Source organism: Vibrio lamellibrachiae, assembly GCF_050337265.1.
Lineage (GTDB): Bacteria > Pseudomonadota > Gammaproteobacteria > Enterobacterales > Vibrionaceae > Vibrio > Vibrio kyushuensis.
Map to the genome: position 1 here is coordinate 403,700 of NZ_JAKJSU010000006.1, position 108,338 is coordinate 512,037.

Annotated in this window: 94 protein-coding genes and 1 pseudogene; 64 read left to right on the top strand and 31 right to left on the bottom strand. The window is 41.8% G+C overall.

Annotated features, from left to right (window positions below; genetic code table 11):
- Positions 1–18 precede the first annotated feature (18 nt).
- Together L4C54_RS10985 and L4C54_RS10990 are read right to left on the bottom strand one after the other, a co-directional pair.
- The gene (locus L4C54_RS10985; RefSeq protein ID WP_428808201.1) at positions 19–1,164 is read right to left on the bottom strand and encodes an ABC transporter substrate-binding protein; all 1,146 of its coding nucleotides are present in this window, start codon (positions 1,162–1,164) and stop codon (positions 19–21) included.
- Positions 1,165–1,511: 347 nt separating this feature from the next.
- Complete coding sequence (locus L4C54_RS10990) at positions 1,512–1,958, bottom strand: META domain-containing protein (RefSeq protein WP_428802282.1); 447 nt, start codon at positions 1,956–1,958, stop codon at positions 1,512–1,514.
- Between the two features lie 220 nt (positions 1,959–2,178).
- On the opposite strand from L4C54_RS10990, the gene L4C54_RS10995 reads away from it, so the two are divergent.
- Positions 2,179–2,427: a DUF1289 domain-containing protein gene (locus L4C54_RS10995; RefSeq protein ID WP_428808202.1), complete on the top strand. Its 249-nt coding sequence runs from the start codon at positions 2,179–2,181 to the stop codon at positions 2,425–2,427.
- Between the two features lie 41 nt (positions 2,428–2,468).
- A complete protein-coding gene (locus L4C54_RS11000; protein ID WP_428808288.1) occupies positions 2,469–3,635 on the top strand; it encodes a BamA/TamA family outer membrane protein in 1,167 nt (388 codons plus the stop codon).
- Between the two features lie 96 nt (positions 3,636–3,731).
- Here the strand turns inward: L4C54_RS11000 and L4C54_RS11005 are convergent, their stop codons facing one another.
- On the bottom strand, positions 3,732–3,953 hold the full coding sequence (locus tag L4C54_RS11005; protein ID WP_428802280.1) for a hypothetical protein: 222 nt from the start codon (positions 3,951–3,953) through the stop codon (positions 3,732–3,734).
- Positions 3,954–4,224: 271 nt separating this feature from the next.
- Positions 4,225–4,542: a hypothetical protein gene (locus L4C54_RS11010; RefSeq protein WP_428808203.1), complete on the bottom strand. Its 318-nt coding sequence runs from the start codon at positions 4,540–4,542 to the stop codon at positions 4,225–4,227.
- A 231-nt stretch (positions 4,543–4,773) separates the two neighbouring features.
- Here L4C54_RS11010 and L4C54_RS11015 point away from each other — a divergent pair, with 231 nt between their 5' ends.
- From L4C54_RS11015 to L4C54_RS11055, 9 genes are all read left to right on the top strand, one after another.
- The gene (locus tag L4C54_RS11015) at positions 4,774–5,133 is read left to right on the top strand and encodes a PilZ domain-containing protein (RefSeq protein WP_428802278.1); all 360 of its coding nucleotides are present in this window, start codon (positions 4,774–4,776) and stop codon (positions 5,131–5,133) included.
- Between the two features lie 187 nt (positions 5,134–5,320).
- Positions 5,321–5,947: a LysE family translocator gene (locus tag L4C54_RS11020; protein ID WP_428808204.1), complete on the top strand. Its 627-nt coding sequence runs from the start codon at positions 5,321–5,323 to the stop codon at positions 5,945–5,947.
- A 335-nt stretch (positions 5,948–6,282) separates the two neighbouring features.
- A complete protein-coding gene (locus L4C54_RS11025; protein ID WP_428808205.1) occupies positions 6,283–8,304 on the top strand; it encodes a hypothetical protein in 2,022 nt (673 codons plus the stop codon).
- A 113-nt stretch (positions 8,305–8,417) separates the two neighbouring features.
- On the top strand, positions 8,418–8,906 hold the full coding sequence (locus tag L4C54_RS11030; protein ID WP_428808206.1) for a hypothetical protein: 489 nt from the start codon (positions 8,418–8,420) through the stop codon (positions 8,904–8,906).
- Between the two features lie 49 nt (positions 8,907–8,955).
- Entirely contained in the window at positions 8,956–9,774 is an 819-nt protein-coding gene (locus L4C54_RS11035; protein ID WP_428808207.1) for an FTR1 family iron permease, read from the top strand.
- Positions 9,771–11,210, top strand: coding sequence for an FAD-dependent oxidoreductase (locus tag L4C54_RS11040; RefSeq protein ID WP_428808208.1), 1,440 nt, complete (start codon positions 9,771–9,773; stop codon positions 11,208–11,210). Before L4C54_RS11035 ends, L4C54_RS11040 begins: the two co-directional genes overlap by 4 nt.
- Positions 11,211–11,228: 18 nt before the next feature.
- On the top strand, positions 11,229–11,816 hold the full coding sequence (locus L4C54_RS11045; RefSeq protein ID WP_428808209.1) for a hypothetical protein: 588 nt from the start codon (positions 11,229–11,231) through the stop codon (positions 11,814–11,816).
- A 34-nt stretch (positions 11,817–11,850) separates the two neighbouring features.
- Positions 11,851–13,356, top strand: a complete 1,506-nt coding sequence (locus tag L4C54_RS11050; RefSeq protein ID WP_428808210.1) for a hypothetical protein — start codon at positions 11,851–11,853, stop codon at positions 13,354–13,356.
- A 100-nt stretch (positions 13,357–13,456) separates the two neighbouring features.
- Positions 13,457–16,327, top strand: a complete 2,871-nt coding sequence (locus L4C54_RS11055; protein ID WP_428808211.1) for a hypothetical protein — start codon at positions 13,457–13,459, stop codon at positions 16,325–16,327.
- Between the two features lie 149 nt (positions 16,328–16,476).
- On the opposite strand, the gene L4C54_RS11060 is transcribed toward L4C54_RS11055, so the two are convergent.
- Positions 16,477–17,151: a hypothetical protein gene (locus L4C54_RS11060; protein ID WP_428802269.1), complete on the bottom strand. Its 675-nt coding sequence runs from the start codon at positions 17,149–17,151 to the stop codon at positions 16,477–16,479.
- Positions 17,152–17,329: 178 nt separating this feature from the next.
- Between L4C54_RS11060 and L4C54_RS11065 the strand changes: the two genes are divergently transcribed.
- Positions 17,330–17,722, top strand: a complete 393-nt coding sequence (locus L4C54_RS11065; RefSeq protein WP_428802268.1) for a hypothetical protein — start codon at positions 17,330–17,332, stop codon at positions 17,720–17,722.
- A gap of 19 nt (positions 17,723–17,741) precedes the next feature.
- Here the strand turns inward: L4C54_RS11065 and L4C54_RS11070 are convergent, their stop codons facing one another.
- Positions 17,742–18,671 carry a LysR family transcriptional regulator gene (locus tag L4C54_RS11070; RefSeq protein WP_428808212.1) on the bottom strand — a complete coding sequence of 310 codons (930 nt, stop codon included), beginning with the start codon at positions 18,669–18,671 and terminating at the stop codon, positions 17,742–17,744.
- A gap of 253 nt (positions 18,672–18,924) precedes the next feature.
- On the opposite strand from L4C54_RS11070, the gene L4C54_RS11075 reads away from it, so the two are divergent.
- Positions 18,925–20,046, top strand: coding sequence for an alpha/beta hydrolase (locus L4C54_RS11075; protein ID WP_428802266.1), 1,122 nt, complete (start codon positions 18,925–18,927; stop codon positions 20,044–20,046).
- Between the two features lie 40 nt (positions 20,047–20,086).
- Here the strand turns inward: L4C54_RS11075 and L4C54_RS11080 are convergent, their stop codons facing one another.
- Positions 20,087–20,974, bottom strand: coding sequence for a LysR family transcriptional regulator (locus L4C54_RS11080; RefSeq protein ID WP_428808213.1), 888 nt, complete (start codon positions 20,972–20,974; stop codon positions 20,087–20,089).
- 359 nt (positions 20,975–21,333) lie between these two features.
- Here L4C54_RS11080 and L4C54_RS11085 point away from each other — a divergent pair, with 359 nt between their 5' ends.
- Positions 21,334–22,335: a LacI family DNA-binding transcriptional regulator gene (locus tag L4C54_RS11085; RefSeq protein ID WP_428808214.1), complete on the top strand. Its 1,002-nt coding sequence runs from the start codon at positions 21,334–21,336 to the stop codon at positions 22,333–22,335.
- A 182-nt stretch (positions 22,336–22,517) separates the two neighbouring features.
- Here L4C54_RS11085 and L4C54_RS11090 read toward each other — a convergent pair whose 3' ends face one another.
- Together L4C54_RS11090 and L4C54_RS11095 are read right to left on the bottom strand one after the other, a co-directional pair.
- A complete protein-coding gene (locus tag L4C54_RS11090; protein WP_428802263.1) occupies positions 22,518–23,789 on the bottom strand; it encodes a carbohydrate porin in 1,272 nt (423 codons plus the stop codon).
- 395 nt (positions 23,790–24,184) lie between these two features.
- Complete coding sequence (locus L4C54_RS11095) at positions 24,185–26,749, bottom strand: glycoside hydrolase family 3 protein (RefSeq protein WP_428808215.1); 2,565 nt, start codon at positions 26,747–26,749, stop codon at positions 24,185–24,187.
- A gap of 558 nt (positions 26,750–27,307) precedes the next feature.
- Here L4C54_RS11095 and L4C54_RS11100 point away from each other — a divergent pair.
- From L4C54_RS11100 to L4C54_RS11140, 9 genes are all read left to right on the top strand, one after another.
- On the top strand, positions 27,308–29,437 hold the full coding sequence (locus L4C54_RS11100) for an ADP-ribosylglycohydrolase family protein (RefSeq protein ID WP_428808216.1): 2,130 nt from the start codon (positions 27,308–27,310) through the stop codon (positions 29,435–29,437).
- Positions 29,438–29,490: 53 nt separating this feature from the next.
- Positions 29,491–30,741, top strand: a complete 1,251-nt coding sequence (locus tag L4C54_RS11105) for an ABC transporter substrate-binding protein (RefSeq protein ID WP_428808217.1) — start codon at positions 29,491–29,493, stop codon at positions 30,739–30,741.
- A gap of 84 nt (positions 30,742–30,825) precedes the next feature.
- Positions 30,826–31,926 carry an ABC transporter ATP-binding protein gene (locus L4C54_RS11110; protein WP_428808218.1) on the top strand — a complete coding sequence of 367 codons (1,101 nt, stop codon included), beginning with the start codon at positions 30,826–30,828 and terminating at the stop codon, positions 31,924–31,926.
- 2 nt (positions 31,927–31,928) lie between these two features.
- A complete protein-coding gene (locus L4C54_RS11115) occupies positions 31,929–32,921 on the top strand; it encodes a carbohydrate ABC transporter permease (RefSeq protein WP_428808219.1) in 993 nt (330 codons plus the stop codon).
- A gap of 2 nt (positions 32,922–32,923) precedes the next feature.
- Positions 32,924–33,760, top strand: a complete 837-nt coding sequence (locus L4C54_RS11120) for a carbohydrate ABC transporter permease (protein WP_428802257.1) — start codon at positions 32,924–32,926, stop codon at positions 33,758–33,760.
- A gap of 328 nt (positions 33,761–34,088) precedes the next feature.
- Positions 34,089–34,916 (top strand): helix-turn-helix domain-containing protein, encoded by an 828-nt coding sequence (locus tag L4C54_RS11125; RefSeq protein WP_428808220.1) that lies wholly within the window; start codon positions 34,089–34,091, stop codon positions 34,914–34,916.
- Between the two features lie 43 nt (positions 34,917–34,959).
- Positions 34,960–35,568: a LysE family translocator gene (locus L4C54_RS11130; protein ID WP_428808221.1), complete on the top strand. Its 609-nt coding sequence runs from the start codon at positions 34,960–34,962 to the stop codon at positions 35,566–35,568.
- Between the two features lie 112 nt (positions 35,569–35,680).
- Complete coding sequence (locus L4C54_RS11135) at positions 35,681–36,046, top strand: cupin domain-containing protein (protein ID WP_428808222.1); 366 nt, start codon at positions 35,681–35,683, stop codon at positions 36,044–36,046.
- Between the two features lie 61 nt (positions 36,047–36,107).
- Positions 36,108–36,788, top strand: coding sequence for a LysE family translocator (locus tag L4C54_RS11140; protein ID WP_428808223.1), 681 nt, complete (start codon positions 36,108–36,110; stop codon positions 36,786–36,788).
- 220 nt (positions 36,789–37,008) lie between these two features.
- Here the strand turns inward: L4C54_RS11140 and ohr are convergent, their stop codons facing one another.
- Entirely contained in the window at positions 37,009–37,431 is a 423-nt protein-coding gene (gene ohr, locus L4C54_RS11145) for an organic hydroperoxide reductase Ohr (RefSeq protein WP_428808224.1), read from the bottom strand.
- Between the two features lie 155 nt (positions 37,432–37,586).
- On the opposite strand from ohr, the gene ohrR reads away from it, so the two are divergent.
- Together ohrR and L4C54_RS11155 are read left to right on the top strand one after the other, a co-directional pair.
- Positions 37,587–38,030, top strand: a complete 444-nt coding sequence (gene ohrR, locus L4C54_RS11150; RefSeq protein ID WP_428808225.1) for a transcriptional regulator OhrR — start codon at positions 37,587–37,589, stop codon at positions 38,028–38,030.
- A 75-nt stretch (positions 38,031–38,105) separates the two neighbouring features.
- Entirely contained in the window at positions 38,106–38,588 is a 483-nt protein-coding gene (locus tag L4C54_RS11155; RefSeq protein ID WP_428808226.1) for a glutathione peroxidase, read from the top strand.
- A gap of 292 nt (positions 38,589–38,880) precedes the next feature.
- On the opposite strand, the gene L4C54_RS11160 is transcribed toward L4C54_RS11155, so the two are convergent.
- Positions 38,881–39,546 carry a hypothetical protein gene (locus L4C54_RS11160; protein ID WP_428808227.1) on the bottom strand — a complete coding sequence of 222 codons (666 nt, stop codon included), beginning with the start codon at positions 39,544–39,546 and terminating at the stop codon, positions 38,881–38,883.
- 93 nt (positions 39,547–39,639) lie between these two features.
- Here L4C54_RS11160 and L4C54_RS11165 point away from each other — a divergent pair, with 93 nt between their 5' ends.
- Positions 39,640–40,554, top strand: coding sequence for a LysR family transcriptional regulator (locus L4C54_RS11165; protein WP_428808228.1), 915 nt, complete (start codon positions 39,640–39,642; stop codon positions 40,552–40,554).
- Positions 40,555–40,609: 55 nt separating this feature from the next.
- A complete protein-coding gene (locus L4C54_RS11170; RefSeq protein ID WP_428808229.1) occupies positions 40,610–41,608 on the top strand; it encodes a linear amide C-N hydrolase in 999 nt (332 codons plus the stop codon).
- 171 nt (positions 41,609–41,779) lie between these two features.
- Here the strand turns inward: L4C54_RS11170 and katE2 are convergent, their stop codons facing one another.
- From katE2 to L4C54_RS11195, 5 genes are all read right to left on the bottom strand, one after another.
- Entirely contained in the window at positions 41,780–43,210 is a 1,431-nt protein-coding gene (katE2, locus tag L4C54_RS11175; RefSeq protein WP_428808230.1) for a catalase KatE2, read from the bottom strand.
- 373 nt (positions 43,211–43,583) lie between these two features.
- Complete coding sequence (gltS, locus tag L4C54_RS11180; protein ID WP_428808231.1) at positions 43,584–44,810, bottom strand: sodium/glutamate symporter; 1,227 nt, start codon at positions 44,808–44,810, stop codon at positions 43,584–43,586.
- A gap of 48 nt (positions 44,811–44,858) precedes the next feature.
- Positions 44,859–46,133, bottom strand: a complete 1,275-nt coding sequence (locus L4C54_RS11185; RefSeq protein WP_428808232.1) for a patatin-like phospholipase family protein — start codon at positions 46,131–46,133, stop codon at positions 44,859–44,861.
- Between the two features lie 150 nt (positions 46,134–46,283).
- Positions 46,284–46,640 (bottom strand): rhodanese-like domain-containing protein, encoded by a 357-nt coding sequence (locus L4C54_RS11190; RefSeq protein ID WP_428808233.1) that lies wholly within the window; start codon positions 46,638–46,640, stop codon positions 46,284–46,286.
- A gap of 115 nt (positions 46,641–46,755) precedes the next feature.
- On the bottom strand, positions 46,756–47,676 hold the full coding sequence (locus tag L4C54_RS11195) for a LysR family transcriptional regulator (protein ID WP_428808234.1): 921 nt from the start codon (positions 47,674–47,676) through the stop codon (positions 46,756–46,758).
- A 132-nt stretch (positions 47,677–47,808) separates the two neighbouring features.
- On the opposite strand from L4C54_RS11195, the gene L4C54_RS11200 reads away from it, so the two are divergent.
- From L4C54_RS11200 to L4C54_RS11210, 3 genes are all read left to right on the top strand, one after another.
- On the top strand, positions 47,809–49,545 hold the full coding sequence (locus tag L4C54_RS11200) for an amidohydrolase (protein WP_428808235.1): 1,737 nt from the start codon (positions 47,809–47,811) through the stop codon (positions 49,543–49,545).
- Positions 49,546–49,782: 237 nt separating this feature from the next.
- Positions 49,783–51,519 carry an amidohydrolase gene (locus tag L4C54_RS11205; RefSeq protein WP_428808236.1) on the top strand — a complete coding sequence of 579 codons (1,737 nt, stop codon included), beginning with the start codon at positions 49,783–49,785 and terminating at the stop codon, positions 51,517–51,519.
- A 263-nt stretch (positions 51,520–51,782) separates the two neighbouring features.
- A complete protein-coding gene (locus tag L4C54_RS11210) occupies positions 51,783–52,943 on the top strand; it encodes a response regulator (RefSeq protein WP_428808237.1) in 1,161 nt (386 codons plus the stop codon).
- Between the two features lie 96 nt (positions 52,944–53,039).
- Here L4C54_RS11210 and L4C54_RS11215 read toward each other — a convergent pair whose 3' ends face one another.
- The 5 genes from L4C54_RS11215 to L4C54_RS11235 all read right to left on the bottom strand — a co-directional run bounded on the left by L4C54_RS11215 (position 53,040) and on the right by L4C54_RS11235 (position 58,764).
- The gene (locus tag L4C54_RS11215; RefSeq protein WP_428808238.1) at positions 53,040–53,459 is read right to left on the bottom strand and encodes a hypothetical protein; all 420 of its coding nucleotides are present in this window, start codon (positions 53,457–53,459) and stop codon (positions 53,040–53,042) included.
- A gap of 535 nt (positions 53,460–53,994) precedes the next feature.
- Positions 53,995–55,596 (bottom strand): MFS transporter, encoded by a 1,602-nt coding sequence (locus L4C54_RS11220; RefSeq protein ID WP_428808239.1) that lies wholly within the window; start codon positions 55,594–55,596, stop codon positions 53,995–53,997.
- Positions 55,597–55,819: 223 nt separating this feature from the next.
- The gene (locus tag L4C54_RS11225) at positions 55,820–57,442 is read right to left on the bottom strand and encodes an MFS transporter (RefSeq protein ID WP_428808240.1); all 1,623 of its coding nucleotides are present in this window, start codon (positions 57,440–57,442) and stop codon (positions 55,820–55,822) included.
- A gap of 177 nt (positions 57,443–57,619) precedes the next feature.
- Complete coding sequence (locus tag L4C54_RS11230) at positions 57,620–58,081, bottom strand: hypothetical protein (RefSeq protein ID WP_428808241.1); 462 nt, start codon at positions 58,079–58,081, stop codon at positions 57,620–57,622.
- On the bottom strand, positions 58,078–58,764 hold the full coding sequence (locus tag L4C54_RS11235; RefSeq protein ID WP_428808242.1) for a winged helix-turn-helix domain-containing protein: 687 nt from the start codon (positions 58,762–58,764) through the stop codon (positions 58,078–58,080). Before L4C54_RS11235 ends, L4C54_RS11230 begins: the two co-directional genes overlap by 4 nt.
- A gap of 333 nt (positions 58,765–59,097) precedes the next feature.
- Between L4C54_RS11235 and L4C54_RS11240 the strand changes: the two genes are divergently transcribed.
- From L4C54_RS11240 to L4C54_RS11250, 3 genes are all read left to right on the top strand, one after another.
- Positions 59,098–59,928 carry a hypothetical protein gene (locus L4C54_RS11240; protein ID WP_428808243.1) on the top strand — a complete coding sequence of 277 codons (831 nt, stop codon included), beginning with the start codon at positions 59,098–59,100 and terminating at the stop codon, positions 59,926–59,928.
- Between the two features lie 246 nt (positions 59,929–60,174).
- Positions 60,175–60,780, top strand: coding sequence for a TetR/AcrR family transcriptional regulator (locus L4C54_RS11245; protein WP_428808244.1), 606 nt, complete (start codon positions 60,175–60,177; stop codon positions 60,778–60,780).
- A gap of 95 nt (positions 60,781–60,875) precedes the next feature.
- A complete protein-coding gene (locus L4C54_RS11250) occupies positions 60,876–62,057 on the top strand; it encodes an NADH:flavin oxidoreductase/NADH oxidase family protein (RefSeq protein ID WP_428808245.1) in 1,182 nt (393 codons plus the stop codon).
- Between the two features lie 82 nt (positions 62,058–62,139).
- Here the strand turns inward: L4C54_RS11250 and L4C54_RS11255 are convergent, their stop codons facing one another.
- The 5 genes from L4C54_RS11255 to L4C54_RS11275 all read right to left on the bottom strand — a co-directional run bounded on the left by L4C54_RS11255 (position 62,140) and on the right by L4C54_RS11275 (position 69,204).
- Positions 62,140–62,658, bottom strand: a complete 519-nt coding sequence (locus tag L4C54_RS11255; RefSeq protein ID WP_428808246.1) for a DUF2058 domain-containing protein — start codon at positions 62,656–62,658, stop codon at positions 62,140–62,142.
- 135 nt (positions 62,659–62,793) lie between these two features.
- On the bottom strand, positions 62,794–65,001 hold the full coding sequence (locus tag L4C54_RS11260) for a sensor histidine kinase (protein WP_428808247.1): 2,208 nt from the start codon (positions 64,999–65,001) through the stop codon (positions 62,794–62,796).
- A 59-nt stretch (positions 65,002–65,060) separates the two neighbouring features.
- The gene (locus L4C54_RS11265) at positions 65,061–67,262 is read right to left on the bottom strand and encodes a bifunctional diguanylate cyclase/phosphodiesterase (protein WP_428808248.1); all 2,202 of its coding nucleotides are present in this window, start codon (positions 67,260–67,262) and stop codon (positions 65,061–65,063) included.
- Positions 67,263–67,484: 222 nt separating this feature from the next.
- Complete coding sequence (locus L4C54_RS11270) at positions 67,485–68,768, bottom strand: DEAD/DEAH box helicase (protein ID WP_428808249.1); 1,284 nt, start codon at positions 68,766–68,768, stop codon at positions 67,485–67,487.
- A gap of 85 nt (positions 68,769–68,853) precedes the next feature.
- A complete protein-coding gene (locus L4C54_RS11275; protein WP_428808250.1) occupies positions 68,854–69,204 on the bottom strand; it encodes an ArsR/SmtB family transcription factor in 351 nt (116 codons plus the stop codon).
- A gap of 117 nt (positions 69,205–69,321) precedes the next feature.
- Between L4C54_RS11275 and L4C54_RS11280 the strand changes: the two genes are divergently transcribed.
- From L4C54_RS11280 to L4C54_RS11295, 4 genes are all read left to right on the top strand, one after another.
- Complete coding sequence (locus L4C54_RS11280; RefSeq protein WP_428808251.1) at positions 69,322–70,239, top strand: permease; 918 nt, start codon at positions 69,322–69,324, stop codon at positions 70,237–70,239.
- Between the two features lie 135 nt (positions 70,240–70,374).
- On the top strand, positions 70,375–70,923 hold the full coding sequence (locus L4C54_RS11285) for a hypothetical protein (protein ID WP_428808252.1): 549 nt from the start codon (positions 70,375–70,377) through the stop codon (positions 70,921–70,923).
- A gap of 219 nt (positions 70,924–71,142) precedes the next feature.
- On the top strand, positions 71,143–72,435 hold the full coding sequence (locus L4C54_RS11290; RefSeq protein WP_428808253.1) for a DEAD/DEAH box helicase: 1,293 nt from the start codon (positions 71,143–71,145) through the stop codon (positions 72,433–72,435).
- 172 nt (positions 72,436–72,607) lie between these two features.
- Positions 72,608–72,847: a DUF1059 domain-containing protein gene (locus L4C54_RS11295; protein ID WP_428808254.1), complete on the top strand. Its 240-nt coding sequence runs from the start codon at positions 72,608–72,610 to the stop codon at positions 72,845–72,847.
- A 63-nt stretch (positions 72,848–72,910) separates the two neighbouring features.
- Here L4C54_RS11295 and L4C54_RS11300 read toward each other — a convergent pair whose 3' ends face one another.
- Positions 72,911–73,867, bottom strand: coding sequence for a LysR substrate-binding domain-containing protein (locus L4C54_RS11300; protein WP_428808255.1), 957 nt, complete (start codon positions 73,865–73,867; stop codon positions 72,911–72,913).
- Positions 73,868–73,979: 112 nt separating this feature from the next.
- Between L4C54_RS11300 and L4C54_RS11305 the strand changes: the two genes are divergently transcribed.
- The 3 genes from L4C54_RS11305 to L4C54_RS11315 all read left to right on the top strand — a co-directional run bounded on the left by L4C54_RS11305 (position 73,980) and on the right by L4C54_RS11315 (position 78,852).
- Entirely contained in the window at positions 73,980–75,209 is a 1,230-nt protein-coding gene (locus L4C54_RS11305) for a serine hydrolase domain-containing protein (RefSeq protein ID WP_428808256.1), read from the top strand.
- Positions 75,210–75,540: 331 nt separating this feature from the next.
- Positions 75,541–77,187: a M28 family peptidase gene (locus L4C54_RS11310; RefSeq protein WP_428808257.1), complete on the top strand. Its 1,647-nt coding sequence runs from the start codon at positions 75,541–75,543 to the stop codon at positions 77,185–77,187.
- Between the two features lie 78 nt (positions 77,188–77,265).
- On the top strand, positions 77,266–78,852 hold the full coding sequence (locus L4C54_RS11315) for an amidohydrolase (protein ID WP_428808258.1): 1,587 nt from the start codon (positions 77,266–77,268) through the stop codon (positions 78,850–78,852).
- A 79-nt stretch (positions 78,853–78,931) separates the two neighbouring features.
- Here L4C54_RS11315 and L4C54_RS11320 read toward each other — a convergent pair whose 3' ends face one another.
- Together L4C54_RS11320 and L4C54_RS11325 are read right to left on the bottom strand one after the other, a co-directional pair.
- Positions 78,932–79,411 carry a hypothetical protein gene (locus L4C54_RS11320; protein ID WP_428808259.1) on the bottom strand — a complete coding sequence of 160 codons (480 nt, stop codon included), beginning with the start codon at positions 79,409–79,411 and terminating at the stop codon, positions 78,932–78,934.
- Positions 79,393–80,145 carry a winged helix-turn-helix domain-containing protein gene (locus tag L4C54_RS11325; protein ID WP_428808260.1) on the bottom strand — a complete coding sequence of 251 codons (753 nt, stop codon included), beginning with the start codon at positions 80,143–80,145 and terminating at the stop codon, positions 79,393–79,395. The genes L4C54_RS11320 and L4C54_RS11325 overlap by 19 nt, the downstream gene beginning before the upstream one ends.
- 268 nt (positions 80,146–80,413) lie before the next feature.
- Between L4C54_RS11325 and L4C54_RS11330 the strand changes: the two genes are divergently transcribed.
- The 16 genes from L4C54_RS11330 (at position 80,414) to L4C54_RS11405 (ending at position 99,065) form a co-directional block, all read left to right on the top strand.
- The gene (locus L4C54_RS11330; RefSeq protein ID WP_428808261.1) at positions 80,414–80,818 is read left to right on the top strand and encodes a DUF1801 domain-containing protein; all 405 of its coding nucleotides are present in this window, start codon (positions 80,414–80,416) and stop codon (positions 80,816–80,818) included.
- Positions 80,819–80,933: 115 nt separating this feature from the next.
- Complete coding sequence (locus tag L4C54_RS11335; protein ID WP_428808262.1) at positions 80,934–81,200, top strand: hypothetical protein; 267 nt, start codon at positions 80,934–80,936, stop codon at positions 81,198–81,200.
- A gap of 110 nt (positions 81,201–81,310) precedes the next feature.
- The gene (locus tag L4C54_RS11340; protein ID WP_428808263.1) at positions 81,311–81,811 is read left to right on the top strand and encodes a putative pterin-binding protein; all 501 of its coding nucleotides are present in this window, start codon (positions 81,311–81,313) and stop codon (positions 81,809–81,811) included.
- 645 nt (positions 81,812–82,456) lie between these two features.
- Entirely contained in the window at positions 82,457–83,947 is a 1,491-nt protein-coding gene (locus tag L4C54_RS11345) for an ATP-binding protein (protein ID WP_428808264.1), read from the top strand.
- A gap of 185 nt (positions 83,948–84,132) precedes the next feature.
- Complete coding sequence (locus L4C54_RS11350; protein WP_428802211.1) at positions 84,133–84,519, top strand: tautomerase family protein; 387 nt, start codon at positions 84,133–84,135, stop codon at positions 84,517–84,519.
- A gap of 10 nt (positions 84,520–84,529) precedes the next feature.
- A complete protein-coding gene (locus L4C54_RS11355; protein ID WP_428808265.1) occupies positions 84,530–85,003 on the top strand; it encodes an HAD family hydrolase in 474 nt (157 codons plus the stop codon).
- 208 nt (positions 85,004–85,211) lie between these two features.
- Positions 85,212–86,198 carry a sensor domain-containing diguanylate cyclase gene (locus L4C54_RS11360; RefSeq protein ID WP_428808266.1) on the top strand — a complete coding sequence of 329 codons (987 nt, stop codon included), beginning with the start codon at positions 85,212–85,214 and terminating at the stop codon, positions 86,196–86,198.
- Between the two features lie 143 nt (positions 86,199–86,341).
- Complete coding sequence (locus L4C54_RS11365; RefSeq protein ID WP_428802208.1) at positions 86,342–87,178, top strand: MurR/RpiR family transcriptional regulator; 837 nt, start codon at positions 86,342–86,344, stop codon at positions 87,176–87,178.
- Positions 87,179–87,367: 189 nt separating this feature from the next.
- Entirely contained in the window at positions 87,368–88,525 is a 1,158-nt protein-coding gene (locus tag L4C54_RS11370; RefSeq protein WP_428808267.1) for an N-acetylneuraminate epimerase, read from the top strand.
- A 650-nt stretch (positions 88,526–89,175) separates the two neighbouring features.
- Positions 89,176–90,840 carry an ABC transporter substrate-binding protein gene (locus tag L4C54_RS11375; RefSeq protein ID WP_428802206.1) on the top strand — a complete coding sequence of 555 codons (1,665 nt, stop codon included), beginning with the start codon at positions 89,176–89,178 and terminating at the stop codon, positions 90,838–90,840.
- A 136-nt stretch (positions 90,841–90,976) separates the two neighbouring features.
- On the top strand, positions 90,977–91,969 hold the full coding sequence (locus L4C54_RS11380) for an ABC transporter permease (RefSeq protein ID WP_428802205.1): 993 nt from the start codon (positions 90,977–90,979) through the stop codon (positions 91,967–91,969).
- A gap of 10 nt (positions 91,970–91,979) precedes the next feature.
- On the top strand, positions 91,980–92,948 hold the full coding sequence (locus L4C54_RS11385) for an ABC transporter permease (RefSeq protein WP_428802204.1): 969 nt from the start codon (positions 91,980–91,982) through the stop codon (positions 92,946–92,948).
- Positions 92,945–93,991, top strand: coding sequence for an ABC transporter ATP-binding protein (locus L4C54_RS11390; protein WP_428802203.1), 1,047 nt, complete (start codon positions 92,945–92,947; stop codon positions 93,989–93,991). Before L4C54_RS11385 ends, L4C54_RS11390 begins: the two co-directional genes overlap by 4 nt.
- Positions 93,992–95,017, top strand: a complete 1,026-nt coding sequence (locus L4C54_RS11395) for an ABC transporter ATP-binding protein (protein ID WP_428808268.1) — start codon at positions 93,992–93,994, stop codon at positions 95,015–95,017.
- Positions 95,018–95,176: 159 nt separating this feature from the next.
- Positions 95,177–97,951 (top strand): glycoside hydrolase family 3 protein, encoded by a 2,775-nt coding sequence (locus L4C54_RS11400; RefSeq protein WP_428808269.1) that lies wholly within the window; start codon positions 95,177–95,179, stop codon positions 97,949–97,951.
- A 100-nt stretch (positions 97,952–98,051) separates the two neighbouring features.
- Positions 98,052–99,065, top strand: a complete 1,014-nt coding sequence (locus L4C54_RS11405) for a LacI family DNA-binding transcriptional regulator (RefSeq protein ID WP_428808270.1) — start codon at positions 98,052–98,054, stop codon at positions 99,063–99,065.
- A 22-nt stretch (positions 99,066–99,087) separates the two neighbouring features.
- Here the strand turns inward: L4C54_RS11405 and L4C54_RS11410 are convergent, their stop codons facing one another.
- The gene (locus L4C54_RS11410) at positions 99,088–99,747 is read right to left on the bottom strand and encodes an NAD(P)-dependent oxidoreductase (protein WP_428802199.1); all 660 of its coding nucleotides are present in this window, start codon (positions 99,745–99,747) and stop codon (positions 99,088–99,090) included.
- Positions 99,748–99,886: 139 nt separating this feature from the next.
- Here L4C54_RS11410 and L4C54_RS11415 point away from each other — a divergent pair, with 139 nt between their 5' ends.
- On the top strand, positions 99,887–100,771 hold the full coding sequence (locus L4C54_RS11415) for a LysR family transcriptional regulator (RefSeq protein ID WP_428808271.1): 885 nt from the start codon (positions 99,887–99,889) through the stop codon (positions 100,769–100,771).
- 53 nt (positions 100,772–100,824) lie between these two features.
- Here L4C54_RS11415 and L4C54_RS11420 read toward each other — a convergent pair whose 3' ends face one another.
- A complete protein-coding gene (locus tag L4C54_RS11420) occupies positions 100,825–101,748 on the bottom strand; it encodes a LysR substrate-binding domain-containing protein (protein ID WP_428808272.1) in 924 nt (307 codons plus the stop codon).
- A gap of 144 nt (positions 101,749–101,892) precedes the next feature.
- Between L4C54_RS11420 and L4C54_RS11425 the strand changes: the two genes are divergently transcribed.
- From L4C54_RS11425 to L4C54_RS11455, 7 genes and pseudogenes are all read left to right on the top strand, one after another.
- Positions 101,893–103,080 carry a M20 aminoacylase family protein gene (locus L4C54_RS11425; protein ID WP_428808273.1) on the top strand — a complete coding sequence of 396 codons (1,188 nt, stop codon included), beginning with the start codon at positions 101,893–101,895 and terminating at the stop codon, positions 103,078–103,080.
- 130 nt (positions 103,081–103,210) lie between these two features.
- Complete coding sequence (locus L4C54_RS11430; RefSeq protein ID WP_428808274.1) at positions 103,211–104,836, top strand: sensor histidine kinase; 1,626 nt, start codon at positions 103,211–103,213, stop codon at positions 104,834–104,836.
- Complete coding sequence (locus L4C54_RS11435) at positions 104,836–106,398, top strand: HD domain-containing phosphohydrolase (protein ID WP_428808275.1); 1,563 nt, start codon at positions 104,836–104,838, stop codon at positions 106,396–106,398. The genes L4C54_RS11430 and L4C54_RS11435 overlap by 1 nt, the downstream gene beginning before the upstream one ends.
- Before the next feature lie 100 nt (positions 106,399–106,498).
- Positions 106,499–107,281: a hypothetical protein gene (locus L4C54_RS11440; RefSeq protein ID WP_428808276.1), complete on the top strand. Its 783-nt coding sequence runs from the start codon at positions 106,499–106,501 to the stop codon at positions 107,279–107,281.
- Between the two features lie 147 nt (positions 107,282–107,428).
- Positions 107,429–107,806: pseudogene (locus L4C54_RS11445) on the top strand (LysE family translocator); the annotation flags it as partial.
- A gap of 47 nt (positions 107,807–107,853) precedes the next feature.
- Positions 107,854–108,126: a recombinase family protein gene (locus L4C54_RS11450; protein WP_428808277.1), complete on the top strand. Its 273-nt coding sequence runs from the start codon at positions 107,854–107,856 to the stop codon at positions 108,124–108,126.
- Positions 108,127–108,168: 42 nt separating this feature from the next.
- Positions 108,169–108,338: transposase (locus tag L4C54_RS11455; protein WP_428808289.1), on the top strand; the 170-nt coding region annotated here is incomplete at its 3' end.

Below are 108,338 nucleotides of genomic sequence, written 5' to 3' on the forward strand. Positions count from 1 at the left end.
TTTAACGGACATAGCGGTCTAATTTCCGTATCGCTCAAGCCAAGACTTTTCAATTGCAGCCTGCCAACTAGGGTGAGGCTCAGAGACAGATTTGAACTGCTGAGTATTTTTAGCACTACCCGTTAAATGTTGGCTATTGAGCACTGAAGGATCCCCCCAGACCGATAAGTCACCTTTACGAGACTGCGCTTCAGGGCTGAGTAAAAAATTAATCGCTACCTGTGCGCCTTCGTTTGAAGTCGCGTTCCATGGAATGGCCAAGAAATGAATGTTAGACAAAGCGCCGTTGTCCATCGCGTAAGCCTTAGTTGTCATTGCGAGCTTGCCAGTCGCTTGAGAAGAAAATACAGCATTTGGATTAAAGCTAATGGCTAAATCTAGCTGGCCATCATCAAGAAGCTGAATTGTTTCTGTTGTGCCTGAAGGAAACTGTTTCCCTCCACGCCATGCTACTTTGTGAAATTCGTTTAAATAAGACCACAGAGGCTCGGTGACGGCATCGAAATCTCCTTGTGAAACAGGTTGTGCTAAAGCAGGGTCGTTGTCTGTTAATTCGATTAAAAGTGATTTAAGAAAACTTGTCCCGTGGAACTCTGGTGGCCTTGGGTAGCTTATTTTATTTGGAAACGCTTTAGCGTAGCTGAGCATTTCAGTAAAGGAACGAGGAGGATTGCTTAATGTCTCTTCATCATGAATAAAGACAAGTTGTCCAACTCCCCACGGGGCTTCTAGTCCAAGTGTTGGTTCTGAAAAATCGACATCAACCGGAAGTGATTTATCGACGTATTGCCAGTTTGGTAATGATTGAGTAAAAGGGCCAAATAGTAGCTGGTTATCCTTCATTGATTTGAAGTTTTCGCCATTGATCCAGACGATATCAACACTACCACCACTGTTTCTATTCGCTGACTTTTCTGCAATTAATTTTGTTGTTGTCTCTGCAATATCAGTAACTTTGACGTGTTTCAGCGTTACGCCATATTGCTCGCTTAGCTCCATGCCTGCCCACTGAATGTAGCGATTAATCTCTTGGCTTCCACCCCATGCATGAAAATAGACAGTTTGTCCTTTCGCTTGAGATTCGACTTCTGCCCAATCCATAGCAATAGCTTGGCTAGTCATTGTTGTGGCGATAAGCCCGATGGTACTGAATAACGTCTTCATAACTTAATCCATGTGAAATGATAATTATTGCTTAATCCATTAACTAGAAATACTAATCTATCTTATTCATTTATCAATACTATTCATAAATGATTTCGATAAATAATCGTTAAGATAATAACGCTGGTTAATGGATGTTTTTGATAGCAAGTAGAGACCTGAGAAGTGGGGAAAATATTGCAGATGAATTGAAATATATTAGGTCAACAGACCCAAGTCATGTAGCGAAGTAACTAGGGAGAAGAGTGGTTACTGTTCATATTTAATCGTATAGAAAGCTAATTGGCAAAAAAAAGAGCGGATATCCGCTCTTTTTTTAATCTTGATTGCTTTAGCAAAGACAGAGCTTAGTTCACCCAGTCACGTAGTGTGAAGGTTAGTGTATGAACGTCATTTTTAAGTTCTAGGCTGTCTTTAGTTAGAGTGATGTCACTCCAGTCAGTTAGAACTTGAGACATAGCCATCTCGGTATTCATCGACTCTTCGTCACACATCTTCATTGTTGTTCCCATTCTTTCGATACGGAACTGATTCTCGTTAAGTTCAGCTTGACCGAAAAAGTTGTTACAACCTGCGTGACCGTTCGCAGACATGTTCTCGCCGATTTCTAGACGTACAGGCTTGTTGTCTTCACCCTTAGCAATGTCTTTGCCATCAATTTGAACAAGTTCCCAGTTATGGTGCTGAAGATCTTGAGATGTGATCACTTGTCCTTCCTCGCCATTGCTTACACAAGCAGTTAATAATACAGGAACAGAAATAGCAGCAGCCAGTGTTTTTAAACTAAGCTTCATAATAGGTAACTCCACAATTGGACATGGGGACCAAGCGACACGCTTGAGGTCGTAAGATTGTCAAAAAGTATAGCCAATGAAACACTGTTTTTGTCAGCGGTAAGTCATACTTTAGCGTAGTTCACAGTTTAAAAGTGATAATTACGCTATTAGATATACACTTCTAACATATTGAAAGACTGAGCAATATCAATAACGGTACTTGAGAAAGGAGGCATTGATGGAACAGTTGGAATTCTTTACAGTGCCAAGCCCATGCGTGGGCGTTTGTAACTTAGATATCAAAGGTTACTGTCAAGGTTGCATGCGAAAACGTGAAGAGCGGTTCAACTGGTTGACGATGACGCCGACTGAGCAGTTGCATGTCATTAAGCTGTGTAAACTGCGATACCGACGAAAAATGCAAAAAAATAAAAAGCTAGAGGCGGAGAAAATTGAGGCTAGTAATCCTCAACAGGATCTTTTCTAATAGTTACTGTTATATAAACTCAATTTTAGGATCATTCAGTGATCAAGTCTCTTTATCGTTCAATTCTTCTCAGCACTGCCAGCTTGTCGACGACGGCCTTTTCCGTGTCATTTACTGATCCTATTGACGGCATGCTCGATATGGGAGAGTACCTTGCCGAAAACGCTTATGGTTTTCTCCCTGTCCCCATTCTAATCACAGAACCCGCACTTGGCGTTGGTGGCGGTTTTCTTGGCGTGTTCTTACATGAATCAGAGCAAGAAAAAGAAGCACGTAGAAAGCTTGCACTAGAGTCTATCGATGGTGGTGCGAATTTGATACCCCCAGCAGTGACAGTTGCTGGTGGTGGCGCTACCCAAAATGGTACATGGTTTGGAGTTTTGGGCCATAGAAGAACGTGGGATCAAGACTCGATCCGCTATATGGGCGGATTGGGCTACGGTAATGCTTTTATTGATATCTACGCAAATAGCCAATTAATACCAGACAAGAGTATTAGCTTCGAAAGTGACAATAAAGGTTACGGAGGGATGCAAAAACTCCAATTTAGGGTAGGGGATACTCCGCTATTTCTTGGCGTCTCTCAATTTTGGGCAAGATCAAAGGTTAGGTCTTCTAACGATGTTGTTAATGCTGCCATAGAAAAATTAATTGGTTTAGAGACAACGGCTTCTGCTTTGGGCATCAATGCTGAATATGACACCAAAAACAGCTTCTTTTTTCCAACTGACGGGTATTCAATTAACGCAGAATACATGCTTTATCGAGACTCATTTGGTAGCGATCACAGTTACGATACGTTTGAGCTTGGGGCGCAACTTTTTCATCCAATCTCAGACAGTTGGACGCTTGCCTTCGCCGGTGGTTATGAGTCGTTAACTAAAACCGAACGAGGCATCTTGCCTCCGTTAGCTAAACCGTATGTAAAGCTTCGCGGTATATCAGCATTTCGATATCAAGATAATTATGTGTCATCTATTCAATCTCAACTGATGTGGCACATTGATAATCGTTGGACTGTTTCAGGGTTTGTCGGTGTGGGTTCTGCAAGTAAAGAGGTAGATGGGCTCTTTGATGATACTCATGTCGCATACGGTACGGGTTTTCGATATTTGATAGCGCGTCGTTATGGTATTCATATGGGAATGGATTTCGCCTTTAGTGAAGATGACAATGCTTTCTATTTCAATGTCGGTTCTGGTTTTTAATTTGTGACTTTTGTCGTTTATCTAATAGGCCTTTCAGGATCAATAACGCCGCTGATTAAAGCGGCGCAACAGCATTTACTTTGTTAGTGCCAGTGATTACTTCAGACCCCAAGTGTCGCTGACCCATCCTCCTGCGCCTTCATCGAAGTGACTGCCACTAAAGCGATGGTTTCTTTCGACATTCTCTTCACCGTGAGGTTTGTCATCTAGCATATGTTGTATATGGATAGCCATTGCGTCGTTGGATAGCTCACGTTGCTTTTTAATCGCAACCTCTTTTATCAGTTGTAGTCGATATGCAGTGCTTGCTCGTTTCATCCTCAATGACCTCCTAGTTAATATACTTAATAACAAAAGTTAGAAGTTAATCACATTAGCGTCAAATCGATTTTGGACAAATTTTGAGACTTTCTTAGTATTGATTTTTGATGAAAAAAAAACGGCTATAGAATCAGAAAGTAACAGGAAAGGGAGGTACAAAGTTAAGCGAGAAAATTTTATTGAGTGTCAAGTGGCACATAAGTAAATTGTCGTGTTGTAGTTGACCAGTACAAGGCTAAAGGGAGCTCACTTTGGTTGTATGATTAAGTTACTTTGAACTTGCTAAGATACCGTCAATCACCTTAACCAGATAGAGCTTTCTATTTTGTTCTTCACACCAAGCTTTGCTTAAACCACGTCGATTGAACTCAGATCCAATTGCAGCCTTTGTTTGCGTCGTGGAGCGAGAAAAATAAAGAGTGTCACACAGTTCCGTATTCGTCATATTTTGCGCATAGGTATTTACGCTGCTTTTTCGCATACCGACCGCACTGGCTTGCTGGTTTGAACAACCTTGAATGGCCAAAGCAATTAACAATATAGAAGCAAAACGAAGCATTGAATCCCTTAAAGAAATATTGAACATGAAGCATCGACAAAGAAAGAACAGATAGTTTACCAAATTGAAATGAGAGATATACAAGAATGAACTAGGTATCACCCATAGTTTGGAGCAGCTTTGGATAATAGAGGCTTAGTCTGCTAAAGTTTATAAGTTAGAGGCCGAAATGATAGTATCAAGGAATGATAGTGATTTGTAATGTATGGGGGTGTATCATTCATTCAGCCACTAAAAACAGGTTGGAGTTATAACCTTATGAGTGAAGATTCAATACAGAAGCGTCAATATTACCGATTAAAATATCCTAAGCGTGCCATGCCAGTGATGCGCATTCAGGATGAGCTTTATCGTGTCAGTGAAGTTTCTGAAAAAGGGATTCGTTTTGTTATTGATAAGCCCGATAGTATTCATCATGGCTTAGACATGTCTGGTGTCCTAAACCTGCATGATGATAGTCAAATCAGCATCCAAGGAGCAGTACTTCGTTTGGATAAAAACGAAGTGATTATTTTGCTATCAAAAGGACCAAGCTTTAAAGATATGGTGCAAGAGCAGCGCCATATTCGTCAAAAATACCCTACATATTTTGCCAAAATGCGCGAATGTACCGCTTAACATTCTACTATTCACGTTAATCCTATTGTTCTGTCTATCTTCTACTTTCTGTGAGTACGATATTGCTTTGCCCAAGATTCATTATCTCTTAGAATAGCCACGCTTTTTGTAGTGGTTATAGAGTTTCTCAGAAATCAGGCAGTCGATAGTTTATGGGCAGTCGATAATTTATGGATAGTTGAAGAGTATGGCGATTGAAAGTCTGTGGTTATTCGTTGGAATCGTGTTTTTTGTTGCAGTGGTTCCAGGCCCTAATGCACTTTTAGTATTGAGTACTGCTCTGTCAAATAAGAAAGGGGACGCTATTGCCAATATTCTCGGGGTATCACTTGGCTTTTTAGTGCACGCGTTTATTTCTGCTACTGGGATCAGCTTATTACTGTCGCAGTCAGATCTTGCTTTTAACGCATTGAAGTGGCTAGGCGCGGCTTATCTGCTTTGGTTGGGCTTCGTTAATGTCCGTAACGGGTACTCTATGCGTCAAGGTGACGCTGCAATTCCGGCACCTAAGACGGGTACGATCAAGGATCACTTTACGAGAGGCTTGTTGACGAACCTTCTTAATCCTAAAATCGTCTTATTTTATTTATCTATCTTCCCTCAATTTGTCCGTTCAGATACTGTTATCGCAGATAGCTTATTACTAGGGCTAGTTCAAGCGATGGTTGTAGCCAGCTGGTTTTGTGTCGTTATATTGCTTGCTCAAAAACTGAAAAATGTACTAACCCAACAGAAAACTGCGAGAAGGCTGAATTATTCCGTCGGACTGATTTTTGTGGTTTTTGGTGCGCAGCTAGCACTGTTCCAACTTTAGAGAAATCGCTGAGCCTTGACTGATATTTGAATACTGAGCAACGCTGTCTCATATCGGCTTGTTCAATCGCACATTCCATCTGATTTTCCCCTTAATCTGGTCATATTTCCTCTGCTCTCTCACTTGTTAAGCTTTACTTTCACCTTACTATTCTTCTGCTAATCCTCTTTTAACCTTGCTTTTGATAGTTGATATTTACATTCAAGTTACGGTTACATAGCACCTTTCTCATAAATTCAACCAATTAATGCTTGTATTAATAATTGCTAACAATATAATGCAAATAATTCTACGAATGATAATTAATATCATTACCAATTGAGAAAGGAAAAGCAGTGAAAAAATCATCTCTTAGTCTTGCTATCTCAGCAGTCGTATTTGCTTCTGCCGCATCAGCAGCCCCTCAAGTTAAAGTGTTAGACAAAACTCATCAGCCAGCAGGTAGCTTCCTTGCCTATACAGAGTTTGAACTCTCTGGTGAGCCGTTAGCTGAAGCGCTAGGTCTTGATCTTGATGTTCTTGATCCAAATGCTGCGGATATTCCAACGCCATTTGACTTCGCTGCTGGTATTGAAAGCTACGAATACTCTGAAGAGGCGATGTACGCACTGAACTACCAATCGACTATGGGACCTCACCTAGTCAATGGCCCGGTAAACAAGGCTCGTGGTGGACAACTGGCTGATTTAGGTAAGCGTGTTATTGAAATGGCTGACGCGGTAGGTTTCCCTGCAAGTGAAGTTCCGCAAAACATGTATCCAATTTCAATACCGTATGTGTCTGGATCTCCTGAGTTTGCTCAAAAGCCAGATACGACGACAGTGAATGGTGATGAAGTTGAAATCACAACGGCTAAAGGCGTAACCAAAACAGTTGAAACGGTTGTTCCTGCCTATTTCCGTGATTACAAATCTTTAGCGTGGGATGAAAACAGCTTTGATAAGTCGTTCAACCCAGCAGCAACAGGCGGTATCTTGCTAAAAGAAGTTATGTGGTCACAAGATTTCTTAGGTGGTATGCACGTAACAGAATCTGATGAAGAAGTGGAAGCTGAATCATCGAAGATGGACCAAGATGGTGTACACAGCCTAGGTGTATCGGCAGCCGATGGCTTTAACGGCATGCTACTAACAGAAATGTCGATCGACAAGATGCTTATCATGCAAGAGCAGATGGGCTTTGATGGTAAAAAACTCGGCGTTAAGTTTGGTCCAGATTACAACCCACAAAATGGTCCTATTTGGTTTGCTCACAAAGTTGCGGTTACAGAAGGTACTGCAAATGGTGTGAACTCAATTAAGTCTCTGAAAGTTTCAGACAGCGCATCAACTCTACGTGATACGTGGTCAATGCTATGGCCTGTTTCCGAGTACTTTGCATACACTGATCAGCGTGTGGCAAACAGTGCGCAAAACCCAGCATTTCTAGCGGTTTTTGATGGTGCTCCTTTTGCGGCGGCTCCAGCTAAAAACACAGACAGCAAAGATAGTAACGACGTGATTGGTCAAGATGCGTTCTCTCTATCGAACAACATTTCAAACTTACTTTTCCAAAACATCTCAGCGCTTCACTTCAACGAAGAGGCTGGTACGTTTGTGACTGAATATAAGAAAGGTAAGCAGGGCAATGTTGTAGACACATACGATGCGGCTTATTCAATTGTTGCATTGTCTATCTACCAACGTGCAAAAGACGCACTTCCAGTAGGCTATGCCTCTGCTGAAGCGAGTGATGTGAACCTTAAATCACCAGCAGGTAAGCAAGCACTTAGCATGATCACCGCACAAGCTGATTTCATTATTAACAGCCTAGTCTCAAAGAACGGTCTAGTGGTTGATGGTGCTCAGCTTGGTAAAGGCGTGAAAATCCAAAAAGGACAATCACTGGACGCACAGTTCGCAGCTATTCGTGGATTGGTTGCCGCTTTCTTAGCAACAGAAGACGTGAAGTATAAGCAAGCAGCTCGCTCAATTTACCTAGCGGTAGAGAAGAACATGTTTGATGCGAACATCAATACATGGGCAGCGAAACCAGGTAAAGCGACCGTTCATACTCCTTACACAGCAGCGGCTATCTCTGGTGGTCTGCGTGAAGCAATTCTTCACCTTAAAAATGAAGAAGGCGAAAACGAGCCTGCACTTGAGCTTGAAGCGCTAACTGACCGCTACGTAAGCTGGTTCAAAGGTGTTATCAACGGTGGCATGCAACTAGCAGAATGGATGGGCGACTCAGGTGAGAACCAACTTAAAGGTAGTGACTCAACTGATACCGACGAAGATGGCGTACAACAAATCATCGCATCTGGCGGTAAGTTCGGCACGGCTATGACAATGGCTAATAAAGTCACGGTTAAATAATAAGTAGCTCAATAAGCGAAACCAAATAGTTAAACAACGAAGTAGTTAACTTAACGGCTAATTAAGCAGCGATATTGAATCGCTGCTTTTGTCGTATCAATGAAGCAGTAATCATGATGATAAGTGAAACAGAACAATTGCAAAAGAGTAGCTCATTAGCACAATGGTGGAAAGGCTTAGCCTACCGCCATAAGTGGGCTGAGAGTTTGCTGTATATTATGTTTGTCTCTGGTGTCCTACTTTGGCAACGAATTGAGTTAGCTTGGGCGCTAGAGAGATGGATGCTGCTTATTCATATGATGGTAGGCGTTTCGATCTTTTCAATTGTCATTGGTGCATTTTGGTCCTCTCACCGAAGCCTTATCCAGAATAGTAATAAACCATTTTTGCGCAAAACTGGAACCATTATCGAGTGGTTATTAGTGCTGTGTTGCTTAAGCGGCTTTTTCCTATTTTTCTTTGGTAAGACTGGGAATACGCTGAGTGTCATTATTCAGGATATTCATTTTTACTCTTCTTGGTTTTTAGCTCCATTGGTCTTTCGTCATGCCATGCGTTGGAGCGTGCTTAAAGTCTTCTCAACTAGACGTGTATCGAAATAGTTATACAACGATTTAGTCATACAATAATTAGCAATCGTATTGAGGATTTATGTTTGCAAGTTTTTTAATAACACTGCGTGAAGGGCTAGAAGCCTTTCTTCTCGTTGGCATTGCCCTCTCATATTTGGCAAAGCTTAACGCTCAGCGATACAACAAATACATCTACATGGGTGTATTTGTTGGATTGATCTGCTCACTGGCAATCGCTGTGATTTTCCAAGTCGTTGTCGATCAATTTAGCAATGAGTTGTATCGAAACTTATTAATGGCAGGGATACTCATTTTTGCCACGATTGTGCTCACCTATATGGCTGTGTGGATGCAGAAACAGGCAAAGCATCAAGTCACCCAGATGCAGCAAGAGATCAGTGATATTGTCTCAAAAGGCAACGTGTTTGGTTTGGTGTTTCTTTCATTTCTAGCGGTTCTAAGGGAAGGATTTGAGACGATTTTGTTCTTCTCTGCTTTGATGTACTCAAGCTTTGGTGAGTTCTCAACCGAAGATGCGCTTATTGGCGCAACCGCTGGGCTTGTGCTGGCTTACATTTTGGTTTGGGTGATGTTCAAAACCACTAAAACAGTGCCTCTTAATTCTTTCTTTCGTTGGACGAGTCTACTGATCATTATCATCGCTGCAGGCTTACTGTCTTCGGCTATCAATATGTTGCAAGCCGCTCACGTGCTGCCAATTGTCTATGAGAGCTTGTTTGATATTTCACACATTTTGGATGATCAAGGCGTATTTGGCACCTTCTTGCGAGCACTGTTTGGTTACAACTCCTCCCCAGGCTTGTTGCAGCTCCTTGTTTGGGTTGGCTACATGTCAATATTTTCGCTGTTTTGGCATAAAGGATATAAGCACGCATGAAAACAGAAAAACCGATTTCACAAAAACATATCGCTATTTTGGGCGCAGGGCCTGCTGGGCTAATGGCTGCTTGGGAGTTAGTCGAAGCGGGTCACAAAGTGACACTTATTGAAAAGGCGGATCACGTTGGTGGAATGTGCGCGACTCAAACGTTTCAAGGTAAGCACGGAGAGTATCGCTTTGATTTTGGTGGGCACCGTTTTATTACCAAAAACCCAAAGCTACTTAACTTTGTCGATACCTTGATGGGCGATGATCTGCTTTATGCCCAACGTAAAAGTGTCATCCGTTATAAAGGGCGTATCTATCAATACCCACTAGCATTAATGGATCTGATAAAAAATGCGCCTATGCCTTTGCTTATTGGTGGTGGCGTTGACCTGCTAAAACAACTGTTTAAGGCAAAGCCAAAAGATCAGTCGAGTGTTAGCTTTGCCGAGTGGATTGAGAGTCGTTTTGGTAAGACTCTATATAAACACTTTTTTGAGGGCTATACCGCCAAGCTTTGGGGTATTGATCCTAAGTTTCTTTCTGGAGACTGGGCTTCCCAACGCATTAGCTTGATGGATCTTAAAGATGTGGCGCGCCGATTATTGCCCGGTCGTCAATCTTCAGTTCGAACTTATGCTCGTCAATATCGATACCCTAAAATGGGCTTTGGTCAGCTCTATACAAGGCTTGGTGAAGAGTTGGTTAAAAAGGGCGTTGAGATAAAATTAAATAGTGAAGTAAGCGGTGTTTCAATCGCTGCGGATAACCGTATTGAGTCGGTGCAATACACTGTCCCTGATACCCCTGATAACGTCGGTACTGTTGCGTGTGATGAAGTGATCTCGACGCTGCCATTATCGATTATGTGTGATCTAACAGGCTTTGATAGCAAGCTAGAGTTTCGCTCTCTGCGCTTTATGAACATGCCAATGGAAACAGACAATATCTCTGATAACACGTGGCAATACCTTTCTGACCCAGAAATGCTAGGCACCCGCTTGCAAGAGCCAAAACGCCGTTCTTCGTTTATGGCACCAGAAGGGCGATCTTCAGTGATGGTAGAGATCCCTTGTGACAAGAATGATGAAACGTGGACGATGGCAGGCGATAAACTGCAAACTCGCATACTCGAAGATCTTGACGCACTGGGTGTAGATAAAAAGCTGGCGACGGGCGAGTACTTTACTTCTTATACCGAGCACGCCTATCCACTCATGGATATGACGTATCAATCCAAGCGCGAAAAAGCGATTACTCATTTATGCCAGTTCGACAATCTCATCATGACGGGAAGACAGGGTACATTCCGCTACATCTTTACTGACACAGCAATGGAGATGGGCATGATGGCGGCTCAAAGTGTGCTTGATGGTAAAGACCGTCGACGTGAAATCTTCGATTTTAGAAATGAAAAAGTGGTATTGGAAGTACAAAGCGTTGCCTAAACGAAAGGAACAGTGACAGTGGATATTACGAGACAATTTATTCGATGGATTCATGCAATATCGCTATTGGCTTGTTTACTAGCGAGCGGAGTAGCGCACGCTTATTCATATGCAGCAGCGGGTAAAGAGCCAGTGATTGATGGCCGAGAGGCGATATTAGTTGCGCTTAGCAATGAAGATTATGTCGCGGTTAAAGCAGCGATTGATGGACTAAGCGAAGAGTTTGCTTACCTGAAAGCTGATCATGATGTTGATCTGTTAACGCCAATGTTATCGGCAATTGGTCAGCAGCAAGCAAGTGAGGTTGAACATCTGATGGATAAAATGATGTACGAAGAGATCGTACGTCGCTTGGAGGGGGCGCAAAACAATTTGGCTGACTATCAGGTAGCTAAGGTTCTTGTAGTTAAAAGTAAGCTCTTTTTGGACTTGCTAGCCCCAAAACTTGAGCAAGAGTCGCGACAAATCGCTTCTCAGTCCATTCAAGGTGTATTGGCTGCAATTGGTAATCCGGGAGTCTTCGGAGTAGGGCAAGCACCAGCTGATCCACAGACGTTTAAAGAACAACGAAGCGCGTTGATGTCTGCGCTTCGTTCGTTTAAATAACTGTTCGTTTTAGGCAGAAGATACTTGCAGGTCAATGAATAGTAAAAATGCCCCTTGGATTATTATCATTGTCACCGGCTACATAGGCTGGTGGCTTTGGGCATCTCGCTTTCCGTTAGAGTTAACCAGTGATGACGCTTACAACTTTTGGTTGGCGATTGAGCGTTTTTCAGTGATTGAATTTCGTCCACATTTTCCTGGATATCCTGCATTTGTGGCGATGAGTAAAATGGTTGCCTTTGGGGTTGCCCCAAACATCCCAGCCAATGTTGTGGTGTCACTTTTGTTTGGCAGCCTTATTCCTATTCTAGTGGCTGGGATAGTTTACATGGTTTGCAAAAGTTGGATTTTAGCGGCTCTCGGGTTTGTAATGATCACTGTGCAGCCATTGTTACTGTCAATTTCACTAAGCGGATTGTCTGATTCAATGGCATTAGCACTGTTGCTATTTTCCGTTGCTGCGCTTATTAGGCAGAACTACCTATTTGCAGGACTTTTTGTTGCATTGATGCTAGCCACTAGACCGGCTTACCTACCACTGGCTATTGGGCTAGCGATACATCCTCTTATTTCATCTGTCTCTGTTGAATACTCAACGAGTCGCGTTAAAGCTTACTTTCAAGTGCTTAGCATGATTATGTTAGTGGGTGTTATCTCTGTTTGGTTTGTACTTCGTCAAGATGGTCTAGCTTACTTTGAAGAGGGGATGAGATTTACTCAAGGCCACTTTTCAATTTGGGGGAATACAGTTCATGGTGAACAAAACCAATGGATTCAATGGTGGAATAGTCTGACAAAGGGGGTTGGTTTATACCCTGTCTTGATAGTTTTACTTCTCCAATGTTATACGCTGACTTATTTTATTCGTCCTCGGTCTCATCTTGCCTCTCGCTCAATTTTCAATTTGGAAGTATCGAGAGTTCAGTTGAGGGAAGAGGCGATTAAGACAATGAGTTTTACTTCTCTTATTTATTGGATCTGGATAACGTTTGCCCAAAATCCAGATAATCTTCGCCATTGGACTCCGATACTGACTCTGTTTTGCATCTTGCTACCACTAGCCATTGAGTCATTTATTAATAAGTCATCGGAAGACAATATGGGAATAACAGGCAAGAGCATAATTTCGTTGAAAACGTTTTCCTCGTTGCTTGTAGTTTTCTTGTTTTTCAATTCGCCCTCTATTCATGCCATTGTGAGCAAGTCAAAGCCAATTCACGCCCCAATACAGCAGGCGATTGAGTGGGTTGATGTAAACCCTTTCATTGACTTATTAGGCACGAACTACAGCGTGAACCTAGCAAGAGCGTCACTACCCAATCAGCGTATTTATGACATGTATTATCCAAGCAGCAATAACGCCTTGCTATCGGCGGCTTCGACTAACCCTAAAAGTGCTTGGCGTCTTTCTGGAACACCGATTGAGCAGACGTTAGTAGAGATTTTCCCAGCTCGCTTTATCGGAGAGAGAACACTCTACCTTTACCAAATTAATGAACAAAAAATTAGCAAACAAGAAAACAATAATTATGAGCAATGATGTAATGAGTTATTCAAGTATTAAAAGGCTACTCAAGACTATCCATGAGATGCGGCTATATAAACGCGTAAAGCAATTATTGAATGTTGTCGGCGTTTTGATGACGCTAACTTTTAGCCATTCGTCATTAGCGATAGAAAAGAGCAGTTCGTTACTTATGACGGCAGACAAAAGCCAGTTCATTAGCGCAAACTTTGATGCCGGCAGTGTCAGCATTATTGAGAGAAGCAGTGGAAAAATCCTAGCTGAACAGACGATTGGTCGTGATATAAGACGAGTAGCGCTAACGGGTGATGAGCAGCAGTTACTTGCGACAGACTACTTAAGTGACAACGTCACCATGCTGAATGCAGACGATCTATCCGTGGAGTGGACACTTTCCGTTCCTTCCCGACCGTTTGGGGTAGTGTTTGATAAAAATCATCAACAATTTTATGTGACCAGTTTCGAGCGAGATAAGTTGCTGGTGATAAGCCGCGACGGTGAGATCACTAAAACAATTGATACCGCATCGACACCAAGAGGGCTAGCCCTTACCGATGATGGTCGTTTGTTGGTTACTCATATGATGTCAGGTCAGCTCTCTATCTATGATACTAAAGCTCAAACGCCAATTCTAAATCAGATAATCCAGCTCGAAGATACTAAAGCAAATGCAACGTTAACCACCCCTCAAGGTAAGCCACGTGGGCTTGATAATATTGTAGTTTCACCAGATGGAAAAACGGCTTGGCTTCCTCACATGCTTTGGTCATTTGGTCACAACTTTCAGTTTCAATCGACAGTGTTTCCTACTATTTCCATCATTAATCTAGAGCTTGGCAATGAACACGAGGTGATAGAAGAGAGAAAGCAGCTATTTGAACAGATCAATATTATTGAAAGCGGTAATCGCATTCGCATTATCTCAAACCCTCATGATGGCGCATTCACGGAAGATGGTAAGAAGGTGATATTTACGCTCGCCGCTTCTGAAGACTTACTAGTATTTGACCTTTCACGACAAGGTAAAAAGAACAGCAAACGACATCGTCGTAAGAAGTTTCAAGGTGGAGTGAAAGCGACTCAAATATACCGCAATGTACCGGGTGATAATCCGCGCGGTATTACTATTTCAGGGCGTGATCTGTTTGTGCAAAATGCGATGACTCTGGATATAGTCAAGTTTGATATTGGCAAATCAGGACCATTTTCAAAGGTGAAATTGGCAGAAGAACAGTTCGCGAAGCTAGTTCAACATGATCCAGTAGCGCCGCAAATGCGACTGGGTAAGACACTCTTTAATAGCGCGAATATGGCCGATAGTTCCGAGTACCCAATGTCTGGCGACTTCTGGATGAGTTGTAACTCTTGCCATATTGATGGCTTTAATTTTACTAACCGACAGCTGATGGAAGATGGAAAGAAAGATCGTTTTAAAAACGCGTTAACCGGACACGTCGATGTAAGAAAGATGATCATTGGTGACCCTGTTGGCGCGTACGTCGATATCATTCAAAAAACTCAAGGCGGAATGGGGGGCGATCCAAGAGAAGAGGAGATGCCTCCTGTTGATGTTGAAAACCCGCCGCTTGAAGTCGCGAAAATGATGTCAGCCTTAAATGAATACGTTAAGGCGAGAGAGAACCTGCCATATTTAGCGACTTGGCTGCGCCTGGATGATGAAAAGCGTTACACGCACCCTGATGAGTGGGTTAATTCAGCGGAGTGTGCCGATTGTCATACCACCATCTACGATCAGTGGGCGGACTCAAATCATGGCATGAACATGGACCACCCGTATTACCGCTTTCAGGAAGATTTCGCGGCAAAGACAGAGGGTGAAGAGTTTCGTGTGTTGTGTCGAGGCTGTCATGCGCCACAAAGTATTATCAATGAAGATAACAAGCCGTTTGAAGAGTACGGTGATATGTGGCTAAAAGGTGGTGAGGATCTGAAAGAAGCATTTGCCCATGGTCAATCGGTTAATGAGCGAGGGACGGGCTGCGTTTTCTGTCACCGTATTACTAAGGCGGAAAATGCAGGCGGTAATACTGACTTAACCGTAAACATCAAAGATCGCGAGCTGTACGTTTTTGAAGATGCCAAAAGTAGCATGCTGAAATGGCTCTCTGAAAAACAAATTAATGCGTCACCAGAGGTCCATAAGGATTCATATTCTGATCCTGAGCTGTACCAAAGTTCACTCTATTGCGCGACTTGTCACAATGAATTTACTACAGGGCAGGGCGCGAACATCAATGATAACTTTGGTGAGTGGTTAGCTTCGCCATTTAACGCGCCAAACGATCCTAGTATGCACAAAGAGTGTATCGATTGTCATATGACGCAAGATGTCACTGACTTTGATAACAAGGTGTCAGGGCAATCGACTAATGATGGTCCAATTAAGAACAACATGCGTTCACATCACTTCGTTGGAGGTAATTATTACTTCACTGGGATGCGTAATCCAGAACACAAAAAGCTCAGCATCGATATTTTGAAAACAGCGTTAACTCTAGAAGTAGAGAAACAGGGCAATCTATTCTCGGCAAATATCACCAACGTTAACTCTGGGCACGATATGCCGGGTGGCGCTCGCCGTCAGGTTTGGGTTGAGCTCATTGTTACTGACGCTAACGACAACGTTGTTTTTGAAAGCGGTGTTATGCAAGACGGAGTTATTCCAAAAGATTCGCGTCGATTTATCAAAATTGGTGTCGATGAAAATGGAAAGCCTGTTGGTCTTCGTTTCTGGCGCTATGTAAAAATAGGTCAAGATACCCGTATCAAATCAGGTGAAACGCGCGTTGAGCAGTTCGAGTTACCAAGTGATCTGGACTACCCAATTACCGTTTCTACTCGTGTTCTTTACCAAGTCTTCGCCAAAGGGCTGACCGAGAAGGTACGCAGTGCCTTTCCTGATGAGGATATTCCAGAGCCTGAAGTCATTGAACTTGAGAAGGTGGTAGAGGTATATAAGAAGTAGCTTGATATAGATAAGGTATAAGAGAGGCAACGCCTAGAGAGCCAAGGACATTTAAGGCAAGTACAGAACGCATTTTTAATTATCAAAAAAGCGAACTGTTACTTGTCTTAACCTGCCCTCTAAATAGAGTGAACAAGCCTAGGGTCCGATTAGAAGTTAATTTCGTAGTTAATGCTAGATATCAGCTCTTTATGGTCGGTAAAATTGGCATCAATAAAAATACTTTGCCGATCATCTAATCGATATCCTAGAGTGCCATCGATACTGACCTCGCTAACACTTTCATGTTCAAAGTTACTTTTTAGTTGGTTGAGCCCTAATATTGCTGTCGGCGAAACAGTTACCCAGCTATTCATTGGTAGTTTTCTAAAATAGCGAAATTGAATTTTACTAAAGTATGCATAGTTATCGGCCCACTCTTCACTGGTCGCGCCAAAGCCTAAAGAAGGGACAAGTAACGTCTGATTGTCGATGGAGTAAACATCGAAAAGACTGACCGAACCATTTAGAGAACTATCGGCGCTGTCATCTTGTACGTAATCAACAATAATCCCTTTGCTTAAGCGCTTGTGCCTCGCTGCACTACGAATGTTATGGACATTAAAGTCTCGTTGTAGCTCGTACTGCAACAAAATCTGCATGTCCATAGTGGTATTAAGGTCGAGCGTTGCTCTCGCACCATTCCCTTCATTTCCATAACCAAATGAGACACTTGGCCTCATCTGTAATGCTTCGCTAATTCGAACCTCTTTTAGCTGATCTGCTATGGCGCTATTGCTAATAAGCAAAGAAAGTAGATTAATGAAAATGAAGCGTAACGTCATGAGGCCCCCAAGGTTAATTAGTGGAGGCATGATAGGCGGTGCTCGTTTTTTAGGAATGGTTTTCAGAAATTCAAATTTGCTTCGGTCTTTAAGTCGAAAATGAATTTCTCTAATTCATTACTTGTTGTGCTAGTGATCTAGATACTGATGGTATCTAACAATTATTGAGATTAAGTCAGTGACTAGAACGGTATGCAGCAGAGTAAGTGAAGATATTTTTTTAAATCAACGTTGTTACAAGATCTTTGATGAAGGCGAGGGGATCGCCGTTCTGTATTTGCATCATAATCACGCACAACAAAACTACATTGTAGATGCGATTATAGCCGTTGCTTCCGAGCACACACGAGTAATCTGTTTAGATGTTTCTGATGTTTGGTCAACTAACATCAATGAGCTTAGCTCAATGCAATTGAGGCAACTTACGGATGATATTCACCTATTGGTGGATATCTACTGGCTTGAAGACGTAATTATTGAAGGTAACTACATGAATACTAGACTTAAGCATCAATTGTTAAAGGTACTAAAATCGCGTTGCAATGACAGAACAGCACTAGTGAATGACTAGCCGTTAGAGCCGACACTTCTTAACTTGGCTGAATAACCGTATCAAAATGACTTTGAAAAACTTGATGCAAGAATTGATTGAGTGGATACCCTCGTCGTGTTTGTAAGTACCCACCACAAATATCCAATTGTCGGTACTCTTGGGAGAGTGGAGGTAGTGGGTAGCAGGTCAGTTTATCGGACATATTACTAATGTAGCTGCTTGAGTAGAGTAACGAGTCACTAGTCGCTATGTACTCTAATACGGTTGCTAAGCTATGGCTGGTCAGTTCAACATCAGCAACATACCCTTTTTGCAAGTACAGCTCTTCAATGACACTTCGTTTGCTGTTTATACCATCCAAAAACAGACGGGCGATAGGAAGGTGATGAATCTCATCCCATGCACTGGTTTTACTTAAAATAGGATGATCGACTCTAGCGACAATGGAGTTTTGTACTTGGCATAATGTGTGAGTGTAAACCTCTTGTGGTATTGGATAGCCAGCAAGCTGGATCATATAGTCGATCTCGCCACTGAGCATTTCACCTAATGAATGGCTTTGCCAATAAATGATTTTAAACTTCGCGTTTGGCAAGCTGCTTTTTAGAACGTTAATTAAACCTGACCCAAAGATTTCTTGAAGAAAGGTATTCACAGCAATGGTAATGGAGCCGTTAAATACCAAAGGATCGAAATCTTGATAAGACTCAACAACTTTGATTATTGGGGTCATCATCTCATCAGCTGCTTGAGCTAATTTTTCTGCAAGTTCTGATGGTTCAACACCGTGAGCTTTACGGATAAATAATTGATCACCGAATACTTCTCGCAATTTGGCCAGTCCGCGACTGACGCTGGTTTGGGATATTCCTAAGCGTTCGGCTGCTAAGTGAGTGTTCTGTGTTTCTACTACAGCTTTTAATAATTTCATTAGATTGAGATCTAATGTATCGATTTTATTCTTCATCTTTTAGCCATTAGTAAATCGCCATTGATATCAATATTATACTGAATCAGAGTTGATTGCCTTCGGATATTGAAACGACCAGTTTCAAAAGAGAACACTTATCAATAGAAGTCAATAGATAGCCTGCATAAATGAATTTCTCTAATTCATAGTATGCAAACAAGCTTTGAATGAAAATGCTTGTCGTTGGCCAATGCACGTATATTGAAAGGAATCTACATTGGCATGAATATTCCTATGATAGAGGCAAAATATGAAGCAAACCATCCTCACGATTACTTTGGCGGCACTTATCCCTGTGTCAGCAATTGCCGCAGGTCAGAATCCATTAAAAGTAAACGCTACAGAATTGCCGATTCCTATTCATGCTTCTGAGGCGATAAAGTCATTTCTAACCGTAGCCCCTGCACCGTTAAATTCTGAGGTTGTGCAAAATATTCAATTGCCCCAAACGAAGAGCGAGTGGAAACAATATATAGAACAATTTGATGCTCCGGGAGCAGAGCAAGGGCGAAAGCAAGCTGAGCAATTCAGTGTTAAATTCGAAGTCAGCACATTTGAAGGTGTGGAAATCTATACGGTAACGCCAGAAACAGTCGCACCTAAATACAAGAATAATGTCTTTGTCCATATTCACGGTGGAGCTTGGATCTACGGTGGTAATGACTCATTACTTCGAGAAGCGACGATAACAGCTCATAAGCTGCAGATTCCTGTTATTTCAATTAATTATCGTAAAGCGCCAGAGCATCCAGCCCCTTCAGCTGTAAACGATATTGTGACAGTATGGTCTGCGCTATTAAAGGAACGTCCGGCAAATTCTATGATGTTAGGTGGAACCTCTGCGGGAGGAAATTTGACAGCAGCGTCGGTACACCGAATGAAAGACGTAGGCCTTCCAACACCAGCGGCGCTGTTTATCGGTACGCCGGCAGCAGATATTCAGAAAAAAACGGACAGCCGTTTTGTTAATGATGGTGTTGATGGTGGACTAGGTACATGGGATGTTGGTATTGAAGCTGCTGTTGATCTTTACATCGGTAACTTGGATCCAACTAGTCCATATTTATCGCCAATTTATGGTGACTTTAGCGAGTTTCCGCCGACAATATTGGTATCTGGTACTCGTGATTTAATGCTAAGTGATACGGTGCTTATGCATAGAGCGATCAGGGATGCTGGAGCTATGGCTGACCTACATATTTACGAAGCACACTCTCATGGCTTCTACATGTTACCCGGTGATGATAGAGCTAATTTCTATGCCGAAATGGATGCGTTTGCTAACACTCACTTAGTAAAATACGAGGATGTCGTTAAGGGCGAACCCCCGCACTTACTCCTTAGTGATTTTCTGATTCCAGAGACAAAATAATCGACATATCGCTAATGTTTGATTTTGGATCTCTGAGACTTTAGCTCAAACAATCATTTATTAGCGATTTAACGACACTGTATCGCTTAGGTAAGTTACGGTGTCGTTTCTGTACCAAAAACAGTATTTCTTTTACTGGTTTTTTTGTTGGGGCAATGTATAGCTGTTCTTTTCCTGAGAAGCTATCAATTGCACTTTTAGGTAATACTGTAAAACCAAGTCCTTTAGAAACGGGCTGTAATATTTGATTAAGTTGGTTTATATAGCCGGACGTTTTTAAACTATCGATATTGATGTTTGCCAACGCACTATCTCCACATAAGTCGAAGTAAAGCGAGAGATAATGATTGGCATCTGGGTGGCGTATCAGCCCACAATCAGAAAGAAGTTGAACTGTGATGTTCATACCCTGATAAGCTTTAGGCAATGCCAAACAGAGCTCTTCATTCCCAATCTCTTCACTGTGAAACAAACCCGTATTAGGAACGTGAGTCACAATACCTAAATCAATGGCTCCTTGTTGTAAGTCATCCAATATTTTTTGATTTGGTGCAGCTTCCAACTGAATCGACAGTTCAGAGTGCTCTTGCTGTAGAGTTAAAAGTGCCGGATAAAGAGCCAACGCCAAAGAGCCTGAAGTAGCAATTTTACAATCACCTGCATAGGGATTATCAAAGTTGAGGCTTTCTAGTAGCTCTGCATCACCTATTGCCAACTTTAGTGCGTATTGATAAACCAACCTGCCTTGCTCTGTTATTTCAAATCCTTTGCCTTCACGTTTAATAAGTTCGTGGCCACATGCAGCCTCCAACTTCTTGATGTGTTGACTTACTCCTGGCTGAGTCATATAAAGCTTCTCGGCCGTTTGGGTAAAATGTCCGATGTCGATTAAAGTTCTAAAGGTGTTTAACCAAAGTGGGTTTAGCATGATGGGTGACTCTTCAATAGCAAAACGTTATCAAATTAAGTCTAAATGATAATTTATCTGGATTCATGTGCAAGAGGAATGTTGAGTAATGAGGGTTTAATAGAGCTAAATCTAGCGATGATTAGTTCGGCTTATCGGTCTGGTTGTTTAGTTAACCTTGATGTATGAAATCAACGAGAATGAAAATAATTGAATAATAAGTTTCATCACTCCTGTTATTTATTTGAGATATAACGACATTGTGAAATCAAAGTGAAAATTACAGTATTAAGAAAGATAAATATAAGATTCAAGGTAGTATAATTGATACAATAATAATGACAAATATTTTCACCCTCTCTACTAAGGTAAATGAAATAATGGCCAAAGTTACTTCTAGAATGATTGCCGCAAAAGCAGATGTTTCTCCTAGTACTGTTTCAAGGTATATCAATCGAAGTTCATTTATTGAAAAAGAAAAAGTATTAGCGATTGAGAAAGCAATGAGTGACTTAGGATATCGACAAAAAGATAACCGAGTACAACCTGCCGCACGTACAATGGTCATTGGTGTATTATCGCCAAGTTACGACAGTGTGCATGTATCGAGTATCTTTTCTGGGATGAATAAAGCAGTTTCCAAACATGTATATAAAATTAATGTTGAAGTGAGTAATTACGAATCAGACCGTGAGCGTCGAATTCTTAAAGACATGGTTGATAAAAATGTCGATGGTGTAATTATTATAGGCACACACCTAACGGAAGAAGAGATAGGTGTAATATTAAAAGGAGTACCTAAGCTAATATTTGGTACGCCAGCACTGTCAGTAAATAATATTGGTTCTAAACGGCTACATCAATTACAAATGGACAACGAATTAGGTGCCTATTTGGCGGTTAATCACCTTATTCAAAAGGGTCATAGTGACATTGTTCACTTGCGAGGCCCAGTCGATAACAGCGATTCAGACGCTCGATACGCTGGGTACGTAAGAGCGATGGAAAGTGCCGGAATTGAAATTAATCATGAACTGGTTTTACAGGGTGATTTCAATTCAGAGCAGAGTAGCGACTCGATCCGTAAAGCGGTGTCGGCGAATAAAAGCTTTACCGCTATTTTTGCATCAAATGATGAAAGTGCTGTTGGCGCGATGAATGGGTTGTATCGAGAAGGGTTGACGATACCAAATGATATCGCTGTAGTGGGGTATGATGATATGCCTTTATCTAGCTATATTATCCCACCATTAACGACTGTGAGACTGCCTTTTGAAAAAATGGGTGAGCTATCAATTTCTTACATACTGGATCTGATTTCAGGTAATGAGCCAAAGTATAAAATGCCAACGATGCAATTGATTATTCGCGAATCGACCTAGTGACCTAGCAATGATGATTATCTTGATGGCATAGTTAAGATGTTTCAGCCGTAGATTCATTCGAGAAATCTTATTCTTAACTAGAAATGGATTCATAAAGAAAAGGCTGTAACCTCATATTGGTTACAGCCTTTATTATTAACGGGTTATCATCGTGGACAAGGCAATGATATCGTTATTTATTACCACCAAACTTCAAACTGCGCGCCGAAGCTGACAGAGTCAAACTTGTCGTTTGTTACTGAAGAGTGCTCGCCAAATGCTACTTCACTCCAGTGAGTATCTTGCTCAGCGTACGTTACGTAAAGACGGATATGCGGTACATCACCAAAATGGAATTTTTGAGAAAGTGTTGCCTTAGCGGATGTATTTGTACCGTCGTAGGTTTTTGATTTCGCCTGTTGGTAACCAAGCTCTAGCTCAGTTTGAGTGAAGGTATTCCAGTTATAGCGTGGGCGAATACCAGCGTTAAACCACTCTTTTCCGTCTTTGTTATCAAACTCCATATCAATGTCTTCGAAAGCAATAGAGTAACCAGCACTCCACTTATCATTGAATGTGTAGTTACCGTGGTTAAATAGGCGGACACTGCTACCTGGTGCCTCTACATTGACAATCTGCGTTCCCGACCAGCCAGCAACACCAATACCGTCTGTATATTGAATTGTTAGAATATTATCAAAACCAGCAAAATTGCCGCTATGAGAAGCGGTTAGCATGTAGCCGTTAGTTGTAGCACTGTTGCCTTGTTTTGTGATCTCTTCTTTAAGCACTTCATCGTCGACAACACTCGCAAGGTTAATACCAAGTGCTAGGTTACCGCCTGGAACTTCGATGCCATGAACACGTAGCTCAGGAAGGTGTACTGCAGTGATGAAACGTTCATCTTCGTCGGGTGTCTCACCAGGGTTTGTCATCTCGCCATTGTTGTAGTTATAAGTCACATCCATCAACATACCTGGCAGTTCGATGTCACGTAGACCGAAACCACGACCGTAGTTATCCCAATACTCGTAATCAAGCATGTCATCAGCGATTGAACGAGGGTATAGCTTACCGGCCCACATGCTGGTTACATCACTGCCGAATACACCATGCAATTGCCCCCAAACTTGCATCACATCAAATGAATCAGAAATGCCGCCACCAAACTCCTGAACGTCATGCCATGATCCGATCATGATGCCAATTTCACCACGTTGACCATTTTCAGAGACAAGATCTGATTTTAAGCCGAACTCCATCCAGTCGTCTTCGTTACCCAGACGATATTTACCAGCCGCACCTTCCGCAGAGATGTAGTCTGGGTGACCGTTACCGTTACTGCTGTTTGGCGAAATATGAGCACCAGCACGCATGTAACCAAAGAAGTCAATATCAGAGGTTGCCATTGCACTTGAAGTGAAAAGCATTGCACCACAAGCTAAGGCAATTTTAGTTGGTTTAAAATTCATTTTATACCTATGTTTATTTAAGGACTAAGAAAGCTTAATTATTATTTGTTTATTATTGTCAGTGTTTGAATGTATTTTTTATTCTCCACACTGTTTGGGTAGCGGTATTTTAAAGGGAACTTAAGGGTCGTTAATGTGAGGGTGATAGGGTTTTTACTATCGATGAATATTTATCAAAATAAAACGGTTCATGCCTAAGTTGCTGTTTGTTATTGCAATTTATCTCACCTTTAGAATGCGTTTCATGGTTGTTATTATATATGGGATAATAAGCCAAATAATATATTGTTATAGATTTGTTACTTGTATGTTTTTAGGGAATAAAAAAGGCTTACTTAATAAGTAAGCCTTTAAGGTTTAATGTCTAGATTTTAGTTTCTATATAATTTCAGGTCTTATGCATTCCACGCGATATTGGCTATGACAGCACCAAGCTTCCCTTTTGTATACATCATAAATGGTGTATCTAAATAACGTAGGTCTACATCTTGGTCAATAAATTCCTGACAAGGTACTGACACTTTAATAAATTCATCACCAATGATTAATTGATCCGTTATATCTACAGACGCGACACCGACAGGCTCTTCGTTTTTAGTCCATTTTTGAAGTGACATTTTAACGGGTTCCGTTGGCGCTTCTTGAACTTTAATTTCAAAAGTAATCGAACCATTACGATATTGTGAGAAATCTTCTACAGAGCCATCTCCAACTTGAATATACGTGGCACCAAATTGCTCATTAAAGTTAATTTTAATGGCATCTTGTTGTTGCTCATAGTTGTACGGTTCAGTTTCAATAGCTTGGATTGCCATTGAGTTGTTTCGTGAAACTTCTGAGCCAATCCAGTGACCGAGATCAGAGATTTTAAGGTTGTAGTCACCGATGTTTGAGCGCACACCATATAAATGTTTGGCTTCAGTTGCTGCATCGGTTTGGTTTACAACATCAATGTCTAATTCAATATTATCTAGATCTCGAGTTTGTTTACGATCTGTGTAGTTCAAGCCGTACCCATATTCAAACAACGGCGCATGTTCTCCATTTGGATCTTGCTCGTTATCAGGGCAAACATAGTCTGGGATGTGCTGTGGAATACGGTTAACAGTAACGCTACGCTTTTTGTTCGGCCAAGAGTACGACAGTTGACCAACAAAATCGTAACGGATGTTATTTTGCTCATCACGTACAAGCACATCAGTGATACCCATCCCTTCACTACCAGGAAGGAAAGCAGCAACAAACGCTTCCGACTGTGCAATCTCCTCATTGATGTAAAGAGGGCGGCCACTAAAGAAAATACTAATAACTTTAACGCCTAGTTTATTTAGCTGAGTGACTTTCTCGCAGTCAGCTTTGTAGCTGCGTTTTAGCTTTGAGAACTCAAGTGATTGCCACGCTTTGATATCGCCCATCATCTCAGCGTAAGGGTCTTCACCGAATACAACAACGGCTACATCACCGGCTTGGAAATCTGAGCTTAGGTCAAGGTCTAGATTGACATTATCAGCACCAAGTTCAGCCTCAAGTGCCATTTTAACTGTGGTTGCCCCTGGGAAATCATCAAGCGTGTTTTCATCACCTTGCCACGTTAGGTTCCAACCACCAGATTGCTTTTGTAAATCGTTGGCTGCGCTACCTGTTAACGTGATTTTTTGGTCACGAGATAGAGGGAGAATATCGTTGTTGTTTTTAAGCAATACAAGAGACTTACGTACAGATTCTCTAGCAATCTCACGATGAGATTCAGCCCCTAGTTGAGCTTGTTTCCCTGCGAATTGACGTAGACTAGGGCGTGGTTTATCCCATAATCCCGCGCGCATTTTAACGCGAAGAATTCGAGTAACTGCATCGTCAATACGATCCATTGAGATAACACCGCTGTTTACAGCATTCAATGTCGACTCAATAACACCTTTCCAGTGCTCTCGTACTGGAACCATAAGAACATCGTTACCTGCGTTAATCGCATAAACGGCGTCAGTGTCCGTACACTTACTGACTTCGGCGTGGCCGTTCCAATCAGTAACAATTAAACCATCAAAACCCATCTTATCTTTTAGTACGTCAGTAAGCAGGTACTTACTACCATGAATTTTTTGATTGTACTCTTCACCCTCTTTAGGCGAGTGATCGTAGTTAGCATTGTCTTCCCAGCTGTTGAATGAAGACATAACAACCTGTGCGCCCGCTTCTAAACCGCTGAAGTAGCCCATAGCGTGTATATTAATCAGGTGCTCTTCACTGTATCCATTTACACCACGGTCAATACCAGTACGTGTTCCGCCATCACCGACAAAGTGTTTAACGTTAGACAATACTCGCCCTTCGCCCTTTAGCTGTTCAGCGTTGCCTTGTAGACCTTGCACCATTTTTGCTGCGTAGTCGTAGGTAATTTCTGGATCTTCAGAATAGCCTTCATAAACGCGACCCCAACGGTAATCGCGTGGTGTTGCAACAGTAGGGGCAAATGTCCAATCAAGACCCGTCGCAACAACTTCACGAGCGGTGACTTCACCAATGCTGTGAATCAGTTCAGGATCACGAGCACAGCCTAAACCAATATTGTGTGGGAATACGGTCGAACCGAATACATTATTATGACCATGAACCGCATCTGTCGCCCAAACAAAAGGAATACGGAAACCTCTGCCTTCAAACATTCTTTCTGTTGCTTCCCAGAATGTGTCAGCGCAATCAGCCCAATCTTGAGCTGAAGCGTGTTTGTTTTCGTTTGGCCATGCGCCGCCACCATTTAGAATTGAGCCCAGTTTATATTCATAAACTTCTTCAGGTGTGACTTCCCGAAGGTTAGGTTGAATCATCTGACCAATTTTTTCTTCCAGTGTCATTTGTTGAAGAATTTCAATTACTTTATCTTCAATAATAGGATCTTTTTTAATTGCGGAATCAATAGTTGGCCAATCCTTAAAATAAGGAAGACTATTTTTAATTGTCATTCTAAACACCTAAGTAATATAAATTGCCGGATTTCTAATACGGCGGATACTACCTTTGAATTTAGCCATTCGTTTGTGATCTGAGTCTCACTGCCATGACTCAAGGATTTATATTGCTCAAAACTAAATTGGGCACACATTTCTGGGGTATTTCATGAATTGTTTGTGTTGTTTTTAGTGTTTATTCTTATTATTCATATTGTTAGTGTGAATTGTTTTATCTTTCTAGCACGGTGTTATAGAAAGTGTTGAAACTCAATTGTAGTGCAACATGAAATTGTATGATTTCCGTACGAATATAGGTCTAATTAGTGTGATGAAAATCACTCAAGGTAAATAATGCGTGAATTTATTTGTGTGATTGATAATTTATTACCTTTAATATCAATATCTTGCTGTGAATTTATTTTCGTGATTGGAAAGTAGGCAAGAATCACTTTCAGTGCTTTGATCACAATTTGTAGGGGGGGAACTCTGTATCATCCGGATCAGATGAGAAGTCATACAGTACTTCGTGAATTATAAAGTAATATTATTGTTAATAGTGTTGGAGATAAGATGTATAGCGAAGATTTATACCGTAAAATATATTCTGGAATACTAGGTAAAATTGTCGGTGTATATGTTGGGCGACCTTTCGAAGGTTGGGATTATAATCAAATTAATAAAACCTTTGGTGATATTAACTGCTATGTAAACGAACAAGTAAATCACCCATTAATCTGTAGCGATGATGATATCACGGGTACTTTCATGTTTACCCATGCGCTAGAAGATCACTTGTTCCGTAAAGACTTCTCTTCCGTCCATGTCGGCCAATCTTGGCTAGATATCTTAATCAAAGGAAAAACCGTCCTTTGGTGGGGTGGGTATGGTCAGTCGACAGAGCATACTGCTTGGCAGAACCTTAAGAATGGCATTCCAGCGCCGAAAAGCGGTTCTATAGAAACGAACGGACAGACCGTTGCAGAGCAGATAGGTGCTCAAATATTCATTGATGGTTGGGGAATGTTAAACCCAAATATGCCGGATAAAGCAGCCAATATGGCTCGTGAAGCGGGTTTAGTGAGTCATGATGGTGCTTCTGTCGATGCTGCCATTGTTATTGCAGTCATCGAATCCTTAGCATTTAACGAAACTAACTTAAATACTCTGATTGATTCAGCTTTAAGCCACATAAGTAAAGACAGCATTATCCCAAAAGTGATTGCTGATGTACGTCAGTGGCACAGTGAAAACCCACAAGATTGGCGTTACGCTTTCACCCAACTTCGCGAAAAGTACGGCTACGATAAGTTTGATGGTACCTGTCACGTTGTCCCTAATCATGGGCTAATCATCCTTTCACTACTTTACGGACAAGACAATTTCCATAAAGCGATGATGATTGTTAACACAGCGGGTTGGGACACAGATTGTAACGCGGCCAATGTGGGTTGTATCAATGGTATTCGTTTAGACCTAGACAGTATTAATGATGGCTATGACTGGCGTGGCCCTGTTGCTGACCGTATCTTACTTCCTACTGCACATATTCATGAACACATCTCAGACGCACTTCGTGAAGCGGATAAGATGATGGAGTTGATTGTTCGTTGGCATACTGGCGATACACTACCTCGCAAGCCACGATTCCATTTCTCGCTACCAGGTGCCGTGCAAGGGTTTCAGTTAGATAATAAACATAACCATGTTCGAACAGCTTTGTTATCTAACTCTGAAAACGCACTGACAATTGACTATCAAAACCTGATCTCTGGTGTTCCGCTAAAAGTGAAAACAGCGACCCACACTGATAAAGAGTGCAAGGTTAACGAATCTTCTTACCACGTTGTTGGCAGCCCAACGCTTTACCCCGGTCAAGACGTAGTCGCGGAGCTTGAACTTACCAAAGAAGCGAATGCTGACGTTGATGCTTGTCTGTTTATCGAAATGTATGACACAGCGCTAAACATCACGACAGTTTCAAGTAAGCCAGTGCGGTTAAACGCTGGTGAGCGCAATACGATTCAATGGACTATTCCTACCGCTGATTTCCAAATGATCGCTAATGTTGGAATTAACATCACAAGCACGACAGAAAGTTCCCAACACGGTCAGGTTAAACTTCACCAGCTTGATTGGACGGGGACACCAACTCAAGCGATTGGCTTTGATAAAACACCGCACCATGAGATTTGGGAAAGCAGTTTCATCAATACGATGGACACTAAAATCAAGTTCGATAACCAAGATATCTACCGCCTCGTCAACGATGACATAACAGACCCTGGTGTGTTCGCATTTGGTAGCAAAGATTTTGAAGACTATGAACTGAACATTCGCTTAGTTCCACAAACGAAAAACGCCTTTGGCCCAATCATTCGTTACCTTGGTCTGACTCGTTATTACCGCATAGAACTGACAAAAGATGACACCGCTATTTTGATGCATGAATCGTTCGGAGAATCCCGTATCATCGCCGTCGCTCCTTTTGCATGGCAACCGCACAATGCTTACGAGTTTGAAGTGAAAGCAATAGGCGACCATTTTGAATGTTCAATAAATGGTGTCGATACCTTTAGTGTTAAAGACGCTGCTATGCCAGAAACATTCAAATGTGGTGGGGTGGGTTTCTATAACTCATTAGGGCCTGTCCACTTTACTGACATGACGATTACTTCTGTTGATTCTCTTAATAACAAGTAACTAATAACTAATACGGCGTTAAAGCCGAATACTCTACAAAAATAAGGATAGGCATGAAAAAACTACAATTAAGCACTGTGTCTGGCGCCATCGTTGCAGCTCTGCTCTCTACGGCTGCTTTGGCTGAAGAACAAGTGACACTTAATGTCGCCGCGTTTGCTAATTACGATCAAGTTGTTCGCTTGATTACGCCTGATTTTGAAAAACAATATCCGCATATCAAAATAAATCTAAGATCGCTGTCGTTCCAAGATCACCATACAGCGCTTACTACCTCACTTTCTACAGGCGCTAATGTCCCTGATGTTGCGGCTCTTGAGGTTGGTTACATTGGTCGATTGGCTAACGGCGGTGGCTTAGAAGACTTGAATCAAGCGCCGTATAACGCGGCTAATTTTGCTGAGAAATTCTCACCGTTTACTGTGCCTCTAGGTAAGAACAACCGAGGTGAGCAAGCGGCGATTCCTGTTGATATCGGCCCAGGTACTATCTTTTACCGCTCTGACGTATTGGAATCAGCAGGTGTCTCTGCTGAAGAGATGCTAAAAGATTGGGATAGCTTCATTGAAATGGGCAAAAAGCTCAAAGAGAACAACGGTAGCTACATCGTTGATAACGCCTCGACAGCAATGAAAATTGTACTTCGAAGCGGTTTAAGTGAAGGTGAGTCGGTTTACTTTGGTGAAGATAATAAAATCTTAGTTGAAAGTGACCGTTTTAAAGAGGCTTTCCGTGTTGGTAAAGAGCTGTTTGATAATGATCTGTCTGCAGAAGTAAACCAATGGAGTACAGAGTGGAACGAAGGCTTACGTCGTGGTGATATTGCGACGCAAATGTTCGGTTCTTGGTTTGTAGGTCATATTCGTGACTTCATTTCTCCAGATACCGATTACTGGCGTACTGCGCAACTTCCTGGTGGTACATATGCAAGCTGGGGCGGTACGTTCTTATCTATTCCCGCTAGAGCTGAGCATAAAGAAGAAGCGTGGACATTCATCAAATACATGTCTGATCGCGTAGAAACACAAATTGCTGCACTTGAGTTCGGTACATTCCCTTCTTCTGTTGAAGCGCAACAAGCGCCTGAAATGAACGAAGAGATGGCTATTTTGGGTAATCAAAAAGCTCGCTTGATCTGGCGTGAATCTGCAGAACGTATCCCTGCAATTTCAGCTCACCGTCATGATCCAATTGCTGAGCGTATCATTGATGACGCCTTTGAAAAGGTCATCAACCACGATGTCGACATCGATAAAGCGTTGTCTGATGCCGCTAAACTGATCAAACGTCGTGCTCGTCGTTAATTAATAATTGAATAAACTTTGCGGCTACGACTCTTGTAGCCGCCTTTATCGCTAGCAAGTTCCACTTTTCTAAAGGTACAAATAATGAGTTCCGTTACTTTCGAAAACGTTAAAAAAGCGTACGGTCAAACGCAAGTAGTTAAGCAATTCGATCTTCATATTGATGATGGTGAGTTTGTGGTTTTCCTTGGTCCATCTGGCTGTGGAAAATCAACGACACTTCGCATGCTTGCTGGTTTAGAAGAGATTACTTCGGGAGATATTCGAATTGGTGACCGTTTAGTGAATGATCTTCACCCGAAAGATCGCGACACCGCGATGGTATTCCAAAGCTACGCACTATACCCGCACATGACGGTAGAGAAAAACATTGGATTTCCAATGAAAATGGCGGGCGTTAAAAAAGAAGTCATTGCGCAGCACGTTAAAGAAGTCGCGGAATCTTTAGAATTAACACCATTGTTAAAACGTTACCCGAAAGCATTGTCTGGTGGTCAAAGACAACGTGTTGCCATGGGACGTGCGATGGTTCGAGTGCCATCTGTCTTCTTATTCGATGAGCCTTTATCAAACCTTGATACAAAACTTCGTGGAACCATGCGCGCTGAAATTAAAGCGATGCATAAGAAAATCAAGACCACCACATTATATGTAACCCACGATCAGGTTGAAGCGATGAGCCTAGCTGACCGAGTTGTCATTTTAAAAGACGGTTATGTTTCACAAGTGGGTACACCAAAAGAAATCTTTGAGTCTCCTTGCTCTAAATTCGTCGCTACATTTATTGGTGCACCAGAGATGAACATCCTATCTGCAAGAGCAACGTCAACTGACGACACGGTTGTTACCGTCGGTGAGCAATCTGTTACGTTAAATAAAGCGCACAGTTTGCCAACACTCGATATTGAATATGGCATTCGCCCGAGTGACTTCTACCTTAACCCTCAAACGGTTCAGTCTGACAATATTGGCACCTTAACCGCGACCGTTAATATGGTTGAACTGCTAGGTTCTAATTACCATCTTCATTGTTCTGTTGCAGGGCAAAAAGTACTTGCCGAAGTTGAGTCGCCAACGGAATTAGAAAGCCTAGAAAATCAACAGGTTGAACTTCACTTTGACTTGAACCGTACACACCTGTTTGACCTGGAAGGTTTGACAATCACTGGCAATGTGCAGGGGTAATCATGTCCGAGACTATGATGACGAAAAGTGAGCCAGTAGAACCTGTCTCTCGGATAGAGAAGCTAAAGGCCAATAGCCACAAGTGGATACCGTATGTATTCATTAGCCCGTTCTTTATCGTATTTGCAATTTTTGGTTTATTTCCAATGTTGTTCTCTCTGTTTCTATCGTTCCATTACTGGGAGCCTGCAGCAGGGTTTGGTGCAATGGAGTGGGTAGGGTTAGAGAACTATATCTTTACCCTTGGAGATGACTGGTTCCATACCTCTCTATACAACACGTTCTGGATGGCATTGGCTTCAGGGATTCCACAACACTTAGTGGCTATTCCTTTGGCGTTCTTTATTCATACCGCCTTTAAACGTGGTCGTAATACGATCATGGGTTTGTATTTCCTGCCGTACATCACGTCAACCGTAGCGGTAGCGATGATCTTTACCACGCTATTCTCGCGAGATTATGGCTTGATCAATATGATGCTGACCTCAATCGGTACCATCAGCATTGGTGATTTCCAACCGTTTGCGATTCTATTCCCAACGGAAAATATCGATTGGAATCAGCCTGAATACACCAAAACGATGGTTTCATTCGTCGTGTTCTGGCGTTATGTCGGTTGGAATACAATCTTGTACTTATCAGCGATGCAGACAATTCCGAAAGACCTCTACGAAGCAGCAACGATTGATGGCGCAACCAAGCTTAAGCAGTTCTTCTACATAACACTGCCAATGCTGAAGCCAATGATGTTCTTTGCTGTAACACTTTCAATTATTGGTAGCCTACAGATCTTTGAAGAACCGTTCATCATTACTGATGGTACGGGCGGGATTGACCAAGCGGCGAAATCCGCAGCAATGCACATGTACATCACCGCATTCCAAGACGGTGACTTTGGTACGGCATCAGCAATATCTTGGTTCTTATTCTTAATCATTGCGGCCCTTACATGGGGTAACAACAAAATCTTTGCTGACAAAGAGAGCGAGAGCTAATCATGAAAATCAAATTTACACTTAGTGAGCTTGTCGCGTATGGCTTTGTCATCATGGGTGCGCTGATGATGTTGATTCCATTTTACTTCATCTTCATCTTCGCCACTCATGACAACCAAGCGATCCTTTCTGTTCCACCACCAATGTGGTTTGGCGATCAATTGGGCGTGAATATGAACGCTCTTATTGGTTATCTTCCGCACTTTTGGAAGAACTTAGGTTGGTCATTCTACATAGCCCTTATTACCACCATCTTGAACTTACTGTTTTGTTCATTGGCAGGGTACGCTTTTGCGATGTTTGAGTTTAAGCATAAGAACCGTTTGTTCGTGTTCGTGATGGCGACCATGATGCTACCTGCGTTCTTAAGCATGATTCCAACGGCGCTCATCATGTCTTGGTTAGGTTGGATGAATACACCGAAAGCGCTTTACATTCCAATGGCGGTCGGTGCGATGGGTATCTTCCTAATGCGTCAATACATCAGTTCTGCAATACCAAGAGAGTTGATTGAAGCGGCGCGTATGGATGGCTGTGGTGAGTTCTCTATCTTCTTTAGAATCATCATTCCTCTAATTACACCAGCGTTGGGAACACTAGGTCTAGTGACGTTCATCGGTCAATGGAACAACTTCATGGGCCCCCTTGTTATTATGAACGACATGGAGATGTTTACACTGCCATTGGCTCTACGTTCACTGCAAGGTAGTACAGCACTTATTCCTTATGGAGCCATGTTCACAGGCATTGCCGTAGCGGTACTTCCACTGATGATTTTGTTTGCTATCAGTTCTCGCCAGTTAATTGCAGGGCTGACGTCTGGCGCGGTGAAGGGCTAACAGTAAGCTTTCAATCGACATGAATAGCATGAGTTGAGAATAAAAGGCTCACTTGTTTATTACGACAACGTAGTAAATGAGTGGGCTTTTTTGTTTGCTGCCGATTACTTATTACTTATTACTTATTACTTATTACTTGTTAATGGGGCTAAACCCATTTTCTAGGGTGGTTTACGGTAACCTCTATTGAGCTCTTCGTTATTGATTGGTCCTCTTTAGTTATACTTCAAATGAAATCGCGCAATTTTGTTCAAGTTTTCTTATCGGTAGTTTCCTATAGTGTGCCAAGATAATGTCACACAGTGTAAATACTCAATAGGGAATCAGAGTGGAAACAGGGAATCACTTTCAATTTACAAGCAATGTGCAGGTCGACAAGGTCGGAATGCTCAGTGCAACGATGAGTGATTTTACTTACTCCAAGCATGCTCATGAGGAATACTCCATTGGGTTGACGCTTCAAGGGCGACAAGACTTCTTCTGTCGGAACGCTTTTCATAAGAGCCCACCCGGAGGCGTGATGCTGTTTAACCCTGAAGATGTCCATGACGGTCATTCTGGCGTTGAACAGAACCTTGAATACGTCATGCTATATATCCATCCTGATGAAATAACGCCGGTCTTTCAGACGCTTGGCTATACTTCAAAAAGTACACTTAGATTAGAACATACTTTGTTTGATGACCCGATCCTTCGCCACCAAGTTTGGTCTATGTCGACACTGCTTAGATCGCCGAAATACACTCAGATTGAATACGAATCTCGCCTGTATTTATTGGCTCAAACGATGGTTCGGCATCATGGTAGCTTAGATTTATCAGCGCCACGGTCTCGTACCGATACCCTGTTAATAAGGGCGAAAGATTACATCATGGCTAACCTTGGAAATGATATCTCCATTGATCGCATTGCCGCTGCCGCCAATATGTCTAAGTACCACTTTATTCGAATGTTTCGCGCTCAATTTGGCATTACTCCACACCAATACGTTTTGAGCTGTCGTATTAATCATGCTCGTAAAGGGTTACTCACCGGACTAAGCGCTACTCAAGCGGCAATAGGTTCGGGTTTTGCAGATGCCAGCCATCTCAATCGTAACTTTAAGCAAGTATTTGGTATGACACCAAAGCAATTTCAATTGCAGTGGAATCGCTAGCTATCCGCTAGAACTTGCTGCATTTCTATTTACGGAGTTACTCATGTCAGAGATATTTGCCTACGCGATTGGCGTAATGTACACGCCCGGACCAATTAATTTATTGGGATTACACACAGGTTTAAACAATCGAACTCGGACCCACATCGGCTTTTTCATTGGCGTAGGGTGCGCGATGTTCACTCTATTTGTTTTTCTTGGTTATGTTGGGCTTAACGTCATTAACCCGCAGGTGCTGCCTTTTATAAGCTTGGCCGGATGCAGTTACATCCTTTATATCGCTTGGAAGGTAGTAAGAGCTAACGTCTCTTTAAGCGGCCAGTCAAAAGAACAGAAATCCCTCAGCTTTAAAGATGGGTTGTTTATGCAGTTACTCAACCCTAAAGCTCTAGTGGCAACACTTCCTGTGGCGACTATTCAATTTCCAAGTGCGGGCATCTCAGGTGGTGCAATCCTTTTTTGGTCGCTGATACTGGCTTTCTTGGCGTTTGGTGCGCCAACCAGTTATTCGCTCGCAGGGCGTGTTCTTGGTAAGCGCTTGGAAAACCCAACCTACTTTCGAGTTTTCAACTACCTCATGGCGGCGCTATTGGTTTATGTATCGTTGGCTATTGCATATGAACATGTTTATTCAAGGCTTATCGGGGCATAGTGCGTTTCTGTATTTACTTCAAATCAAAATAGACACGAATGTATGATAGCTCTGTCGTGCGAGTAGTGTTATAAAATTGTAATGAATAATGGCGTAATACAGGGATTGGTGAATGAGTAAAAGTACTGTCGAATACTGGAATGTATTGACCACAGCGAATAAAGATAAGTGGGAAACGCTAGAAGGTACCAATGGCGAGATCGAACAATTAACTCTCGCTATGGATGAATTGAATGGAGATTACACTCGACTCACTCGATTTAAGTCAGGAGCTGATACCAGCGAGTTTGGTGGAAAGTCGCATGATTATCCGGAAGAGATTTATATCATATCGGGCCGTTTATATGACAAGGCATTTGGCATTTGGCTTGAAGCTGGCGACTATGCCAGTCGGCCTCCTGGTGAAGTTCATGGTCCATTTCTATGCGACCAAGAGTGCCTTGTTTTAGAAATTTCGTTTCCAAGCCAGTCTTGCTGAAGCTTTTCACGGATTGAATTCGGTTTGGTGTTAATAGTGAGGTGAATAAAGGAGAGTGACGATGGATTATATTCAAATAGTGGGCTTTTCGTTTGTCGCTTTACTATTGGTTGTATCACCAGGGCCAAATGGGTTACTGATTGCGAAAACAGTTCCAACTTCTGGTAAACAAGCGGGTTTTTCTAATGTGGTGGGTTTTCTGACCGCTTTTTATCTGCATGGTGCTTTGTCTATCTTGGGCATCTCTGCACTATTAACAAAGTCGTCGGAAGCTTTTTTCATCGTTAAAGTGCTCGGAGCATGCTATTTGTCTTGGATTGGCATTAAGTCTTTGATGGGGGCACTTTCACGATCGAATATTTCTTCAGAATTGGAGCAAAAGGGCAGGGAGGTTAGTAACAGAGATAGTGGGCAACGTGAAAACAAGCATACAGGGAAGGGGTTGAAGAAGTCATTTTTTGAAGGCTTCTTAACCAACGCACTTAACCCAAAAGTGTCGATGTTTTACCTTGCGGCATTTCCCCAATTCATTCCTACTGGTGAATACGCCATTGCCTATGCATTTCTACTTGTCACCATCCATTCCGCAATCAATCTTCTTTGGTTCTCTTCAGTGATTATGCTTCTATCACGTATTACCGTGGTTTCGAAAAGTGAGTCGATTCAACGAATTCTAAAAGGTATTACAGGCACCGTCTTTATCGCGTTTGGTGTGAAACTTTTAGCGCTCGAACAGAAGTAGCATCACCCAATAATGATATTTTATTGGGGTGAGAGTGAAGTATTGAAAGAAAGGAATACGCGATAGACATTGTTAATCTGGTTCTGACTGAAAAATAATCAGAACCAGATAATAGGGCTACTTGAACTTTGATTTAGTCTTATGTTTGTAAAAGTCGAACTGAATTGCTTGCCACAAAATTCCCCGTAGCGCCTGTTCTCCCATTTCAGCTCAAATACTATTAAAGCGCGACACCGTTAACAGAAAGTTTCACATCGATGTTACCGCGAACTGCGTTTGAGTAGGGGCATACTTGATGAGCCGTTTTAACGAGTTGCACGGCTTGTTCTTGGTCTAACTCAAGCTCTATAGATAGGCTTACTGTTAAAGCAAAGCCGCCATTTTCATTTGGGCCAATACCGACTGTTGCTGTTGTTGGTGCAGACTTAACCGTGACCTTTGTTTCACGAGCTACGTGTAAAATCGCATTTGAAAAACACGCTGAGTAACCCGCAGCAAATAACTGCTCTGGGTTAGTAGCTTCACCAGTTCCGCCCATCTCTTTTGGATAGCTCAACGCTAGTGATAGTTTGTTGTCGTTAGTGCTTACTTGACCGTTACGACCTGACAATGCTGTCGCTGAAGTTGTGTAAAGAGTAGTCATAATTTGTTTCCTTCAATTCTATGTGTTCGGTGTAGAGTAATTAAATTGCGTAAAATTAAATTGCGCACAATTTTGTTTGAGGTGATACTAATTGAAAAACTGGGAGAGCGCAAGTATATTGTGCACAATTGAGTTTTATTGTTTGGGCGAGCGTGATGGATAAATCAAACACAGATGGCAATCTTCATTTAGACAATCAGGTCTGCTTTGCACTGTATAGTGCGTCTAATGCGATGGGGCGCGCGTATCAGCCACTACTGAAAGCGCTTGATCTTACTTACTTACAATACATAGCGATGATGGTGTTGTGGGAAGAAGAGACAATCAATATTAAACAACTGGGAAACAAGATGCGCTTGGACTCAGGTACGTTGACGCCTTTAGTCAAACGTTTGGAAGGGAAAGGATACGTCACTCGAACTCGTAGTTTGGAAGATGAGCGTATTCGGATTGTTTCCGTTACCGAACAAGGGATACAGTTGCGGGAGCAAGCCAAGGACATCCCCGACAAAATGATGTGTACGTCTAAAATGGATATCGAGACCTTGAAGCAGTTGAAAAAAGATTGTGAAGAGTTACTGACTAATCTTACTAAATAACCAGAAATCGAGATTGTTGGGCGAAGAAATTAATTGAGCTCGATAGTTGAGGTCATCAATGAGAGGGAATTCAATATGAGTGATTTTTATCTGCAATCGATCAATACACTTCAAGGCAAAGAACTGAACCTTAGCGAGTTCAAAGGTAAGGTGGTGTTGATCGTAAATACAGCTAGCCAATGTGGATTAACACCGCAATATGAAGGGCTACAAAAGCTACATGAACAATACTCTGATCAGGGCTTAGTCATTCTAGGTTGTCCGTGTAATCAATTTGGTCAGCAAGAGCCGGGAGATGCTGCGGAAATCAGCGGTGGATGCCTGATTAATTATGGGGTCGATTTTACCATCAGTGAAAAAATTGAGGTCAATGGCGACAATACACATCCACTGTTTGTCTATCTTAAGCAGCAACTACCGGGTGTATTAGGTCAACGCATCAAGTGGAATTTTACTAAGTTCTTAGTGGGTAAAGATGGTCAGCCGATTAAACGTTTTGCACCTACCACTAAACCAGATGCGATCGAGTCTTTTATTCAGAAAGCACTCGCTAAGTAAGATTGATGAGACTATAAGACTGAACGAATCAAACGCTCGCGGCTCAGCATCGGCTATTGGGCTGAGCTTGCATTGAAGTTGTTGTATGTTCTCTTCGTCGATATCGAGCAAAGTAACCAAATTGTTTGTTGCTAGTAATACCGCATTCGATAGACCGGCTTACCCAGCTCCAACAAAAGTGACTCTCATATTGTCTTAGCTAGCTTTCTACAAGTACATCTTAGAATTAATGTAAAAAGCACTGGATAGTGCTCTAGATAGTTATGCTAGTAGGCGTCTACTGCCGTTAGTCTTAATTAAATGGAACATAGAAACCAGCAATAATGGCATTGTCCCCTTTGCCTAACGGATCATTATCAGTGGTAATAGTGGTGCCAATATAAGGGTGAATTTTCTCAAAACCACTGTATTTAAACTCGAATTCATATTCTTGCCATGAACCGTTATTTCCCTCTACTGGATTCATGTTGGTGGAGGTTGTTGAAAGGTATATATCTTGGCTGATAGGAAAACTAACGAGTAGGTCAGAGCGAACTAAGTCAAAGCTGCTATGACCAAGTTGGTGGTCATAACGCACCTGGCCGCCCAATTGAACGCTATCAAAACCCATATAAGCGAATGCAACCCCAGCCTTAATGGCATCTTTTTTTCCCGCAATGTAGTTGTATTTTGCAGCCGGTCCAATGAATAGGTCCTCTGATATTGGCATTAGATAGCTAAATCCGGGGTGTATATTTGTGACGGTTCCAAGTTGGGTGGTGGTGCCATTTAGCTCTAGTGTCGTGTTAAATATGCCAATCCCTTGTTGACCCCAAGCACTATGCAGCTCAGCGAAATGGCGTTGAAAATCACTTCCTCTTCTTTCCGATTTAAACTCAATGAGGTGATCTCCGGCTAAGGAGGTAGCGGGTGTTACAAAGGAGAGTAGTAATGTGAAAGGTAAGGTGCTTTTTTGCATTGTGTATCACTCTAATGATTGGAATATCTAGACGGGAAGAGTGACAAAGAATAGTCTCATATATAAATCAGGTTTGTAGGGTTAGATCCTCATATGAATATCAGTTATGAACAGATTAGAGCGTTTGTTACCGTTGCAGAAGCGGGTTCTTTTAGCGCAGCTGCTCGTAGGCTAGGAAAGCATAGAACAACGCTAGGACAGGTTATTAATAACCTTGAAATTGAAATTAATATGACGTTGTTTGACCGAGAAGGAAAGTTTCCAAGCTTGACAGAGCAAGGGGAGGCACTTTTTACTCATGCCAAAACACTCCATGACAATTCCACTGCATTTGAAAGTTTATGTCAGACGATGGAAGCAGGGGTCGAGAGTGATATCCGTATCTACCATACCGGATTGATGCCAGTAAGCTTAATTTCCTCCACAGTTCAGGATGTTCGAAAGCAGTACCCGCACGCGAATATACATTGGCTACACAGAAGTAAAGACGAAGTGAAGAGTGCATTGAAATCTGGGGAAGCGGACATGGGTATTGTGCTTATCGACGCCACTAGCAGAGGTGCATCGGCGAGAGATTATATACATTTATTGAGCATGCCCTTTACCGTTGTTGCTTCTCCTACGTTTTTTAACTTTGGAAGCAAAAAAATCAGTGTGCGAGACGTGAAAACGAGTCGTCAGTTACTGTTGGAAGACTACTACTATTCGGATATTGAGCGCACGATGCAGGTCTCGTCGATCATTGAGCGAATTGAAACAATGAGCGTGTTGATTGAGTTACTAAAAATTGGAGAAGGGTGGGCAATCGCCCCTGTTCATGCTGTCCAATCTGAAATCGAATCTGGCGAGCTTGTACAAATATCTGTTGAAGAGCTAAATACTCAACTTAGATATCCGCTGGCAATTTGGTTTATGAACCATTCAGAAAGTGGGCCTGTGAGAAAAGCGATTACAGAGAGCCTTTGTCAACATTCCAAACGTTATGAGGGTTTAATCATCGGTAAGTGAGTGTTATGTGAGGTTGTGTTCGATTAATCTGATGCTGAACTTATAGGAGCAGCATATGAAGATTAAATTAGCAACAATCGCATTACTTGCCTCGTTAGGCAGCGCATCAATTGTTCACGCTTGTACATCTGTAGCTTGGAATACGGAGTTAGGTACGTTTACCTCGCGAACAAATGATTGGGTAGAAGCCACGCAACCTGCACTATCGAGTATATTAAAAGGCGCTGAGCGCTCTACCCAAGGTTATGGGAACGGTGATTCTTACATTGTGAAATATGACATTGTGGCAATACTTGCGTATGGCGATCTCATGCATGATGGTATGAACAGCGAAGGGCTACAGGTTAACAGTCTTTTTTATAACCCGATGACAATGAAACCAGCTAGTAAGCCATCAAGTATCAGCCAATTCGTTTTTGGTGAATACATAGTGGCAAATTATGCCTCCGTGGAAGAGGCTGTCACTACAATCCCTTTACTTAACCTTGGTCACGTCTCCCTTGACGGAATGCCAATGGATATCAAGCTACATTGGTCAATCACAGATAAAAGCGGTGACCGCGCCGTTATCGAATTGGATCAAGAGGGTATCAACATTTATCGGGGTGAAGAGGCCATGATCATGACCAACGACCCATCAATGAAAGAGCATCTCAATAACCGAGAAGAGGTGGTGGACTCGTGGCAAGATGCGGATAGAGATACAAAGTTTGGCTCTTATGGAAACCCAAACGCCGAAAGTCGATTCATTCATGCTGGCTACTTTCAGAGCAAACTATCAGCACCGACGAGTATTCAAAATGGAATGATGAAAGTCTCGACTGTTCCTTATCGAGTCCCGACGGATGCACCATACAAAGACTTTGGCAATGGTATGTCTGGCTATGCAACAGAGTGGACGTTGACTCAGAGTCTAGCCACAGGAGACAGTGTGTTTGAATATAATTTCGACGAAAACTGGAATACAGTGCGATTCAATGTTTATGAATTGATGGGTAAGGAGTTTCGATATGAGTTGGCCACAAATAACATAAGTGAACTATCAATAGATTAACGTTCTATTGGCTTTGAATTATGACCACCTACTCACTGAAACCAATCAGTAGAAAATAAAAAGTTCAGTTGTATCAAATAGTTTGAAGAAAGATAAGTTTTTCATAATAGACCTTCCAGTGACGGTTGAGGAATGTGCGAGGCGTCTTAGCGCCTCGCTTTTTTGTTGTTCTTACAAGCCTAGTAGAGTTTCTAACCCTTTGCCATACGCCTCATCAGCTTGATAAGCATGATCAACGTGACGCTGTTGAATAAACTCAGGCACTCCATCGAGTGAACGAGCCGTGTTTTCCAATAATACTTGGCGCTGATCTGCCGTCATTAGGCGGAATAGGTCACCCGCTTGAGTGAAGTAATCGTCTTCAACCTGATGATCGTAGTGGTCAGCATCGCCAGAGATCTTCATTGGTGGCTCAGAGTAATCAGGTTGCTCCTGCCACTCTTGCTTGTGGTTTGGCTCATAACCGATCGTTGAGCCAAAGTTACCGTCTACACGCATTGCGCCATCACGGTGGTAGCTGTTTACTGGGCAACGTGGCGCGTTAACAGGGATTTGATGGTGGTTAACACCCAAGCGGTAACGCTGTGCATCACCGTAAGCAAACAGACGACCTTGCAACATTTTGTCCGGAGAGAAACCAATACCAGGAACGACTGCACCTGGGTTAAAGGCTGATTGCTCGACTTCTGCGTAGAAGTTCTCAGGGTTACGGTTTAGTTCAAACTCACCGACTTCAATTAACGGGTAGTCTTTTTGAGACCAAACACGCGTTAAATCAAACGGGTTGAAATTCACTTTCTCCGCTTCCAGCTCAGGCATGATCTGAACGTACATTTTCCATTTCGGGAAGTCTTTGTTTTCAATGCTGTCATACAGATCACGGTGGTGGCTTTCACGATCTTTACCGCAGATTTCTTGAGCTTCTTGGTCAGTCAGGTTCTTAATACCTTGCTGAGATTTGAAGTGGAATTTCACCCAGTAACGCTCATTATCAGAATTGATAAAGCTGAACGTGTGGCTACCAAAGCCGTGCATGTGACGATAAGTAGCAGGAATACCACGGTCACTCATTACAATCGTAACTTGGTGGAATGCTTCAGGCAGTGATGTCCAGAAATCCCAGTTGTTGGTAGCGCTACGCATGTTAGTGCGAGGGTCACGTTTAACCGCGTGGTTAAGGTCTGGGAATTTTAGTGGGTCACGTAGGAAGAATACCGGAGTGTTGTTACCAACAAGGTCCCAGTTACCTTCTTCCGTGTAGAATTTTAATGCAAAGCCACGAATATCACGCTCGGCATCGGCTGCACCGCGTTCGCCAGCGACTGTTGTGAAACGAGCAAACAGCTCTGTTTCTTTGCCGACTTCAGAGAAAATTTTTGCTCGGCTGTACTTAGAAATATCGTTAGTGACGGTAAATTTACCGTAAGCACCAGAGCCTTTAGCGTGCATACGGCGTTCTGGAATCACTTCACGATCAAAATGAGCGAGCTTCTCTAAAAACCAAACATCTTGTAAAAGTTGAGGGCCACGTGGTCCTGCTGTCATAACGTTCTGGTTGTGTGCAACAGGGCAGCCTGCTGCTGTAGTTAACTTCTTACTCATGAATTAATTCCTTCATAGTTACAGTGTGATTTCAAAAGTGACTGAGTGTGTATTGTTATATGAACCACTATTAATTTAGTGCTTAAACTTTAAATTAGCTCAGAATCAAACTCGTATTTGTTAGGCGAGATCGATATTCGATTAATCGGTTTAACTATTCGCCAAATTGTTGATTTAACGCACTTAACTGTTCATCTTTGAGCTTAGATTAATGTCAAATGGAGATAAGTAAAAGACGGCTTTGCCTATAACAGAGATTGGTATTTTCGATTATAGAAGCAGTGATGATGAGTAGCTGTGTTTTATGTGTATTTATTATGGGAAAGTACACCTTGTATAAGACAAATATCATACAAGGTGTATAGCGTGGTTATTAAGATATGATATTGATGAAATAAGGGATCATAAACGCGTTAGCAAGGTCGATAAAGAAGGCACAAACGAGTGGAACAATGATAAATGCTTGATGGGAATTACCGTATTTTTGTGTCACTGCAGACATGTTTGCCATAGCTGTTGGCGTAGAACCTAATGAGATTCCCCCAAATCCTGAACAAATAACTGCTGCGTCATAAGTCTTTCCCATTAATGGGAATATGACGAATATCGCGATAGAGATGGCGATAACAAATTGGGCAAAAAGAATCACAAAAATAGGCCCTGCCAAGTCGATCAATACCCAAAGTTGCATACTCATCAAAGACATCGCTAAAAATGAACCCAACGCAATATCAGCTATGAGTGCAACAGCGGGTTGGCGAGAAGGCCAGCGAGTTCCGGTGAGTCTAGGGTAAGATTTAGGGATAAGGTTTGAAATTAAGATACCTGCGAACAAACAGCTAACAAATAAAGGTAGTTGAAGCCCAAATGAATCGATAACTTCGTTAAGTACTGCACCTAAAATGATACAAACATGAATCGCTAATACTGCATCTAGGAAGTCATAGGCATTGATTTGTGGCTGAGGCTTAGCTTGGTCGGTGCCGACATCAGGCGCTTCATCTGGGTTGGCTTTTAGGTTATGTCGTTTGATGAGAAACTTAGCAATAGGTCCACCCATCAAGCTCGCTAGAATGAGACCGAAGGTTGCACTGGCTATACCGATTTCCATCGCGGTGTCTAAATCGAACAGTTCTCCGACTCTTGGCGACCAAGCGATTGCGGTGCCATGCCCACCAATAAGTGAAATACTGCCACTCAGTAAACCAAATGCTTCAGGCTGGCCCAGTAGCGTCGCGATACCAATACCCGTAAGGTTTTGAATCATCATGTAACCGATGGTAATGACGAGCAAAATAATCAATGGCTTACCGCCCTTGAATAAGTCAGATAGGCTCGCATTGATACCAATAGTGGTAAAAAAGTAGACGAGTAATAAGTCACGAGCCGCAAGATCAAAGCTAATATCCACTTGGGTTACATAATGTAAAACCGCAAAGAGTACAGAAACTAAAATACCACCAGAGACAGGCTCAGGAATACTGAACTCTCTGAGATAGTAACTAGATTGGGTAAGTCTTCGACCGATAAAGAGAACGATGATCCCAAGTGTCACGGCCAAAAATGATTCGATGTGTAAGACACCTTCTAAATAATTCATATTTCCTCTAATGGTTGTACTTGATTACCCTGTATCGGGAATTCAAGGTTATTGAGTGAATAGATTGCCGAGCGTTTTATTGCTCATTACTGCTTGGTATCCGTGCTGAATAAGAGCATCGACTTGCTGCTTTTCTAATGAAAAATCAGTCGGGATTGCAAACATGGACTCCCTATCATGTGCATCAAGTAGATTAATATCAACAAAATGTGTCGTTCGATTGCTCGATTTTTGCTCCCACTGCTGTAGCCGTTCATCGATTAGGCGCTTGCTCAGGTCATTATATCGATGGAGTTGGATATCCGTGATGGCCCCAAAAGTATTGGCTGTAGTGGGCTTGTTGGGTGATTGATCAATCGTCCAATTTGGTTTTGTAGAGGCATCAACGGAAATGATGACAATATTGTTTATTGCAGACTCCAAGTGTTCAAAGGAGGTTAATTGTGTCTCAACTACATCATAGAGTGCTAAGACCCCAAGATTATCAGTAATACCACCGTCTACTAAATGGATATAGGGTCTCGCTTCTTTATCTGAATAGCTGGCTAATCCTGATTTAGTTGAATGCAAGTAGGTAGAGTTATCAGATTCGTATGTCGTGTCGTTGTAGCTAAGGTTGAATTGAGAATCGCATCCAGAGTGGTTTTCTAAGACGACAGGTTGGAAAATGAAGGGAACAGCGGAGGACGCTGTGACCGCTTTAGATACTGAGTACTCATTGATGTCACTGCATATTAAATCAAAATACTCCTGAACAAAGGAGAAGCGGACTCCGCCACCCAGATCAGTCGCGTTAATGATGATCATAGGGCCGTCTTGAGATATATCCGAAAATGTTGCCTTTTCAAACAGTTCATTGTGGTAGTAATTGGCTGCAGCAGTGCTTCTATCTAATCTTGAGAACCAATAACTTGGACTCAATAGAATATCAATTAATCCCTTAGAGACATCTTTATATAAGAAGTCCTGTTCATAGCGTTGAAAAATCTCATCGCCATGAACACCATAATAGGCTGCGGTAAAACTGCCTCCTGATACTGAACTTATAACAGAGACATGCTCAAGCAGTGTTGAATCATGAGTATGCAGGTCATTAAGCCCTTTTAATACACCATATGAGAGAGCTGCTGCGCGGGTTCCTCCTCCAGAAAAGCTAACTAAAATTAAGGTGTCAGATTTAATAGGACGTTGAGCTTTGTTAGCCAGAGAGTAGGGCGGGCGTTTCTCGCCTATTCCTTCTGAAACCGCTGAATTACTGATGTTGGATCTTGATGAACACCCTGCTGCGAGAAGCACTAGAATAACAAATAGATACCGGCTCATTACTGCCTCCACATGATCGTGTGTCTAGAGGCAGACAGTGTATAGAGGCTTATTGTAACGAGTCAGTGCCTTGCGCCAGTAATACTGTCTTGAAAGTCATGACAATCTTTGGGCGTTTTAATCAGAGTTAGCGATCTTATAGGTCCAATATTATGGTTTACTTTGAAGCATCTCTTGATAACCGCCAGCATTATGAACTTGGCTAAAACCTAATGACTGTAAGTGATCGAAAGCGACACCAGAGCGACGCCCACTTCGACAATAAAGCACTATATCGGTGTCTTTTGGCAACTTAGAGTACCAAGAATCAATTTCTTGTAAGGGGCGTAACAATGCCCCCTCTAGGTGACCTTGTTGGAATTCATCCGGGGTTCTCACGTCGATGAGAACAGCCCCTTGTGATACTTTTTCCCAACCGATATCCGCTCTTTCTGACGCAACAGCAAAAAAGGAAAAACCGCAAAATAAAGAAAGCAATAACAGCAGTGAACTCAGCTTATTTGACATTGAGTATCCAAATTTAAAGAGGTTAGATTTTCATTATAAAGGTAATTGATACCCAGATTGTGGTAAGTATTTGATTTTCTCATTGTTGAAATAGCTAGCGTCTACTTTGCATTGGCTACTCAGCACCTTTCTTAATGAACTCTTGTGAAATTTCTATGATAAGTCCACGAATGAACTGGTGATCGGCCTCGTGATGTACTCGTTGATGCCAGAAACAGTGCAGAGGAATAGCAGGTATCTCATCAATTTTTTTATAGAAAAAATCTCGCTTACCCAACTGTTGAGCAGCACCATGAGAGAATACACCAACGATATCAGAGCCCTTAACAACAGAAGATAATACCGAGAAGGTCGATGCAGACAAGACAATATTTCTGCGCTTACCTAACTTTTCCGCTAGCTGATCAACACGGCCCTCTCCTAATGCGGTAGGGGCGACACGAACTTGTGGGTAATCGAAAATTTCGCTGATATCATAGTTGCCACTCGCAAGCGGGTGATTCTTTCTAGTCACAAGGCTCAATGGTACGTTACATAATTGATAGCCATGTATCTGAGTGTTTAGGTTCACGATCGCGTTAATGGCTATATCAATAGAGCCATCGTGCATTTGCTGGTCCACATCACTGGGCCAGTTAATTACTTCAATTGTTATATGCGGTGCTTGTACGCTTAATTTATTGAGTAATATAGGAAGTAAAACTTCTGCACCGATATCTTGTATCGCAATTCGAAAGTTGCGATGAATCTTATACGGCTCAAACAGTTCAACATTGACTATATTCTCTACTTCCGCAAATAACACCGCTAGTTTAGGCTCAAGCGACAATGCACGTTGTGTTGGCGTTAATTGCCTTCCGACTTGAACAAAGAGTGGGTCAGAAAGGCTATCTCTAAGCTTATTTAAATGGTAAGTGACGCTTGAAGGCTGCATCGCCATTACTGATGCTACCGCAGTAACATTATGATTTTTTAGTAACTCAGACAGAACTCTAAGTGATTTAAGTTCTATTGATGCTAAGGGATCTTTATTCACTGTCTCGTCCAAAAATACGTTAATCGTTTCAAATATTCGAATGCACCTTTAGTTTAATTCGAATTTAAGAAACGATCATTAACCCATATCATGGTTTTAAACTATTAATCCTACACAACTATGGGTCCAATAATGACAACACAACCTTTCTTAAAGCCAGGTTTAGAAGTAAGCCAAGAAGCTGTTTTATATACTGGTAACTTCGTAACTGTAAATAAAGCGCAACCAAAAGCGTCCGCTATTGTTGTACAAGGTGGAAAAATCACTTTCGTTGGTACCGTTGAACAAGCTGAAACATTCCTTTCCAATGAGTCTATCGAGTACACTTTGAATGAAGAGTTCAAAGATAAAACCGTCGTGCCTGGCTTCGTTGAAGCTCACATGCACCCACTCACTGCTGCCTTATTTACTGCTCTTTTCGGTTATGGCGGCCAAATTGAAAGAACGGCAGGTGGTGGGAAAATCCTAGCTGCGAGCTTAACTAAAGAAGAGCTTACAGCGACAATCAATAAGTTTGTTAACAAACACAATAGCTCAGGGAAAAAAGGCCAGTGGCTAAATCTGTGGGGGTTAGATCCACTTCTTCTTACCGATGGTACGGTTGTAGATCGTGATTTCCTAGATTCTATCTGTATGGATTCCCCAATTATGTTTATGCATGCCTCGTGTCATGTAGCGGTATTCAACACCGCAGCAATTGAAAAGTCGGGATTTAGTTTAGAGCTTAATCCTGCTTTCGTATTCCGTAAAGGTGATCGCTTAACAGGAGAAATAGCAGAGTTGCCGGATATCATGCGAGCAGTAAAAGTTGGAGCTTTTGATCTAGGCACACCGGAAGATGCGATTTCTGCAATGATAGATTATGCTGACAGCACAAGTCGTCTTGGCGTAACGACAATGTCTGATTGCGGGATGGGATTGCCGATAAACCCTTTCCCGTTATATCAAGCGCTATCTAAGATGCCTATATTTAAGACACGAATGGCAGCTTACCCTTTGGTTCCTAATTTCAAAGATCAAGAATTAGAAGAATTTAAATCATTGAGTAATGATCGCTTATTTGCAACTAAAACTAAGCACATTCCTACTGATGGTTCAATACAAGGCTTTACTGCGGTTCTGAAAGAAGGAGATAAGTACTACAATGGCAAAGAAAACGGCCATTTCCAATATGATAAGGAAACAACATATGAGAGTGTATTCTATGCCCATAAGCTAGGTTACAGCATATCTTTCCACTGTAATGGTGAAGGTTGTACGGAAGCTTTGCTTGACCTGATTGAGCGTATGCAAAATGAGTGCCCTCAACCAAATGTTCGCCACTGTTTAGAGCACAACCAAATGGTGACGCCAGAGCAAATGGATCGCATGAACAAGCTAGGTGTTGTTCATAACCTATTTGGTACTCATATTCCGTTTTGGGGTGATGTACATGCAACTCAAACAGTAGGCCCAGAACGTGTTAAAACACTGAACCCATTTCAAACATCAGTGAAGAAAGGTATTCCTTTCTCGATCCACTGTGATGACGTCGTAACACAAGTTAATCCGTTGTTCATGATGTGGGGCGCGATGAACCGCCAATGTGTTTTTTCCGGTAACGTATACGGTGAAGATGAATGCCTAACTGCAGAGCAAGCATTGCACGCAGTAACGCTTGGTGCAGCATACTTAATGGAGCAAGAGCACATGATCGGATCTATTGAAGTTGGTAAGCTTGCTGACATGGCTATCTTAAATGAAGATGTATTATCAGCGGATAAGACGCTTGTAAAAAATATCAAAGTTCACGCAACGATGCTTGGAGGTGATGTGACGGTTCATAAAGCACAAGTAAACGCTGAAACAGTGGAACTTGCGCAAGCTTAATTAAAATTCCGTTTATAACGAAACTAAGACCTAGTTGTTGCTAGGTCTTTTTTCAATGAGTTAACGTTCAGCTCGGTATTAATTTTTATTTTGATATTTTTTTACTGATAATTATTTAGCCCTCATTATTTTTAAGCATTTAATTTCATTTGTTAATTCTCGACGGTAGCCGTGGCTATGGCAATGTGTATGCAATCAAGTTTTTGATTGAATCCTACAAATACGTGGAGCATAAAAATGACAACACAAACCTTCCTAAAGCCGGGCCTTGCATACAACGAAGATGCAGTTCTTTACACGGGTAATTTCATTACGGTTAACGAACAGCAGCCAGTAGCAAAAGCGGTTGTAGTTCAAGGTGGAAAAATCTCTTTCGTTGGTACAGTTGAACAAGCAGAAACGTTCCTTGCTAACGAGTCCATCACATACACTTTGAATGAAGAGTTTAAAGACAAAACCATCGTCCCTGGTTTCATTGAAGCTCACATGCACCCACTAGGCGCTGCGCTATTTACGTCTCTTTTCGGCTACGGTGGCCAAATTGAACGAAGTGCAGGTGGTGGTAAAATTCTTCCTGCTAGCCTTACTAAAAATGAATTAGTGACGACTGTAGAAAAGTTTGTAGCTGAGCATAATGAAGCTGGCAAAAAAGGTGAATGGTTAAATTTATGGGGTTTAGATCCTCTATTAATGACAGATGGCACGACCGTTGACCGTGATTTCCTAGATGCATTGTGCAGTGATTCACCAGTGATGTTTATGCACGCTTCGTGTCACGTAGCGGTATATAATACGGTAGCAATAGAAAAAGCAGGTTTTAGTATTGAAGATAACCCTGCATTTGTATTTCAAAAAGATGCCCGCCTAACGGGTGAAGTAGCGGAAATGCCAGACATTTTACGTGCTGTTAAAATTGGTGCGTTTAACTTAGGTACAGCAGAAGATGCAGTAGCTGCAATGGTTGGATACGCTGACAGCACAAGCCGCCTTGGTGTAACAACGATGTCTGATTGTGGCATGGGTGTTCCACATAATCCTTACCCGCTTTATCAAGCTCTTTCTCAAATGCCGATGTTTAAATCTCGCCTGGCAGCTTACCCATTAGTACCTAACTTTAACGAAGAAGAACTAGCGGGCTTTAAAGCAGGAAGTAACGATCGTCTATTTGCGACTAAGACTAAATATTTAAATACGGATGGTTCGATTCAAGGCTTCACAGCAGCGCTGAAAGAAGGCGAAAAGTACTACAACGGTAAAGAGAATGGTCACTTCCAATACGATGATGAGAAGATGTATAGCGATGTGTTCTACGCACACAAATTAGGTTATAGCATCTCTTTCCACTGTAATGGCGAAGGTTGTACGACTAAGTTACTTGACCTAATTGAGCGCATGCAAAATGAGTGTCCGCAACCAAACGTACGCCACTGTTTAGAGCACAACCAAATGGTAACGCCAGAGCAGATGGACCGTATGAACAAGCTGGGTGTTGTTCATAACCTATTTGGTACACACATCCCGTTCTGGGGTGATGTTCACGCAACACAAACTGTCGGTCCAGAGCGCGTTAAAACACTGAACCCATTCCAAACATCAGCTAAGAAAGGCGTTCCTTTCTCTATTCACTGTGACGATGTAGTAACACAAGTTAACCCACTGTTCATGATGTGGGGTGCTATGAATCGTCAGTGTGTATTCTCTGGTACTGTTTACGGTGAAGATGAGTGTCTAACAGCAGAGCAAGCACTACATGCTGTTACAATGGGTGCCGCATACCTGATGGAGCAAGAGCATATGATCGGCTCTATTGAAGTCGGTAAGCTTGCTGACATGGCTATCTTAAATGAAGACGTATTAGCAGTAGACAAAACACTCGTGAAAGACATCAAAGTTCACGCAACGATGCTTGGTGGCGAAGTGAGCATTCACAACGTACAAGTAAAGGCAGAAACGGCAGAGCTTACTCAAGCGTAAATCTTTCTTTTACTGAACATACTGTTAAGACCTAGCTTTCGAGCTAGGTCTTTTTTTGTCGGGTTAAGCTTATATCGTATGAAACTTATGTAGTATGAAGCTTATATAGTATTAAACCTACGGAGCCATTAAACAAGAACGTTACTGTGTGAAGATCGCATAAAGTCCTTGATCTAATACAGCAACTGCTACACTCAACTAATAAAGAAATCTCTTATATACAAAAAAGAGATACCCAGAACGTAGTTGGCATAGGAAAAGTCATGGTTGATTTACATAAGTTATTGATCATCGAGTCAGATATTGAATTTTGCAATAAAATGGTTGAGCAATTAAAAGGAAGTTACGAGGTCGATGTTGCCTCAAACTTCAATTGCGCACAGGACCTCATTGAAACGCACCAACCCCATATCGTCTTGCTAGATACCCATCTAAACAAAGAGCCAACCATTGATTTTTATAAAGGTCTAAAGTCACTAGAAGCTTACCAAGACTTTGCTGTGGTTTTTATTACAGAAAACACCTCAATGGATGAGCGATTAAAAGCCTATGAAGTGGGTGCTACGGATGTATTAGTCCGTCCTTTTGAATATCAAGAGTTGACGGCTAAGTTGCGGGTTATAGATAACTACTTAATTGAAAAAAACAAACTTCGCTCAGATTACGAAGAGGCAAGATCGGCATCTACAGAATTTATGAAGGAAGCCAGCCAACATGGGCTTGTTGTGCAGTTTTTCCGCAATCTTTCCTATTGTCAGTATGTAGAACAACTTAGCTTTACTGTGTTTCAGACAGCGAACTCAATGGATTTACATACCTCAATGGTCGTTCGCGATGGAGAAGAGCATTACTTTGACAATAAGACAGGGGTAGTTAACCCCATTGAGCGTAACATTTTTGATTTATTGCGTACGAAAGGTCGCATTTTCCAGTTTGGAAATAGGCTGATTTTTAATGATAAAAACTGTGCGGTTCTTATCAAGAATCTTCCCGACGATGAACGATTAATTGGCCAAATTAGAGATATATATGCCTTTGTTATTGAAGGGTTAGAGGCTAAATATCAAGATATTAGACGACAAAACATGATGTTAGACATCGTTAAAGATATAGCGAACACGGCTCAGCAGGTATCAACTCGTATTGATCAGTTTGATGCTATCTCTGAGGAAAACCTAAATGAATCAAATGAAGAGTTGAATGCCAGTTATCACTTTCTAGGGCTTTCGTATGAACAAGAGGAAGCATTGTCTGCACTGTTTAAATCGGGTTTAAAACGGATGGAGTTTGCAAAAGATGATTTAACCCAGATGAAAGGAACGTTAGAGGAGTTAGTCTATAAAATTGAAAATGCCGATATGTTAACGGTACCAAGTGAAGAAGCACCTAAAGACGATGACTGTAGTGATGTTGAGCTGTTTTAATTATTCGGGTTTGGGTGATAGGTTGAAGCGCACAAAAAAAAGCCCTGCTATGCGTCACATTCATAACAGGGAATTAGGGGGAGGTGCTTTATTATTTTAGTCTGTGATAGGGTCTAATTTGTGTTTATTAATAGCTTTTCCTAGTAGAGATTCGATAATAAGTATTGACATGATAGTTAGATAAAACGCTACTACACCGCTTGCAGGGCCAGAAAACTGTACTTGCTCACCGAACAATATAACAATTGCGCCCATTGCTGCGACTTTAGACCCAACTAAGATAAGCCAAGATGTAAACACACGTTTTGCTTTAGCAAGAGACTTTTGTTTTAAACAAAAGGCAGAAGTGATTTTTTCGAAAGCCACCGAGAGTTTAACAATAACTGCCATGATCAATGCAGATATTGCACCCATGCCGACATTTTCTACAGTAACCCAGTTCCAAGCAATACCGTATCCGACCATTACCACTGTTCCGATAACGCTGCACGCTGCAACTTCTTTTACCATTTTCATAAATACGTTCTCAATAATAATCTGTGGGTTTAAAGTTTTTAGCACCACGTATTAACGTCGTTGTGCTTAATATTGAAGTGATGATTATATAAATACATTTGTTAATTAAATATCGATGAGGGCGAGGCTTTATCAAATCTTCCTTAAACCTACTTTTTATAATTATTTACATGTTAATTTAATTCGGTTTAATATTATTTGTTGTAGTTAGTGTGGTTTGGACTGATATTTGACTTGTTATTTATCATTGCGCTGTTCTATGTGAATAGGATTCTTGCTCGATGTCTTTTAAGCGGTAAGCACATAGACTTAACTGGATTGGTGGATTGGTGGATTGGTGGATTGGTGGATTGGTGGATTGGTGAGATGTGAGAGTGAGGTGTAATAAGTGCTGAAAGTATCGATAGTATAGAAGTAATGCAGATTAAGATGAGTATGAATAATAAGCGAGAGTTGTTATTAAATAAATTATAAGCGGAGTAATAGGTTCTGTTATTAATCCGCTTATGGGTAACTATTTCTCATAGAAGTAGCCTTATACTTCTTTCGTTAATCGCGTGCTAGTGATTACCCCTAAACTGGCTAGAAATATCATCATCATTAATGCTCTTTGGAAGCTTGTCAGCCTTGAGTCCGCATTTAAAATAAGCAAGGTGTCTATTTGCTGGTGGTCCATGCCGTACGAGTCTGCAATATTCGAAATTCTAATATCATCTAGGTAAGGAAGTGTTGGGCTTTCCTTAATCTGGGTGACAAAGTGCTGTGGGAATATCTCTTTCGACTGTTCACTGTGTTGTCGAACGGAATGCTCTAATGCCCATTGTTGAGTACCACCGATTAAACAGATACCTAGGACGAGCCCAATGTTACGAATCGTTGCTTGTAACCCACTCGATTGAGCGGCGTCCGCCTCACCTAGAGCGTTGGTAATGATCGCAGGGCATTGCGAAGCCAATACTCCCATTGAAGCACCAGTAAGCAGCATACCGAAGTAGAAAGGTACATGTATGTAAGTGGCGCCGCTAGAAAGCATCAGGATAGTCGCAGAGCATGCTAAACCAATGAAAGCGGTCGAGCATAAGAATCTAGGTGATTTGGATTTGAAGAGAATTGGGCTGATGACTGAGAAGGCAATCATACAAATGGAAAAGAGGAGAATGATAAAGCCAGAGTGAGAAGAACTTAATGCAATGGCAACTTGTAAATACGTAATAATGGTAAAACTAACTCCACCTAAAATCATATACATAAAGGCGAGCAGTAAAAATCCGCATCCACACTGAGTATTCTTCAACCAATGTGTAGGCAGTAAGGCCGTTCTTTGATTTTTTTCTCGGTGTCGTTGCTGAAAGTAAAAAGTAAATAGTGATACTAGACCAAGCAGAACCAAAATCAACGATGGGCTTATTTGGGTAATATCGGTATACCATGTTGGAATTTCAGCCTTAAGGTTTGCTTTCGTTAACCCCCAACTTGGTGCTTTTATCAGGCCAAGAACTACGAGTACTATTCCCGAAGAACTTAGTGCGACCCCTTTAAAATCGAAAGACTCAGGGCTCTCTGTGCAAATAGGAGGGATACCACGAATAGCAAAAATCGTCGTGAGTAAGTAGAAGCCGCTAATGAAAATAAAGGGAAGGGACCAAGAAGCATTATCCATCATAAAGCCACTGGTCATTGGTACCACAGCGGCAGCTAAACCAGCCGAGGCAGCGAGAACCCCAAAGGCTAGGGCGCGACTTTTACCTGGGAACCGCGCGGAAACAAGCGCGAGAATGGCGGGTAATAGTAAAGCGGAGGATATGCCGGTTAGTGGCCTTGCTAAGAAAGTAACAAATCCAACATTGGGTGCAGTAACAAATAGAAGTGTCGCTACGAATCCGATAACAGCCCCTGCGATCAGCATGACTCGCCAGCCAATGAATAAGCCTATTAGACCTGCGGGCAACATTAACGCTGCGCCAACTAAAGGCTGAATAGTACCCAGTGTTTTTATGGCTGAAATATCAGTTTGGAATGTAGAGACAAGTGTAGAGGTTGCAATGGACAAGTTAGCTATATCGGCTGAGATAGTAAACTGTGCAAGACAGAGAATGATTAGAAGTCGTTTTTGGATATCAGTTAAGGGAGTAGTCATAATTATTGTTCTTTCGTTTAGTGACTTTCTCGTTAAGAGTATTTCTTATTAAAAATATAAGCTCTCTAGGAGTTTCACGGCTTCCGATGCATAAACTAAAAGATGGTTTTTCGCTCCAATTATTAAAAATAACTATAACACAGTAAGTTCAATTTACAGGTGTCTCATAAGTTAAGGTTTAGGTTAAATGAAAAAGCCCCAACCGTAGTTGGGGCTTTAGATATTAGTCTGAACTACCCATCAATGAACGTTGAGGTAATTTAGAACATAGAGCCAAACCACCCATCATCAAGGCAATCAGTGTATATAACGCATACTTTACTGAAGCTAGACGAGAGTCTGCCATTACTGCAACAACCGTTTGTTGTTCTTGCACTGGGATTTCAGCTTTAACCATTAGGTCAAGCGCCATATCGTTTGATACAAACGGTAGTGATGGTGCTTCAACAATGATTTGCTTCGTTTCCGCTGAAAGTGAATCGTGGTCCATAACGCCTTTCTTGATTTCGCCCGTTAGAGAGAACAGCATCACTGAGCCAAGGATTGCAACACCAAACGCTTGGCCGATGTTACGTGAAGTTGCTTGAATACCGCCTGACTGCATTGCCTCTTGCTCACTAAGAGCTGAAGTAACAACAATTGATGCTTGCGATGCTAGAAGGCCAGCACCAGTACCAAATACTAGTAGAGAAACATATTGCCAAATAGTGATGCCGTCTTTAGTGAAGCCAAAGAACATCAGAGCGGTACCCGCAGCTGCAACGATGAAGCCAAGTTGACAAATACGTTGGCAAGTTAGGTGACCAAGCTTAGCTGGTGCGCCTAAAGAACCGATCATCATACCCAGTGCAAATGCACATAGTGCGATACCTGAAGCAAGAGCGCTCATTCCAGCCACTAGTTGCATGTAAGAAATATTGATGAAGCCAGTAGCGCCGAATAGCAAGAAGATAGTTGCACAAAGTACTAGACCAACAACAACTTGAGGGTTAGTTACATAAGATTGTGGAAGAAGTGGTGTATTACCTGCTTCCTCAAATTTACGCTCCCATACCATTAGAAGCTTCATCATAGCACCACCAAGAGCAACCATAGGAAGTGCAGGTGAAATACCGATGATAGAGAAATCAGTTAGTGGCGCAATGAAGCCCCAATCTGCAATTTTTAGAAGACCAGTTACAAAACACAGTAGACCTGCACCCGCTAAAAGTACGCCAACGATGTCGAATTTACCTTTGAATGCAGCTTTTGGTAGTTCTGGAAGTTTCATACTGCCTAGCATAACTAGTGCACAGTAAACACCTAGCCCGGCGAATGCTACGCTGAAGCTTGCTACATCGAGAATGAAACCAAAGATTAGTGGAGTTAGTGCACTTGCCAAACCAACTAATGCGGCAATAGCAGAGAACGCAATTGCTTGGTCTTTACCTTTGTAAATACCAGCGACATTAGCCAATACCGCAGGGATAAGTAGACACGCACCTAGACCAGAGCCAACACGAGCACCGTAGTTCAAAACTTCCATGTTTGGAGCAAAAGCTGCAGCAAATGATGCAACAGAAAGGATACCTGCACCGATAATCATTTGGCGTTTCCAACCAATGATTAGACCAATAAGACCACCGGCAATCATACCTGCACCCGCAATAAGAGGGTACATTGCGTTAGCCATTTGAATTTGAGGCATTGTTGCACCGTGAAGTGCGATTAATGCTTCGGTTGAAATAGCAAGACCAGAGTTGTCTGCCATTGTAGAAAATTGCGCTGCAAGCAGAACAATAAGAGGAAACCATTTGGCTAGTCCTGTTTTGTCTGCTGTAGGGTTGGTTGACACTGATACCGTCATTGTGGATACCTTAATTGTTGTAGAGCCGTTGCTCGGAAGTTGTTATTTCAAATTGGTTTTGAACACAACTATTAGACCGTGCTACGGCACCTATCATCCAACAATAAAAAGTATTCTTGAAAGCAAAAAAATAATATACAGAGTGAAAAAAAATATAAAACTCGTACTTTCAGTTACTTACCTTGTCTTAGTCAATGTGTATGAAGCATGCTTACCATTATTGAGTCTCACGTCCAAAAAGATTCGATTTTCTTCTAGTCTCCATAGATAGAACTCAACGAGATTCCCCGTAGTAGGCATACGAATCCCCGTTTCCTTCTGAAAAGCGTCCAGCCCTGTGAGCTGTCGATCTGTAAGTTCAAGGCGAGCATATTCGGCATCTACCTCAGTCAAAGCCAGTGAGGCGTCAAATGTGTAATTGCTAACACCCAGTTGATTATCTAGTGATAATCGAATGTTATTATTGACAACAATAGTAGCGTGACTAATGACTTCTCCATATTCTTTAGATATTACTGACTTACCTTCCCATACTCCTTGATATTGGCTGACGGTTTTTCCTAAGGGATCGTGCAATGAGTGCCCAACAGCAAATGCAAGTAAAGGGAGCATCAGGGCGATTGTAAGCTTTAGTATCATTGATTTTTGCATTGCGTCAGCCCCTCACTTTCTTGGCAGATACGATAGTAACTTTTATTTTTCAGAATAATAGAAGGGATACTTTCTTGAAGATTAAGCTTCTCTAACTCTCCGGGTTCAGGTTTAAATAGCATCCAATGCGGACCAACCTTATGGCTTGTGCGATCGTGATCAGTGGACAGACCCCCCTGATAACCTATAGAAAACAATAACAAACTAATGATACTGATAGAGCCAATTTGAAGTGGAGAAAAGAGAGATGTGAGCTGAAAGCGTGGCTTATCGATCCCTGATGATTCAACATGTTCAACTTTAGGCTCATGTTGTATCACTGTTAGATCGAGTTCTTCACTAATCAAATGAGGCTTGCTTGATAACACGTACCCTTGCTTAGGGATGGTGCGTATTAGCGCTCTTTGATCATCTTCTAATGAAAATCGTAACGCTTTAATTGTTTGATTTATTGTGGCGTTGGTTGCGTATGAGCCTTTCCATAACTGCTCTTCGATTGATTGGCGAGATAAAATATCAGGGAAAGAATCTATTAAAGCAGTAAGAAGGTTCGCTTCTCTTGCTCTCAATCGAATGATCTTATCTTCTTCGTTTTTTATAGCGCCAGAGGTGGGAGAGTATTGAAATCCAGCCACTTGATAGATGGGAGGCTCAAGAAAAGGTTGTGTCATTAAGAGAGACCCTTATACAGCATGAATGGCAGAGTGAATACTACGGGAGTACTTGAGTACATTATTTTGATCCACAACAAGTAAATTATCGGTTGTTACATTATTCGACAAATAAATTATAAATTAATATATATATTGAGCCACCGTATGATTGACGGGCTGTGACCTAGGTATTCATTATAATTGTTATTTTTATTAGTTATTTCCGCAAGTTACGCTTAGTAACTATTTTTTTTTATTTTATCTTGTTTTATTTAGCTATATGCCAGTAAACCGATTCCTTAAAGTGCGTAGGAAATAATTACACTTTAATTACAATAATAGGTTTGAATCATGGCTGTAGCTAAGAAACTTTCATTACTAGCACTACTTCTTCCACTAACTACCTACGCAAATGCAGATGACTCTGCTGAAGAAAACGCACCTGATCCAGGTGACCACACTAAAGTCTCTTCTGTTGTTAGCGCGACTTACGGCGTTCAAAGTTTAGGTGAAGCTGACAACAATTGGTTCCAACTCACTGGGCAAATGTCTGGTGGCAAAGAGAACGGCAATCTATTTCTAGGTTCTCTTGCACTAACAGGGCAAGAGTTTAACTCAGATATTCCTGGTTCAGATGAAAGCTTTGATGTGACTCAGCTGCGAGCTCGTTACTTCGAAGTAAAACGTACAGAGTGGGAAAGCGCTCCGATGCTTGGTGTGTCACTTGATTACATCGAAAACAGCTTTGTTGATGGCGCTCCAATTGATCGCTTATTCGCCGTCGGCGGTCTAGTTCGTATGAACACACCGTTCAAAAACTGGCTGTCATTCCCGATTGTTGCAGCGGCTGTTGGTCAAAACAATTCAGACTATAAAAACCTAGGTCTAATGGATAGCACGACTTACGGTGTGCAGTTTAACTTCCTCAACTCAATCTACCTGCATGAAAATGGAACGCATATCCAGCTTAACCCACAGTTCGCAAGCTTAGATATGGGTGGTGATATGGGTACAGTTAACAGTCTACAAATGGATACTGTGTTTCAGTTCCCAATGAACAGCAATCGTCGTCACTGGGGCAAGATTACCTACACTGAGCATTTTTCAGATTTAGGGGAAAGCAGCCTTAAACACAACGATGCAGGTACTGAATTGAAGTTCACTTATAGCTACTATCTGTAAGTTGGTTCAAAGTCTAAGTAGGTAGAGGGTAATCGGTCTCTAATTTGTGCTTAGATAAGAACGTTGTGATGACTTTAAGCGACCCCAATAGTTGGATAACTGACTATTGGGGTTTTTTATTAAATACTCCACCAAATCAATATGATGAGCCTTTGTTAAGGCGCGATTGAATTTAAAAGGCACGATCAACTAGACGACTGGTCTATTTTTGTATACCATACTGAAAAATCAGAGATGAGATTATCTATGTCGAGCAAGAAACAACTCAGTCAGGCTGTGATCTGTGAAGCAGGAGAAAAACTCTTCGCGCGTCATGGCTATAGTGCAGTTGGCATCAAAATGATTTTAGATGAAGTAGGGATCCCTAAAGGTTCTTTTTATCATTACTTTAAAAGTAAAGAAGCGTTTGCCGTAGCGGTTTTAGAACAGTATTTTTCTGTTCGTTTCGAGCGCTTTGAACAAGCTTTGAAAAATAAAACAGAATCAATATCTTCAACGATCATAGAGAGTTATGATCAAGAAATTGAGGCGATGTTTGACAGAGATGACGCTTCAGGTTGTGTCATTGGTAATCTATTTATCGAAGCGAACGAAGGGTTACCAGATTTACAACTAAAGCTACATGATATTTATCAGCGTTGGTTTTCCCTTTTTGTCTCGTTAATTGAACAAGGACAAAGCAACGGTGAATTTAGGTTGGATGTCGAGGCGTCATCGATGGCATCAATGTTTTGGGCAAACTGGGAAGGCACAGTACTACGTTTTCATCTGGTTCGTGATAAACAGCAGTTTAAAAAGAATATCCAAGATTTCGTCACGTTAATGAACGTACCCGCTGAACGTGGTCTTTAACGTAAGCGAAATTGAATAATCTATAATTGTTATTGGGCGTAGTGTCCAATATTTTTTTAACCACAGAATAGACGACCGGTCTAATTTAGGTGTGTATGTTAAACGCAACAACAAAAATCAATCAGTTATCTATTTCAAATCGTATCTTTAAGCCTGCAATGTCTGAGCAAATGGCAGACAAGCATGGCAACCCAAAACATGAGTTACTTGGTAATCTATATCGCTCTTGGGCAAATGGTGGTGTAGGTCTAATGGTTTCAGGAAATATCATGATTGATCGAAATGCCTTAGGTGAGCCACTAAACATCGTTTTGGATGAACAGTCTGATATCGAACCGTTTAAGCATTGGGTTAAAGCTGCAAAGGTCAATGGCTCAAGGTTTTTTGCGCAAATTAATCACCCAGGAAAACAAGTCCCTAAGTTTCTAGATTCACAACCAATGGGACCTTCAGCTATTGGCATAGAAGGACCTTTAGCGAGCGGTTTTAACATGCCACGCGAAATGACGGAGGAAGACATTCAACGCGTGATAGGCCAATTTGCAACAACGGCTCTACTTTGTAAAAACGCAGGCTTTGATGGTGTCGAAATTCATGGTGCTCATGGCTATTTGATTAATCAGTTTTTATCACCACGTCACAATCAACGCAACGACAAGTGGAAAAATGGTCAGCTATTTTTGATGGAAGTGTATCACGCGATACGTTCAGAAGTGGGTGACGATTATCCACTTATTATTAAACTTAATTCATCAGATTTTGAGAAAGGTGGTTACAGTGAAAGTGACGCTATAGAAGTGATGAAGGCGTTGGAATCTGTCGGTATCGATGCGATTGAAATCTCGGGCGGTACTTATGAATCTCAGTCAATGACGGGTGATGGCCAAAAAGCTGGCGGGTACTTTTTGGAGTTTGCGCGTGGCGCAAAAAAACAGCTAACGATCCCTTTGATTGTTACCGGTGGCTTTCAACAAAAGTCGGCAATGGAAACTGCGATAGAAGATGGTATCGATATGGTCGGTGTAGGTCGACCGCTAATATTGAATCCGAATCTGGCAAATGAAGTGATAAGGGGTGTTGATGACGTGTATCCCAATGATATGCGTCGCTGTGGTTGGAGATATCTTAATATTGTGTCAATGCTCTCTTGGTGGGAAGCGCAAATGCTAAAAGTGGCAAAAGGTGAACAACCGGATCCAAACATGCACGTTATACATGCGGTTAAACACGCATTAACCAGTGTTGGCGTGAAGGCGTTTGCTCCTCGTCGCGGCTAGCAGATGATCTAAGTAAACAAGCGCATAATAAAAAACCGTTCACAATGAACGGTTTTTTTGATCTAGTAAAAGATAAGCTCGATTACCACATCAAATCATCTGGGACGACGAAATCTGCGTATGGGTCATCTTCTGCTGGAATCTCTTCATCAGATGTATTGTTCTCAATAATCGTTTCTTCATCGCGCATGGCAATTTTATCGGCAACACCACCAGGGATAACGGCATAGCTCTCACCAAAGCGAGCAATAGCAAGAATACCTTTAATTAACTGTTCACGTTCTAAAGACTCTACATAAAGAGACTTAACGGTTGTGCCATCAGTAAAGTTGTATTTTATGTCGCCTTTCAGTTCAAGCTTATTCATCTCAATCAACTGTTTCACCTGAGCTTTCATCTCTTTGCTCAACTGCTGATTTTTACGTTGCTGGTTTAGCTCTTTATCGCGTTCTTGTTGAGCTGTTTTGTTTTCTTCAGCAGCGGCTTTAGCTTCTCGCGCTTGAACTCGTGACTTTTTTGCGCCTTTCTTAGCTTTTTTCAACTTCTTTTCGTTTACTAAGCCTGCTTTTAGCATCTGTTCTTGTAGGGTTAACTTTGCCATGGTCTTTCCATATAATTCATCTTGGCGCTAGTTTAACTTTTCGCTCAATGCAAAGAAAGAGTTGCTAGAAGGAATCAAGCTAACAAATGGTAATTGCTAGCTTGATAGATGATAGCTAGAGATTTAATTTGAAGCTTAAGTCTCAGGCTCGGTAGAAGGGGCAACCAGTGGTAGCTCTAACGTAAAGCTGGTGCCTGTTCCTAACGCACTCTCTACTTTGAGCTCACCGCCAAGTAAGCCAGTCACGACATTGTAAGCAATGTTTAGCCCTAAACCTGATCCTCCTTCACCTAATCGAGTCGTGAAGAATGGGTCAAATACTTTAGACAGATTTGCCTCTTCGATACCGTGCCCGTTGTCTTTGACTTCAATGATTGCAGTTTGGTCATCAAGCATTGAGCAGGTAATCACCACCAGTTTGTTTGGCTGATCTGAAAATGCATGTGCAATGGTGTTGCTGAGTAAATTCATTAACACCTGAGTAAGCGGTCCGGGGTAGCTGTCCATAGAAATAGTACCGGATAGCTTCTCTTCTAGAACTATCTGATGTCGAGATAAATTCGGCATCATAGTGACACGCAGTTCATGCAATATTTCAGGTAGATTGAACTGGCGGCGTTGGTAACTGGTTTGATCGACTGCAACCTGTTTGAAACTGGTTATGAGCTCGGCAGCGCGGTGTAAGTTTCGTTCTATGCTGTCAGCCGATTCACTACTTTGGGTGATGTAACTATCCAGAACAGATTGACGTAAGCCTTCTTGCGTTGCTGTTATAAATTCTTGATTAAACTGTCTGAGGGAGCTGGCCACAAGTAACGCGTTACCAATTGGCGTGTTTAACTCGTGGGCAACACCTGCAACAAGTGATCCTAAACCTGCAAGTTTTTCAGAACGTATAAGTTCATCCTGAGTTGTTTTTAGTGTTTTTAGTGTTTCTTGCAGCTCTTGAGTACGTTCATCAACACGTAGCTCAAGCTCTTCTGTTTGTTTTTTTATGGTAGAAAGGTGCAGTCTTCGGTCATTTTCGGTGGTGGCTGCACTGTCAAACCAGTATTGCCATCTGCTCGGGATTTTTGGAATAACGATAACGTCTTGGTTAGGTAGTTCCTCGACAAATTGAGCCAGTTGTAGGGCTGGTTGGCTAAAGTTCCAATGCTGATAAAGCACAATAAACAGTAGTAGTATGGCAAATAGACCACCCATAATGAGGAAAGGAATGATAGTTTCAAAGATATACTGATGAATTTTGGTGCTTTTGATTTCAAGAACTAGGCTCCAAGGCGTATCGGCAAGAGGGTAGCTAATCCAGTACCCATTTTGAACGGCTTGAATCTCCCCACTTGCTACCTCATGGGCTTCGCCAGCAGAAACTAAAGATAATACATCGCTTTGATTTACGGACTCGATTTTTCCACTTAGATTCCCTTCACTATCGCCAATAACGGTTCCATCTTGATCAACAATGGCGAAATGACCTAGCGCTGAGTGCATCTCTATCAAAATATTATCGAGGACTTTGAGAGTGATATCGGTGCCTACTGCGCCAACAAATTTTTGCTCATCGTATACAGGTGCGAGCAAAGAGACCATCATCCCTTTACCCCCTGCGTCCATATATGGTGGAGTCCAAACTTTTTGCCCGTTACTGTTATTTTCTGGCCCAACAAGATCTAATGGAAATGTTCCGCCCGCTTCATAGATAACGGCCAGAGCATCATCCATGTTGTCTGTTTCTGTTGCTGCAACAATATCATCGTGACTGACCCATGGATAAAGTTGAGTGAGTGCTTTATCAGCATCATAGTAATAGCTCCATTGGAACTCACTATGTTGCCGGTGAGTTGCAACAACGGCTGGCATCATTGGAAGCAACGAGGCGAGATCAAAAGTGATGTCTCTTATGTCACTAAGAACAAATACTTGGCCAACGGAATCTTTTAGCGGTTGAGGAATTGAATCCCATAACCCTTGATTTGATGTCTTGTTACCTTGCTCGGCAAGGTACTCGATCGCATCATTTTGTGGTGTTATTTCAGGAAGAGATCGTGCCGAGACAATTGAAGAGCGCATTCTGTCGATATGATTTAAAGAGACAGAGATCGTTTGAGTCAATGCCTGTAATGTCTCTTCACCATGGTGCTCTTCTTCATTAAGTACTTGGTTTTTGATTTGATTGCTTAGGTAGGCTGCATTACCAAGTGTCAGTAAGATGATAAGAAGCAGGCCGCCGTAGATTATGTAACGGTAACGCCTGATCAACTCTTGAGAGCTTATTTCAGAGCGTGCGTTATCACTGGATTCGTCAGGAACAAAGTAAGTGGCGGTTGTTTTTTGTCGATTCACAAGAAAAATCCTACTGCTTTTTGTTAAGAATAATGAAGCCTGTTAAAGGTAGATCGGCATTAAGAGCCTAGTAGCTCAATGAGATCTTCGAGTGGCATTGCTTTTGCGAACAACCAGCCTTGCCCTTCTTCACAACCGAAGCCTTTAAGCTTTTCCAATTGAGCGCTAGTTTCTATCCCTTCAGCTGTGACTTCTAAGCCTAGGGTTTGACCCAAATTAACAATCATTTTTGCGATGCTGTCGTCTTCTTCCATCGCCTCCACGAAGGCTCTATCAATTTTTAGCCGTGTCGCGGGAAGCTTGTGTAGAACGCTTAAAGAAGAGAAGCCAGTACCAAAGTCATCAATGGCGATTTTGCAACCGAGTTGCCTAACTTGAGTGAGAACTTTACAAACGTAATCAAGGTTATTAGCGGCCATGGTTTCGGTGATCTCAAGTTCCAGTTGGCTTGGTAAGATCCCTGTGCTGTTTAATGAGTATTGAAGTAGCGAGATAAAACCAGAGTCTTCCAATTGAGCCGGTGAGATATTGATTGCCATGCAAATATTATTGTATCCAGCTTGATTAAGCTGTTGTAGTTGCTCGCAAGAACGCTGAATGACAAAAGCGCCTATGGTGACCATCATCCCGCACTGTTCGGCAAGAGGAATAAAGCGATCAGGAGGAACAAGGTCACCATTATCGTCTTTCCATCGAAGCAGTGCTTCCATGCCTGTGATCTTACCCGTAAGCAGGTGGTATTTAGGTTGGAACATCATAAACAGAGCATTTTTAGTGACAGCTAAGCGAAGCTGAGTTAGCAGTTGCATTCTGTCTCTGGCACATTGCCCCATATTTTCAGAGAACGTTATTGCACCACCTCTTTTGTGTAGCTTCGCCTGTTTTAATGCGACTTGAGCATCTTTAAACAACCCAGTTAGTTCAGAGGTACGTTCAACTAACTGCACCAAACCGATACTTGCACTCAGTTTAAAGGGCTGCCTGTTGACGATAAAATCGCTGTTGAATGTTTTGATTACTTGAGTAGCGCTGACTTCAGATTCAAGGCCAATCAGAGCGAAAACATCACTACTAACACGTGCTAAAAAGCAGCGAGGAAACTCACTGGTGAGCCTATCAATGACTTCTTTTAGTACGCTATCGCCAAATTGATGGCCGAAACTATCGTTGATTGATGAAAAATCGTCTAGGTCAATGAGTGCAAGGGTTGATGGCTCTTCGTCCTCTCTTGGAGCGCAAAGATACTTTAAAAGGTAGTTAAGATTAGGCACTTTAAGCAGTGGGTCAATGTAGGCTTGCTCTTCGAGCTTGTTATACAAAAGAACATTGTCAAAACCGACGGATATATTCGCACAAAAAACTTCAAGCAAGTGACGGTCAGTAGGCTCTAATGGGTGTTCTATATCGACATATGCAGCTAATCCGCGGCCTTGCTCCGTCGAAAAATAGAGGGTTAAACCATCATCCATTGAGCTTCTCTTTAATAGCAAACAAGTAGTAATCGCTCGTTTAATTCTATTTGATTGGATGCTATCTAGTGGGGCTTGAACTAAATTGCTATAACGCCCAGAGGCGGCAATAACTTGAGCTGTGTTGCTATCATCAAGCATGCCTTCTTGAGCGCAGATCAATCCATCGGGCTCAATTTGTATTAACGCACTTATTTGTTTCACAGCCCCTTCTGCAAACAATCTCATCCCGTGAATGTTTGCGAGTTCAGTGCTGGCTTTAACTACATTCTCCAAACCTTGACGCATTGTTTGCTGTTGTTGAATCTGCTTATATGCACGGATAGTGCTGGTTAGAATGGTGAAAAGACGAATTCTAGTTAACTCAGACTTGGTTCGATAATCGTTAATGTCATAGCGCTGAATGGTTTCCATTTCTGGCGCGTAACCGGGCTGTCCTGTACGAAGAATAATTCGAATTGAACTCAGCTTTAACGTGTTACGTATAGTATCAACGAGCTTTAGTCCCGCATCTTCAGTCTCCATCACGACATCGAGTAATATCACGCTTACGTCGTGTTCTCGTTGAAGTACTTCCTTTGCTTCATCAGCCGAATATGCATGAAGCACTTCGAGAGGTCGCTCCTCGATAGTGAGATCGTTTAAGGTGAGCTCAGTAGCAATGTGAACATCTTTATCATCATCAACAATGAGTATTCTCCAGCAGGGAGGTCGACTACTCAATGGTGTTTCATCTGCACTGTCGTCAATAATCGTCAATAGTTCGTCTTGCGAGCTTTTCTCAGTGGTCATTCAATACCCATTGTCAGTGGCAAATTTGTGATTTACGCCGGTGCGTGTAGTCATAAAAATCATGTGACTAACAAAATCATTAATAAGAGATATCACTGAGTATAGGTGTGTTTTTTGAGCGCTGCTAAAAAGGGAAGGGGAGATTTGTGATGCTAACTATACGAAAACTCAGCGGAATAAAGAATGTATCCCGCGATGAGCTTTAATTACTTCTTTAGACGATTAACGATTAGGTCGTTTGGCCTTTTTTTGAAACTGCTTAGCACTTGTTTTGTTGTTGGTTCTACGGTTCGCTTTTTTGTCTCTTGGGGCACGTTTACTTTCACCACTTGACGGCTTATCAGTAACGGGAAAATCGCTTAGGGTTTGTGTCGCCAATGAGCGTTGAGCTGTCGTACGTATTGCTTCTAAATAGTCTTTTTCCCCATGGCACACTAACGAAAGAGCAAGCCCTTGCTGTCCGGCTCTTGCAGTTCGCCCAACTCGATGAACATAGACAGTTGGATCAGAAGGAAGATCAAAATTAATAACCACAGGAAGATCATCAATATGAATGCCACGGGCGAGTAGGTCAGTTGCGATGAGGACTTGAATTGACTTTTGTTTGAACTTCGCAAGTGTTTGTTCACGTTCAGACTGAGATTTATCACCGTGTAGAGCTGCGCAAGCAATACCCGCTTTAGTTAGCTTCTTCGCGAGTGCATTGGCGTTATCTTTGGCACTAATAAACACTAATACTTGAGACCAATTGCTAGTTTCAATCTGCTGGATTAACGCTTTTGTTTTGCTGCCTTTATTGACGAGAAATAGCCTCTCTTCGATATTGTCGACAACTTGGTTAATCTGATTAACTTGAACATAACTAGGTTGCTTTAGCTGACCGTTGAGTCGTTCCTCAAGTTCACTCGGTAACGTTGCGGAGAACATCATGGTCTGTCGTGATTGAGGTAACGCGGCCAATATTGTTTGTATATCAGGCCAAAAGCCCATATCTAAAAGTCGGTCAGCTTCATCCAATACGATTCGTTTAACGTTATTAACGGTAAGGTGATTGGTTTGGATTAAATCCAATAAACGGCCCGGGGTAGCGACAACAAGATGAGGTTGATTTTGCAATTGTTCAACCTGACTATCTTTGTCTACACCGCCGCATAGAAGAAGGGAATTAATCTCTAGTTTGCTTGCTTGAGCGAGTGTTTCAATGACCTTACTCAGTTCAGTATGAACTTGGGCTGCAAGCTCTCGTGTAGGGACGATAATGATATTCAGTTCATTAGCATTTGATTCAAGAGTCTGTTGTAGTGCTTTTGCATCAGTCAACATAGTCTCAATAATAGGCAGACCGTAAGCCAATGTTTTACCACTTCCCGTTTGTGCTATTGCAAGTAGATCATTGCCTTTGAGAATAAGCGGGACAGATTGAGACTGAATTTCTGTCGGTTTCTTAAAAGCTTTAGGTAGAGCGTCAATCAGCTCTAGGCTTAAATTTAAGTTGGAAAATGACATTAGATAACTAATTTATAGAAGCGAAAACACAGGGCGCACCATACCATAAGCGATGAACGCGACCTATTGCTTTTCAAGGCAGAATTTAACCCTCATCTAGGCAGCATTCGTCTTGTAGAAACCCAATGACAGATTGAAGCTTATCAAATTCAGCAACACAGTAGAGTGTTCGGCCTTCACGGCGCTGAGTAATAAGCCCAGCAGAAGCGAGGTTTGAAATATGGTGAGACAAGGTTGAACCGGGCACATTCAGTTTTTGTTGCAATCCACCAACAGCGACACCTTGATAGCCAGCACGAATAACGCTTCTAAAAATCATCAGGCGAGTAGGGTGTCCTAATTCTTTCAACGCTTTGGCGACCGTATCAATATCTAGGCTTTCGTTGTCTAAGGTAGCAGTAGATAAACCTTCATTATTCAAATTATCGATATCCATGTTTGACCTCTATGATGTTTATATTTCGATATTACTAGAAATATATTGATCAATCCAATGGTGAAGAGTATATTTCGATTATTCTAGAAATGTAGATTCAATTGTGGAGTGATAGTTATGATGGGCATCGAGATGAGCATGGTGAAAGAGACGTTGAATATGTTCGCTTTTCTGGCGGTAGAATTAACCGTATTGTTTCTTTTGATTAGCTACTTTGTGGGCGTTCTTCAGGTGTATATCCCACCGACGAAAATACAAAGTATTTTGAGTGGCAAAAATGGTAAAGGTTATATAGTGGCAGGCTTTTTGGGGGCAATTACCCCATTTTGTTCGTGTTCAACCATTCCATTTTTAAAAGGCTTATTAAGAGCCAAAGCAGGTTTTGGCACTATGATGGTGTTTCTATTTGCTAGCCCTTTACTTAATCCAATCATCATCGGGTTATTTGCCGTAACGTTTGGGGTGAAGGTAACGGTTTTCTACTTTGTTATAGCGATGGGTGTATCGGTGATCGCGGGCTATACACTGGAAAAGCTAGGGTTTGAAAAGTACGTAAAACCGGAAGCTTATTTGAGCCCAGAAAAGAAAGGCTGTGGCTCGTCTTGCTCATCGAAAAATGCGCCAGTTAGCCAATGGAAGCGTATTTGGGATACAACGTGGACTGATTTTAAAAAGGTATTGCCTTATCTATTTGGTGGTATTGCACTGGGTTCGATGATTTATGGGTTTATGCCAACGGAATTTGTGGCGAGTGTGGCCAGTGAAAACAATCCGTTTGCGATTCCGGTTGCAGCAGTGATTGGTATTCCACTCTACATTCGTGCAGAAGCGGTGATCCCATTGAGTGCAGCATTAGCAGCGAAAGGAATGGGGCTTGGTGCTGTGATGGCGCTGATTATTGGAAGTGCAGGTGCGAGCTTAACAGAAGTGATCCTGCTTAAATCGATCTTTAAGAATCAGATGATCTATGCATTCTTAACTGTGATCGTATCGATGGCCATCAGTGCCGGCTATCTATATATGTTGATGTTCTAGCATGTGGTAAGACGATGGAGGTTAGGCTTTGAATGAATTTGTAGATAAAAGGTAGTTGTATAATTTATTGGGTGAATATTTTTGGCTTGATGTATAGAATTGGCGAGATATAAAACGACAAGGATGTTTATCTCAATGAAACGATACACAACTGCATGCGTAGTGCTGCTTTTATCTACTCTATTACCAGTGGAGGCTCTAGCAAAAAAAGGTAAATCTGCTGGATTTGCTGCGGGTAGCGCATTAAGCGCTTTAGGTGGTTTAAAGATCTACGATGAAGATACGTTAACAGTTGATGCACTTCGCTCTTGTCTGGAGCTGGAAGTCGTTATCGATGAAGCAGAAAAGCAGTTAGATATTGACGTCCAACCAATCAATAGAGTTGAAGAGAGCATGGCGAGAGCCGAAGAGAGATTGGAAAAATTAGATCATTATTTCGCTAAGAATGAGGACGTTGAATTCTATATTGATGCTGAACTAGCTGAATATAATCGCGAGGTGGACCGCTATAATCGAATTATTGCTGCTTTTAACGAAGATCTTGAAAGGTATCAACGACTGGAAGGTCCCTATAATTATAAAGTTGATAGCTATAATGCCAAAATTGACAGCTTTGATTTGGAGTGTGAAGGTAAAAGCTATTACGATGAAGATTATGCGAAAGTCGCGGATAGCATAAACTAAATGGTTTTATAACTGGTTGAGTATCTGTTGCTTAACCAGCGCCTTCCTCATACCTTATCGATTATGGTGATAAGGTGCCGTAAATACAGGCGTATCCGCTTATTTCACTGCGGAGTTGACGAAAATAGTGCCGTTTCAATTCGTATTGCTCTATAATCTGCGACCGTATTTTTGGTTATGCTGTACGTGGTTGTAGCCGTTTAGTTTAGGAACATAACAATGTCATTTTCATCTCAGAATTTTGCGCCAGAAATTGTGAAAGCACTTTCCGAGTGCGGCTACGAAAAACTCACGCCAGTTCAACAAAAAGCGATCCCGTTTGCTCGTAAGGGGCACGATATTTTAGCGAACGCTCAGACAGGTACGGGAAAAACAGCGGCTTTCTCTCTACCGATTATTCAGCAGATATTAGATAAATCTAAAACTAAAAATAATCACCAAGCTCGTGCTCTGATATTGGCTCCAACGCGCGAACTAGCGGCTCAAATCGCGCAAAACATTGAAGACTACATTAAGTACACGTCATTGACGGTAACCGCTATTTACGGTGGCGTTAAGATGTCTTCGCAAGTGACGAAGCTGCAAAAAGGGTCTGATATTCTTGTTGCTACGCCCGGTCGCTTGATTGAGCACCTTGAAGAGAAGAATGTCTCTGTCGCTAACTTAGAATTTCTTGTCTTTGATGAAGCAGACAGAATGCTTGATATGGGGTTCATCTCCTCTATCGAAACGATCATGGCAGGTGTTGAGACAAAACCTCAAACGATGTTATTTTCCGCGACGTTCTCACCACAAATGAACAAGCTAGCTGGCGAAATCTTAAAGCAGCCGAAACGAATTTCGGTCGCGAGAGAAAATGTGACTGCAGATACCATTGCTCACGTTGTTTACCCAGTAGATCAAGAAAGAAAACACGAGATGTTATCTGAGCTTATTGGTCGTAAAAACTGGCAGCAGGTGTTGGTGTTTGTGAACTATAAAGAAACAGCCAACATGTTACTCAAAGAGCTTAAGCTTGACGGTATCAAAGCGGTACTTTGCCATGGTGATAAAGCGCAAAGCGCACGTCGAAGAGCGCTAGATGAGTTCAAAGAAGGTAAAGTACGCGTTATGATCGCAACCGATGTTGCTGCTCGTGGCTTGGACATTAAGGATCTTCCTCATGTAGTCAACTTTGATATGCCGTTCTTGGCTGAAGATTACGTTCACCGAATCGGACGTACAGGCCGTGCTGGCCAAAAAGGTCATGCCGTATCATTTGTAAGCCGCGAGGAAGAACTTACACTTCAGCAAGTCGAATCATTAATCGGGCACACCATCCGCCGTGTTGAACAAGCGGGTTATGAACCGAAAAATCGTGATGCTCTATTGCAAAAAATGCATTCTAAGCCGGCGTTTAAAAATCGCAAAACTCGTACAAATAACCCGTCTGATTCAGACCAAGGATCAGCAGAAAAAAGAGTACGATTGCATAATATGTTAAAAAAACGCTCTGCAGGATCTAACAAGTAGCCCCTACTCTTTTCGACAAGTTACTCTTTATGAAAGCGCCAATGATGTGAATCATTTGGCGTTTTTTGTTTTTATACCTATAAATTTCATTGTGAACATTTCCAATCTACGGATTAACTGCTTTATTTATAAATGAAAAAGGATAACCAATCGGTAAATTACAAGGAGATTCATGTTGAAGACAATGACTTGCAAGCAGTTGGGTGGTGCATGTGATTTACAATTTCATGCTGAAACATTTGAACAGATGGTAGAGATTAGCAAGCAACATGGAATGGAAATGTTTCAAGTCCATGATAACCAGCATTTGGAAGCCATGGAAAAAATCAAACAGATGATGGCAGACCCTGAAGCGATGAAAGCATGGTATGAAACTAAAAAAGACGAATTTGAACAACTTAGTGAGGATTGATCGAAGTCGTTAAGTTTGTATCTAGGGCTTAGTGTGCCCTAAAGACGTCAAGAACTCAGGCTATTAAGGTTTCGTTGATACTGTTCCATAAGGCTTATTCGCGAGTTCTTCGTTTTGAAACAGCTCCTTAGAGATTTCAATGATCAAGTTGCGCAAAAATTGATGAGCAGGTTCGTGATGAACCCGTTGATGCCAAAAACAGTGCAAGGGAATCAGTGGAATCTCTTCAACATCCTTAGTAAAGAATCCCTCTTTTGCTAAACGTTTTGCTGCTTCTGAAGCAAATACCCCAACAATATCGGAATGCTGGATGGTCGAAGACAATACAGCAAAAGTCGATGCAGCCATGACAACCTTTCGTTTTTTCCCCAATTTATGCGCCAGTTCATCTACATGTTGCTGCCCACGCGCCAGAGGCTCAACTCTCACATGAGGATAATCAAAAACCTCACTCATTTTAAACTCTTTGTTGGCTAGTGGATGAGAGCGACGAGTGACAATGCTCATTTTCATATTTCCGAGTTGATAACCGTAGAGTTGGTTGTTCGGCTTGTCGATTGCGTTGATTGCAATATCAACACTTCCTTCGAGTAGTTGCTGCTCTATATTCGCAGGCCAATTAACCACTTTAATGACTGCGTTTGGTGCAAGTGTTGCTAATCGGCTTAGTAGAACGGGGATGAGAACAACGGCTGCGATGTCTTGTAGTGCGATAGTGAAAGATTGCGTAATAGTTTTTGGTTCGAACTCTTCACATTGCATTAGTTCGTCAAATTGACTGAGAAGGGTGTCGAGTTTATCTGTTAAAGATAGCGCTTTTTTAGTGGGGACCATTTCTCGCCCAACTTGAACCAGTAAAGGGTCACCCATCGCATTTCGCAGCTTATTTAGGTGGTAAGTAACCCCCGCAGGTTGCATCGCCAGTTTGTTGGCAACTGAGGTAATGTTCGGCTCTTGTAGAAGCTGGGCTAACACTCTGAGAGATTTTAGCTCAACGTTCGTTAGGTTACGTAAAGACATTAGATACCTTTAAAAATATTTAAATGAAGCGTTAATAACATTTAAATTAAATTAATTGCAACTAGGTTATACCATCTCGTTGAACTGTTAAACCCTACAATTAAGGTGACTTATGTCTGTCGATACTATTACAAAAAATATTGCTCCATCACCGAGCTGGTTAGATTTAGAAATCATGCAAGGCTTTCCATGTGCACCAGAAAAACAAGTGAAGAATACTAACTGGGTTTGGTACCCGTTTAATCGTTGGGGCTTTCAAAATGTCAGCAAATTCTTGCCTACAACACCGGTTGTTACAGGGTCGTGTATTCCTTGGGAAATAGCACCTTCAACAGATGTTATGCCACTGACTTCACCTAGAGCGGACGGAGAGCCATCAACCGTTGAGAATATACTTAACAGTCATAACACTGATGCGTTTGTTGTTGTTCATAAAGGCAAGATTGTACAAGAGAAGTACTTTAATGAGATGACACCAAACACTCAGCATTGGCTAGCTTCAATGACGAAATCGTTCACGGGCTTGGTTTCTGAAATATTGATATCTAAGGGTTTACTTGAGCGTGAAGTATTAGCTGAAACTTATGTTTCTGAATTAAAAGGTACCGCTATTGGTTCATCGACAATACAACAGTTACTTGATATGACTGCGGGTACGGCTTGGGATGAGTCGATGGATGCATTAATGAACGAACAATCGTTTGCACGCCAGTACGGAAATGCTGTTGGCACGTGGCCTATTGATAATAGTGCGAATGGTGTGTTTGGAATCCTCCCTCAAATAGGGTCAGAGCGTGAGCATGGTGAAAGCTTTGTTTATAACTCACCTTTGGTCGATGCAATGGGCTGGGTGATAAGTGCAGTTACGGATAAACGTTATGAAGAAGTATTGTCAGAGTTATTCTTGAAAGATCTTGGTACAGAAGATGATGTTTACATGATGGCTGATACTAATACACACGCCTGGGCAACGGGTGGTTTAAACATGACAGCTCGTGATGCGGCACGTTTTGGTCAGCTTTTAGTAAATAAAGGCGAGTTTGGCGGTAAAGAAATCTTCCCAGAGTCTGTGATCAAGTCGATTGAAAGCAGTGATGTAAGTTTAGGTGAAGCTTTTAAAGAGCGTATACCGGGTGGGGCGTATAGTAGCTTTTTCTGGCTAACGAATGATGAAGATGGCAGCTATATGGCTAAGGGTATGTTTAGCCAGTACATCTACATCAACCCAACGAAAGAGGTTGTCATTGTGCGTTTAGCGTCGCCAGAGGTTTCTGCTAAACCAGAATTTGATGTGGAAATGTTACCGCTGTTCAATGTGGTCGCTAAAGCGTTAAGCAAGTAAGAATTTGGATATCCTTAATATTTAATTAGTGTTGAGATTTACCGAAGAGCGAGGCGATTGAGCCTCGTTTTTTTGGGCGAGAGTTAATTTGTTGGTTAATTGTGCTTCTAAATATTAATAAAAAAAATAACACCACTTGTTACTAATTATTTTATTTCAATGGGTTACGTTTGTTGTTATTCGTTGTTATTGGTTTCTGGAGGAGTGAGTTCTTCTGATTCAAGATAGAAAGTAATTGTTGCGATTCGTTGCGCCCTACAGGGTCATTTTAAACTGTGGGAGTGGATTGCAGCCTATGATTTCCTATCCAATGAAACAAAAGGTAACTCGTATGACAACTGAAAAAGATAATGGGATGGCGTTAGCAACGTCACCCGCTCAAGTCATTGATCGTATTGTTAAGCCTGGCTTCCTACCGGGAAGTATTGTCCGTGAAAAAACCAATAAAACACTTATCGATAGCAGCTGGGATTTGGGGATTGACCCTCTAAAGTCTCGTTTTGAACTAGGCACAGATGTTCGTGAAGCTATAGAAGAATCATATATCTATGATTGGTCGATGAAGATGAAAGATGTATCGGTTCAGTCAAAGGAAGCAGGCGATATTCTATGGGGGCGTGTTCAAGGCACCATATACGAGCACATGGCTTTTGAATTAATCGAACAAGAACTTAAATCACTAGAGCTTGATGAAGTTCATTATGAAAAGTACCCATGCCAATACCCGCAATGGCGTCCAACGACGTGTGATATTGAGGTAATGTCAGCGCCAAATCTAGAAGATGGTGACACTTACAAGTTTTCTAGCGGATTAACGACAACGATTTCCAAATTGACGCCTAAAGGTGGGGCAGTTGGAGAACTAATTTATGTAGGTGAAGGTTCAGCGTCTGAGCTACGTGGGCGTGATCTCGAAGGCAAGATTGTACTGTTACGCGGTAAAACGATGCCATCAGCGGTACTCAATAGCGCTCGTGTTGCGTTCTCCCGCATTGCTACTGGCAAATACGGTGAACCACAAGCAGTGATCGTATGGTGGGATACGCCAGTTGCAGACCAAGTTGGTGGACGCGTTGGTGCTCCGGGTGGTGGTGATATCATCGGTGCTCTATTACCGTGGATCACGATTGGTGATGATGACGGTTTGTACCTGCGTAAGATGCTCGATAACGCTGAAGATGGCATCGTCAAAATTCGAGTCGATATTCAGGGGCAGGAAGAACGCGACCGCATGTCAGGTAACGTTTGGGCGAAGCTTGAAGGTAAGCAAGACAAGTACATCATCATCCCTGCTCATGTTGACTGCTTCATGTATGGTGTCCACGATAACGGCACGTCAATCGCGATGAACCTAGCGTTAGCCAAATACTATGCCGCGTTAGATAAGAGTGAGCGTGAATACGGCATCATCTTCATGTTCCAAGGTGATCACGAAGTTCCGGGACTAGGAAACACGAAGAACTGGGCAATCGAAAATCAAGAGTGGTTAGAAGACCGTATGCTTATGATTCTGCGCCCTGAGCACGTAGGCATGATTATGGAAGCGGATGAAGGCGCTCTTCGTTTTAAGTCTAACGTCACCGTTCCAGCAATGCTTCACATCTCGAATCAAAGCCCAGTTTTGTCGGAAATTTTCCGCGATACGATTAACCAGTATCAACTGCCTACATCTACTCGCGCTTTCCGCGATCCATCAGCAGATGAGATGGCATTTTATCCTCCCCATACAAACTTTAAAAAACAGCCGATATCGGCAGGTTGGATTACGGGTGGTAAGTATTACCACTCAACGGCCGATGTACAACTCGATTTGATCTGCTTTGAATCAGTGACACGTTTTGCTCGAGCACACGCTTACATCATCGATAGAGTCGGCATGTTCTCTGAGGATCAACTTCGTGATCAGAGTAACTACGTTGTCCCTGGTGAAAGCATATACAGCAGCGATGCAATGCTTCTAGCTCTAGGTGGCTGGTAGTACTTCGCCACACTATCTATGTAAAAAGCATTTTCAATTGAGAAAGTGCTTTTCTCTAACTGACTTACGAGAACTTAAATGAATAAAATCTATTTTAATGGTCCTATTATTACAATGGACGACGCGCAACCTAATGTTGAAGCATTGGTTGAATCTGAAGGTATAATTGTAGCAACGGGCGCTTTAACAACATTAAAGCAAGAGTATAGCGATGCTGAATTGGTTGATCTGAAAGGTCAAACTCTTTTACCTGGCTTCATTGAGAACCATACACATATTCTATTTTGTGCCAACATGGTATCAATGTATGACTTAAGCTTTTTTAAGTATCAAAATCATGAAGAGATGATGAGTGCATTCCGTTCTATGGAAGTAAATTCTGATGACGGTTGGATTAAAGCCATTGGTTGGGATTTGAAGAAACAGAACGTTCCAACTATTGAGTTAATGGATGAAGTATTCCCAAACACTCCGCTATTTGTGTCGATGCAGGGGCATGGTGGGTGGCTAAATAGTGCAGGTTTTAAAAAGCTTGGGATAGATGAAACAACAGAAGCACCAGAAAACTCTGAATTCGTTAAAGACGCGAATGGTGAACTAACGGGTCTTATCATTGGGGTAGGAGCAATGATAACGGCACTTGGTGGGACATTCCCAACACCAAGTAAAGAAGAAATCATCCAAGTAGCCAATGACTTATCTAGCCACGGATTCACAACAGCTTGTGATGCCTTTATATCAACACCAATGGTATTAAATGAGTTTGTTGAAGCGTCTAAATCTCACGACTACGGATTAAGAACCTTAGGCTCTATTCCAAATGTATTCCCTAACTATGAACAAGTTATCATTGATAAAGAAAACTATAAGACCGACAAGTTCCAAATTGGTTTTATGAAAGGCTTTATTGACGGATCTGTTCAAGGTGGTAACGCGGCTACAGATATAGAATATCTGAATGAAGAGTTTAAAGGTAAACCTCGCCCAGTGTTTGGTACCATTGAGATGTTCAGTGATGCAATGTACCGAGCTTTTGAGCTTAACTCTGATGTAATGTTTCATGTGAATGGAAATCTTGCATTAGATGCATCTATTGAAGCGGCGAAACTTGCTCGTGCAAAAGCCACTGATAATAACCTTGATCATGAATCACTGAACATCTTAGTACACCACTTGTCACTTTCTAGCGATGAACAGTATCAGAGCATGAATGAATTAGGTATTAAACCGAGCTTCATCATGGGGCACCATTACTGGACGGGCGGGCAAATGATCAACGATTACTTCGCAGAAGACGATCTAAAGTATACGTTCCGTATGAAATCGGCCATTCAACACGGCTTGAAACCAACACTTCATAATGATGCGCCCGTTTCTCCAACGGCACCTTGGCAGAATATTAAGTCAGCGGTGACTCGCGAAACGTTTACTGGTGAAATTCTAAATGCACCTGAGGCAATTTCAGTCGCTCAAGCACTGAAAGCCTATACTTCTTGGGCTGCAGAACAGCTTAAAATGGAAGATAGAGTAGGGACTATTGAAGCCGGTAAGTTGGCAGATTTTGTTATTGTTGACAAAAATCCACTGGAAATTCCCGTTGAACAATTAAACCAAATTAAGGTAATGACAACGATTATGAATGGTAATGTTACGTACCAAGCGTAATTGTAATATATGAGATTTAATCTAAGAATAAGGACCTAATTGGTCCTTATTTTTTATCAGTCTGGCTACAATTCATCTTCTATTCGTGTCTATTCAGGTATAACCCAAACTCTTCACCGAATCCAAGGGTCGCTTGTAAGAACAATTTTGACTCACTAATTGGCCATACAAAACTATTCATTAAATACCCTTCAACTGGTAGATCCCGACCCAAGAATTTTTCCAAGGCATCCCTATCGCTATACTTTAAATCAGTCACTGACAATTTAAGTGATTGACCTTCAATGTTTAAAATATTCACACGAACCGATATTTGATGATTCTCGCCACTATATTTAGGACTTTGAGGTTGGTAATTTAATATTACTCGACCACCGTCATCTTGAACAATGAGTTGAATATGGGCATCAACAGGATCGTTTTGATAGAAAATAGTCGTAGTACCTGACCATAAACCAATAAATCGACTTGTTTGCTCATGATTAAACAGTTGAATACCAACGCCAATAGAGAAACAAAGCAGTAGTAGAGCAAACACGCTTACTTTATTGGTTGGCATAGGGTCACCTCATCTTGCTCAATACAACGTATCTTTTGGTTATTAATTAGGAATGTAGCAGAAATTTGGTTGTCTTCGTTTACTGTTAAAGCTATATCACCTTCTTGTAACGCGTCACTTGACGTCATGCTCCCCATTTCAGAACTTAACTGTGGAAAGCTTGCAGGGCGAAAAAAATGGGAAGTGGCGTAACCTAAGGTAACCATGCTCAAGCACGCAATGGTCAAAAGGGATCCAAATAAGTAACTTTTAGGAACCAGATTACTTTGATGCTGTGACTGATTTTGTAGATTCGGAAGGTCTTGGCCCAGTTTATTTTCTGATACTTCACACACAGGGGGAATCGGTAGTTTCTCTGTACTTGTTTGTGCAGTATTAAAAGATTGCTTGTTAGCAAAAGGCTGTTGCTCTATTGCAGGGGTAACACCAAGAACATATCCATACTTCGGGACTGTGCGAATGAGTTTCTTGTGATCATCTTGTAGTTCATCACGTAGACGTTTAACAACTTGATTAATCGTGGCATTGGTTGCATAAGTATTCTTGTAGAGAAGCTCTTCGATTTTTTGTCGTGTAAGGGTTTCAGGGAAAGAGTCGATTAATGCACTTAGCATTGCTGCTTCTTTTGCACGTAAGCGAACAGTTTCAGATTCCAACTGAACCACCCCAGAAATAGGAGAATATAGAAAGTGCCCTATTCGATAAATAGGGGGCTCTAACGGTAAGTCTTTCATAAGTCTCAACAGATTGGAAGTGAGTACCAATATTACCTTTTTGTTGATTTTATTTATAGAGGGACAAATGAATTATGGGGGGTGAATCTATTTGAAGGTTCTTTATAGAACGTCATTTATTATACGTTTGTTTTAAATGTTTAATGATATTAAAGAAATGTTTTATATAATCTAACTAATGGAAACGTATATTGAACAAAGTGGTTACAGTTCTTGTTAGAGCACAACAATGATTTTAAGCTGTATGTTCAAAAATAGGAGTAAATCAATGAATAAGGAAGTTCAACTAAAGTTCGAATCTTACCCACCTGAAGTCAGGTCAAAAATGCTAGAGTTACGCACTTTAATCATAGAGGTTATTAAAGAGTGCGGGTTCCAACAGTTTGAAGAAACACTAAAATGGGGCGAACCGAGTTACCTAGTAAACGGGGGAAGCACAGTTCGAATTGACTGGAAAGCTAAGTCACCTGAGCAGTGTTATGTGTTCTTTAACTGTAAGACAAAGTTAGTCGATACTTTTCGTGAACTGTATTCAGGTACGTTAACGTTTAATGGAAACAGAGCGATTTCTTTTAACCTCGATCAAGCGTTCCCTGTGGGGAGTTTGAAGCATTGCATTGAACTATCGCTACGTTATAAAAGTATTAAGCACTTGCCGTTACTTGGGGTTTAACACCGTTAATATGCAACGGTATAGTTAACCCCTTCGCATATTGCTTTATTGAGTAAGATTCGATGGTATCTCTAAGGTAGAGTAAACAATCATTTACTTTTTCATCGGTATTTATATGGGCTCAGAAACGGTAATGGCTATCTCTCATTACTTAGGCATGCTTATCTTGTGGTTGATTCTTTATCCACTCGTCATTGTGGGCATCTGTATGGTTGTTTTTGAAAAGAAAAATCAAAATAAATTGATTGGTCGATTTACCATAATATGGGGACTGATTGCCCTAGGCTTACTAACAATGCATCTGCAAACCGAAGTTATTTATGGTTCCGAAATTTTGGAGTCACTAAGTAAAAACGAAATAAATTCAACCACAAGGCCTTAATAACAGGGCATTTAGTTTCTATTCAATTCATCTCACAACGAATTCAGCAGCTGGCGAACATACAATCGTGACTTATAATTAATGGATTGATCCCCATGGAGTATGTCGCTATGCATAAGGCTATATTATATTTTTTTGTTGTCTTTTCTTTACACGCATCCGTATATGCAGCGACTTTACCTAACCCATCTGGGGAAGTCATACTGTCGGTGTCAGGGAATATAGAGCATTCCAATAGTGAGATTGGAGTGGAGTTTGACGAAGGTATGATAGAGCAACTGGACACCTCAATTATAAAAACGAAGAACCATGTCGTTAAAGAGGTAGCAATATATAAAGGGCCAACCTTATACGATGTACTAGAGCTAGCAGGTTCAAAAGGGGATGAAGTAAAAGTAATCGCATGGGATGACTACGTTGTCACTATCCCTATCTCGACTATTAAAAAATATGGGGTACTTCTTGCAACGCATGAGGATGGCAAGCGCATGACACTTGATGACAAAGGCCCATTTTTTGTTGTATTTCCTTTCACCGAGTATTCGGAGATTAGAAATGACCTCTATTATAACCTATCCGTTTGGCAGGTTAAGGCATTGGTTGTGGAATAGAGCCTCACAATGCGAGTTGATCCGCTTCTATCTAGGACTGCTTTCACAACAATAATTGGCGTTCTTTGTTGTTGCATGATTTTTTCCATTAGTATTGTTTTTTACTCCTCAAACAAAATAGAAAATATACAGGCTGAACCTTATGTTGCAATTATTAATAATAATTTAGGGACCAAGTCTAAATTGTTGTCAATTAAAGTTAATTTTTTAGAATACTTAAGTGAACCTACGAAGAGTAATCTAAAAAAGCTAAAGATTAGGGTTAGAGTTATTCGATCAAGCATTAATCAGGACTTATCTAGCGAAATTACTACTGACATTCATAGTCGGTATGGAGATAGTGAGAAGCTGACTGATATTATTAATAAAATCAATAGAATATCGGAAAAAACAAAGCGTATAAATGAAAATAACAATCCAGAAGTGCTAGTTAAACTCATCCTAGTTGAATTGAATGCAGTTTATTCATTGGTTAATGATTACATTTCAAAGTTGGTGTCTGAAGTTCAAAGGAACCAGAACGAATTTCTACAGATTAGAGACTCGCATTATAAGCGTTTGTATACTTACTATACGATCATTCTCATTGCTTCAATTCTCATTATTTCGTCCATTTCTTTTTTATATCTAAATCAAATTAAATTAATGAACGATCTTCGCCGACAAAGTATTGAAACTGAAAAGGCTCGAAGAAAAGCGGAGGCTAGCGCTAGGGCTAAAGCGACATTTCTGGCCAATATGTCTCATGAGATTCGAACGCCACTCAATGCCATCATTGGTTTAAGTGATGCTGTCTTTTATGAGCGAAGCGATAGTGCAACACGAGAAAACCTTTTCTTAATCCACTCATCAAGTAATCACCTCCTAAGTGTGATCAATAATATATTGGACGTTAGCAAGATTGATGCAGGAAAAGTTACTGTTGAATGCATCGATTTTAAATTGAGTTACATTGTTGACCAAGTACGTACGATCTTCATTAATTCGGATTCCAAACCTGACGTTGAAGTTATCTTACTGACACCGATGAACGTCGACTACGTAATGAACTCAGACCCTACTAAGTTAATTCAAGTAATAACCAACCTTTGCACCAATGCTTGGAAGTTTACTGAACATGGATTGGTCGTTGTTGATTTTGATGTTGTTCATCAAGAAAATACCTCTGCGTACTTTACTGTCACAATCAAAGACACAGGCGTAGGAATGACAAATGAGCAATTGAGTCTCATATTCGCTGAGTTTACACAGGCTGATTCTTCAATAACGAGAAAGTATGGTGGGACGGGATTAGGGCTGTCCATCAGTAAGCGGTTAAGTAATATTTTAGGCGGGGATATTACTGTCGAGAGTGAAGTGAATCTAGGTTCTACGTTCACGGTCAATATCCCGGTTAAATTGGTCAGTCACGATACGTTGTTTCAATCGACACAGTTGAAAAATAACGTGTCGATTTATGCAGATAATATGGAAGTGCATAACTTGATAAAAACTGACTTAGAAAAAGTGGGTTTATTTAATGAACGTGGAACTGTTCTCCTATACTACAACACAAATTTATTTGAGTTAGATGCTGTTATTGAAGAGGTTTCGAACAGTGGCGATAGAAAACTTGTTGTGATATCTGGGTTGAATCAAGATGGTAATTCTAGTCAATTACATGCATTTATCACCAAACCTTACTCATCTAAAGAGGTGTTCTTTACTCTCAATACAATGATGAATGCTAAGGAGATAAGCGAGGCACAAACACCAAATTATCCGAGTTACCCGGAAATATCGGCGCTTATTGTCGAAGATGTAATGGTGAATCAAATCGTGGCACAAAGGACTTTGGATAGACTACATGTTAATCATGAAACGGTAACCAATGGTAAAGAATGCATTGAGCGAATCAGCGACAAGTACTATGACGTTATTTTATTGGATATTCAGATGCCCGTGATGGGTGGGATTGAAACAATCAAATACATTAAACAAGAGTCACTGTGCCAAGAGACTATGATTGTTGCGTTAACGGCCAATACATTTGAAGAAGACATCCGACATTACTATCAGATCGGATTTGATGACGTTTTATCAAAGCCTTTTAAGTTGGAGCAAATGAACGAGCTGATAAAAAAGATCAAAAGATAAGTTTTTTAATGGAAAGGCTCTCTATTTAGCCGTGATTACTATTTTAAATCTCTACCCCTTAAACCGTTCTTAGATAAAAATAATATCACTATCTATGATCGTTATATGTTAATACAATTTGTTCAACATTTGAGCCCTGTCCTAGGTTAGAGTAGGGAAAGTCAAATTCAAGCAAAGGATCTGCCATGATTGTTGTGTACGGAATAAAAGAGCAATTAAACCCAATTAAATCAAAACTATCAGATGTGATTCATTTAAGCATGACCCAGGCAATAGGAATGCCTGAAGATAAGCGAGCTCATCGATTTGTACCAATGGAAAAAGAGGATTTCTATTACCCCGGAGGCCGTACAGATGCTTATACCGTTATTGAAATAAACATGATGGAAGGGCGTCAAAAAAAGACTAAGAAGTTGCTGATAAAAACGCTGTTTAATAATATTGAATCCCAGCTTGGAATATCTTCGGTCGATATTGAAATCACGATTAAGGAGCAACCTGCTCACTGCTGGGGCTTTAGAGGAATTACCGGTGATGAAGCGCAAGACCTAAAATATCAAGTTAAAGTCTGAGGAGCAGGGAATGTTTAAAGCATACTTATTTGATTGGGGCGATACGCTAATGGTTGATTTTCCTGATGCTCAAGGAAAAATGTGTGATTGGAAACATGTTGAAGCCATAGATGGAGCTGAATTAGTGCTAAGTACTATTTCAATACAGAGTAAGATTTTCATTGCTACTAGTGCTAACGAGTCGACAGAATCAGACATTCGAAGTGCTTTTAACCGAGTAGGACTAGATAAATACATTACCGGTTACTTTTGTAAGGCTAATCTTGGTTTAGCTAAAGGAACACCAGAGTTCTATTTGAAAATTGTAGACGAAATAGGTCTACAACCTAATCAAGTCGTAATGATTGGCGACACTTTTAGTAAAGACATTCAACCCGCAATTCAAGCAGGTTTGTCAGCGAGATGGTTTAACCCTAAACGAGCCGAAAGCCCCCTTGCACAAGATTTTGATCAGTTTACTCACTTAAGTGAATTGATAAGCTAACTGAAATGGTTTAATGCGCCCACTCGGAAGCAGTATGAATCAAAGTTCAAAGTCCCTTCATTGCGAATGCACTATACTTTCTGACTGACGTAGAAGAGTTCGACACGTTTGAATTGAATGTGTTTTCTTTTCTTTCTTTGGTGACTAAACGCTTTTTCCAAATAGCTTATCGCGTAAGTATCCATGTCGAATTGTTGAAGGTGGTGAGATGACTGACAAAATATGCTCATTGAAAGCAGAAATTGAAGCACTTAAATCTCAGGTTCATATTCTAAAAAAACATGAGAAGCAGCTTGAGCTTGTGATCAAAAGTACTGGGGTTGGGATATGGGACTGGTATGTGCAAGAGGGTAGAACTGAATTCAACGAGCGCTGGGCCAACATTATTGGGTACACCCTTGAAGAGTTATTGCCAGTCAGTATTGATACGTGGTTAACCTATGCTCACCCAGACGACCTCATCGAATCAGAGCGTTTATTGAAAGAGCATTGGGCAGGGCGTAGCGAGTACTATATCTTCGAATCTCGAATGAAGCATAAAAGTGGTAGATGGATCTGGGTTTATGACACTGGGCAAGTGATCGAGTGGGAAAGTGAAGGCGTACCTAAAAGAATGATTGGGACTCATCTAGATATTACGAAAGAACGGGAGTCGATGGCTAAGTTGGATGCGGCAAATAAAGCCTTAAAAGAGCTTAGTTACATGGACTCTTTAACCGATATACCCAACCGAAGGGCCTACCTTGAGAGGCTATCAGAAGAAATCTCGATTGCACGTCGATCAAATACTCCTCTTTCTATGCTTATGATCGATATTGATCACTTCAAACAGTACAACGATACATTTGGTCATGAGAAAGGCGACATAGCCCTGTTTCAAATTGCTCAGTGTATAAAGCATGAACTGCCTAGAAAAACCGACTTTGTTGCTCGTTTTGGAGGAGAAGAAATTATCGCAATTTTACCTCACACAGACCCGGATGGGGCGGTGTTTGCAGCACGGAAAATACTAGAGGCCGTGATGGCTGAAAACATAGAGCACACCTATTCGCAACATGAAAATAAGTTGACGGTAAGCATCGGTGTCGCGACATGCATCGATCATTACGAAACCTTACTCGATAAAGCCGATGCAGCAATGTACTGTGCAAAAGAGCTCGGTAGGAACCAGCTTCAAACGTACAACAAAAAGTAGAAACCGATTTTTGCGCAAAATTACCTTAGTTTCTGTTTGTATTTATGTCGGGCTTGACGGGTTTAGCTGGGTTTAAGCTGTATTAATATTTTTAAGTCTCTGGTACTTTGAAAGAAGGAATAACTGTATTTAAAGAGGCTACAGTGAGCTCGCCAAAAAATTTACTTGTTCGAATGCGTTCAAATATAGAACCGTTGAGTAAAAAACTACGAATCGTTACCGATTATGTTTTGGAAAATGCCCAAGAGGTGCAGTTTCAAACAATCACTGATTTAGCTCGTAATACAAATACGAGTGAAGCGACTGTCATCCGTTTATGTCGTGATTTGGGTTATAAAGGGTACTCTGATTTTCGAATGGCTCTGGCCATTGAATTGAGCCAAGCGGCTAACCAAGAAGCGTCTGAGGAAGAAGGTGACATTTGTGATGTTTCCGCTCGAAGTGCTGTAGACAGCCTTCAAGATACCGCTAAATTAATCGACCGTGACTCTTTAACACGCGTTTGCGAGTTGGTCCATCAGGCCAACTTTATTGGTTGTGTTGGTGTAGGTGCCTCGAGCATTGTTGGTCGTTACCTAGCATATAGGTTGATACGAATTGGCAAGAAGGCGATCATGTTTGAAGATACACATATCGCGGCAATGAATGCCAGTCGATGCAGTAAGGGTGATTTGTGGGTTTCTGTATCTAGCTCTGGCTCTACAAAAGAAGTTATCCATGCAGCAAGCCTTGCATATAAACGCAGTATACCCGTTGTAACATTAACCAATATTAATCACAGCCCGCTTTCTGAAATATCAACAGAATTACTCGTTGCAGCAAGGCCTGAAGGACCACTAACTGGTGGTGCATTTTCCTCAAAAGTGGGGGCTTTACTATTAGTAGATGTACTCGTGAATACCTTGTTAGATAAGTACCCACAATATTCAGACTCTGTACAAGAAACTGCGGAAGTCGTATTACCTTTAATGAGTAATTAACGAGTTATAACACTTATTTATACGATGAAGACCTGCCTCACCAGTAGGTCTTTTTTATACCTATTTCATGAAGATATTTTTTATTGTTAAGTTGATCAAAGAAATTATTCTTCATTAAGTGATAATTAGATGGATTTTTGAACAATAAAAGATGGCAATTCTGACCATTGATATAAGGAAATAACAATAATGAATTTGAAAACCAATCTAATAACTACGCCTTTGCTTGCTGCAGCGTTGCTATTCAGTGTTAATGCTATGGCTAATACTCATTGGCCTGATCTACCCGTAGGCATTAAAAGCGGGGTCAGTGCACAGGTAGGAGGCAAAGTGTTTGTGGGGCTTGGCTCAGCAGGCTCCGATTTTTATATGTTGGATATTGAGTCTTTGGATAAAGGTTGGCAGAAACAAGCCAGTTTCATCGGTCCGGCAAGAAGTGGCGCGACAGCATCTGTTGTTGATGGCGATATCTACATTTTTGGTGGCTCGGGAAAAGAGAGCTCGAGTGATCCTGCACCGATACTTTTCGATACTATCTATCGTTATAATGTCTCTGCCAATAGCTGGTCTCAGGCTAACTCAACGACACCTGTTGGCTTATTAGGTGCTGCATCTTATTCTCCAGACACCAAACAAGTCATTTTCTTTGGAGGTTATAACAAAGGATATTTTGATACTTACCTTTCTGACATTATGGCAACGGATAAAAAGACACAGCCAGACGCTTGGCAGAAGATCGTTGATGACTATATGGGCATGAAACCGCTCGATTATAAATGGAACCAACAAGTGTTGAGCTTTAAGCCAGAGACTGGAGAATGGAGTGAACTAGGTTTGTCACCCTATATCCCTAACTGTGGTTCCGCTTTGGTTGCCGATGGTGCTAACGCTATGCTAATCAGTGGTGAAATCAAGCCGGGGCTGAGAACAGCAGAAGTGAAACAGTATCAATTTGGTCAACCTCAACCATGGACAAGCCTACATTCGTTGCCTGCTCTCGAACCATCAAATATTCAGGAAGGCGTTGCTGGTGCGTATGCAGGTAAAAGCAATGGTGCGATCATTGTTGCAGGTGGAGCAAACTTCCACGGCGCAAAAACGGCGTTTGAAAAAGGGAGTATGTTTGCACATAACGGCTTCGGTAAAGCGTATAACCCCGAGATGTACGTCAAGGTTGATGGATTATGGAGTCAAGTAAACGATTTGCCAGAAGGGCTTGCTTATGGCGCTTCCTTTGCAACAGATAAAGGTGTTCTAATTGCAGGTGGTGAAACGGCTGACAGAAGCGCAAGTAAAAAAGTGTATTTGCTTGCGTGGAACGGTACCTCTGTCGATATAACAGACTAAAAAAACATCAGACTAAGTCTGAGTGAAAAAGTAGTGGTAGTAATAAAAACCCGCTGCGGTAGAAGGTGAGAGTGTGTTCTCGACTTTTCCGCTAGTGGGTTTTCCCCTTCCTTCGTTACATTCTTATTGTCAAAGTAAAGCACTCACAATTAACAAAACGTATGAGTAAATATCAACCAAAAAATTCTGTTTTTAATGTTTGGTAATTATTTATATTATTATTTGTGCGCTGATAAACAGTCTTAAGTAGAAATGGTTCATATTATTTGTCATGTATTAAATACCAAATGTGATTCGTGCCTTTTATAGTAATTAAACTTAAATGAGATCTAACCTTGAAAATAATTTGTTTCATCATTTGTTGTGGTTTTTATGAAATAAGTGAATTGTTTAACTTGTTGTTTTTAGGTATTTTGTTTCTGTTTCTTCGTGTGTATGAAAACCTAGTTCATTACGTGGAAATTGACTTTGTTTCATCGTTAGTGCGTGAGATTAGACTAGCTTTGATATTTTAAAACATACTCATATCACTATTTAATTAATGTGACCAAATAAGCAAAACTACTCTGACCAAACTTCTATGATTCGCCAAGTAAAGCGTCGTTGTTAAGTGTCGCGGCGTTCCATGATTATAATTACAGGAGTTTCATATGAATCGTGCTTTTTTTGCTGCGTCTACATTAGCTTTGGCGGTAGCGATGCCTGCACAGGCCAACGAGGTTACAACAGAATCGATACCTAATTTGAGAATACTCAATGATAGTACGACAGGTTGGGTTCGTAATTTTAACCCGTGGGTTGGAGGTCGCACCAACTTTGCTTATGAGTCACTAGTGATATTTAGCCAGCTTGATTCATCTGATGTGCACCCTTGGTTAGCTACTGGATATGAGCTAAGCGAAGACATGAAAATGATCACTGTTAATTTACGCGAAGGCGTTAAGTGGTCAGATGGGGTTGATTTTACCGCAGATGATGTTGTGTTTTCTTATACATATCCAACCAAACACCCTGAAATTGATGGTGCAGGTATGGCCAACCGCATCGAAAAAATAGTAAAAATAAACGATCATAAAGTAGAGATTCACCTACCTGAAGCGAATGCGTTCGCTGCCGAAGATATTATCGGTGAGGGTGTTCGTATGATTCCAAAACATATCTGGTCAGAAATCGACAGTCCTGCTGCTTTTGTTAATGACAACCCAGTCGGTACTGGTCCGTTTACCGAAATTCAGCGCTTTACCCCTCAAGTCTATATTCAGTGTCGTAATCCACATTACTGGAATAAAGACCTAGAAATTAACTGTTTAGAGTTTCCTCAGTACTCAAGTAATGATGCGGCATTAGAGATGCTGTCAAAAGGTGAAATCGATTGGGCAGGTATTTTCATTCCTGATATTGAACGCACTTTTGTGGCTAAACACCCTAATAATAAATACTGGTTCCCATCGAATGATGGTGTCCGTATTGCGATGAACTACAACACCAAAAATGAAGCCGCAAGTGAAGCATTCAGTGATCTAAATTTCCGTCGTGCAATGAACCTCTCTATGGATCGTGAAGCAATGATCATGATTGGTGCTTACGGCTATGTTGAAGGGGGTAACCCAGCCACTAACTTACCTAAAACGCATTGGTCTTGGCGTGATGAACAAGCTGATGAATCTTGGAATCAGCTATATCGTTATGATGTAAAGGCGGCAAAAGCGGAACTTGAAAAAGGCGGCTTTAAAGACACCAATGGTGATGGTTTTGTCGAAACACCATCAGGTAAAAAGCTATCGTTCCGTATCCAAGTACCCAGTGGTTGGAGCGATTGGGTAAACAACGTGGGTATTGCTGTTGAAGGTCTGCGAATGGCAGGTATCAATGCCAATATCATCACACCAGAAGTGAACGCTTACGCTCAAAACTGGGCAAATAACGACTTCGAAGCAACGATGGCGGCGGGCACAATTCAAAGCTCCGCTTGGCGATTCTACGATCAAACCATGCACTCACGTTATGCAGATACCGGCATTTGGTGGTCAACGAGCATGCATAACTACACCAGCGATGACCTAGATAACTTAATTGAGAGTCTAGGAAAAACGCGTGATGTTGAAAAACAGAAAGAGTTAGGCGCTCAAATTGAACGAATCTATGCAGAGCAAGCTGTTCAAGTACCGCTTTACTACAACGGTGTTTGGTACGTCTACAACGATTCACGCTTCGAAGGTTGGGCATCGGCTGACAATCCGTTTGTTCTACCTGCACCATTTGAAGGGATGGATCGTTTGATTCACATAATGAATCTAAAGCCACGAGTGCAATAGTACGTTAACTATTGTTTAGCTAACGCCTTATTAAGCTGTAATCGTAATAGGCGTTGGCTAATTCAATATTGCCTGTTGATACAGGCATATTTTAAATTTTCGTTGTAAGCGGTTTCATAGATATGGAGTTTTTCCTATGAAGTTTATTTTAAGCCGGCTTGGTTTCTATTTTCTGGCTTTTCTTGGTGCTATCACCATCAATTTTTTCTTGCCTCGCTTAATGCCGGGTGATCCTATCCAGTCGTTTTTAGGGCGATTAGCCCAATCTGGCGGGCAAATCACACCAGAGATGGTTGCTGCTCTTGAGATGCTGTACGGCTACTCAACTCAAATCCCTTTAATCGAGCAATTCTTCCACTATTTACAGAATATTTTAACGGGTGAATGGGGGACTTCGACACGCTTCTACCAACCGGTATTTGATGTGTTAGGTCGCGGCATGCTGTGGACCTTACTTTTAGTGGGTTGTTACATTTTGGTCTCGTATACCATCACTACATTGCTAGGTATCTATGTTGCGTGGAAACGTGGAACATGGGTAGATAGCGTTATAACGATCTCATCAGTGGTGATATCGTCGATTCCTGCTGTTGTTATGGCGCTCTTTATCTACTTTGTCTTCGCGTCAGATTTAGGTTGGTTCCCAACGGGTTACGCCTACGACCCAAAACTCGATCCTGAATTTAGCTGGCAGTTTATTTCTAGTGTTTTATATCACTTAGCACTTCCACTATTGAGCATGGTACTGCTTGGTATGGGTGGCGTCATGGGCATGCGCTCAAATATGATTAACCAGCTAGGTGAAGACTTCATCGTGATGGGTTGGGCTAAGGGTGTAAAAGATCGCAAGGTGATGCTGCAGTACGGCGCACGTAATGCGATTTTGCCAATGATCACGTCATTCGCTATGTCGATAGGTTCAATTTTTGCTGGTTCACTCATCATTGAAATCATCTTTAACTATCCCGGGCTCGGGCAAGTGATGTTCCAAGCGATGCTTTCAAGAGACTACCCACTGATTCAAGGCTACCTACTCATCATGACTTTCATGGTATTAAGTGCCAATTTCATTGCTGATTTATTGATGTTTATTCTTGATCCGCGTCTACGTACTGAGCTAGAGGCATAGGAATATAGTTATGAAAAAAACGCTCTCTATTTGCAAACAATTTTTGTTAGGTAACCCAAAAGCAGCTGTAGGTATATTCATGGTATTTACCGTGATATTCCTCTGTTTTGCCGCGCCTTTGTTTACCGAATATCAAGCAACGGCACGAATTGCTAGACCACACCAAGCGCCATCATTGGACCATATTCTAGGTACCACTCGTATGGGCAGAGATGTATGGGCGCAAGTGCTATACGGTGGACGAACGTCGTTAATGGTCGGCTTTGTCGCTGGAACTTTCGTTATGCTTATGGCAATGATTATCGGTGTTTCGTCAGGCTACTTTGGTGGCCGAGTCGATAACGCACTGTCATTTATTACCAATCTAGTGATGGTTATTCCAAGCTTACCGCTTATGTTGGTACTGGCTGCATTTCTTGGTCAAGTTTCTCCGTTTGCTATTGCTGTCATCATTGGCGCAACCTCTTGGCCTTGGGGGGCAAGGGTTATACGTTCACAAACATTAGCCATACGTAACCGTGATTTCGTTCATGCCGCTCAAGTTATGGGGGAGACAAAACCACGCATGCTTTTTGCTGAAGTGATGCCCAATATGATGTCGATTCTTGCGTCGCTTTTCATCGGTACGGTTATCTTCGCCATCATGACTCAGGCAACGTTAGAGTTCATCGGTCTAGGTGATCCTCTTAGCGTGACGTGGGGAGGAATGCTCTATAACGCTGACCAAACGTCAGCCATTCGAATTGGTGCGTGGTGGGAAATTGTCGCACCAAGTGTGGCATTAGCTTCAGTTGCCATTGGCCTTGCTCTTATTAATTTCTCGATTGATGAAATTTCCAATCCGAAACTGAAAGCGCAACGCATCATGGCGAAGTACCGTCGTGAAGAGAAGAAAGCGGAAAAGTTATTGGTTCAAAAGAAAAAGATGGAGCAGGTGGTGTTTGATAAAAAGGCTACAGACACAGGAGCCACAGAATGAAAAAGTTAATTGATGTTAAAGGCTTATGTGTTGACTACGTCACTTTTGATGGCCGAGTAAGAGCGGTTGATGATGTCAGTTTTCATATTAATGAAGGCGAAATATTAGGTCTTGCTGGTGAATCTGGGTGTGGGAAATCAACCGTTGCTTTCTCGTTAATGCGATTGCACCGCCCACCCGCTCTAATCTCTGAAGGGCAAATCTTGTTTGATGGACAAGACGTGCTAACCATGGAAGAAGAAGAGCTTCGTTCGTATCGCTGGAAAGGCGCGTCGATGGTATTTCAAAGTGCCATGAACTGTCTTAATCCTCTGAAAACCATTGAATACCAATTCTGGGATATTTTTGATGCCCACGACATTGTAAAAAACCGTGAAGAGTCGATAGAAAAAGCAAAAGAGCTGCTCAACATTGTTGATATTCCATCAGAACGATTGTTTGATTATCCGCACCAATTTTCTGGCGGCATGCGTCAGCGTGTAGTGATAGCGATGGCGTTGGCACTCAACCCTAAACTGCTTGTTATGGATGAACCAACAACGGCGCTTGATGTAGTGGTTCAGCGTGAAATTCTACAGAAAATCTATGAATTAAAAGAGCGGTTTGGGTTCTCAATTTTGTTCATTACTCACGACCTTAGCTTGATGGTCGAGTTCTGCGATCGTATTGGCATCATGTACTCGGGAAAATTAATTGAGCTTGCGCCTTCAAAAGAGATTCTTCAAAAGCCGAATCATCCTTATACCCAAGGGCTTGGTAACTCATTTCCCACATTGATTGGTGAACTGCAAGAGATGAAAGGGATCCCGGGAACCCCTCTCGATCTTACCAAAATACCGCCGGGTTGCCGTTTTGCACCCCGTTGCTCTTATGCACAAGAGACGTGTCGAAAGGTTGAGCCGATGACTGAGAAAGTTGCGGCTAATCGTTGGTCTGCTTGTCACTTTCATTTGAATGCTTCACTAAACAGTGATTGCTTAAATGAAAGCCGTGTTGAGAGTGAGACAAAAATGCACAGTCAATTAACTGAAGTGGAGTGCTAGATGATGCAGGTATTAGAACAATCACCAACTGCTAAAAACCGCGAGCACCCTGTGGTTCTAGAAGCGCAAAACCTGACGATTGATTTCCATAAGAAAAAGAAATCTCTGTTTGGGCCGAAAGAGTATTTAAGAGCCGTTAATGGTCTGAACTTTAAACTTCGTGAAGGGCACTGTGTTGCCATTGTTGGAGAGTCGGGCTGTGGTAAAAGTACCAGTGCAAAAATAGCGACGAAAATTCATAAAGCGACTGAAGGCGGGATCTATTTCCACGGAACAAATATTGATGATTTCAAGTCTGGAAAAGTGTTGGATGCGTATCGTCGTGAAGTTCAAATGGTGTTCCAAGACCCATTCAGTTCGTTAAATCCACTGCATACCATACGTTATCATTTGCAGCGTCCATTGAAAATTTACCACGGTATTAAACCGGGCAAAGAGATGGAATATCGAATGATTAAACTACTGACTGAGGTGGGTTTAACGCCAGCGAAAGATGTGTTGGGTAAGTTCCCTCATCAACTTTCTGGCGGTCAACGTCAGCGTGTTTTCTTAGCGAAAACATTGGCCATTGGCGCTAAAGTCATTTTGGCTGATGAACCTACATCAATGTTAGACGTTTCAATTCGTATCGGCGTTTTGAATCTAATGAATAAGATGAAAAAAGAGATGGGTAAAGCGTTCATGTATATAACGCATGATATTGCGACAGCTCGTTATTTTGCTGAAGAGACGATTGTTCTCTACTGCGGACATATGGTGGAGTGGGGTGATACTGAAGCAATAACGCAAAACCCTCAGCACCCATATACCCAACTGTTGCTTGCTGCGGTTCCCGATCCTAGTCGAAGTATTCACGACAAATTGCCAACTCATCGTTCACTTGAAACACCCATGTGGTCACCGGATAAACGAGGTTGCCCGTACGCTTCTCGATGTCCTCAGGCTAAAAAAGTATGTGGTGAATATTTACCCGAGCCTACTCAAATAGCGGAGAACCATTTCTCGCGTTGCCACCTCTTTGTGTAAGACGAACCAGAGGTTAGTGCCTTAACGAAAACTGCTTTGTCGCAAAAGCTTAGGCAAAGACCAGTACATAACAAAAAATTCACTTAATAATAATTATGTGCTCTCACCATTCGGTCGACTGAATGGGAAGAGAGCACAGACATAAATGGATAGTTTTATATGCACCAAGAAAACACAAAAATTGATTCAACAATTTTAGCTAAGGTAAGCCGACAGGCCGCCAGCGAGGGTATTGTACTGCTTGAAAACAAGGAGTCGATATTACCGATTAAAGCAGGAGAAACTATTTCGCTATTCGGTCGATGCCAGATCGATACTTATCGAAGCGGAACAGGGTCCGGTGGCGCTGTTAACGTCAAATACGCGATTAATGCGTTAGAGGGATTAAGAGCGAACCGAACGATTAAGCTTAATGAATCTCTCGTTGGTATTTATGAACAGTGGGTTAAGTCGCACCCGTTTGACAATGGTGGTGGCGGTTGGGCTGCGGAGCCTTGGTTCCAACATGAGATGCCTTTGACTGATGAATTGGTTAATCAGGCCGCAAAAGTCTCTAACAAAGCGGTGGTCTTCATTGGTCGTACGGCTGGCGAAGAACAAGATAACCGAGAAGAGGCTGGAAGTTACTACTTAACCGAGCTGGAATTGGAGATGCTTGGTAAAGTGGCGACCCATTTTAAGGATGTGATTGTTGTTCTCAATGTGAGCAATATCATCGACATGTCATGGCTTAGTAGCCTCGATAATAATCAATCAATTAAAGCTGTTTTGTATAATTGGGCCGCAGGAATGGAAGGGGGACACGCTTTAGCCGATGTTCTTTCTGGAGACGTGTCTCCAAGTGGCAGACTAACGGATACCATTGCTCATAATCTTGCTGATTACCCATCCTCTGAGAATTTCGGGCGTACTGATTACAATTTATATGCAGAAGATATTTATCTCGGTTATCGCTATTTCGAAACCTTTAAACCTCAGGCTGTACAGTACGAATTTGGTGCAGGGTTATCCTATACCGCATTTAGCCAAAAACTGGTTTCCTACACGGTTGACGGGAAAGGCGCAGATAGCGTTCTTCACTTTGATATTGAAGTTGAAAATGTAGGAACTCACTTCGCAGGCAAAGAAGTAGTACAGATCTATCTTGAAGCACCTCAAGGAGAGCTTGGCAAGCCTGCTCGTGTGCTTGTTGGCTTTTCGAAATCGAAGGCTCTTGATTGCGGTGAGAGCCAAGCTATCCGTATTTCGATTCCTGTTCACTCATTTGCCTCATACGATGATAGCGGCGTGACTGGAGAGCAAAGTTGTTATGTCTTAGAGCAAGGCTGCTATCAATTTTACTTTGGTGGTAGTGTGCGCAAAGCACAGCGAATGAGTGTTACTTTTGAACTGGATGAAATGCTAGTTACCGAAAGGCTTAAAGAGGCACTAGCGCCTGTAACAGCGTTTGACCGAATGAAACCCGGCACTCGTAATAGTGATGGTGCTTATGAGTTAGCCTATGAGCCTGTTCCACAGCGCACTGTTTCAATGCTTGACCGTATTGAGACGGAATTGCCGGCTTGTTTAGAGTTAACTGGCGACAAAGGCATTAAGCTTATTGATGTGAAACAAGGGCGCGCAGGGTTAGAAGAATTTATTGCTCAACTAACTCCTGAGCAGCTAGCGACGATGACACGTGGCGAAGGAATGTGTAGCCCTAAGGTCACCCCCGGTGTTGCCGCAGCATTCGGTGGTGTCTCTCAAGACCTGTATGAGTTAGGAATTCCTGTTGCAGCTGCCGCAGACGGACCTTCTGGTATTCGTATGGACAGCGGTCACACCGCGACTCAAGTCCCAATTGGTACATTGCTGGCTAGCACGTGGAACAGAGAGTTGAATGAGCAACTTTTTTATCTAGTTGGCCAAGAGTTGGTGGAGCATAAGATTGATACTCTATTAGGCCCGGGGATGAACATTCATCGCCACCCTCTTAATGGTCGAAACTTTGAATATTTCTCTGAAGACTCTCTAATAACCGGTGTTATTGCGTCGGCCCAAACACGTGGTTTGAGCCGAGCTGGTGTTAGTGGAACGATTAAACATTTTGTAGCCAACGACCAAGAAACAGCGCGTAAAGATGTAGATTCAATTGTGTCTGAACGTGCCTTACGTGAAATTCACCTTAAGCCGTTTGAAATGGCGGTGAAAGAAGGTCGAGCTTCTACCATCATGACAGCCTACAACCCAGTCAACGGTCACTGGACCGCTTCAAATTATGATCTCAACACCACGATACTGCGTGGAGAGTGGGGTTACACAGGCATAGTCATGAGTGATTGGTGGGCGAAGATGAATGATCCTGTCACGGCGGGCCATGAAGATGTGAGCTTTACCTCGTTTATGATTCGTTCTCAAAATGATCTCTATATGGTGGTAGAAAATGATGGAGCTGAATGCAATGCTTCCGAAGATGACACATTAGCTGCGCTACAAGCGGGCACATTGACGTTAGGTGAATTACAGCGTTCTGCGATGAATATCTGTCGCTTTATCATGAATGCGCCAGTGATGAATCGTCCGTTAGAGTTTTACCATAATGTGAAACACTTTGAACCGTTACAAGATGTAGATGAAAGCTTGGCTACACCCGTTGAAAAAGGTGTGTCGTTTAAACCCAAGTCTATGAAGTCGGCAATAATTGAAGTTACTCATGATGGACTTTACCAATGTGACGCCTTAATGCGTTATGAGCTTAATTCAATGGCACAGTCATCGTGTAACTTAAATATTAATGGGGTTATTGCGATGACCCTGCCAGTTAATGGCACCGATGGGAAGCTAGTGACGGTGAAAGGTCAGCAGGTGAAATTGACTAAAGGCTGTTATGAGCTGAGTGTCGAAACGGTTAAACCAGGACTAGAGCTTGAACAACTGACGTTCGCTAAGGTGTAGTTATTTTACGGGTGAGCGGCTGATTAAAGTGGGGGAAACCTTTTCCCCCACGGATCTCATAACGGAATGCTAATTCATAATGAAAAGCTAAGGAGTGGTTTTGCGTAAGAAAAAAGCAACGGTTTACGATGTAGCCGAACGAGCAAATGTCTCTGTTAGTACTGTTTCACGCTATCTCAATCGAACATCTTATATCGTTAAAGAAAAAGTGGATGCAATCGAAAAAGCGATAGTCGATGTGAATTTCACACCCAAGACGACCCAAAGCAGTGCTAAAACCAAACGTAATATGACATTGGGTGTGATATCCCCTGCATTTGATAGCCCGTTCATCTCTGAAATTCTAGGCGGAGTCTATTCTGAGGCAGTGAAAACATCTTATAAATTAGAGCTAGAGGCTTCAAACTGGGATCAAAATCGCGAGCGAAAAATCATTAAGCAGTTAATTACCCAGAAGGTGGATGGGTTGATTTTACTGGTTCCAACATTAGATATTAAAGAGATAAAACAATTGGTTGGAAATACACCTGTGCTCTTCATTGCTCGTGATGGCGGCAGTTCGTATCCTTCATTATTGATAGATAATCAAATGGGCGGTTACATTGCTACCAACCACCTTATTCAACTAGGTCATAAAGAGATTGTTTTTGTGACTGGAACTGAAGGCAGTTTAGATGGTGCAGAGCGATTTATCGGTTATAAACAGAGCCTAGAAAACGCAGGCATTGAGTTCAATTCGAATTTGGTGATTGACGGTGCGTATGAATCGCAAAAAGCGTTTGATTCTATGAGTGAGCTGATTGAACAAGGGGCGTCATTTAGTGCCGTATTCTGTGCCAATGACACCAGTGCTTATGGTGTCATTCAAGCACTTCACCAGAAGGATATTCAAGTTCCAGCGCAAGTCTCTGTGGTAGGCTTTGATGATCTTTCGACCTCTCAGTTTTTCATTCCACGTTTAACGACGATTAAGCAGCCATTACATTGCTTAGGACAAATATCCATTAAGCACATGTTGGATCTTATAAGCTCGAACACACCAGAGTATGTGATTCCACCCGTTACACTGGTGGAGCGAGACAGCTGTATAGCTGCAATGGAACTATGCGAATAATCTACGCTGCCTGATCATCAACCTAATTGGCGACGTAAACAGCCTTACCAAAGTAGTTATCTGATTTAACTTGCTCCACTAAAAATGTCGCTAGGCTGTGAATAGATACGTTTCCTCCCTGAAAGGTCGAGTGACTTGTTTTTAGAGGGGTCTTTGCCTGTGCATCATATAATCTTGCAGCGCGAGCAATAGTAAAGTCCACGTTACTACTGGTGAGTAGTTCAAGCTCTTGTTCACGATCTAGCCAAATATCTCCGAGAATTTTTGGCGCTAGTTTTGTTAATAGCAAACGTACGAGTAGGCTGTTCTTGTCATCAGGGTGTTGCAAGCTAGCGCCAGTGCATAACACGAAACGGCTAATGCCATGTTTTTCCATTAAAGGTAAAATAGAGCGGGTACTATTGGTCGAAATAAAATCACTCGCTGAAGACTTAGCCAGTTTAACGCTGGTATTCATGCCTGCAGGCCCTAAAGTGGAAATCACCGCACTAGCCCCATGCAGTAGAGCATCCAAAGCTCTCAAATCTTTAGCATCCCCTTTTATTACGTTGACACGTTTATGTATCGAAACCTTGTTCGGGTCACGAGCTAATACGTTTAACTTATAGCCAAGCGCTAAGGCTTGTTGTATCACTTGCTGACCCACTCGACCGGTACCGCCAATAATTGCTAATGTTTCCATTATTTTGTTCCCACTGTTTGATGTTGGAATCATTATGGCAATCTTTATTGGTCTTGATTAGTGGGTTAAATCTTACTTTACTGATACTATTTTAGTATCAATTATGTTGTCCAATATGTGATTAAGTGAAGCGTATTCAGTGTTAATAAATTACTTAAAAGCGATCGCCATATTCAGCACGGTTGCTGAAACCGAAAGCTTTACCGAAGCCGGGCGAAAACTTCAAATGCCACGAGGGAAAGTTAGCGAGCAAGTAGCAAAGTTAGAAGCCTATTTGGGCGTCAAGCTATTGCAGCGCAGCACACGTAGAGTATCGATAACAGCTGAAGGTCAGGCTCTTTATCAACAGGTGCAAGGGTTGCTTCCTAGTGCTATTCAGGGTGTGGATGAAGTAAAAAGTTTTAACTCGGAAATTAAAGGGGTTATTCGTTTAACAACGACACAGGATCATTACGAAACCTTGCTACTCCCTCTATTAAAGCAATTTAGTGAGCTCTACCCAAAAGTTCAGTTTGATTTAGTGATTAGCGAAGAGCCGTTATCAATCATTGATGAATCCATTGACTTGGCGATTCGCTCAGGAGACTTACCCGATTCAAATTTAGTGTCACTGCCCTTAACCTCAACTCAGCTAAAATTGTACGCTAGCCCGTTATTAAAAGAGCTTCCTGTGCGACCAGAACAGCTACCAATGTTTCCGTGGGTTAGCCTATCGACCCCTAATATTGGAAATAACCTTACCTTACAGAACTCAAGTGACGACGTTGTGCAAGTGATACCAGTTAGTCACCATAAAGCCAATAACATTGCCAGTTACATACCGTTATTGCAGCAAGGGTTTGGTATTGGGGTACTCGCCGAGGTATCCGCAAGAGAACTTGTAAAGAAAAAGCTGTTGATCCCCGTATTATCTAAGTGGCATGTTCAGCAATTACAGCTGTCGTTAATTTACCCTGCTAGATTACATATGGCTAAACGCACAAGGTTACTGCTTGATTTTATTCGCAATAACCTGGGTGACTAGATATAACAAGTAGTGGAGCACTTTGTTAGCTCTTAAATCGATAGGCCGTGCTCTTACAATATGGCGCTGCGGCAACGCTCTACTTCTTGTAACACCAAGGTTTTAAGCGTTTGGCTCATTTCAATTAATGCAGGGTCCATATTCTTCCCAAGTGGGAAAATCAGATTCGCGTGGTACTTCAACTCTTCCGAGAGAGGTTTAACGATTACGCCCGATGTTTTGGCGTGCGATGCGGATACACAATCGACGACACTCAAACCAACCGACTCTTGAACCAGCTTTACGGCCATTTCTGCTAGCGATACTGTCCACACTTTTTTAGGCGTAGCATTATGTTGCTCTAGTAGTGTGTCAAGCTGTCGACGAGTGCGTTCTTGCGCTTCGCCATAGATAAGCGTTTCGCCACCAAAGTCGCTCACCTCTATAATCTCTTTATGCTCTAGTCGGTGCCCTTTAGGCAGAATACAAACTTGCGGTAGAGTAATGGGATAACTTTGATAGCGGCTATCAGGCGTCATTATCGTCGTTATCCCCATATCAAAACGTTGGGCGATCATATCTTCAACAATCTGCTCTGAGCGGTAACTGAGAAGGTTAACTTCAATATCGGGGTAGTACTCGGTCAACTGCTTGGCGATTTTGGGCAGTACATTAATGGCAAACACAGAAACGCAGCCCACTCGTAAAGTACCTTCAGCTCTATCACGAATCTTGTCAGCAAACTTTTGCAATTGACGAATCGCAATATAAGAACGCTCAACCTCTTGATAAAACAGTAGCCCACGTCTTGTTGGCGACAATCGGTTATTAATACGTTCAAACAGCGCGAACCCTAAACGCTCTTCTAGTCCTTTGAGTAAGCGGCTGATCGCAGGCTGTGAAATAAGCATCTTCTCTGCAGCCGCCGTTGCACTTTCGGTTTTCATGACCCAAGCAAAAGCTTCAATTTGACTGTCAGTAAATCCGCGGCTAGCCATAACATTTCCTTATGGAGTGGTAACAAAGAGTCATTATCTCAGAATAACTGGCCGTTTTATAATGAAATAAAGTGAAATTTGGAGTTTGTGATAAGGATTGGTTATGAGCTCTAGTTGCAGTATATATCTAAAAGTGGAGAGTTTATGAACCTTGAAATTGCAGAGAACCATACAATGTTTACCCAGTTAAGACACGATATTCATCGCCATCCAGAGCTTGGTTTTAAAGAGCTAAAAACCAGTCAAATGATCGTTGAAAAGCTCACCGAGTGGGGCTTTGACGAAGTGCACAGCGGTATTGCGCAAACCGGAGTCGTTGGGGTGCTGAAAGGCATGCAGGCTTCCAATAAAAGCATTGGGCTAAGGGCTGATATGGACGCGCTGGCTATGGATGAAGCGAATACGTTTGCCCATAAGTCCTGTCACTCTGGGGTTATGCACGGCTGTGGTCACGATGGGCACACGGCAATGTTACTGGCTAGCGCCTGGTATTTATCAAAATATCGCGACTTCTCTGGCACGGTCAATTTCATTTTTCAACCAGCAGAAGAGGGGCTAGGTGGTGCTAAAGTAATGATTGACGAAGGGCTGTTCGAGCGCTTTCCTTGTGACCGAATATATGGAATGCACAACATGCCGGGTATCCCTGAAGGGGAGTTTCATCTTCGTGAAGGCGCGCTTTTAGCCAGTAGCGATCGTTTTAACATCATCATCGAAGGGGTTGGTGGCCATGCTGCGATGCCAGAAAGAGTGGTCGATCCTGCCATTATCATGAGCAACATCGTTCTAGCGGCTCAAAGCATAGTAAGTCGAAATGTATCGCCTTTAGAGTCTGCGGTGATTTCGATAACGGATCTGCACTGTGGGTCGGGTACGTATAATGTCATTGCATCGACAGCGAGCATGATGGGCTGCGTTCGAGCCTTTGATGAGAAGGTTCGAAAGCGAGTTATCGAACGATTAACCACGGTGGTGGAACAGACTGCTATTGCTCATGGTGCGACCGCAACACTGCGGATTCAAAAAGGCGGATACCCCGCAACGGTGAATCACAAAGAAGCGACACGCATAGCGGCTGAAGTCGCTGAGAAAGTCGTTGGTGAGGATAAAGTCAATAAGAGCTGTACGCCACTCGGCGGCAGTGAAGATTTTTCCTTTATGCTGCAGCAGGTGCCTGGCTGTTATCTTCTACTTGGTAATGGATCTACTGGTGAAAAAGGAGGCGTATCTGTCCACAACCCAAGTTACGACTTTAACGATGAAATCATTCCGCAAGGAGCGTCATTTTTTATTGAACTAGTGAAGAGTGAGTTGCCTTTAGTCACAAGCTAACCTCATCAATAAAAACAACAGCAGTCAAAGTTTGTAAAGGCTAGGGCTGCTTAAATTTTATGTAAGTATCAAAGCCGATTAGAAATAACAGCATCCGTGAACTAAATTAAATAATAAAGGAATTGTTTGGATGCGTATGAGCGTTTCTAGTTGGGCGGAAAATTATTGCTCTCAAAGTTCTGCGTTGATGTTGTTATATCAACCAGAGCAGGGTTATATATGTGAAAGTAAAGGCTTAGCAGGAGAGCTTTCTCGTGGCTCTTTAAGTATGTCGCAATTTTTGAAAGGACTAACTTCAGAACAACAAAAACACCCCGATTTTAGTGCCTTCTCTCTCCACCTAGACAGCATCAACTGTATTGATGGCTTATATTGCTATCACCTTTCCCGTGTCACTTCCGATGACGATCAAAGTTGGCAAATGTTTGCCAATACGATGTCAAAGCTTCATGGGGTCATGCTTCGTTTGAGCCAATGTGAAACACTTGACCAGCTTTATCAGCAATCAATCCTAGAAGCTCAACAGCACCTGTTTATCGATCGGTTAGCGATTTTGCTGCTCGACCACGAGACCAATGAAATGATTGGTACTTGGGGCACAGATGAAGACGGTAACATTAAGAATGAAACCGAGTTTCGTGGTCCAATTCCTGATGCACCTTGGGTAGAGCTAACTCTTGCATCTAAAGAGCACGTTGAAGTGTGGAATAACGTCGATCTCTTGTACTACAACAAAGTTGTCGGCAAAGGTTGGAATGCCATGGCGGCAATATGGGATGGTGACACTCCCATAGGTTGGATCGCTTGTGATAACTTAATCAAAAAGAGACCAATGCAACCGTGGCTGAAAGAGATCCTAGGTCAATATGGTCAAGCGCTTGGTCATACAATAGTGAGGTTTAACAACCTTAAAAAACTAAAAGACATTAATGATAACTTAGAGCATCTCGTTGCTGAGCGCTCTTCTCAACTGAGTGAAAAAATCCAATTACTAGAGAAAACTCAAGACGAACTAGTTGAGTCTGAAAAGTTAGCGTCGTTAGGCGGGCTTGTTGCTGGGGTTTCTCATGAAGTAAATACGCCTGTCGGTATAGGTGTTACAGCGGCGTCTCATTTGGTTGAAGAAGCGAAAGAGATCAGTAATCAGTATCAAAATAAAACGATGAAAAAATCAGATTTAGAAGGGTATTTTGAATACACATTAGAGAGTGGGCAAATTATTCAAGATAACCTGATGAGAGCCAGTGACTTAATCAAAAGTTTTAAACAATTGGCTGTAGAGCAATCTATTGATTCTACCTTTGATATTAATTTGAATGAGCTTGTGACCAATATTCAAAACAGTTTTCACCATAAAATGAAGCATCGCCCGATTACGTTTATTAATCATATAGATACAACCCTTATTTTTCATACCTGTTCGGGTAAGTTAAATCAAATCATCACTAACCTTGTAAATAACTCTTTAGTTCATGCTTTTGAGTCTGATAACGAAGGCAGCATTGAGATAAGTGCGCACATTGAGAGTGGAGCGTTACATATTTGCTATTTCGACACCGGCAGTGGTGTTGAAGATAGTGCGCTGGAAAAACTATTTGAGCCATTTTTTACGACCAAAAGAGGACAAGGTGGAACGGGGCTTGGGCTTAACATTGTTTACAACATTATAAAAAAATTGGATGGTCAAATCGAGTCCAGTCATGTGAAACCGTGTGGACTACAATTTGATATATTCTTACCGGCTAAGGTGAACTAATGAGTGATGATGATCTATTTAATGATGACTTTTTTGCCGAAGAGGAAACGGTAGAAGAAAAAGAAGTTCAAAGACCGTGGAATGTTCTAATCGTTGACGATGAAGAGGAAATTCATCGTGTAACGAAAATGGCGTTGAACAAGTTTGAGTTTGAAAATCGACCACTCAACTTTATCAGCGCCTTGTCTGCAGGCGAAGGTAAGCAAGCATTTTTAGATAATGAAAACATCGCTATGGTACTGCTTGATGTAGTGATGGAGACGGAGCATGCCGGATTGGATCTAGCTAAATGGATTAGAGATGAGCACGGTGACTTAAATGTTCGAATTGTTCTTAGAACTGGGCAGCCGGGTCAATCACCCGAGCAGTCTGTAATCAAAGATTATGATATTAATGACTACAAGGCTAAGACCGAATTAACCGCACAAAAGCTATATACTGCCACGCTTACGGCGCTACGAGCCTATCAACATATTATGATATTGGAACATAGTAAGCTTGGTATGGAACAAGTCGTTAAAGCAACTAAAAATGTCATGGATAAACTGGGTTTCGTCGCTTTTTCAAAAGCAGCCCTTGAGCAAATTATCACTCTGATCAATGTCAGCGATACGATGTTGCTCGATTTAAGTACGCATCTTTCCCATGATCATGAAATCGTTGAAATAGACAGCGCAACGGTACAAATGATTTGTGGAACAGGTATTTTTGAGAACATTCAACAAGATAGCACACGCTTAAATGAACTACCTTTTAAAACGCTGTTGAAGAGGGCGCTAGATAGCGATTCATCGATCTTTGATGACAAAGAGCTACTAATCTATTGCAAAAGTGCCCATCACTCGGTTGCATTTTATATCGTGACTGAGCATTGTTTAGGTCAAGTCGATCAACACTTATTAGAAGTATTTACTGAAAATTTAGTGGTTGGATTGAAGAATATCGATCTGAATGAACAGATGAAAAAATCTCAACGCGAGGTTATCTATCGATTGACGGAAGTTGTCGAAAATCGATCCAATGAAACGGGTTACCACGTGAAGCGTGTGGCGCGATATTGTGAGTTGCTCGGGAAACTATATGGGTTAGATGAAGAGGAGTGCGAGATAATACTGTTTGCTTCGCCTTTACATGATATTGGTAAGGTCGGTACACCAGACCGAATTTTAAACAAGCCAGCGAAGCTTGATGCCGAAGAGTGGGCAATAATGCAGGCTCATGCTCAAATTGGGCAGACGATGTTAGAAGGCTCGGATCTAGAGTTGCTGGATGCAGGGGCAATTATAGCGGGTACCCATCATGAACGCTGGGATGGTAACGGTTACCCAAATGGTACATCAGGCGAAAGTATCCCAATCTATGGACGAATTTGTGCATTAGCGGACATCTTTGATGCACTTTGCTCTAAACGTGTTTATAAAGACCCATGGTCAGTTGATGATGTATTTGATTATATTGAGTCTGAGTCCGGTAAGTTTTTTGATCCTAAATTAGTCGAGCTATTTCTTGAAAACAAAAAACAGTTTCTACAAATTAAAGAAGAGTTAAAAGACCCAACTTAACAGCAATTGAATAGGCATGGGTTTACTCGATAATGATTAAATGTGATTTAAGTATTGTGTACCTACACTTACTAAGGTCATTAAATTATTGGGAAACGTCATGATTCGTAGTGTTTGTCAAAAGGTGCTCGTTGTCCTTATGATTTTCCTAACTGCATTTATCGTAAATGCACAGGTTTATACTCAAGATAATCCTTTTGTTCTACAGGCGAATCAGCCAACAAATAATCCAGCAACAAAATGGTTAACCCTTGTCTACAAAGACCTGTTCGCTAGGTTAGAAGTACCCCTTGAGATAATATATTTCCCTGAATTGCGTGCAAGTGTTGACGACAATGTTGATGGGCAATTTTCACGTGCTTTGAAATATGGAGATATTTACCCTCACCAACTCAGAGTTGAGTTTCCCTTGCTCAGAATAAAAATTATCGCCGTGACGAAATATGACTCTGAAAAGTATTTGCATCACGGGTGGGAGAGTTTTAAAGAAAAGGAATTTAGGGTCGATTACATGCGAGGTGTCGAAGTGGTAGAGAAAAACCTACAAAAGTGGGCGGACCCTAAATATGTAGAGGCGGTGAGTAGTGTGGAACAAGGCTTACTCAAACTGAAGCATGGTAGAACAGATTTTTTCATTCACCCAAACTTGGCATTATTCAGCTTCCTTAAATCAAAAGAGTTCAGAAATGATATTGCTGGCGCGGGAGTCCTGGTTACGATCTATGCCTACCCCTATGTGAATATTAAACACAAAGAAATGGTGCCTGCCATACTGAAAACATTGAACGAAATGAAAGCTGAAGGGAAAATTCGGCAATATTGCTACGAGACTTTTGGCGAGCACGCCATTGAACTATGTGAGGAAGTGCTGCCAGCAGGGTAAATTAATACTTTCTGGTGATTAGGTATAAAAAATCGAAGTAAGTGTTATTCGTTTCTTATTGAGTTTACCGCTGATGAACGTATCGACTATATATAAAAAAATGCTAAGCTCGATTAACTAACCCAACTATCAATAAGTAAATACTCAATGAACACCGCTCTGCTAGGAATGTTTATTCCGACGTTTTTCTTTGTCTCTATCACTCCGGGAATGTGTATGACCCTAGCGTTAACGCTGGGTATGAGCATTGGCTATCGCCGTACGTTATGGATGATGGTGGGTGAACTCGTCGGTGTTGGACTCGTTGCTATTGCCGCTGTACTAGGTATTGCTGCGGTGATGTTGAATTATCCGTGGTTATTCGTGGCACTTAAAATAGTTGGCGGAAGCTATCTGTTTTACTTGGGTGTTCAGATGTGGCGTTCACAAGGAAAACTCGCCATTAATTTGGATGAACAACAGCAGACCAAGCAAGGTGATTGGGATCTTGTTGTGCAAGGTTTTGTCACCGCTATCGCCAAGCCAAGTGTCCACCAGTTACAAAAGATTTACCTTCTAACCAAGGAACAATTATGAACCCTTCAATAATTTCTTATGCGCGTGTATCTAGTGCCAAGCAAATTCAAGGTACAGGTCTTTCCCAACAAAAAGACCAAACAATTCTGAACCAGTTATCAGTAAAGTATTCACTACCAGTAGATGATCGTTCATTCAGTGATGCAGGGCTTTCTGGCTTCCACTCTAAGAACCTTCAAGGTGAGTTTGGTCTTATACGTGAACTAATAAGTACTGGTTCAATAGCAAAGGGTTCTATCTGTAGTGGCATAGTTAATTTGGCCACCTAGTTAGAGGTGATATCATCACCTCATAAGTTAACAGGTGACACTATGACGAAACGAACAAGACGACTTTTTAGCGCTGAATTTAAGTTAGAGGCTGCACAGCTAGTCCTCGATCAAAATCACTCAGTTACTGAAGCTGCTCAAGCCATGAATGTGGGTAAGTCCACCATGGATAAATGGGTTCGACAGCTAAAAGAAGAACGCCAAGGTAAAGC

What these genes read in the sequence shown, in the direction of transcription:
- L4C54_RS10985 (WP_428808201.1), bottom strand. Translation starts at nt 1,164, where the DNA reads ATGAAGACGTTATTCAGTACCATCGGGCTTATCGCCACAACAATGACT.
- L4C54_RS10990 (WP_428802282.1), bottom strand. Translation starts at nt 1,958, where the DNA reads ATGAAGCTTAGTTTAAAAACACTGGCTGCTGCTATTTCTGTTCCTGTA.
- L4C54_RS10995 (WP_428808202.1), top strand. Translation starts at nt 2,179, where the DNA reads ATGGAACAGTTGGAATTCTTTACAGTGCCAAGCCCATGCGTGGGCGTT.
- L4C54_RS11005 (WP_428802280.1), bottom strand. Translation starts at nt 3,953, where the DNA reads ATGAAACGAGCAAGCACTGCATATCGACTACAACTGATAAAAGAGGTT.
- L4C54_RS11010 (WP_428808203.1), bottom strand. Translation starts at nt 4,542, where the DNA reads ATGTTCAATATTTCTTTAAGGGATTCAATGCTTCGTTTTGCTTCTATA.
- L4C54_RS11015 (WP_428802278.1), top strand. Translation starts at nt 4,774, where the DNA reads ATGAGTGAAGATTCAATACAGAAGCGTCAATATTACCGATTAAAATAT.
- L4C54_RS11020 (WP_428808204.1), top strand. Translation starts at nt 5,321, where the DNA reads ATGGCGATTGAAAGTCTGTGGTTATTCGTTGGAATCGTGTTTTTTGTT.
- L4C54_RS11030 (WP_428808206.1), top strand. Translation starts at nt 8,418, where the DNA reads ATGATGATAAGTGAAACAGAACAATTGCAAAAGAGTAGCTCATTAGCA.
- L4C54_RS11035 (WP_428808207.1), top strand. Translation starts at nt 8,956, where the DNA reads ATGTTTGCAAGTTTTTTAATAACACTGCGTGAAGGGCTAGAAGCCTTT.
- L4C54_RS11040 (WP_428808208.1), top strand. Translation starts at nt 9,771, where the DNA reads ATGAAAACAGAAAAACCGATTTCACAAAAACATATCGCTATTTTGGGC.
- L4C54_RS11050 (WP_428808210.1), top strand. Translation starts at nt 11,851, where the DNA reads ATGAATAGTAAAAATGCCCCTTGGATTATTATCATTGTCACCGGCTAC.
- L4C54_RS11055 (WP_428808211.1), top strand. Translation starts at nt 13,457, where the DNA reads ATGACGCTAACTTTTAGCCATTCGTCATTAGCGATAGAAAAGAGCAGT.
- L4C54_RS11060 (WP_428802269.1), bottom strand. Translation starts at nt 17,151, where the DNA reads ATGACGTTACGCTTCATTTTCATTAATCTACTTTCTTTGCTTATTAGC.
- L4C54_RS11070 (WP_428808212.1), bottom strand. Translation starts at nt 18,671, where the DNA reads ATGAAGAATAAAATCGATACATTAGATCTCAATCTAATGAAATTATTA.
- L4C54_RS11075 (WP_428802266.1), top strand. Translation starts at nt 18,925, where the DNA reads ATGAAGCAAACCATCCTCACGATTACTTTGGCGGCACTTATCCCTGTG.
- L4C54_RS11080 (WP_428808213.1), bottom strand. Translation starts at nt 20,974, where the DNA reads ATGCTAAACCCACTTTGGTTAAACACCTTTAGAACTTTAATCGACATC.
- L4C54_RS11085 (WP_428808214.1), top strand. Translation starts at nt 21,334, where the DNA reads ATGGCCAAAGTTACTTCTAGAATGATTGCCGCAAAAGCAGATGTTTCT.
- L4C54_RS11090 (WP_428802263.1), bottom strand. Translation starts at nt 23,789, where the DNA reads ATGAATTTTAAACCAACTAAAATTGCCTTAGCTTGTGGTGCAATGCTT.
- L4C54_RS11095 (WP_428808215.1), bottom strand. Translation starts at nt 26,749, where the DNA reads ATGACAATTAAAAATAGTCTTCCTTATTTTAAGGATTGGCCAACTATT.
- L4C54_RS11100 (WP_428808216.1), top strand. Translation starts at nt 27,308, where the DNA reads ATGTATAGCGAAGATTTATACCGTAAAATATATTCTGGAATACTAGGT.
- L4C54_RS11105 (WP_428808217.1), top strand. Translation starts at nt 29,491, where the DNA reads ATGAAAAAACTACAATTAAGCACTGTGTCTGGCGCCATCGTTGCAGCT.
- L4C54_RS11110 (WP_428808218.1), top strand. Translation starts at nt 30,826, where the DNA reads ATGAGTTCCGTTACTTTCGAAAACGTTAAAAAAGCGTACGGTCAAACG.
- L4C54_RS11115 (WP_428808219.1), top strand. Translation starts at nt 31,929, where the DNA reads ATGTCCGAGACTATGATGACGAAAAGTGAGCCAGTAGAACCTGTCTCT.
- L4C54_RS11120 (WP_428802257.1), top strand. Translation starts at nt 32,924, where the DNA reads ATGAAAATCAAATTTACACTTAGTGAGCTTGTCGCGTATGGCTTTGTC.
- L4C54_RS11130 (WP_428808221.1), top strand. Translation starts at nt 34,960, where the DNA reads ATGTCAGAGATATTTGCCTACGCGATTGGCGTAATGTACACGCCCGGA.
- L4C54_RS11135 (WP_428808222.1), top strand. Translation starts at nt 35,681, where the DNA reads ATGAGTAAAAGTACTGTCGAATACTGGAATGTATTGACCACAGCGAAT.
- L4C54_RS11140 (WP_428808223.1), top strand. Translation starts at nt 36,108, where the DNA reads ATGGATTATATTCAAATAGTGGGCTTTTCGTTTGTCGCTTTACTATTG.
- ohr (WP_428808224.1), bottom strand. Translation starts at nt 37,431, where the DNA reads ATGACTACTCTTTACACAACTTCAGCGACAGCATTGTCAGGTCGTAAC.
- ohrR (WP_428808225.1), top strand. Translation starts at nt 37,587, where the DNA reads ATGGATAAATCAAACACAGATGGCAATCTTCATTTAGACAATCAGGTC.
- L4C54_RS11155 (WP_428808226.1), top strand. Translation starts at nt 38,106, where the DNA reads ATGAGTGATTTTTATCTGCAATCGATCAATACACTTCAAGGCAAAGAA.
- L4C54_RS11160 (WP_428808227.1), bottom strand. Translation starts at nt 39,546, where the DNA reads ATGCAAAAAAGCACCTTACCTTTCACATTACTACTCTCCTTTGTAACA.
- L4C54_RS11165 (WP_428808228.1), top strand. Translation starts at nt 39,640, where the DNA reads ATGAATATCAGTTATGAACAGATTAGAGCGTTTGTTACCGTTGCAGAA.
- L4C54_RS11170 (WP_428808229.1), top strand. Translation starts at nt 40,610, where the DNA reads ATGAAGATTAAATTAGCAACAATCGCATTACTTGCCTCGTTAGGCAGC.
- katE2 (WP_428808230.1), bottom strand. Translation starts at nt 43,210, where the DNA reads ATGAGTAAGAAGTTAACTACAGCAGCAGGCTGCCCTGTTGCACACAAC.
- gltS (WP_428808231.1), bottom strand. Translation starts at nt 44,810, where the DNA reads ATGAATTATTTAGAAGGTGTCTTACACATCGAATCATTTTTGGCCGTG.
- L4C54_RS11185 (WP_428808232.1), bottom strand. Translation starts at nt 46,133, where the DNA reads ATGAGCCGGTATCTATTTGTTATTCTAGTGCTTCTCGCAGCAGGGTGT.
- L4C54_RS11190 (WP_428808233.1), bottom strand. Translation starts at nt 46,640, where the DNA reads ATGTCAAATAAGCTGAGTTCACTGCTGTTATTGCTTTCTTTATTTTGC.
- L4C54_RS11200 (WP_428808235.1), top strand. Translation starts at nt 47,809, where the DNA reads ATGACAACACAACCTTTCTTAAAGCCAGGTTTAGAAGTAAGCCAAGAA.
- L4C54_RS11205 (WP_428808236.1), top strand. Translation starts at nt 49,783, where the DNA reads ATGACAACACAAACCTTCCTAAAGCCGGGCCTTGCATACAACGAAGAT.
- L4C54_RS11210 (WP_428808237.1), top strand. Translation starts at nt 51,783, where the DNA reads ATGGTTGATTTACATAAGTTATTGATCATCGAGTCAGATATTGAATTT.
- L4C54_RS11215 (WP_428808238.1), bottom strand. Translation starts at nt 53,459, where the DNA reads ATGAAAATGGTAAAAGAAGTTGCAGCGTGCAGCGTTATCGGAACAGTG.
- L4C54_RS11220 (WP_428808239.1), bottom strand. Translation starts at nt 55,596, where the DNA reads ATGACTACTCCCTTAACTGATATCCAAAAACGACTTCTAATCATTCTC.
- L4C54_RS11225 (WP_428808240.1), bottom strand. Translation starts at nt 57,442, where the DNA reads ATGACGGTATCAGTGTCAACCAACCCTACAGCAGACAAAACAGGACTA.
- L4C54_RS11230 (WP_428808241.1), bottom strand. Translation starts at nt 58,081, where the DNA reads ATGATACTAAAGCTTACAATCGCCCTGATGCTCCCTTTACTTGCATTT.
- L4C54_RS11235 (WP_428808242.1), bottom strand. Translation starts at nt 58,764, where the DNA reads ATGACACAACCTTTTCTTGAGCCTCCCATCTATCAAGTGGCTGGATTT.
- L4C54_RS11240 (WP_428808243.1), top strand. Translation starts at nt 59,098, where the DNA reads ATGGCTGTAGCTAAGAAACTTTCATTACTAGCACTACTTCTTCCACTA.
- L4C54_RS11245 (WP_428808244.1), top strand. Translation starts at nt 60,175, where the DNA reads ATGTCGAGCAAGAAACAACTCAGTCAGGCTGTGATCTGTGAAGCAGGA.
- L4C54_RS11250 (WP_428808245.1), top strand. Translation starts at nt 60,876, where the DNA reads ATGTTAAACGCAACAACAAAAATCAATCAGTTATCTATTTCAAATCGT.
- L4C54_RS11255 (WP_428808246.1), bottom strand. Translation starts at nt 62,658, where the DNA reads ATGGCAAAGTTAACCCTACAAGAACAGATGCTAAAAGCAGGCTTAGTA.
- L4C54_RS11265 (WP_428808248.1), bottom strand. Translation starts at nt 67,262, where the DNA reads ATGACCACTGAGAAAAGCTCGCAAGACGAACTATTGACGATTATTGAC.
- L4C54_RS11270 (WP_428808249.1), bottom strand. Translation starts at nt 68,768, where the DNA reads ATGTCATTTTCCAACTTAAATTTAAGCCTAGAGCTGATTGACGCTCTA.
- L4C54_RS11275 (WP_428808250.1), bottom strand. Translation starts at nt 69,204, where the DNA reads ATGGATATCGATAATTTGAATAATGAAGGTTTATCTACTGCTACCTTA.
- L4C54_RS11280 (WP_428808251.1), top strand. Translation starts at nt 69,322, where the DNA reads ATGATGGGCATCGAGATGAGCATGGTGAAAGAGACGTTGAATATGTTC.
- L4C54_RS11285 (WP_428808252.1), top strand. Translation starts at nt 70,375, where the DNA reads ATGAAACGATACACAACTGCATGCGTAGTGCTGCTTTTATCTACTCTA.
- L4C54_RS11290 (WP_428808253.1), top strand. Translation starts at nt 71,143, where the DNA reads ATGTCATTTTCATCTCAGAATTTTGCGCCAGAAATTGTGAAAGCACTT.
- L4C54_RS11295 (WP_428808254.1), top strand. Translation starts at nt 72,608, where the DNA reads ATGTTGAAGACAATGACTTGCAAGCAGTTGGGTGGTGCATGTGATTTA.
- L4C54_RS11300 (WP_428808255.1), bottom strand. Translation starts at nt 73,867, where the DNA reads ATGTCTTTACGTAACCTAACGAACGTTGAGCTAAAATCTCTCAGAGTG.
- L4C54_RS11305 (WP_428808256.1), top strand. Translation starts at nt 73,980, where the DNA reads ATGTCTGTCGATACTATTACAAAAAATATTGCTCCATCACCGAGCTGG.
- L4C54_RS11310 (WP_428808257.1), top strand. Translation starts at nt 75,541, where the DNA reads ATGACAACTGAAAAAGATAATGGGATGGCGTTAGCAACGTCACCCGCT.
- L4C54_RS11315 (WP_428808258.1), top strand. Translation starts at nt 77,266, where the DNA reads ATGAATAAAATCTATTTTAATGGTCCTATTATTACAATGGACGACGCG.
- L4C54_RS11320 (WP_428808259.1), bottom strand. Translation starts at nt 79,411, where the DNA reads ATGCCAACCAATAAAGTAAGCGTGTTTGCTCTACTACTGCTTTGTTTC.
- L4C54_RS11325 (WP_428808260.1), bottom strand. Translation starts at nt 80,145, where the DNA reads ATGAAAGACTTACCGTTAGAGCCCCCTATTTATCGAATAGGGCACTTT.
- L4C54_RS11330 (WP_428808261.1), top strand. Translation starts at nt 80,414, where the DNA reads ATGAATAAGGAAGTTCAACTAAAGTTCGAATCTTACCCACCTGAAGTC.
- L4C54_RS11335 (WP_428808262.1), top strand. Translation starts at nt 80,934, where the DNA reads ATGGGCTCAGAAACGGTAATGGCTATCTCTCATTACTTAGGCATGCTT.
- L4C54_RS11340 (WP_428808263.1), top strand. Translation starts at nt 81,311, where the DNA reads ATGCATAAGGCTATATTATATTTTTTTGTTGTCTTTTCTTTACACGCA.
- L4C54_RS11345 (WP_428808264.1), top strand. Translation starts at nt 82,457, where the DNA reads ATGAACGATCTTCGCCGACAAAGTATTGAAACTGAAAAGGCTCGAAGA.
- L4C54_RS11350 (WP_428802211.1), top strand. Translation starts at nt 84,133, where the DNA reads ATGATTGTTGTGTACGGAATAAAAGAGCAATTAAACCCAATTAAATCA.
- L4C54_RS11355 (WP_428808265.1), top strand. Translation starts at nt 84,530, where the DNA reads ATGTTTAAAGCATACTTATTTGATTGGGGCGATACGCTAATGGTTGAT.
- L4C54_RS11360 (WP_428808266.1), top strand. Translation starts at nt 85,212, where the DNA reads ATGACTGACAAAATATGCTCATTGAAAGCAGAAATTGAAGCACTTAAA.
- L4C54_RS11370 (WP_428808267.1), top strand. Translation starts at nt 87,368, where the DNA reads ATGAATTTGAAAACCAATCTAATAACTACGCCTTTGCTTGCTGCAGCG.
- L4C54_RS11375 (WP_428802206.1), top strand. Translation starts at nt 89,176, where the DNA reads ATGAATCGTGCTTTTTTTGCTGCGTCTACATTAGCTTTGGCGGTAGCG.
- L4C54_RS11380 (WP_428802205.1), top strand. Translation starts at nt 90,977, where the DNA reads ATGAAGTTTATTTTAAGCCGGCTTGGTTTCTATTTTCTGGCTTTTCTT.
- L4C54_RS11385 (WP_428802204.1), top strand. Translation starts at nt 91,980, where the DNA reads ATGAAAAAAACGCTCTCTATTTGCAAACAATTTTTGTTAGGTAACCCA.
- L4C54_RS11390 (WP_428802203.1), top strand. Translation starts at nt 92,945, where the DNA reads ATGAAAAAGTTAATTGATGTTAAAGGCTTATGTGTTGACTACGTCACT.
- L4C54_RS11395 (WP_428808268.1), top strand. Translation starts at nt 93,992, where the DNA reads ATGATGCAGGTATTAGAACAATCACCAACTGCTAAAAACCGCGAGCAC.
- L4C54_RS11400 (WP_428808269.1), top strand. Translation starts at nt 95,177, where the DNA reads ATGCACCAAGAAAACACAAAAATTGATTCAACAATTTTAGCTAAGGTA.
- L4C54_RS11410 (WP_428802199.1), bottom strand. Translation starts at nt 99,747, where the DNA reads ATGGAAACATTAGCAATTATTGGCGGTACCGGTCGAGTGGGTCAGCAA.
- L4C54_RS11420 (WP_428808272.1), bottom strand. Translation starts at nt 101,748, where the DNA reads ATGGCTAGCCGCGGATTTACTGACAGTCAAATTGAAGCTTTTGCTTGG.
- L4C54_RS11425 (WP_428808273.1), top strand. Translation starts at nt 101,893, where the DNA reads ATGAACCTTGAAATTGCAGAGAACCATACAATGTTTACCCAGTTAAGA.
- L4C54_RS11430 (WP_428808274.1), top strand. Translation starts at nt 103,211, where the DNA reads ATGCGTATGAGCGTTTCTAGTTGGGCGGAAAATTATTGCTCTCAAAGT.
- L4C54_RS11435 (WP_428808275.1), top strand. Translation starts at nt 104,836, where the DNA reads ATGAGTGATGATGATCTATTTAATGATGACTTTTTTGCCGAAGAGGAA.
- L4C54_RS11440 (WP_428808276.1), top strand. Translation starts at nt 106,499, where the DNA reads ATGATTCGTAGTGTTTGTCAAAAGGTGCTCGTTGTCCTTATGATTTTC.
- L4C54_RS11450 (WP_428808277.1), top strand. Translation starts at nt 107,854, where the DNA reads ATGAACCCTTCAATAATTTCTTATGCGCGTGTATCTAGTGCCAAGCAA.